Source organism: Exiguobacterium sp. s127 (assembly GCF_018618695.1).
GTDB lineage: Bacteria > Bacillota > Bacilli > Exiguobacteriales > Exiguobacteriaceae > Exiguobacterium_A > Exiguobacterium_A oxidotolerans.
In genome coordinates, this window is sequence record NZ_JACSMO010000007.1 from 57,672 (window position 1) to 164,283 (window position 106,612).

A 106,612-nucleotide genomic window follows, 5' to 3' on the forward strand; every position below is an offset into this window, starting at 1 on the left:
GTTTGTTTGTTCAGAATTGGATTGGTCTTCTCTGAATGACTGGGATCGTGTGCATCTAGAAAAGGTCTTAGAAAAAGCGCTTGCTTGAAACTTAATTCGTGTCTTGTACGTAAATTAGGAGGAGAGAACAAAGAAAGTGGGAGATATGTATGACGATTTTACTTTGGATTCTGATTGCGGTCTGTTTCATAGCTAGTTTTGTAGGACTTGTTTATCCAATCATTCCAAGTGCACCGTTACTCATCATCGGTTTTTTGATATATGGATTTGGTTTCGGGTTTACCGAGTTAACGATTAGTTTTTGGCTCATTCAGTCGGTATTTATCATTTTATTATTCACGCTTGACTATTTAGTAAGTTCTTACACAGTCGATCGGCGTGGTGGGTCACGTGCGGCTAAAATTGCAACGACAGTCGGATTGATTGCAGGACCGTTCATTATTCCTGGTGTGGGTCTGTTGATTTTCCCGTTTGTTTTCGCAATCTTAACAGAAAAAATCATCAGTAAAAAGACGTGGAATGAATCAATGGCGATTGGTATCGGAACGGTTTTAGGCATTTTATCAAGTGCATTATTAAAAGGGATTGCCATGCTCTTAATGATTGTCGTCTTTATGTTGTACATTGTTTGACCTAAAAGCAAAGGTTGCTTCAAGTACACATTTAGTGTAAGTTCCGTTATAGTATGAATATGAAAAAGAGGAGAAGCTTATTTTTATAAAAGCTTCTTTTTTACGCAAAAGCTCAAGCTGAGCTTAATTAAATGGAGGTGAATCCCCTTCTCTTGGGGAAACGATTGGACAGTACACATGCAATGGAGACATTCGACACAACAACGATTATTATCAGGCTTCTCATTATTGGATTATTAATTGTTTTGACAGCATTTTTTGTAGCGGCAGAGTTCTCGGTCGTGAAAATGCGGATGTCTCGAATCGATCAATTGATTACAGAGGGAAATAAAACAGCGGTCATCGCCAAAAAATTATTGGAAAACCTCGATTATTATTTATCAGCGTGTCAATTAGGGATTACGGTGACAGCACTTGGTCTAGGGTGGCTAGGAGAGTCGACAGTAGGTGCAATCCTGGAAATGCTCTTCGTAGAGATTGCGTTACCCGATTCAATTTCTACGATTGTTTCGTTTGTCTTAGCCTTTTCAATCGTCACATTCCTTCATGTTGTGTTAGGTGAATTAGCACCAAAATCGTTAGCAATCCAAAAAACAGAAGCGATTACGATGTTGCTTGCACCACCCCTTTACTGGTTTGGTCAAGTGATGAAGCCATTCATCTGGATTTTAAATGGATCAGCGCGAGTCTTTTTGCGCTTGTTCGGTGTAGAGCCGGCAGGGCATGAAGAAGCACACTCGGAAGAAGAGATTAAAATCATCATGACACAAAGTTATAAGAGTGGTGAAATCAACCAGACTGAACTGTCTTACATGCAGAACATTTTTTCTTTTGACGAACGGATCGCAAAAGACATCATGTTGCCGCGAACAGATTTGATTACCATCTCCAATGATGCGTCGATGGATGAAATCATCGCACTTGTCGAAGAATATCAGTTCACACGCTATCCGGTTGCAGAGGAAGGGGACAAGGATAAAATCCTCGGTTTCATCAATGCGAAGCAACTGTTCACCGATCATATGGCGAATAAAGGGAAGGCGTTAAGTTATTACGTGCATAATTTGCCGATTGTTTCAGAGTATTCTCCTTTACAAGATGCGATGTTGAAAATGCAAGTCGAACGAACACCAATGGCGTTAGTCATCGATGAGTATGGTGGTACTGCCGGCGTCATCACGATGGAAGACATACTAGAAGAAATTGTCGGTGAGATTCGTGATGAATTCGATAAAGATGAGAAGGCCGACATCGAACAAATTCATGAGCGACTGTATCGAATTTCTGGACGTGTCCTAATCGATGACTTGAACGAGCGGTTTAACCTCGGAATCGAGGAAGAAGATATCGATACAATCGGTGGTTGGGTGATGGCGCAAGATACGGAAGTGTCGAGCGGTCAAGAGTTCCGTTATGAAGACTATACGGTCAAAGTGATGGAAGTCGATAATCACCAAGTAAAATCGATTTATCTACAACTCCCTGAAAAAGAATCCACTACACCAACTGAAGAAGAAATCATGTGAAACAAGGCGCCCACAGGGTGACCTTGTTTTTTTCTTGATAAAAGGCGTAGAGAATTTGTTTATACTCGGGCAGTCAGTGGTATTACTGTTTATGTGGCAAAAAAGTTACTCAAACCAGAGGAAAAGGGGTTCTATTTCATGACTAAAACAATTCTTACTTCACGCGCGGCGGCAGTAGGGGGCCGTGATGGAAAAGTCTCTTCTGACGATAACGTCATTAATTTAGATTTAGTAATGCCTGGTACAAAAGGTAAAGAAGATATTCCGACATCAAACCCAGAGCAACTATTCGCGGCAGGATACGCGGCATGTTTCGATGGTGCATATAATTTAATGGCACGCCAAGCAAAAAAACGTGTCGAAACACGGACGAACTCGGAAGTGAGTCTTTTACAAGACGAAGCAGATAACGGCGTTAAAATCGCAGCTAAACTTGTTGTAGAAGTTGTCGGCGTCTCGCAAGAAGAAGCAGAAGAATTACTTGAAAAAGCGCATGGTTTCTGCCCGTACTCTAAAGCGACACGCGGAAATATTGATGTTGATTTATCGGTAAAAGTGGTAGAAGCATTAAGCGAATAAAAACTATTCTTTTTTACGGGAGGAATCAGTATGCCAAAAGAAACTGACCGTCCAAACGAAAAGTTAGAAGATGAGCGAGAGCGTTTAACTGAACAAGAACGCAAACTGTCATCCGAGCAACAAGAGGAAATTCTTGAAGGAAAGAACGCTATGCCGGATGATCCGATTTCACCTCGCGATCGTGGACAAGATAAGTAATATAGACATTGGGGGATGATTTTAATGGGTAAAAAAGTAGCAGTCGTACTCGCGGACCATTTCGAAGATGTCGAGTTCACAGGACCAGTCGACGCATTAAAAGGGGCAGGTCATGAAGTGACAGTCATCGGTTCAGAAAAAGGTGCAGAACTCGTTGGTAAACAAGAAGATGCAAAAGTCTCTGTTGATGTCACGATTGATCAAACATCACCGGCAGACTATGATGCGCTGTTGATTCCGGGTGGATTTTCACCAGATTTATTACGTGAAGACGAACGTTTTGTCTCTTTCGTAGAAGAGTTCGATATGTCGAAGAAACCAGTCTTCGCGATTTGTCATGGTCCACAATTAATGATTAACGCTAAAATTGTTAAGGGGCGCAAGATGACAGGGTATAAATCAATCCGAATCGATTTGGAAAATGCTGGGGTTGATTTCGAAGACACTGAAGTCGTCGTCGATGATAACTTCGTCTCGAGTCGTCAACCAGATGATATTCCGGCGTTCAACCGTGAAATGTTAGCGAAGCTCGCATAAGTTCATGCAAAACAAATCCCCTTCACAGGTCGTGTAGGGGATTTGTTTTTGCGTTAAGCGTTTGGGTAATCGCAAAGCTCAGTGATGACCCCATGTGAATGCCTCGGATTCATGTAAATCAAACGACGGCCAAAAGGCGTTGACCGGTACGTATCTTCGAGGAACGTAAGTCCCTGTTCTTTTGCATCGAGAATCGCTTGATCTAAATCGTCAACGCGGTAAGCGATGTGATGTACCCCTTTACCACGTTGTTTTAAGAAACGAGCGATTGGGCTGTCAGCGCTTGTTGGTGTCAGTAGTTCAATGTGTGCATCTTCAAATTCAATGACAGCGATATTCGATGCCACGCCTGGAGCGGGGTTTGAATATTCACGGACTAATTTCCCTCCTAAAATTGTTGTATAAAAAGTAATGGCTTCTTGCATATCACGGACGGCAATTCCAGTATGATCAAGTTTCACTATAATTCCTCCCTTACACCACTAGTGTGCCAAAACTTCCCTCAAGGTGCAACGCGCAGGTATTTTCACTAAAGGAGCTTCATCGTATTACATAATTAACCAATAAACTTATACAAAATGAAATCTCACTGAAATATAATAGAGGCAAAATGAATGCTATAATCAAAAACGTTCTTATAAAATTTAAACATTAAAATGAAATTTAAATAAAGCATACTTTTGACTACAATAAAATTATAGAGAAAAAGAGGGAATACTACATGAAAAAAACGTTTACGTCGCTCATCGTTTCCGCACTTGTCCTTTCATCAACTCCTTATTTTGCATCAGCAGATGATTTAAGTGAACAAAAAGCTAAAAACGAACAAAAGCAACAAGAAAACCAAAATACACAAAAAAATCTTGAGTCTTCTGTGAATCACGAAGGTGAGAAAATTTCGAAGACACAACAAGAAGTGAATCGTTTAGACGAAGCATTGAATGAAAAAATGTTTGCCGTCGAAGCAAAAGATCGTCAAATCAAGGCGACAGAAGCTGAAATCGTCGAACTTGGTAAGCAAATCGAAAAATATAAAGCCAAGCTGAAACGTCAAGAAGAATTGCTCGGCGATCGTTTACGTGTCATGCAAGAAAATGATGGTAATTCGATTAAATGGGAAGAAGTCATCTTTGGTTCGAAAGATGTCGGAGATCTCGTCAGCCGTGTGCTAGCGGGGAAATCCATCTCACAACAAGATGATAAGATGATTACGGATTACCAGAACACGCAAAAGAAATTAGCGAATGCCCAAGCAGAACTTAAAGATAAAAAAGCAAAGCTTGTGACAGAGAAAAAAGAATTAAAGCGTCAACAGGCAGAGCTCGAACAACAAATCAGTGAACGAAACAAACGCATTAAAGAACTTAAGAAGCAAAAAAAGAAATTTGAGACACAGTTGATGGACGCGAAAGAAGTTCAACAAATCTTGATTGCGCAAGAAAAAGCAATCGCGGCAGAAAAAGCGGCACGTGAACGTGAAGCACGGATTGAAAAAGAGCGCAAAGCACAAGAAGCACGAGAAGCAAAAGCCCGTGCTGAAGCTCAAGCAGCACAAGCAGCAGCCGATCAGGCAGCGGCAGAAAAGGCAGCAGTTGAGCAAGCTGCAGCAGAAAAAGCGGCAGCCGAGCAAGCTGCAAAACAAGCAGCGCGTCAAAAAGCAACAACGAATTCAACAAAACAATCAACGCCGACACCAGCGCCTGTAACACCAAAACCAGCACCAGTAGCACCGAATCCAGCTCCGGCTCCAGCTGCATCTTCAGCATTGTTCATTCATCCGACAAGTGGTGCGACTACACAAGGATACGGCTCAGCAAGTGGTGAAAATGGGTATGGATTCCATAATGGAATCGACTTTGGTGCACCGGTTGGAACACCAATTGTCGCAGCAGCAACAGGAACTGTCATTACGGCTTCTAGTAGTGGTCCTTACGGAAATCACATCATGATTGCTCACCAATTGAACGGAAAAACGTATACGACGGTTTACGCGCACATGAGTTCATTGAATGCGCGTGCAGGACAACGTGTCAGCCAGGGACAACAAATCGGTGCACTTGGTAGCACGGGTAACTCGACTGGACCACACCTACACTTCGAAATTCATGTCGGTGGGTATATCTACAGCGGAACAGGCCCTGCAAATAGTGTTAATCCTATGTCAATGTTATAAAATCGTAAAAGAACCTCTACATTGTAGAGGTTCTTTTTTATACAGTTTGAATAATTAGTTGTTATATTACAAAATAACGTTTTCATTTGAAATGTAAATGAAATTTTTCTGAAACTATTACGGTGCTATAATCAATTTCAGATAGTTTCACTACGGAACAGGACTTCAAAAATCGAATTCATACATAAGCGAGGAACTCACATATGCTAAAAAAGTTATTTTCTACCGTACTATTAGGGACGTTATTATTGACGAACACCCCAATCACTCAAGCGGCTACAATCAAAGAAAAGAAAGCAGATAATGCAGCTGAACAACGTAAACTAGAAAAATCAATCAAAAAACAAGAATCTAAAATTTCAAAAGAGCAACGTCAAATCAATGCGATTGATGCAGCAATCAATGAAAATATTTTTCGTGTCTCAGAAAAAAATAAACAGATTCGTCAGTTGAATGAACGAATTGAAGAGCTTGAGGCAGACATTATCCATTATGAAGAAATGTTAAAACGCCAGGAAGAGCTGTTAGGAGACCGCCTTCGTGTGCTTCAAGAAAATGATGGGAATTCGATTAAATGGGAAGAAGTCATTTTTGGTTCGAAAGATCTTGGCGATCTCTTTAGTCGTGTGATGGCAGGGAAAAAAATTGCTGAACAAGATGACAAGATGATTTCTGCTTACCTTGAAACGCAAAAAAAATTAGCTGATGCTAAAGCGACGCTTGTGGATAAAAAGGAAGAGCGAGTGAAAGAAAAAGAAGCCCTTTTGGTTCAAAAAAAGGAACTCAAACAGCAAATGAAAGCACGTAGTGCAACCTTAAAAAAATTACGTCAAGGTAAAACAAAATTTACGACAAAACTTCTGAATGCGAAAGAACTTCAAGCGACATTAGAAGCGCAAGAACGTGCGATTGCGGCAGCAAAGGCAGCAGCTAAAGCAGCAGCGGAAAAGGCAGCAGCTGAAAAAGCGGCAGCGGAAAAGGCGGCGGAGGCGGCGGAAAAAAACAACGCCGGGACGTCTAAGAAGGTCGTAAGTGCTACGCCAGTCGCTAGTGTTCCGAGTGGTTCGGCGCAGTTCGTTCGCCCTGCGTCAGGAAGTGTTTCACAAGGATTCGGACCAGCGAGTGGTGCGAATGGGTATACTTTCCATAATGGTGTCGACTTTAGAGGGTCAGTCGGATCATCAATCGTCGCAGCAGCTTCAGGAACGGTCATCACAGCAGGAAGCGGTGGACCGTACGGAAATCACGTGATGATTTCACATTTCTTGAATGGGAAAGTGTATACAACAGTTTACGCGCATATGAATTCATTATCAGTTCATGCTGGACAAACGGTCTCGCAAGGGCAACAAATCGGTACGCTCGGAAATACGGGAAACTCGACGGGCGCACATCTTCATTTTGAATTGCATATTGGTGGTTACCAATACAGTGCGACAGGACCAGCTAACACAGTTAATCCATTAGCATACTTATAAAAACGAGCTTCGGCTCGTTTTTTTTATGGCGCTATGCTACAGTGAAAGAGAAATTTAAATCATGAGCAACTAGGGGAGCTGGAGGAATCTGGCTGAGAGGAAAACCATTCTGTTTTCGACCCTATCACCTGATCTGGATAATACCAGCGTAGGAAAGTTGAGATTGAAGACATGAATAAGTGACCACACTCGTTGGTTTTTCATGGCGTCGTCTGCTTTTTTACAGCGGACGGCGCTTTTTTTCGTTCCGCTTTCTCCTTGTGCTCTCATAGAAAGTGAGGTCTATCGATGAAACATGTACTGACGATTGCTGGATCAGACTCTAGTGGTGGAGCTGGAATTCAAGCCGACTTAAAAACTTTTTCTGCTCTTGGGGTTTACGGTATGAGTGTAATTACTGCTATCACAGCGCAAAATACGTTAGGCGTACAAGCAGTTGAAGATGTATCACCAACGCTTGTCGAAGCCCAGTTGAACTCGATTTTTAGCGATATTCGTGTAGATGCCGTTAAAATTGGGATGGTCTCGAATGAAAAAACGATTCAAGTCATTGCCAAATGTTTGAAACATTATCAGGGACCAGTCGTCTTAGACCCCGTGATGGTCGCAAAAGGGGGGCATGCGCTGTTAAGGAAATATGCTGAACAAGCATTAATGGAGCATTTGATGCCGCTTGCAACCTTGACGACCCCGAATATTCCGGAAATGGAACGCATGTTAGGGCAAGCGATTTCGACAATTGATGAAATGAAGCTGGCGACGACGGAATTCGCACAAAAACGAGACATCGCTATCCTGTTAAAAGGCGGTCATCTTGAAAGTACGGATGCCTCGGATATTTTATACACGGAAGGGAGGCATCATCTGTTTCAGGAGGCACGATTAAAACGCCAGCATACACATGGTACTGGATGTACATTGTCTTCCGCGATTGCGGCACGTCTTGCGCTGGGAGATTCCCTGAAGGATAGCGTGATTTATGCTAAACGGTACGTAACTGAAGCAATCCGGCATGGATTTGCCTTAGGGAACGGAATCGGACCGACACATCACTTTTATGACATTTGGAGGGAAACGGATGCTTACAACCATTCATGATAAAAAACCATTAATTCATCATTTAACGAATGCGGTCACGATTAATGAGTGTGCCAATATGACCCTTGCGCTCGGGGGTTCACCTGTCATGGCGGAAGATATCCTAGAAGTCGAGGAAATGGTTGGACATGCAGATGCTGTCGTTATCAATATCGGGACATTGAACGCAGCTTCACGAGCGTCGCAATTGTTGGCAGGTCAAACGGCTAACCGATTGAAGAAACCGATTATTTTAGATCCAGTCGGAATGGGGGCGACGACACTTCGGACACAATTCACGAAAGAGTTACTCGAAGCAATTCATTTTACGGTCATTAAGGGGAACGTCTCTGAAATCAAGACGTTCATCGGTCAAGTCGGACGTTCAAAAGGAGTCGATGTCGCTTCCGGAGAGACATTAGATTTTCAAGTCGTCCATGAGTTTGCTGGACGGCTCGGGACGACTCTCGTCGTAACGGGACCGGTTGATTTCATTACAGACGGCAAGCGACAAGTAAAACTAACCGTAGGAACGCCACGACTCGGACACATTACAGGGACAGGTTGCATGACGGCATCGCTCATCGGAACCCTACTTGGAGCAGGGTATGATGCATTCGAAGCAGCGACCTATGGGACGTATTTAATGGGAAAAGCGGGTGAAGTCGCAGATGAAGCAGCGGGACTTGGTGATTTCCGGATGGGGTTGTTCAACGCAATCAGCTTGACTACAGAAGAAAGTTTGAAAGGGGTATTGACCAGTGGAGAATGATTACACGGTTTATGCGGTAACAGATCGGCGCTTTCACCCGGACGTTGCCTTGATTGATGCGGTCGAAGCAGCAATAAAAGGTGGCGCGACGATGGTCCAGCTTCGTGAAAAGCAGGCGCAAGGGAAAGAATTTCTCGAACAAGCGAGTGACTTGAAGAAAATGATGTCTCGTTACGGCGTCCCACTCATCATCAATGACCGGATTGATATCGCACAAATCGTCGGTGCAGGTCTGCATATCGGGCAAGAGGACATCCCTTTGAAGGAAGCACGTAAGCTGTTACCGGAAGCCACGATTGGGGTTTCTGTTTCCACCGTTGAACAGGCAATCGAAGCAGAGCAAGACGGGGCAACTTATCTTGGCGTAGGGTCGCTCTATCCAACGGCGACAAAAGACGATGCGAGTCAGATGACAAACGAAACACTCCGGGCGATTCGCCGGGCTGTTTCCCTTCCTCTCGTCGGGATTGGTGGAATCACACATCATGTGGTGCCCGACTTATTCGAGATGCTTGAAGGATATGCCGTCGTCTCTGCCTTATTCGCAGCACCAGATATTGAACGTGCGGCACGAGAGTTCAAAGAGGCGGTTCAGACTGCGCGTCAAATAGTATCAGACCGGGTATAATCACTGAAGAGGTGATGTACGTGAAATGGCAAGTCATTCGCTTTCGGGGAGGCTGGATTCGGTATCGAATCGAACCACAAATCATTCGAATCGACAACCGTGGAAAGTATCATTTAGGTTGGAAATTGTTTCCCTATCCGAATCGTTATGCATTTGAATTGGCGGTTTTGTTAAAAAACAAACACCAACAACGATATAAACGGCCGCTGTTGATTAAAACGGCATCCATCGCTACGGAAATCTGGGGCCATACACACCTCGATTTATTTTATCGAGTGATGTTACAAGTACCGTTACCACGCTTCCTATCGAATCGATATAAGGAGCGATTGCGAAATACAAGTATCATCGATATCGGTGTACGGGCTGTCGATACTAATCGAATCGTTTGGGATATCGGGAATCGATTAGGGGGATGGGCAGTTTTTCGTACAATCCAAAAAAAACATCGGAAATGAATCTTCACCTCGCGAATCATCGTAGTCATCTTACTTGCATTTGTTGTTTTAGGATGGTGCAATAGTTTGGAGGAGAGGTGAAGACAGTGGAGGCACCACGCTGTGAGACGATTGCGATCGATAAAAAACGTGCTACTGAAATTGGTCATGCCGTTGAGAAAATCCCGACGCTTGAGATTGGGAAATTGTTTAAAGTGTTATCGGACGCAACGCGTCTACGAATCGCTTATGCATTGACGGTCGAGCGAGAACTTTGTGTTTGTGACGTATCGGCATCAGTTGATTGTTCGATTGCGACGGCTTCGCATCACTTAAGAACGTTATTGAAACAAGGTCTCGTCAAATATCGTAAAGAAGGAAAAGTTGTCTATTATTCACTTGATGACCATCATGTCTCGTCGTTAGTTCATTTGGCAATGGAGCATGTGAATGAAGGAAAGGCTTCTTCTTGAGAAAAATATAAAAAACGCACCGCAGTCCGATAAAGAACTGCGGTGCGTTTTTTAGCTTTTTCACGAAGCTAATCGTATGAAACAACAGATTATTTGATTCGATGGAAGAACGTGATGGTCACACTGATGAGTAGAAAGGCTAAAATGGATAGACTAAAGCACATCCGTTTATAGGATGCTGTCACGAGCGCCGTATTTTCGAGTTCTTGATCTAATTCGGTATACAATTGATCTTTAACTTGAGCAAGATCTTCAAGAATGGTCTGCGTGGTCTGCGTCGATTGTTTCGCTAAAGCGGTAGCTGCCTGTGAACCGTTTGTTTCATAAAGGCTGAAAACGGTTTCGATTTCTTTTTCCCATGCATTGTTACGGACCAATAAATCTTTAATCGGTACAGGTGTTTCGTTCGAAGCATTGAGCACACGGCGTAAATCATGAATTTTGGTCGTGCAGAAGTAGTATTGTTCAATGTAGCGGTCGTCTTCATAGAGCAATAGGCCGCGAACGGCATTTGCCCGATCCCGATTGTATTCGACGAGTTGGTCGACCTGTTTAATCATCGGGATGTTATGGGCGTGCATCTCTTCTGTCATTTTTGAAATGGTACGATAACCTGTCAAGGCATAGATGAGAGGAATCGAAGCGAACAAACTGACTAAAAGAATGAGAGAGATGCGGTAGCGCCAAAGTTTATTCATGCAATCATTCCTTCGTAAGCTAACTGGTAATGTCATTAGCTTAACCACTAATTCCCAAAAAGTGAAGAGTTATCTATTTTTTAGGGGAACATCTTTTGGTTACGGGGATCCAATCGTTTTATATTTTGAGATGAAACCTGAAGCGATACCAAACGTAGACGTATATGATGGGTCAGCCTTCGTTTACAAAAAACAACCCACCTCATGACAGGGGGTGTCGTTTCATCGTGTGCGGTTCATTTAAAAAGAGTAGGAATGTTCTTTGTAATTTCCGAAGACGGTATGAATCTCAGAGAAGGTGACGAAGGCATTAGGTTCGACAGAAGAAACAATTTCCTGAAGACGAACGATTTCATTATTCTGTACGACGACATAAACCATCTTCTTTGTCCGGTTGGAATAGCCACCGCGCGCATCGAGAATCGTGACACCACGACCAAGTTCTTTTGTGATGACGTCGTTGATTTCATCTGCTTTTTCACAAATGATAATACATTGTTTAGAAGCAGAGTAAAAACTATAGACCGTTTGCAACGCCTTGGCGCGAACGAAGCTCATAATTAATGCATACATAACATGTTTTAAGTCGAAGACTAGCCAAACTAAGATATAGATCACTAAATCCTGCATTAAAAAAATACGCGGGAGCGGCCAGTTATGAAAGCGGGCATAAAAGAACTTTCCGAGGATGTCGAGTCCACCTGTCGAAGCGCCGCCAAAGAAGATTAATGCCATTGCGAGTCCGGAAACTAACCCTGCAAAAATGGAGGCGACGAGAGGATCGTTTAATGACTCAGGAACCACTTGTGTTGGAATCCAATCAATTAAAAATGAAGAAATAAGGACGATAATTCCTGAAAGTAGCATGAATCGTTTTCTTAAGAAGCGAAAACCAAGTAAGAAAAGCGGGATATTCAAGACAAGTTGGGTCAGTCCGATAGGCGTATTGAACAACTCTTGGAAAATAAGTGTGATTCCCATGATGCCGCCAGATCCAATGTCATTTGGAGATAATAAAAGGCTGATATAAAGGGAGTAAAGAAGTGTACCGATTAAAAGGAAACTGATTTTTTCTGTTCGTTTTTTCTTGCTCGTTTGTTTAGTCTTCATTGTGATTGATGAGAAATCCTCATGCTCCTCCTTTGTAAAGTATCTGCCTGCAAGAGTACGCCTATATAGCATTAAATTCAACCCCTCAACTGAAAAATATCGTAAAAAAAATGTGACGCGGGTCGAAAGGAATTGAGTGAATTGAAAAAAATCCTTTTATTTTTATGCTGTGCGCTCATTGGATTAAGCGCAGGTTCCGTTTTTATGTTGCATTACTCGAGGGAATCCCCTGACAATAAGTGGCGTGATGGAGCACTGGTCACCAGATATGTCGGAACATCGGTTACAAATACAAATGCAATGACAGGATTTATTGAACGATTTCCATTTTCAGACGCACTTAAACAAGTAAAGATTGAAGGGACTACCGTCTCCTTACGTTATGAAGTGACGGGTAAATCCAGAAAAGAATGGGTCGGGACAAATCATGAATGGATTGATCCGTCTACACCCTCTTTTATCAAAAGTCGATTTTCGCAACTCGTCATGCACCATACGCTGGCTCTTTTTTTAGCGATTCCTAATGTAATGACAGTTGAAATTCAATATACGGATCCTGTATCAATCCTTCAAATTAAAATCACGCGTAATGATTTTGAAGGGTATACACCACGCGATATTGAGCGAGCTTCGACGTCCACTAACCGCTTTAATCGTGTAGTTATTGACGACTATGTATTAGTTGAATCAAGACGAAAATCCTTTCTAGAATACTTCCGTTCACAACTCAAAATATACCCGTAAAGTAGTTGTATCTAGCAAGAAAAAGCTTTTTTCACAAACTTGACACAATGGTATCGTTTACATGTCATTCTTTCGTAAAAACCTTAAATAAGGGGTAGGCAGGGGTTGAACATCTTATAAGATGGAAGTATGATAATAAGTGAACAAACATTGTGAAGTGTTGAACAAGAAGAAAGCGAGGTTTCTACAATGAATGAAGTAGAAGCATTAGAAGGGCTAAGAAATAAAGCGGTTAAATCAACTAAAATGCTACAAATGCGTCCACTCGAATATTTAGTTCGTGCCATGCTTGCTGGGGTATTCATCGGTTTTGCTATCATATTTACACTCAAAGCAATCAACGGACTTTATCTAAATGAATCGGCTGCGATGACGCTCGTCGGTGGATTAACTTTTGGTGTTGCGCTTGTCTTAATTGTCTACGGCGGTGCAGAACTGTTTACAGGAAATACGATGTATTTTACTACGGCGACGATGCGTGGATACACTACAAAAATGGATACGTTTAAAGTATGGACGATTTGTTTGATTGGTAATGGTCTCGGAGGACTTGCCTTCGCGTTACTCTTTTCGCAAACTGGAATCATTCAAGAGTTAGGCGCAAACAACTGGTTGTTCGCTGTCTCTGAATCGAAAATCCATCACTCGACATGGGAAATTTTTACGCGAGCAATCTTCTGTAACTGGATGGTTTGTTTAGCGATTTTCATTCCGAAAAACATGAAAAATGAATTGGCACAAATCATGATGATGATGGTTTTAGTTGCTGTCTTCTTCGCATCAGGTTTTGACCATGTCATTGCCAATATGGCATTGTTCTCAATCGCGCTTGTCGTACCTCACCCAGAGGCGATTTCATTTGCCGGAGCAATCCATAACTTAATTCCTGCTCTCTTCGGTAACATCATCGGTGGAGCACTCTTCATGGGAATGGTTTACACGTGGTTGAATAAAGAAAAGCTAGAAGTGGATCAATCAAAACAACAAGCTGCGACAATCAACATCGCGACGAAAAAAAAAGCATAAAGAAAAGGTAAGGTAGCGACGGGTTTTCCCGCCTCCCTTACCTTTTTCTTTATTCGAGATGTTGGAAGCGATCGACATCTGCTGCGAGTTCTTCATAGATCGATTCGACGATTTGAGCATCATCGAACAGACCGAGAACATTTTCGTCAGGTAGTGCATCAACTGGGGAAGTAAAATAGAGCACAGCCGTCAATAATAATTGTTCTTGTTCTTCCTTCATCGAAAAACGTTTTTGATAAAGGGCACGTAACATCTCAAGTAACTGTTTAAGTTGGAAATACAGCACGAGTTCTGCTTCACGTTCGATATCAGACCCTTCTTCTGAAGCGATATCTTTTGTTAAATGTGCTAAGCCAACTTCTCCTCGAATCAATAAATCTTCCTGTGCTTTGTGATCTCCGACTAACGCCAATGCCTGACGGTGGAAATATGTGTAAGCGGATTTAAAATCTCCTGGTACGAATTCCATGTTCAACACTCCTTCTCTACACCTAGTTTCACCTTATTTCTTGCAAAATTGCAACTCTTTCGTGAAAATAAGAGTAAGAGACGAAAGGGGATTACATAATGCCGACTCAAGAACAACTCAAAAAGTATGCAGCACTCGCTGTACGTACAGGAATCAATTTGCAATCCGGTCAGCAACTAGAAATTCGTGCTGGCATCGAAAATGCACCACTTGTTCGTGAAATTACACGTGTTGCTTACGAAGTAGGCGCATCGAACGTTTACGTGCAATGGTCAGATGATGAAATGACGAAAATCCGTTATTTCGATGCACCGGAAGATTCGTTTGACGCATTTCCAGAGTGGTTAAAAGCACGGTTCGATCAATTAGCTGATGAAAAGACAGCCTTCTTATCTGTCGTCAGTGAAGATCCAGATCTTTTAAACGGAGTCGAGTCGAGTCGTATCGCGCGCGCGAATAAAGCAGCAGGAGTTGCACTAGCCAATTGGCGTAAATTCGTCATGAGCGACAATGTAAGCTGGTGTGTCGTTGCTGCACCTTCAGATGCTTGGGCGGCTAAGGTATTCCCGGACTCGGAAAACGCTGTAGAAGAGCTATGGGAAGCGATTTTAAAGGCAACTCGTGTCGATCAAGCAGATCCAGTCGCTGAATGGGAGAAACATGATCATAATCTCCGTACGAAAGCGACATTCTTGACGGAGAAAAAATATAAAACACTTCATTACTCGGCACCAGGGACGGAATTATCGATCGAGTTACCAGAGCGTCATGTATGGCTCGGTGGTGGTGGACCGAATGCGGACGGTGTTGATTTCATCGCGAACCTTCCGACGGAGGAGGTCTTTACGTTACCGAAGAAGACAGGAGTCAACGGTCATGTCTCGAGTACGAAGCCACTCAGCTACAGCGGAAACTTGATTGATGGCTTTACGCTTTGGTTTGAAGATGGGAAAATCGTCAAAGCAGAAGCGAAACAGGGTCAAGCGGCATTAGATGAGTTGATTTCGCTCGACGAAGGAGCACGTTATCTCGGAGAAGTAGCTCTCGTGCCGCACCATTCACCAATCTCTGACTCGGGCATCTTGTTCTATAATACGTTGTTCGATGAGAATGCCTCATGTCACCTCGCGATTGGTCGTGCCTACTCGACGTGCCTTGAGAATGGACCAAGTTTATCGAATGAAGAATTAGCCGAGCAAGGGGCGAATGATTCGATGACGCATGTTGATTTCATGATTGGCTCAGCAGATATGGCAATCGATGGCGAATTAGCAGACGGTACACGCGAAGCGTTAATGCGTAACGGCAACTGGTCAATTTAAGGATGAGCCGAATGGAGGCTAAAAAAGTAACAGGAACGGGTATCCGTTCCTGTTACTTTTTTGTGTTTAAGGAAAGTATTCGTATTAAAGTTCTTCACCGATGATTTTTACTTCGGTCTCGAGGAGAATCCCGAATTTATCCTGCACCGTTTCTTGAACGTGGTGAATAAGCGAAATGTAATCAGTCGCCGTTGCATTTTCGATATTGACGATGAAACCGGCATGTTTTTGTGAGACTTCCGCTCCACCAATTCGTGTCCCTTGAAGTCCGCTGTCCTGGATTAACTTTCCGGCGAAATATCCTTCAGGGCGCTTAAAGACACTGCCGCAAGAAGGGTATTCGAGGGGTTGCTTCGTTTCACGCTTATTCGTCAAATCGTCCATGACTTCCTTGATGAGAACAGGATCCCCCTCCGTCAAAGAAAAACGTCCTTCGAGAATGATATATTCTTTTTTAGCGAAACAGCTTGTCCGGTATCCAAGTTCGAGTTCGTCGCGTGTGATGTTTAACAGCTCACCTTGGCGTGTTAAAACCGTCGCGCTCTGAAGACAATCTTTGACTTCCCCTCCATACGCACCAGCATTCATGATAAGAGCACCACCGACTGTGCCGGGGATTCCACAGGCAAACTCGAGACCACTCAATGCATGATCATAAGCGACGCGTGAGGCTTGGATGATGGCCGCGCCGCTTTGTGCGACGAGCTCATGTTCTTCGACCGAAATATCCGTTAATTTTTCAAATGATAAGACGATGCCACGAATCCCGCCATCACGTACGACGAGGTTCGATCCATTACCGAGTAATGTCAATGGGAGATCGTTCTCATAAGCATAGCGAACAGCAAAAGCTGTTTCTTCGTAAGAAGAAGGAATGATGAAAAGGTCGGCAATTCCTCCCATTTTCGTATACGTATGATATTTTAACGGTTCATTCACTAATACAGAGTCTTCGTTTAATCCCTCGTAAAGCCCAGTCAACAACTGTTCAGTCATATAAGTTCTCAGTCCTTTTTTTATGAATTCCATTCAGCGAAAGTACGCTCAAAATATATTTTACACTAATTACGTAATTGATGTTTAGCACATAGTTCCCAAAATACAGAGTTGACACGAAAAATGCAAGGTTTATCCGAAAACTGTCATCGCTTAGTAATGAAAATATATATCTGGAATTCCGAATTTCGAAAGGTGAACAAGACAAAATAAGGATTTAGGGTATGAATCGGTTAGAAAAGGGGGAATTATAAATACGTATATAGAAGGATGTTCGGAAAATTAGGAGGGGAATCGATATGGAGAGCGAACGTTTGAGAATGCGACCTTTTTCTCAGGAAGATTTCGACTTTTATAAAGAACTCGTTCAAAATGAATTGGTGATGCAGTATATTAACGGTGGTGTTTCATTGGATGAGACGGAGGCCCGTTTATGGTTCGACCAACAATTCGAGCGGTATGAAGATGATCGTCAGACGGGGTTTTTGCTGATTGAAAAAAAAGAGGATGAGGAACCAATCGGTTTTGCAGGACTCATCCTACAAGAAGTCGACGGAGTAGAAGAACTTGAAGTCGGATATTGGTTAAAGCCGAAGCACTGGAAAGTCGGATACGGGCGTGAAGCAGCGAAACGTCTGATGCGTGAGGCATTTGAACGTGGAAACGATCGTCTGATTTCAATCATTCATCCAGAAAATCATTCTTCTCAAAAGGTGGCTCGCGCCAACGGATTGGGTTGGGAAAAAGAAACGGTCTTTAAAGGGATACCCGTCGTCGTCTATTCATGCAGACTAACCCGTCTATTTAGAGGCTGAACATTAAAGCAGAGGAGTGTAATTCATGTATCATACAGAATTTATTCGGTTTAATCAGCTTGGTGCCTTGACGCTTTATCAGTTATTAAAATTAAGAACTGATATTTTTGTCGTTGAGCAGGAATGTGCCTATTCAGAGCTCGATAATCGTGATCAGGAGGCGATTCATGCACTTGCCTATGCAGATCAGCAGTTAATCGGTTGCCTTCGAGTACTCCCTAAAAATCAATCAGGTGCTGTAGCGATTGGTCGTGTCGCCGTCCACGCTGATTTTCGGTCGCACGGTATTGCACGTCGCTTGATGAATGAAGCAATCGAACACATCCGGACACAAGAAGAAACAGGGATTTATTTGCAGGCCCAGGCCCATCTAAAAAAGTTTTATGCATCGTTTGGGTTTGAAGAGACATCTGATGTGTATCTGGAGGATGGAATTCCACACCTTGATATGCATTTATCGCTTAAAGAAGAGTATTGAATGTTCCTTTACCTAGCAACTAAAGTTCTCATCTAGGTTGGGAAGACGTCTCTCCCTTGTCGTCCCAATGGTTGTAGACATGAGGAAACGCTTATTTTCGAGAAATACTTCAAAAAATAGCGGAGTGAACCGATGATGAGAGCAGAACGAATTTCATTCGGAGGTGAATCAGTCTATGAAAAAAGTACTGGTCATTCTCGCGTTAAGTCTGATTGGACTTTTATCTTTTGCGGTCGGAATTTCTTACGCAGAGCTTCAAAGCAGCCAACAGAACTCAGAAAAGCAGTTAAAGACGATGCTTGAAAAACATCATGGAATCAGTGAAGCATCATTTTTAGAAGTGAAGGCCTCGTTTTCCCTGCAACATCGACAGGTAATCCAGGTTCGATTGCGTGGAGAACCGGCCATTACTTATGAGTTCATTCAGCCGGAACAGACAATTGAATATAGCGGTTCAATTGGAACGAGTGTCGAAAAAGTCGGAAAGCAAGATGAGATTTTTCGATCGATGCCTTTAAAAGTAGGCGAGAATTGATAGATCCTGGTGGATTTCCTTATTGTGAGGAAGGCATCAGGATTTTTTTGGCTTTCAAGAAAAGATAATATTGCGTACACTACGAAGAGAAGCAGTATTCAGGGGGGCAAACCGATGATGAAACGATTTGTGAAAAATGAGGCAGTTGGTCAGGCAGTGCGTGCATTTAAAGAATTGAATCGAAAAGATTTTGAGTATTACAATGCTGAGTTGTCCGAACAAGAACGGGTCGCTTTAAATTTCGTGAAGCGAGCTTTTGACTTAGAGTCATCAGAGCACTTGGCGCTAGCGCTTGATACGAACCAACCAGTCATTGAACTCGATCGTCTGTTACTTAAGTTGGGGGCGATACAAGATAGAACGCTCTTTTTCCGTTTGTTGGTACAACATGGTGTAGATCTCAATCAATTAAAAGAGCTTGATGGACATCGTTCAATTGTCCGTCAACCGCTAGCATTTCCAGTCGGTCTATACAGTGCAATCAATCATGAACTTTTTCAATTGGCGATAGAGGCTGGTCTTGATTTAGACTACACGACATCCTTGCAACGGAGTGATCGTTTTTTAGAAACGCACGTGATTAATATGCTTGATCTCTATTTGTTGCTTGATTTAGAAGACGAAATGGACGTACGAAGCCTAGAATTTTTTACAGACCATCCGGCAACAATCGGTTTTGTTGAGCAGTTAAAGCGGTCGAATCCGTCAAGCATTCAGACAATCGTCGAGACTAAAAAATATCAAGTTGATTTTAAATATGCCAAACACTATCCACTCTTTTACGCGATGATCGGTCGGCATACAGAAGTATTTGAACAGTTGCTTGAAGCAGTTTTAAAAACGGAGAAGGAACAACTGCTTTTAGAAGATGCACTGTTAGCCTTTCATAACCACCAACCAGGTCAAGCGAGTGCGTTAGGAAATGACTATATCGACAGTCTATATCAGATGGGGGAGCAGCTAAGGATCCGAGCAAATATTGATTTCAAACAAGTGGAGGATGCCTACGTCCTGGCGGAATATCAAGAAATCGTTGAGCGGTTACGTAAAGATTCTCTAGAGTAAGTATGCCAGTGTGAGAAGAGTTGAATATCACAGAATGTATCGGGGTCATATAAACGAAGGGCTTCTTGATGTGTTGAAAAACAATACGTCTCGAATGTCCGAACTGTCGTGCGTTTTAATTTAGCTTGAAAGGTCTCAAGAATTCTTCGCCCATATCCTTGATTCTTCAATTCAGGGATACACGTAATTTCGAGTAAACGAATCGTTTGCTTTTGTTTTTGGATGATGATTGTTCCGACGATTGTTTGTTGATCGTAGACAAGGTACGGCAATGCCCCCTGTTCAATCAAATATTCGATATGGGATACGTCATAGCTAAATAAAAAATGTGAGGATTGAATCGACTCGTTTCTGAGATTTAAGAACAAGGAACGGTTTCGGAGTGTAAGTGGCTTGAATTGAAGTGACGCGGCATGATCATTGATGAGACCGATGAAGCGAAATTGTTCAGAGGAAAGTGTATAACCGAGCGTGTTCCAAGTCGAGACCAACCCGAAATCATGTGGTGGAATGATTTGAACGTCAATTTGATGAGGATGTAGAGAGAGCGCGTAATCATGGACGAAATGCGCCAAAGTGCGGAAAGCAATCAAGTCCGTGTAAGCGGCATTGATGATTTGAAGGGACGAGGCGAATTGGTTAAATCCTAATGTCGCGCAGACGGCATCACCCTTGATTAAAGCCCATTGATATTTTTCATGTGGTTGGAATGAGAGGGACAGAGGAGATAAGCGGTTTTTTTGTAACAACTGATGGACGAGACGACGTTGACCGTGCGACAATTGTTCGTAACGTAAAATTTTCAAACGCTACACTTCCTTTTCTGATTAGGATGAAACAATATCTTAAGTATACTATAAGCAATAAAAGGAAAATAATAGTTTTTATCATAAAAGGTAAAAGTAATCTGTTAGAAACGGGGGAGGGATTAGATTGGGGAAAAAGTTTATCTATGTCTGCTTCTTTTTGTTTTTAAGTAGTATTCATCCCGTTCAAGCACAAGATTTAGATAAACAAGAAACGAGCGTCCGAGAAGCTGTGACGTATGGAAGCTATGGAACGATGGATGAACTCATCATTGATCGAAAAGAACCGACATATGATGGTTTTGACTCACCGAATGACATGGCATTTTTATTTGCCTGTATCGCACTGCTTGCAACTGTAGGACTTGGAATCGTCAATACATCAGATTGAAAGAGCCTCGGGAAACCTTTCCGAAGCTCTTTTTTTGTATTTAAAAATGAATATGTTTGGTTCGGCCAACGCGTTCAATCCGATCATGTTCTTCATCTAGACCCGCCTGTTCCAGCAAGTCGAGATAATAGCGAAATGGAGTCGAACGGTGTGAAAAATAAGGAATATATTCTGTGAAAAGCATCGTTTCGGCTCGTTCTAGTTCACGTAAAGCAATCAGGGCATGAAGTTCTGCGAAGCGAATCTCTTGATAGAGGATGAGCTTGTCTGCATCGATGCGAACGTTCATTTGAAGCTTTTTCGCATGCATGTTCAATAACGACAGGTAAGACTCACGCTCTTGTCGCGTTTCACAATGCTCGAGAACGGCAAGGAAAAGGTCACTGCGTTCTGTGTCGACGTCGATCGGTACCTTTAACGCCGTGTAGATGGCGCGCTTCATCCACGCATTATCGGATGTGTCGAGCTTGTAGTAACCAACGAGTTCTTGGAAGAGCTCAACTTGAGAGACTTTAATCAGTCGGAAGGGGTCGTTACTCAGGAAAAGAGGTTCTTCACCAGCGGCGGAAGACAGTAAAAAAAAGAATTCTTCGAAAGCAACACGCGTTCCGTTCTTTCGACCAACATAATGTCGCAGGTGTTTTAATAATCGTTTTGCTGTGACGTACCAGTTTTTTTGTTCGCGTACGGAAACGATTGTACTTGGTTCTAAATACTCACCATCGTAAGCGAGTTGAATGAATTGTTCAGTTTGCTCGATGGTTTGTTCGATTGTCGGTTGTTCTTGTTCTTTTTTTAGACCTTTATATTTTGCGAATTGCGACAGCATCAAATCTAATTCTTTATCTTCAATTGTTTGTTTAGGAAGTTGGCGATAGATCTCTACGATAATGTCGCGAAGGGTAGTATCGCCATATTGCTCCAGTAAAAGACGTAATTTTCGAATTCTCATGATCGCCCTCCTTCGACAAAAACACAGCACTTCATTATTCATTTCCCGATTTTTTCATAAAACGAACATCTTTCATTTGCTCTTTTACACAATCATTGCCTATTTTTAAAGGGAAAGATTAATTTAAGGGAGAGATTCAGATGAATGAAACGATTGAACATTTATTAAACCACCGCTCGATCCGGAAATTTAAGGAACATCAACTCGACGAACAGACGATTGAACTATTAATCCAATCTGCCCAGGCTGCTTCGACGTCTTCTTATCAACAAGCCTACGCAATTGTCGGAATTGAGGATTTAGAAAAAAAACAGCAACTCGTAGAAGTAGCGAGTGGACAAAGTTATGTAGCAGATAATAGCTACTTCTTCGTCTTCTGTATCGACTACCATAAACATATGTTGGCAGCAGAGATTGCGAATGGCTCAGTCGCTGACACAGTCGAAACGACGGAAGCGTTGATTGTCGGAGCGGTTGATGCAGGACTTGCCGCACAGAACCTTGTCGTAGCAGCAGAATCATTAGGATACGGGACAGTTTATATCGGTTCACTTCGTAATGACGCTCGAAAAGTGAGTGAACTTCTTGAGTTGCCAAGTCACGTCGTACCGTTATTTGGTGTTGCAGTCGGTTTGCCGGATCAACAGTCAGGTAAAAAACCCCGTCTTCCGATGGAGGCAATCTTCCATCGTAATACGTATACTAATGACAACAAGATGCGTGAGTTGCTAGAACAGTATGAGGCAGAAACCTCGTCATATTATGGAGAGCGGACGGATGGCGCACGAACTGAGGGATGGGTCTATCAAATGGCTACCTCGATGAAGGAACCGAAACGGACGTATCTACGTAAGTTCTTACAAGATAAGCAGTTATCGCAAGACTAAAACGGAGGTACTATTATGGATGAGTTTCAATCAGGTCGTTCTCGACTAGAACGAAAACGACAGGAAGAAGAGCAGATGCGACGTACTTCGACACATACACCAATTGAGCATCGAGCAGACCAGCGAATGCGGATTGACGCCTCACAACGGCAGAATCATCGATACGTCGAGGATGGACCAACTTTGACGTCGCGTTCAGTTCAACAAAATCACCGGGGCTCGCAGAAAAAAACACGGACTGGTATCGGAGGACGACTTTTCACCGTAGTCAGAAGGTCTGCCAAGCAAGTCGGAACGATTATGGCGGAGCGGACACGGTCGAATCGACGTAAAAATGGACGTTTGGAAGAAAAGGTACCACGTGAGACGAGGCAGGATGGTTTAAAGAAACAACCTGTTGAGAGAAAGAAACGTCGCTTCAAAACAAAAATATTTGGGCTGCTCTTAGTTCTATTGATTGGCTTTATCCTGTTTGCCTCACAGCCGTTTACCTTTTTATTGATCGGAAGCGACGCAAGACCCGGAGAATCGCTACGAGGTTCACGGTCTGATTCACTATCCGTCATGCAATTCGTACCGTTATCACGGACGATTCAGTTAACGTCGATTCCACGTGATACGTATACACCCATCAGTTGTGAGGATGGGAAAAAAGATAAAATCACGCATGCTTTTGCGTTCGGTGGGGAATCGTGTACGCAAAACGCCGTCAGTGAACTACTTGATGTAGACATCGATAGCAAAATCGTTATCTCTTTCGATAGTTTCATTGGTTTAGTTGATCAAATCGGCGGGATTGATCTTGTTTCGACAGGAACATTCTCGGAGCAAGACGCTAGCGGAAAAGCGAATCAATATGCGTTTCAAAAAGGAAAGGAATACCATATGGATGGAGCGATGGCTCTTGCCTATTCTCGTCACCGAAAAACAGACAATGATGGGGCACGAGCCAATCGTCAGTCAGAAGTCATTCAAGCTGTAGCGACGCATCTGTTGAAGCCGACAGGCTGGACTAAAATTTCATCAGCACATGCTTATATGAAAGAGGAGATGAGTTTAGACATCAGTTACCGTCAAATGGCGACAGCAGGCTTAGCCCTGGCATTGATGTCTGAGCGAGAATATCTTGAAATTGACGTTGTCAGTGATCGATTGAATGGCATTTTCTATGATTTCCCGGATGAAAAAGCCCTGACACAATTGAGAGAAAAATTACAGACGACGTTTTACGGTGTACTGGCGAATGACTGACATTAAAAAAATAGGTTCCTTTTTGAAAGGTTTCCTTCTCCCTATTGCGGGTATAAATTGATGTACGCAGTTGCGCTTTTGAGAACGGAAGATATCATAGCTGAAGACCTGTCCATATCTTCAATATTCATGCTTCTTTGGCCGGAATGAACATATCTTTGAGTAGGCGGCTTAAAAGACGACGTACCGAAATCCGAACACCTAATCGTCGGGATGATGAGAATTCTTGATTGCTTTTTGATATTTTTAACAGGAGTAAGCGATGAAGGAAGCTCTTATCTGCATAAGTATGAGTAGTTCAATAGAGGTGACTAGCTTATTGAGGAGGGACCTAGCATATGAATGTATTAGTTGTAGGTGCATCAGGTACAATCGGAGCTCGCGTCGTCAAGTCGCTTGCGAAAGGTCATCAAGTCACTGTCATCGTTCGACATAAGCATCTCGTCGATCGCTTCGAAAAACTCGGTGTCAAAGCACATTACGTCGACATTGAAACTGAGCTTGAAAAGGTCATTGATCTCGGGGTGGCAGGTCAAAATGCTGTGATTTGTGCAGCGACCGCGGGTGTCGATGGTGAAGCGACTGAAATTGAGTTGCTCGATCGAACGGTTGCTTTAAAAACGATTGATGCTGCGAAAAAGGCACGTGTCCGTCATTTTGTCCTCCTCAGTGCCTATGGCGCTGATCGACCAAATCAATTTAAAAAAGAAGTCTATCCATTCTATGCCGCAAAAAATGCGGCAGAAGAGCAAATTGAGCATAGTGGTTTGACGTATACAATCATTTGTCCGGTCAACATCGTTGACGGAGAAGGTCTTGGACTAATCGAAGCCGATGAGGATTTAAAAGATGTAAAAGATGCAACGATTTCTGAAATTGATGTCGCGTCGATTTTGGCGGCATCGGTCGATAATCGGGCACTTTTCAATCGACGTTTAGAGGTGAAACAAGGAAAAACGTCACTAAATGAAGCGCTTGGTGGAGACGAATCGTTTGAAAGCATTAAAGACAATCGTCGGGTTAAACAACAACTTCCTCGCTATAACTGACAGTAAAAAAGGATGTATATAAACGAGCATATCACTTCCGGGGAAAATGGAAGGGTATGCTCGTTTTTCATAGATTCAGAGGCTGATTCTGCTACACTAATAGAAAGAGGGAGTGGACAGCAGTTGAAAAAATATTTACTATACGTGATTGTCGGGTTAGCGATTAGTGGGATTGCATATAAAAGCTATGACGCCTATAAAGCACAACAGATTAAAGAATTTACTCAAGCGACGCAACAAGCGCAAGGCGGATTAGAGATTGGAATGAAGGCACCAAATCTCAAGTTGGAACAGGATGGAAAAATGGTGGAACTATCTGATTTGACGAATCGATTGATCGTAATCAATTTTTGGGCGACCTGGTGTCCACCATGTAAACAAGAAATACCTGAACTGAACGCTTTTTCTAAAGCGGTGGACGTGCCCGTCTATGGCATCAACGTGACGACATCCGAACGAAAGGTTTCAGATGTAGCCGATTTTCTGAAAGAGACTCCTGTTGATTACGGGGTGCTCTATGATACGCAGGGCCAATCAGAAAATGCTTATCGATTAGTCGCGATGCCGGCGACTTACGTCATTGATACGGATGGAGTCATCGTCGCAAAACACATTGGTCCTGTTACATCAAGTATGCTAAAAGAGATGGTAGGGAAAAAGGGAGGATGAGGGAATGGAGATTCACTGCCGCGACTGTTCTTATCACATCGTCGCTGAAATCGGTCAGCGGGAGGAATGGGGGGAATTCCCTTCGATGCTAACCTATGGACTAGAACAGTACAGAACAGCATTGCCTTTTTTATTCGTGCCGCCTTATCAGGAACCACTCATTAGCCGAGCGCACATCGATGATCAAAACCGGGCGATGTTAATTAAGAACTATCATGCACATATCGATGCAATTGAAGGCGGGTGGGTCCCGCATCAATACGATTTGTTTCAGTGTCCCTGTTGCGATACGATTTCAACACGCTTTTGGTGTGCACTCTTCATTCCTTCAGCTATCATCGAACCGATTCATCGCTGTGAACGAGATGAGACAGTACTACATCGAATTTCGATTGACGATTTGCACCAAGCGAAGTGTCCCGAATGTAGGCATCAATCCTTGTACGTAAGGAATGATTAAACGCGAAAAAGCCATTTAGAAGATGGAAAGACTGACGTGGGCAAGGACGCTCAAGTAGTCAATTCATTGTCTAAATGGCTTTTTAATTATCATCAACCCATTTGCCGAAAGGAAAACGTCTGAAAGGACGATTGGGATGTACTCGATGCATCAATTGAATACGTTGTACCATCAAAAAGTATTGTGTCACCTAATCGTGCCTCAGTCGGTAAATAGCGGCGAGGGATAAAACTTGAACCGTTCTCCCAGAGAAGAACAGCATATTTACCATCAAGCCGTTCAAGCGTACCACGTTTGATCATATTGGACTCCTCCTACAATTACATCGAAGGCAACCATTTTAAAAGGGTTGCAGTATCTCTCTCTAGTTCTCTGTAATTTTAATCTTATGTTTGGTATATTCCCACTTCGTTTTATCTTTACACTTATTTATCTAAATTAGTCGAGAATCGCTTGAATATCCCTCTTTCACATATAGAAGTGAGAAAAAAGAGGCATACCATTCGACTTATGAATGGTATGCCTTACTGATAATAGATTTACGTCACGCGACACTTTTCGTGACTTGTTTTTTTGTCGGTCGTGTAAAGGCGAAGATGAAAGTGAAGAGGGGAGATAAAATTAAGAAAAAGGCAAATGGCACATACGATGTGACGGGCACACCGAGTGTCGAGGCAAAGAATGCCCCGGATACACCCCAAGGAATCAAAGGATTAACAAGTGTGCCGCCATCTTCAAGCGCACGGGATAAAAACCGTGGGTCAATTGACCGTTCTTCAAAAATTTTCTTGAAGGCTTGTCCCGGTAATAAAATAGACAAGTATTGTTCACCTGCCATGAAGTTAACGCCGATTGCAGCAAGTGCAGCAGACGAGATGATACTCCCGTCACGTTGCAGTTTCGAAACGGTTTTTTCGATAATGACATCGATGACTCCGATACCACGTAAAACACCGCCGAACGCTAACGCGAGCATGACGAGGGAGACGGACCACATCATTGATTGGATGCCACCTTTACTAATGATGCTCGCAACCGTTTCATTCGTTGTTTCGAGCTTGAGACCATTTTGGATGACAGACATCCATTGCGCGATGTTCCAATTTCCTTGAACGAGACCTGTGAGTAATAATCCGCTTAAAACGCCTGCAATCAATGTTGGAATGACTGGCATCTTCCGAATAGCGAGTACCATCACGAGAAGCGGAGAAAGCAATGTCCAAGGAGATAAGCGGAAAAGGCTGTCGAGTGCTTGTTGTGTTGCTCCAATCGCTTCTGAATCAATTGATCCTTCACCTCGTCCAAAAATAAGGAAGAGAACAAATGTGATCGCGATAGCAGGAATCGTTGTTCCCATCATAAAACGAATATGATCAAAAACAGAGACGTTGACGATACCTGGTGCGAAATTCGTCGTATCCGATAAAGGAGACATTTTATCTCCAAAACAAGCACCGCTGATGATTGCACCTGCAGCAAGGGCGGGATTGACACCAAGGACGACGGCGATTCCCATCAAGGCGACACCGACCGTACCAATTGTAGTAAATGAACTGCCTGTAAAGGTCGAAACGATCATCGCGATGATTAAAGCGGTTGGCGCGAACCAGGTCGCAGATAATGTCGACAAGCCATAATGGAGCAAGGTTGGAACGGCACCACTCATCATCCAGACGGCGATTGTCATGCCGACGAGTAACATGATTAAAATCGGTTTAATCGCTTCTCGAATACCGTTAATCATATGTTCTTCAAGTTGACTGAAAGGGAAGCGGCGATACACGGCATACCCTACAACAAAAATAAGACTGGCGAGTATAGCGAGATGTGGTTCGGCCTGTGCACCGAATAATGCGGACAATAAGATAATGATACTAATTCCTAGGATAGCTGCGGATTCACGAAAGGACATGCGCATGCTTCCACCTCCTTATATCTTTGTTACGTTTATGCTTGTTTGCTTTTATGTGTGAAAGTAATGAACAAATGCAATCTTATCGAAGATTCCTGACTGCGTCAACTAAGAAAGTTTTACAGCATGTAGACAAAGTAACATGGGGTGAAAAAAGCTTTTCCCTTTTTCGTTGCTTTCCTCAGGCGAGGGCAAGGCTGACCCTACGGACAACAAGCAGGGTCTTGTCTACATCTGGCAGGTCGTGTTAAAAACGTACTTTTTCCCGTAGGAATCAACGGAAAAGCGACGCTTTTTAGGCCGTAGCACAGGGAAAGGCAAACCGTACAGCCGTTTTAGAGCGCGCTCGGTCTTGAATCGCTTTAAATTGCGAAAGCAACTTTCCGCGATCTCCGGCAGCTTTGAAGACGAGGTGAGGCAAGGAAGCGTGAACGGACAGCATTTCCGTGTAGAATTTTTGCTTTTCATAAGAGTTTGTCTACATCCTGAGTTTTATTTAGAAATATAACCAGGAATACAAAAAAATGTGACGATTTTTTGTCGTAAACGCTTTCTTTTTTATAAAAAATCTTGCACAATAAGAAAGTAGTGATGTCGATTTTGTGAACAAGAGGAGGATACATATGTTTACAGCGATTTTTGTTGTTGTTATTGCTTTGATGGGGGCAAGCGTTTTTGGAATCGATCATCTCGTCGCACAACGTGCTGAAAAAAGATGAGAAACATGAACTAAAAAGACTTTGACCAGTTACATCTTACTGAAAGGTGTCATCGGTCAAAGTCTTTTTTTGTTTATAAATTAATAAAAATACATTTGACAGTATAAATATACATATGTTTAAATCAGTTTATCATTATTAACGAAGGAGTATCCGACATGAAATGTACAATCATAGGTGCGACGGGATATACAGCAGTCGAATTGATACGAATGATTGAGCAACATCCCCATTTAGAAATCGTCTCTCTCGTGAGTGATTCGAAGGCAACTGAATCGATTACGGAAATATACACATTCATGAATAAAAAAAACTATTCCCTCTTACAGGAGTTCTCACTTTCCCATTTAGAGGAGGTTGGAACGGAACTCATTTTTTTGGCGACTCCAAGCGGAATTTCAAAACAGTACTTAGAGCAGCTGAGAGATTGGAAAGGGAAAGTCATCGATTTGAGCGGCGATTTACGTCTCGACCAAATATCATATGAACATTGGTACGAAAAACCAGCGGTCGAGCCAATGATTCAAGCAACAGCAACATACGGACTATCAGAATGGAACCGTGAAGCGATAAAAACGAGTCGTTTGATTGCCAATCCAGGGTGTTATGCGACGGCCGTACTCCTGGGTCTCCTACCATTTTTAAAAGAACAGGTCATCGAGCCGGTGCCGATTATCATTCATGCCAGTTCAGGGTTATCGGGAGCCGGGAAATCCTTTAGCGAACAGACACATCATGTGCGATCGAATGAAAACATGCGTCTGTATAAGATGAATCGCCATCAGCACATCCCCGAAATCGAATCGGTCATTCAAACCGTGACGGGGCAAGACGCCATCGTTTCGTTCGCGACACATTTAATTCCAATCAATCGCGGAATCATGGCGACGATGACATTGACTCCACGCATCAATAAATCGGAAACGCAATGGCGTGAGTGGCTCCATGCATTTTACGAGAACGAACCCTTCGTCCGAATTAACGGAAATGATCCGGAAATTAAATCGGTCGTCGGCAGTAACTACTGTGATTTGACGATATACGCTGACGCGAGAACAGGACATCTGACAGTCGTTTCAGTCATTGATAACATGCAAAAGGGTGCAGTCGGGCAAGCGATTCAAAATGCGAACTTGATGTGCGGATATGAGGAAGCACTCGGTTTGACCCAGCAACCATTATTCATTTAAAGGAGGAACGAACGTGTTGAACTTACAAACCGTGTCACCGTTGACGCTGACGACACCAAAAGGCTTTAAGGCGACAGGTATACATGTTGGACTCAAACGAAAACGGAAAGATTTAGGCTTGTTGGTATGTGAAGGAGGAGCGAGTGCGGCGGCTGTCTATACGACAAATCAAATGCAAGCAGCACCGATTATAGTGACAAAACAAGCGATGGAAGCCTCAGAGGGGCGTATTCATGCCATTTTAGTCAATAGCGGGAATGCTAACGCCTGCACCGGTGAATTAGGTTTGACCCATGCCTATACGTCGCAACACGCAATCGCGAATCACTTACAGATTAAACCGGAACAAGTCGCAATCGCATCGACCGGAATCATTGGTCAAACGTTGGCGATCGACACGTTAGTAGCTGGAGTCGATCAACTGGTGGCGAGTGAGGCGGAAGAAGAAGCGGATGCTTTTGCCCATGCGATTTTAACGACTGACACAGGTATCAAAACGGCCGGGTATCAATTTTTGATGAATGGAAGTGAAGTTTCGATTTGCGGTGTTGCGAAGGGGTCAGGAATGATTCATCCAAACATGGCGACGATGCTCGGATTTTTAACGACCGATGCGACCGTCGAACCAAACGTCCTGCAAACGATATTAAAACGCTCAATCGACCGGACGTTCAATTGCATTACGGTCGATGGTGATAGTTCAACCAATGACATGGTCATGATGTTAGCGAGTGGTGCGGCAAAAACGCCGACAATCATGCTTGATACGCAAGAAGCGGAGCAGTTTGAGCAGGCGGTCACGCATGTCTGTCAAGAACTTGCGAAGCTCATTGCACGAGACGGAGAGGGCGCAACGAAGTTGATTGAAGTAACGGTTCAAGGAACGGACGAAGAACGATTGGCACGAAAAATCGCCAAACAAATCGTTGGTTCTTCGCTCGTTAAAACCGCGATTTTCGGAGAAGACGCGAACTGGGGACGAATTGTAGCAGCAATCGGAAGCATCGATGAACCGATTGATGTCTCGAAAATTGATATTCGGATTGGTTCACAGTGGGTCTTACGACAGAGTATGCCGATTTTGTTCGATGAGACACTTGCTTCAAATGAACTTGCGGCGGATACGGTAGCGATTGAAATCGATTTAAATAGTGGGTCGGCCGTCGGACGTGCCTTCGGATGTGATTTGACGTACGACTATATCAAAATCAATGCGAGTTACCGGACATGAAACAACGAAAACTGATCAAACTCGGTGGGAGTATTTTTGAACAACTCGATTCCCGTTATTTTAAAGAATGGAAAGACTGGTGCGATGCTGGTCACGAATTAATCATCTTGCATGGTGGCGGCCCCGCTTTATCAGCTTATTGTGAAACCTTAGAAATCGAATCCGTCTTCCGGGAAGGCGTCCGTGTGACGACCGAGGAGGTCTTACTCGGGGCAGAACGTGTCCTCGGGGGCGAGGTTCAGTCAAAAATCGTTTATCAGCTCAATCGATCAGACCTACCTGCAGTCGGATTGACGGGGATTGACGGGGCAAGCATTGGCGGAGAGCAACGACAAGGGTTAGGGGCAGTTGGTGATATTCGCTTCGTAGATAAAACCTTGTTTGAAACGCTACTCGGCGCAGGCTATATTCCGGTCGTGACGTCGCTGATTACCGGTCCGTCCGGTGCGCTTAATAGCAATGGCGATACATGTGCGATTGCCGTCGCAAACGCACTCGATGTCGATGCGTTTGAGCTATTGACGGATGTCGAAGGAGTCCGGTTAGATGGTGCTTATCAAGCAGTCGTCACGCGAGAAATGTTGGAAGGCGGCATAAAGACAAATGAGATTCATGGTGGCATGATTCCGAAAGTAGAAGCGGTGATTGAAGCATCAAAACAAGGGATTCCAGACGTTCGGATTCGGTCCGGGAAATACGTGACGAGTCAGGGGACTCGCGTCAAGGAGGAAACAGATGAGCGCATTACTACCAACTTATCAACGTCATAATATCGAATTAGTCGAAGGGACGGGATCGTTCGTCAAAGATACGCAAGGCATCACGTATCTTGATTTTATGATGGGGATTGCCGTTTGCAACACGGGACATCGGCATCCTTACGTAGAGCAACGCCTCAAAGAACAACTTGGTCAGCTTTGGCATACGTCAAATTTATTTGAAAGCAGTAAGCAGGAACGTGTCGCGACGCTACTGACGGAGAACAGTCACTTGAGTCATGCTTTCTTCTGTAACAGCGGAACAGAAGCGAATGAAGGTGCGTTTAAATTAATTCGCAAATGGACGCAAAAAACAGAAATCTTGTCATTCAGCCAATCGTTCCACGGGCGGACATTCGCGATGATGGGAGCGACAGGTCAAGAAAAAGTCAAAGAAGGCTTCGGTGAAATGGTAGCGGACTTTAAACACCTCGTGTTCAACGACTTAAGTAGTTTAGATGCCATCACGGAAAAAACGGGCGCCGTTTGGCTTGAAATCATCCAAGGTGAAGGTGGTGTCATCGTTGCGGACGATGCTTGGTTGGAGGCGTTAATGAAACGGACAAAAGCGTATGGCGTCAAAATTGTCGTCGATGAGGTCCAAACGGGGATTGGGCGAACTGGATCACGTTTCGCTTTTGAACAGACGCCACTAAAACCAGATATCATTACAGTCGCGAAAGGGCTCGGAAGCGGTTTTCCGGTTGGAGCGATCATCACGACTGCGGAAGCGGCAACCATATTTACACCGGGGACACACGGCTCAACATTTGGCGGGAACCCGCTAGCAATGACAGCAGCGGAAGCGACACTCGACCTTCTCTTAACAGACGAGCTTTTACACGAGGTGCAGGAGAAAGGAAATTACTTGATGAGAAGACTCGCAGCAGAGTTGCCTGAAACAAGTCTGCATAGTGTTCGAGGACGTGGTTTGATGATTGGAATTGAATTCGAACGACCGGTCGCTGGAATTGTCCAAGCGCTTCAACAAGTAGGGATGCTCGTCGTCAGTGCCGGACCACACGTAGTTCGTTTATTACCGTCTCTATTTGTGACACGACAGGAACTAGATCTTGCGCTAGAAAAAATAAAACAAGTCTGCCAACAGGAGGTCATGGTATGAACGGGATAGGTACATTAACGCTTGCAAATGGGACAACGTATTCAGGAGAGCTGGTCGGTACATCATCCGCTAAAGGAGAAGTCGTCTTTTTCACCGGTATGACCGGTTATCAAGAAGTATTGACGGACCCCTCTTACCGTGGACAAATCCTTGTTTTCACGTATCCGCTAATTGGGCAATACGGAATCGCCCATGATGAAGCAGAAAGTAATCAGATTCAAGTCGCGGGTGTCATTGTTCAAACGCTCGCACAAAACGGAGCACGAACGGATTTTGCCGACTGGTTAGCAGAAGCGGATATACCTGTTCTGACAGGAGTCGATACACGGGCGCTTGTCCATCAACTTCGATCATCTGGCGATCAAATGGGAAGTATTGAGGCAGACGCTCTACACGAGAAACGCCATCAGACAGGAATCGCATCCGTCTCCGTCAAAACGATGAAAACATATGAACTCGAGAATGCTGATGGACATATCGTTTGTCTGGATTATGGCGTCAAAAAATCGATGATTGAAGCTTTACTGGCACGGGGTATGCGCGTGACAGTTGTTCCATTCGATACAGAAGCGTCCGCCATCAAAAGATTGCAACCGGACGGGCTGTTGTTCTCGAATGGTCCTGGAAATCCGGATCAACTTGAACCATTTCTCTTAGAAATTAAACAGCTCGCGATGGATTATCCGACGCTCGGCATTTGTATGGGGCATCAAATCATCGCGAAAGCCTTCGGCTGCCAAATCACGAAACAACATCACGGGCATCGGGGGGCAAACCACCCCGTCCGTCACCTTGCTTCCGGTCGTGTTTTCATGACCTCGCAGAATCATGGGTACGTCGTTGAGGCAGAGAGTGTTGCGGCGTCAGAGCTAGTTACGGCATACGAACATATTAACGATGGTTCGATTGAAGGATTGATTCATCCATCGCAACCAATCATGACAGTGCAGTTTCACCCAGAAGCAAATCCGGGACCGACAGAAGCAATGGTCGTGTTTGATCAATTCGTCGCCTCGGTTTTATCACAGGAGGTAGCCCATGTTGGATAACAAAAAAGTCATGGTCATTGGATCGGGACCAATCGTCATTGGTCAGGCGGCGGAATTTGATTACTCCGGAACGCAAGCATGTCAAACACTTCGGGAAGCGGGCTGCGAGGTCATTCTCATGAATTCGAATCCGGCTACGATCATGACGGATCCGTCGACGGCGGATCAAGTATATATCGAAGCGATGACACTCGAAAAGGCGACAGAAATCATCGAACGAGAACGCCCGACGCATTTACTTGCGACCGTTGGAGGACAGACAGCTTTGAACCTGTCGCTCACGCTGGATGAAGCGGGCATCCTCGAGCAATATGGTGTTTCGCTGCTCGGAACATCGCTCGAAACGATTCGGGACGGAGAGGATCGTGAACGTTTCAAACAACGGATGATTGAATTACATCAACCACTCCCGGATAGTCAAACGATTGAAACGATTGAGGAACTGGAGAATTTCATGGAGGACCACGGTGTACCCCTTGTCATCCGTCCTGCATTCACATTAGGGGGAACCGGTGGTGGAATCGCGACGACGAAGGAAGAAGCACGTACGCTTGCGATGAACGGTCTGCAAGCAAGTCCGATTTCCCAGTGTTTGGTCGAAGTCAGTATCGCAGGTTACAAGGAAGTGGAATATGAAGTGATGCGTGATGCATACGATACGACGATTATCGTTTGTAACATGGAAAACATCGACCCAGTCGGTGTCCACACGGGTGACTCGGTTGTCTTTGCTCCAATCCAATCAATTTCTGATCGAATGAATCAACTTCTTCGGACCGAGGCACGTCGCATCGTTTCCGTACTCGGTGTGATCGGTGGTTGCAATATCCAATTCGCGATTCATCCGACAGAGCACCGGTATTTCGTCATCGAAGTCAACCCGCGTGTCAGTCGTTCTTCCGCCTTGGCCTCGAAGGCAACAGGGTATCCGATTGCAAAACTAGCGACACGTCTTGCGCTCGGTGAACGCTTGGATGACTGCATCAACCCTGTGACGAAAGAGACGATGGCGAGTTTTGAGCCGGCACTCGATTATATTACGGCGAAAGTACCATGTTTCCCATTTGATTTATTTTCAGGGTGTGACCGTGCGCTCGGAACACAGATGAAGGCGACCGGTGAAAGTATGGCAATGGGGAAAACGTTAGAAGAAGCACTGCAAAAAGCATGGCGTGGTGCAGGGGTCGAACAGGCACCACTCTATCCATCGTGGATGCGTGAGGCGACGAGTGAGCAGTTGTGGAAAGAAATCACGACTCCAACCGATTTACGGTTGTTGGCGATGCTCGCCTTGCTCGATCGTCAGGCGACGACGCAGGACGAACTAGCGGCACAGACAAGTATCCAACCGCTCTTTTTAGAACTGTTTGCTCGGTTGCTGACGATGCGCGACTCGCTCGACCTGACGAAACCTGTTTCCATTCAACAAGCGAAACGGCACGGTTTTACCGATCAGCAGATTGCTGACATCACAGGTGTGGCAGCGGAAGATGTCCACGAACTGCGGATAGCGCATGACATTACTCCCGCCTTCCAAATGATTGACACGTGCGCAGCAGAATTCGTCAGTACGACTCCTTATTACTACGGAAGTTGGTCTGGGCGAACTGAAGTACTACCATCGAATCAACAAAAGGTCGCAGTCATCGGAGCGGGTCCGATTCGAATCGGACAAGGCATTGAATTTGATTACTGCTCCGTCCATGCGGTCCGCGCTTTACAACGTGCCGGGTACGAAACCATCATGATTAACAACAATCCGGAAACCGTTTCGACGGATTTCGAAGTGGCAGATCGCCTCTACGTTGAGCCGTTGACGATTGAGGATGTCGTTCATGTCTTAGAAGCAGAACAATGCCAAGATGTCCTTGTTCAGTTCGGGGGACAGACGGCAATCAGCTTAGCAGCCGATCTCGAAGCACGTGGGTATCAGTTATTAGGCACGACCTCAGACACGATTGATGCGATGGAAGACCGCCACCGGTTTTACGATTTTCTCGATCAATTAGACATCAAGCATATTCCGGGAGAAGAAGTCATGACAGTTGATGCATTGAAGAAAACTGTGATGGCACTTGGTTATCCTTTAATCGTTCGTCCATCGTATGTGATTGGCGGGAAAGGGATGCATATTTTAAACGACGACACGATGTTAGAAGCGCTTTTACCATCGCTGACATTCCCCGTGCTCCTCGATGCTTACATCGCTGGTCAAGAGTTTGAAGTCGATTGTATTTCAGATGGGACGACGAGTTACGTTCCAATCATTATGGAACAAATTGAGGCGGCAGGCGTTCATTCAGGTGACTCGACGATGGTTCTTCCGCCAAAGTCAGCCTCAGCTCAGCTACAAAATGAAATCGAGCGGATCTCTAAAAAAATCGGTCAGCATCTCTCATACCGTGGAGCGTTCAATATTCAATTCGTCGTCACGGGACAACAGATCTATGTTCTAGAAATTAATCCTCGCGCGTCACGGACATTACCGATCGTCGCGAAGGTAACGGGACAACCGTTACTTGAATGGGCTGTAAAGGCAGCAATCGGTCAAAAAATCGAATTGCCGTCAGAGCGGATGGAACTCTCTTTCCATGCGGTCAAGACACCGGTCTTCTCGACGTTGAAACTGACACATGTCGATCCAAAAACGGGTCCGATCATGCGTTCGACCGGAGAAACGTTACAGTGGACAGAAAATGGTCATGCAAAGGAGCGTTTCTTATTCGATGAAACAACGAAACGTCACATGACCAAACCTGCGCATACGATTGCTGGTCACGGGACAGAAGCGTGGGGACAAGCGACGCCGCTCGGAGATTTCCCTGTGTTTGACGAGTGTGTTGCCTTTTTTTCTTTCATTCCTGAAGAAAAAGGACTCCGGGAACAAGCCCTTGCAAAAGGCGTTCATGTCATTACTGAGCAACATCTAGCCGAATATTACGAAGCGGTTCGTGATTGTGCATCGATTCCAGTCAAACCGTTAAGCGAATGGATGATCAAGCAAAAGGAGTGGATGAAAGGATGAAGACGAAGCACAAGTTACAACATATGTTGACGCTGGAAGAATTGACGGCTGAAAGTTTAACAGAGCTACTTGAGCTTGCAAAAGCAGTCAAACAATCCCCAAGCGACTATCAAACGGCACTGGCGGGAAAAAAGGTTGCGCTCTTATTCGAAAAAGCATCGACACGGACGCGGATATCATTTGAAGTCGGTGTCGTCGAACTAGGCGGATACCCGGTCGTCCTAAGTGGTGCTGACATGCAAATCGGACGCGGAGAACCGTTAAGCGATACGATCAAAGTCATGAGTCGTTACGTAGATGCATTGATGATTCGGACGTTTGCCCATGAGACGGTCGAAACGCTTGCTACGCATGGAACGATTCCCATCATTAACGGCCTGACGGATCTACATCATCCGTGCCAAGTACTTGCAGATTTGCTGACGATTGAAGAACACTTAGGTTCTCGTCAAGGCAAGATTTTGACGTATATCGGTGACGGAAACAATATGGCGCACTCCTTATTGCTCGGTGGAGCACTGAGTGGGATGGAAGTACGTATTTGTAGTCCTGATGCGTATGCGCCGAACGAAAAAATCGTTGCACAGGCGATAGAAATCGCGAAGGCGACAGGTGGAACAATCCAGCTCTTTACGGATCCCGTAGCAGCTGTAAAAGGTGCAGAAGTCATCTACAGTGATGTGTTTACGAGCATGGGGCAGGAGTCAGAGTCGATTGAGCGCCTGAATGCCTTTGCAGGCTATCAAGTGAATCTATCTTTGCTTCGCGAGGCAGCAGATGAAGTCATCTTCTTACATTGTTTGCCGGCACACCGTGGGGAAGAGGTGACGGCTGATGTCATCGATGGGACGCACTCCGTTGTGTTCGATCAAGCAGAAAACCGTCTTCATGCTCAAAAAGCACTGATGATTGAGCTGCTGGGCAAGTAAGTGACAGACGTTGGTTTGTTGCTTGAAAAATAAAATCAAAAAGGAATCTATCTTTCATGCGCTTTTCTCAGGGGAGGTGCCCTCTTGCCCTTTTCCTGTAGAAGTTGCGTGAAGCGAGTGTTTCCTTATCCTTTCTACAAGAGATGAGCTGCGTGTCCTAAATAAGCGGACGCCATGATTGAAAAGAATATGCATTGAAATGGCCGATGATCCCATGAGAAAAGGGAGTATCGGCCATTTGGTTGATGTAGGACGGAAACGTCCGTTGTGAAAATCGATATCGGAGTGACGCATGAGTCAGTCCCCCTTTTCCGGTGAAAGAGACGAAGGGAATTAATCGAACTGCCGTCGTGCGAGACGGGCTTCATGCTCTTTATTGACCTGTCGTTTATTTTTTTCATGGAGGCGATGCATGAAGGGAGTTCGTTGCCAAGATGCAGACCATTCCGACTCTTTTCCGGCACGGAGGCCGAGAATATAATCATAACTATGATGTAGACGTTCAATCATATCCGTCCGCACATCACAGATATGTCCATGACCTGGTACGAGCAATTTCACCTCGTATTCATAAATGAACGATTCAAGTAGTTCGAGCGTCGTTAAATATTCCGTCGAGTCATGTTCAATCAAGGGGATTTCAACATCTGACGCATAATCCCCGCAAATGAGTAAATTCATTGGCATGACGACGAAGGATAGGTGTGTTTCTTCATGCCCCGGCGTCAAAAAGAAAATAAGTTTAGTCGATCCGATGGTGAGTGTTGTTTCCGATTCTTCAATGATATGCGTGATCTCCGGAAAGAGGACAGGAGAATCGATATAGTATTCATCATTAAAATTTTGAACTTCTTCTAAAGCGACTTGTGTGTCAGTTTCGATGAACCGACGCGATGCAATCGCGATGGCGTCTTTAAAAGCATAAGCTCCTAAAATATGATCAAAGTGAGCATGGGTGTAAACGATATAGAGCGGACGTTCATGGCGGATGATTTCAACATCTCGGCGAATCGTCGCAATTTCATCCGGCAACCAGCCGGGGTCGACGACAATCAAGCAATCCGGCGTTTCAATCAAGGTTGAAGTTGTTTTCATCAATGTACTTTGATAGACGGTCACGCCCGGCATCTTCATCTGGATCATGAAATCCCTCCTTTTATATCGAACTATACCCTGAAACGATGAGGAATTACCCTAGAAGACAACAAAAAAGACGGCTTGCATCGCGCAAGCCGCCTGCCCTCTAGAGGGATTATGGTCGTTGACCTATGTTATGTCTTAAAATTGGAGCGGGTGAAGGGAATCGAACCCTCATCATCAGCTTGGAAGGCTGAGGTTTTACCACTAAACTACACCCGCATGAGTGCTACATGAAATATAGTAGCATAGCAAAGCAGTTATTTCCATAACTTTTATGAAAAAAAGCTATTTCGGTTGATTTTATGTGTACAATAATAATAGCTAAATCGTTTACATGAGCTTCCTGTAACGATTGTGAATGGCTGAAGATGGATAGAGGAGCGTATGAGTAGTGAACAAAGTTCAAGTTTGGAGCGAACAGCCGATGGGAAAAGGATGGAGGGCACAATGCCATCATCAAATCGATCGTCATCGCTTCACGACAGGAGAGTGGTTCCTTAACGCAAGCTTACTTGCCTTTTCGATTGAACAGGATGCGGATATGTTACCGGACGTGCTTCCGAACGTGTTGAACATCCCGCTGGTCTCTGAACGGATGAAACAGGCGCTTGAACAGTTTACACCGTTTTCTGTTCAATGTCTTCGGGTTCAACTTCAAACGAGATCGGGATGGAGCAACTACTATCTCATCAATATACTAGCGGTCAGACGGGTGGAACATCTACATAAGACGAACATTTTCCGACCGATCGGAAAAAAGTATGTCTACTTCATGACAGAGCGACTCGTTCAAGATTCGCTCGGTGTCCATCATCTATTACGAGACGAACTGACAGATCGAATTTTCGTCTCCAGTCAGCTAGCACGGTATTTAGAACGATTAACCGTGACCGGGATACAATTTGACGAGATAAATCGAATGGAGGAATTAATATGAAACAATACACGGTCGATAATTGGATTACACTTGAATATCCACAAGCATTTGAATATCAAGAAGAAGAGACTTTTGTCAGTTTTTATTCGACAGAAGAAAATGCGATGGGAACCTTACAACTTTCGATTTATGAATCGGAATCGGAGGAATTGACGCCATTCGAAGCAGCCGAACAAGAAATCAACCTGTTGGTTGAAGAATTTGATATCGAATTGACGAGTCCACTTGAAACGCGTCGTAATTCAACAAAAGAAGCGTTGCTCGCAGTAGATGGAAAAGAGGAAGGAATTTTCCTTCGCATCTTTGCGTATTCAGATGGAGAACGCCTTGTATTATTAACGTACTCAGCGGATCGCGAATCGCTCGAGTTAGAAGAAATCGAAACAATCATGACATCTTTAAAATGGATTTCTTGAATTGAAAAAGGTGCTAATTCAAAACGATTCCCTTCACAATTCTTTGTGATGGACCGTTTCGGCCTTGGCATAAAAAACGCCGATGATCCCGTTTTTCATACGGAGTCATCGGCGTTTTTTTGCTTCATCTCGTTCATGATGACTGGATGCACACTTGGTTCCCGTATGCAAAAAGCCCTTTTTCTTTGAAATACAGTAAACAAGTGTTTCGCGCACTTTTCAGGGGTGACACGCCAACATGCTCTTCACTCGTCCTAAAAGTTTATTTACAGCCGGAGCTGACGTTAACGTCAGCTCTTTTTGTTTCGAATAAGCGCCCTGTTAAGAGCCCTGTTTTCGAATGGAAGCAGGATATGGAGCATTGATATGATTATTCAACCAACCGGCAATGTCTGCGAACACACGAATGCGTTCGAACTCATGGAAGAGTTCATGACGTAAACCGCGATAGACGGTCAGTTGAGTATCTTCAACGCGAACGCGATTGTAGGCATCAAACAATGCGTGAATTCCTTTTCCATCAAAGGCGACCGGATCATCTTCTCCGGCGACGAGTAGAAGGGGGAGATGCCGTGGGTGCTGATAAAGATTTGCTAGCGCATTGACGGATTTGGTTGCCGTCAAGAGCTCATGGAAAAATCCGAGTGTTACGGTCTGCCCTGAAAGTGGATCTTCATCATACCGCAAGACGGATTGTGGGTCCGAGGATAACCAGGCATTCGACGAAAGGGCGGGGAAAAAACGTAAGTTGTATCGACCGAATACAGCACGCCCCATCCCTTCAGCTGGTTGTTTGGCGGAAGTATTAGCAATCAACCGTTTGACGAGTTGTTTACTGACTGTTCCTGAAACTCCAGCATCGGTAGGTGGACCACTGGCGATGACGCCTGCTAGCACATGCCCAAGCGTTTGACCAAGGCGGCGTGAGATGAGGGAACCAAAACTATGTCCGAATGCGAAAACCGGTAATTCAGGATACTGTTGCTTAATATCTTGTACGAGTTCCTCTGCGTCCTGAATGAGTTGTTCAAACCCTTGGTTCGGCTCTAGATGACCGAGGGCATCTTGCTGCTGCGCACGTTCACCAAAACAGCGAAGATCGGGAATGAAAGTATGGAAGTGGTGAGCATTGAGAAATTCTGCGAATTCGTCATAGCGTGCCCCGTGTTCCATCATGCCATGGAAAACGATGACGACTCCCTTTGGTGCTTGTGCTTCTAGGATCCGCATATTTGTTGTATAGCCATCAGAAGCAATCCAGTGTGTATGATTAATTGTCACATGTCTCATCCTCTCTTGATTACGAAAGACCAAAGATTGTTCCGTCTTCAGAAATCCCCATCTGATTAGCAGCCGGTTTTTTAGGAAGACCCGGCATCGTTAATACATTCCCGGTTAGAGCAATAATGAATCCGGCACCGATGGCCGGCTTGATTTCACGAACGGTGATGGTAAATCCTTCGACCCGACCATATTTTGATGAATCATCCGTTAAAGAAAACGGTGTTTTCGCCATACAAATCGGCAGGTCATTCAGCCCGCGTTCTGCACAACGTTCAAGTTCGCGCAATGCTTTGTCTTCAAAATGTACGTCAGCAGCACCATAGACACGCGTTGCGATTCGTTCGATTTTTTGCTTGAGGGGTAACTCTGCTGGATACAACGGTTTGAATTGACTCTCTTCCTCGAGTGCCTCCATGACTTGACTGACGAGTGCTTCGCCACCAGCACCACCTTGGCTGAAGACTTCGCTCTCTGCGACGCGAATGTTTCGTTCGCGACACCATGTTAAGACGGTTTGCCGTTCTGTTTCTGTATCAGTGAAAAATCGATTGAGTGCGACAACAGCGGGAACACCGAATAAATCCATCGTCTCGACATGTTTTTCGAGCAACGCCAGTCCTTCTGTTAAGGCGGCTAGGTTTTCTTCGACGAGTTGATCTTTTACGACGCCACCATGCATCTTAAGTGCTCGGATCGTCGCGACAATGACAACAGCATCTGGATGGAGATTACCAATTCTTGATTTGATGTTGAAGAATTTTTCAGCCCCTAGGTCAGCGCCGAATCCAGCCTCTGTCACGACATAATCACTTAACTTAAGTGCAGTCCGTGTTGCGATGAGTGAGTTACAGCCGTGGGCGATATTTGCAAATGGCCCGCCGTGAATTAAAGCGGGTGTTCCTTCGACGGTCTGGACAAGGTTCGGACGGAACGCTTCTTTTAGCAGTAATGTCGCAGCACCCGACGCTTCAATGTCTTTGACCGTGATTGCTTGCTGATCATAAGAATAAGCGACGACGATCCGGCTGATCCGTTCTTCTAAATCTTTTAAGGAGTCGGCTAAGCATAAGACGGCCATGATTTCGGAAGCGACTGTAATATCGAAACCGTCTTGTCGTGGAATGCTGTGTGCGGGTCCCCCTAGACCAATCGTAATGTTTCGGAGGGCGCGGTCATTCAAGTCGAGAACGCGTTTCCAGGTGATGCGACGTGGATCGATGTGAAGCTCGTTTCCTTGATGCATGTGGTTATCGAGTAAAGCACTAATCGTATTATGAGCCGAAGTAATCGCATGCATGTCTCCAGTGAAATGAAGATTGATTTCTTCCATCGGTAACACTTGACTATACCCACCGCCACAAGCGCCACCCTTTAATCCCATAGTTGGTCCAAGGGAGGGTTCGCGTAAACAAATCATCGTTTTATGATTTTGACGATGGAGTGCTTGACCTAAACCGACGGTCACAGTTGATTTTCCCTCACCGGCAGCCGTCGGGTTGATGGCTGTGACTAAAATGAGCTTCCCATCCGTTTTAGTTGCGAGGCGAGTTGCTAATCCATCACTTAACTTTGCCTTGTACTTTCCGTAGCTGTCGTAATCAGCCTCCGTAAGTCCAATTTGATCAGCAATCTCAGAGATTGGTTTTAAAATCGTCTGTTGTGCAATTTCTAAGTCAGAACGAATGGTTTTTTCCATGGCAGCTTCTCCCTCTCCAATTATAGATTTCTCTCTATTTCCTTATAGTAGCGTATCTAAAACAGACACGCCAAATAATCGTTCAATATTTTCCACCCAAAGAGTCAAATCGTTACGTTTTCATTTTTTGTCGAATTTCGTAATGTAAGGTAGAGGAGGGATGATAAATGGCATCAGGCAATAAGAAAAAACTAAAACGCGGACTGGATTTCTGGATGTTCGTAGGACCGGTTTTTTTGGTTTTCGCGGTCATTGTTCTTGTTCCATTTTTTAATGGCGTTATGTATTCATTCACGGATTGGAACGGGATTACAGGTGAACTGAATTGGATTGGTTTTGACAATTATGTTCGATTGTTTACGAGTGATGAACAGTTCCAACAGTCATTTTGGTTAACGACGCGCTATACAATTGTTGCTGTTGTCTTGACCAATCTAGTTGGATTCATCCTGGCATTTTTATTAACACAAAACATTCGGACTCGTAATTTTTTACGAACGATTTTCTTTATGCCGAACTTGATTGGTGGATTGATTCTTGGGTTCATCTGGCAGTTTATTTATGTAAAAGGTTTTTCTTCGATTGGCGAGTTAACGGGTTGGAGTCTTTTTGAATTACCATGGCTCGGAGATGCCCGAACAGGTTTTTGGGGAATCGTCATCGTCTCGATTTGGCAAGGTGGTGGGTACATCATGGTCATCTATATCGCTGCGTTACAAAATGTACCGCAAGAATTGGTTGAAGCGGCAAAAATTGATGGAGCGAATCGCTTATCGACACTGCGTAATATTACGATTCCATTGATCATGCCGTCGGTGACGATTTGCTTATTCTTAACGATTTCCTGGTCATTCAAACTGTTCGATACGAACTTATCGTTAACGAACGGTGGTCCGTTCAAGTCGACAGAGATGCTCGCTTTGAACATCTACAAAGAATCCTTTACAAATAATAATTTAGGACTTGGTTCAGCGAAGGCTGTCATCTTCTTTGTGGTCGTTGCGGCGATTACAGTCACACAGGTCTACTTAACGAAAAAGCGGGAGGTGGAAGCATGAGTACAGCCCAACCTTTACCGACGCCAGAAAAACAAACGACAAAACAAAAACCGAAAAAAAAGGGACGCTATTCGATTCGACTTGGAATGGTCGAAATTGCGGCGCTCATCATGGGACTGCTCTATATGATCCCCTTTTACTACGTACTTTCGAATTCGTTTAAATCGAGAGGGGACATCTTTACGAATACATCCGGTCTTCCAAAAGAATGGATGGCTTCAAACTACGTGGATGCCTGGGAAGCGATGAACTTCGGAAGAGTGTTCTTGAATTCCGTCATCATCACGGTCGGTGCCAATGCAATCATCGTTATTTTCTGTTCGATGGCGGCATGGAAACTCGTTCGGACGAAAACACGCTTGTCGACGATTATTTTCTTTTTGTTCGTCGCAGCGATGATCATTCCGTTCCAATCGATCATGATTCCGTTATCGAAGTTATCGGGTCAGCTCGGTTTGCAAAATAGTTACTGGGGCTTAATCTTGATGTATCTCGGGTTTGGATCAGGATTATCGATTTTCTTGTATCATGGGTTCATGAAATCCATTCCGGAAGAAATCGAAGAAGCGGCCATTATCGATGGCTGCTCACAGTGGGGTGTCTTTTGGCGGATCGTCTTCCCGCTCCTTAAGCCCATCACGGTCACAATCGTCATCTTGAACACGCTTTGGATTTGGAATGACTTTTTGTTACCATCGCTGATGTTACGTGATGTTGATTTACGGACGATTCCACTGGCGACTTTCTATTTCTTCGGTCAATACACGAAACAATGGGACTTGGCGCTTGCCGGACTCGTGCTTGGTATCATCCCGTTACTGCTCTTCTTCTTCGCGATGCAAAAGCAAATCATTCAAGGAATTACGAGTGGTTCCATCAAATGATTTTTGAAAGCGCGTTCTCGCTTCTGCGGGAACGCTTTTGCTTGATAAACTTAATCAGACTAATCAGACAATTTTATTTTTTTGAAAAAAAAGCTTTTCAAAGTGTGACGGCATAGTGTACGATAATCTCAATTCAATTGTAACAACGACGTTGAAGGGAAGAGTAACACCTTGAAAAACCGTATTAGCGAGCTGGGGACGGTGAGAGCCCAGTCGGAAACAAGTTGTGAAGAACATCCTGGAGTCGCTACCCGAACACGATTGTCAGTAGGCGTAGCCGGAAATGCCTGTCCGTTATCATATGGCCGAAGATTGAGATGATGATTCATCAAGTCTTTTGAGTGAGTAGCTTTGCTACTAACATGGGTGGTACCGCGGAACCGAGTCTTTCGTCCCATATTCTTGGGAGAGAAGGGCTCTTTTTTATGGCTTCTTTTTCAAAACACAATTGAGGAGGAAGAAAACCATGACAACACTCGTATCGATGAAACAGACACAGGAAGCCATCACACTCGTAAAAAAACGCTTTGAGGACCAGTTCTCTAAAACACTCGGATTGACACGTGTAGAAGCACCTTTATTCGTAGAAAGCACACTAGGTGTCAACGATCACTTAAACGGAACGGAGCGTGTCATTCGCTTTGATGCAATCGATCATCAAGTAGAACTTGAAATCGTTCAGTCACTCGCGAAGTGGAAACGCCAAGCGTTGCACACATATGGGTTTGCAGAAGGCGAAGGGCTATATACATTGATGCATGCGATCCGTCGGGATGAAGTACTCGACGCGACACATTCGATTCATGTTGATCAATGGGACTGGGAACGGATCATCTCAAAAGAAGCTCGGACAATCGATTCATTAAAGACAACGGTCTTATCCATCTATGAAACAATTCGCCAAGTTGAATTAGAAGTTCAAGAGCAGTTCGGGATTGAAGCGACGTTACCGAAGACGATTCATTTCATGACGACACAAGAGCTCGAAGATTCGTATCCGAGCCTATCATCAAAAGAGCGGGAAACGGCAATTACAAAAGAGTACGGTGCGGTCTTCCTTATGCAAATCGGCGGAGCTTTAGCTTCTGGAGAAAAACATGATGGCCGAGCAGCTGATTACGACGACTGGTCACTAAACGGTGATATTTTAGTTCATCACCCGGAAATTGGTGCTTTTGAGTTATCATCGATGGGAATTCGCGTCGATCGGGCGGCACTCTTGTCTCAAATCAAGACGACAGGAGAACACGAAAAATTAGAGTTTCCTTTCCATCAAGGTGTTCTTTCAGAGACACTCCCGTTGACGATGGGAGGAGGGATCGGGCAATCACGAATGGCGATGTTCCTATTGAAGAAACGTCACATCGGGGAAGTCCAAGCATCCGTCTGGTCAGAGGAAACGCGTCGTTCGTACCGCGAGCAAGGTGTGCACCTCCTGTAAGCGAGTGACTATATTATATAGAAGAAATGAAAATGAGATCTCACAAACGTGGGGTCTCTTTTTTAGTATGAGTAAGTTCATAAGACCTTAGACGGAGGGAAAACGTGTTGAATTGACGTATAATGGGCATAAGAATAAATAAGAAAGAGGTGAAGACATGTCTGCATTACTCATTACAGGACTGGTATTTGCGTTATTATTTGTTCTATTTCTTTGGTTTAACATTAAAGGACTTCGAACGATGTGGCGTGATTATAAAGAAACAGGCTCAATGGTAGCACTAGGTTTCTTTATTGTAGGTGTGATTGGTATTTTCACTGGTGTATGGACGACACTTGTCGTCATCATCTATTATCTCCTCCGTCCGCGAGGTTAAAAAAGAGGAGGGGTCAAGCGTGTTAGAGTGGTTATTTGCAGCTGGAGAGTCAAATCTCTGGCTTTTTTTAGGGATTATGATTCTTGGATTAGGTACTGAATTAATTCCGGCAGAAGTCGGGTTACCCTTACTGGGTCTGTATGTCTCAAACGGAACACTCGGCTGGACGACGGCTGTCTTAATCGGCTTCTTTGGTAGCCTGATGGGAGCGACATTATTTTATTTTTTAGGTCGTTATGCTGGACGACCATTACTCGTCCGTTACGGGAAATGGTTATTGATTAAAGAACGGGAAATCGATCAAGGGGAACGAATTGTTTCGAAATACGGAACGTGGTCAGCACTATTTGGTCGTTTCTTTCCTGTCGTTCGGTCGGTTGTCTCGATTCCCTGTGGACTATTTAATCTTTCCTTCAAGCGTTATATCCTTGCTTCGAGTGTCGGATTATTTCCGGTCTCGTTCTTCTATATTTGGCTAGGAGAAAAATTTGGGGTAGCACGTGCAGAGTCGATGTTAAAAGCACTTGAAAAAGAACTGTGGTGGATTCTCGGGATTATCATCATCGGAATCGTCGGTTACATTATTTATCGTCGGAAATCGAAAAAAGGAGAATCGTAAACACGATTCTCCTTTTTGTTATGACGTTTTAGGGAACAGGAAGCGTTTTAACGTTTTAATCCGGTGTTTCGGTGTCAACAACAACAGTTGATCATTTCCTTCGAATACAGTATCACCACGCGGCGTAATGATTTGGTCGTCACGGATGATTGCCGTGATCAAAAATTCTTGAGGGAGTTGAATATCTGAAATCATTTTTCCGATGAACGGATGGTGACGTGGAATCGTTAATTCAATGATTTCAGCGTTTGGTTTTCCAATCGACATAAATTCGATGACGGTTTGAATTGTTGATGAGCCCGTTTCGTTTAAGTGTAAGCGGTCAGCTAATAAACTTAACAAACTCCCTTGAATCAATGTCGAAAGTAGCACTGTGAAGAAGACGATATTGAAAATCATCGAGGCATTATCAATTCCTGCAACAAGTGGATAAGTAGCGAGAATGATTGGAACAGCACCCTTAAGACCTGCAAACGAGATAAAAATCTTCTCACGCCAACTGTATTTAAACGGCAGTAAGCTTAACCAAACAGAAAGTGGACGAGCGATGAAAATCAAAATCAAAGCTAGCGCGATAGACGAAAGAATGACTTGAGGATCAAGCAGCTGTTTCGGGAAGACGAGTAGACCAAGTACGATGAACATTCCGATTTGAGCGAGATGGGCCATGCTCATCGTGAAACGGACGAGTGTCTGCCGATAGACAAGTTCATGGTTGCTGATGTAAATGGCTGTGACATAGACAGCTAAGAATCCGCTTGCTGAGAAAGCAGAAGCAATACCGAATGAGAGGAAACCAAATGACATCAAGAGAATCGGATAAAAACTAGAAGAACTTAAATCGATTCGGTTGATCACGGCAGAAGCGACCCAACCAATCGCGAGTCCAAGTAACAATCCGATAACCATCTCCCAAGTGAGTGAAAACAAGCCGTTTAAAAGAGAGGCATCTTGCGGATTGGTGACAAACTCAAGAAAGAGAACCGTCAAGAATACAGCCATTGGGTCATTTGTCCCTGATTCGACTTCGAGGGTTGAACCCACTTTACGCCGGACGGATTGACCACTCAGCACAGAAAAGATAGCAGCCGCGTCTGTCGACCCGACGATGGCTCCGAGTAAAAAGGAATTGGGCCAGTTAAAGCCAAGAATATAGTGGGAAGCAACGGCAACGACAGTCGTTGCGATGAACACACCGAACGTCGCGAGGGACAAAGATGGGGCGAGCTCTTTTTTGACATCTTTCCAGACCGTTTGAAGACCACCTTCAAACAAGATGACGATTAAGGCAATCGTACCGAACAACTGTGCCAACTCTGCATCGTCAAAACGAATGAAGCCCGTGACATCACTACCAGCAATCATTCCTAAAGAAATGAAAATAAGTAAAGCAGGTATGTTAAAGCGGCTAGATAATTTTGTTGTCCAGACAGCGATGAACAACAAAGAACCAATCAGTAAAATAATCGAAGGTAAGGACATTGCATCAAACTCCTTTGTTAAAATTTAATTCTAACTTCATTATACACTAATCCCGAGTTTTTCGGTCGGATAACGACTGTTCAATATTTTCCACCACACCCGACAAAATTATCTATCTTATTTGGTAGCGTTTTCATTTATTGTAAAAGCGTAGCACGATTATCAACTCGAAATCAGGGAGGTATCCGAATGCGTAAACGTAAATGGGCAACAGTACCAGTCGTCACTACGGCAATGGTCGTCGCATTAGCAGCATGTGGTGGTGGGACGCTAAATAGCGACGATTCTAAGGACAGTGATTCTTCCAAAGATGGAAAGACGCTTAATGTATTCCAGTTTAAAGCGGAGATTGCGAAAGACATGGAACAAATGGCGAAAGAGTACGAAAAGGAAACAGGAACGAAGGTCGTCGTTCAAACAGTCGGTGGTGGATCGGATTATGGTGCAGCCTTGAAGTCACAGTTCGCGTCAGGAAATGAACCGGATGTCTTCAATAATGGTGGTTTTGCTGAAGCAAAAACGTGGCAAGATAAACTTGAAGATTTATCAGACGAGGAGTGGGTCAGTGACTTAACTGATCTTTCAAAAGAACCGATGACGATTGATGGAAAACTATATGGTATGCCGATGAACTTAGAAGGCTATGGTTTTATTTATAATAAAGAAATCTTTAAAAAAGCTGGCATCACAGACTTACCAAAAACGTTAACGGAACTGACGGATGCTTCTAAAAAACTTAAAGCAGATGGTGTGACACCGTTCTCGATCGGATATGGCGAGTGGTGGGTACTCGGAAATCACCTCTTGAATATTCCGATGGCGCAACAAGATGATCCCGACCAGTTTATTGCAGATTTAAACGCAGGAAAAGGGAAATTCGAGGACAACAAACAGTTTAAAGAATTTATTGATCTCTTTGACTTAACGATTGAATATGGGAATAAAAATCCGTTGACGACAGATTATAATACACAAGTCACACAGTTTGCTGAAGGGAAAACAGCGATGATTCAGCAAGGGAACTGGGCGCAACAGTTGATCACGGATGTGAACCCGGACATCGAAATGGGCTTCATCCCGATGCCGATCAATGATGATAAAGAAAAAATGGACCGTCTTCCGGTTGGTGTCCCGAATAACTGGGTCGTCAATAAAAACTCGAAGAATAAAGAAGAAGGTAAGAAGTTCCTCGAGTGGATGGCGACATCGGATACAGGAAAAGACTACATGGTCAATAAATTTAAGTTCATTCCGGCCTTTAAATCCATCGAAGCGACGGACTTAGGACCGCTTGCAGAAGATATTCAAGCTTACTCGAAAGAGGGCAAAACGATTTCATGGAACTGGTTCAAATATCCGGATGGTGCTGTAAATGAATACGGAGCAATCATGCAAGCCTATATCGGTAAACAAAAAACGTCAGAAGAGATGTTACAGGACTTCACAAAGACATGGATGAAAATGAAAAAATAAGCAGTAACTACAGCGATCTCAGACCAGTGGTTTACATGGTGGGGATTGACATGAAAAACTCCTCTTTCCTATCGAATCGATGATAGGGAAGAGGAGTTTTTTACATCTTATAAGAAAAATAACTGGATAAAGAACAGGATGGCAAATAGATAGATTAAGGCATGGACCCGTTGCTTTTGTACGGCTTTCATGATCGGATAGACGATGAATCCGAAGGCAATTCCGGTCGCGATGCTTCCTGAAAGCGGCATGATGATGATGATTAGAAAAGCAGTGAAGGCCTCACTGAAATCTTCCCACGCAATTTGCTTGATGTTTTGAAGCATCAATGCACCGACAAGGATTAAAGCGGGTGCCGTAATCGAAGGAACACCTGAAATCGCTTGGACGACTGGTCCGAAAATCGCTGCGAGCGCAAAGAGCAGACCGACTGTGACCGACGTTAAACCAGTACGTCCTCCGGCAGCAACACCAGAAGCAGACTCAACATAAGCAGTCGTAGGACTTGTACCAAAGATCGAACCGACGACCATCGCCATTGAATCAGATAATAAAGCACGATCACTATTTTTAAGTGAACCGTCCTTCTCAATCAGTCCGGCCTGTTCACCGACTGCGACCATCGTACCTGTCGTATCAAACATCGTTACGAGGACGAACGAAAGGACACCACTAAAGAGTCCGTATTGAAAGACATCTTGAATCGCTGTGAAAGGGTTTGTGACTAACAAGCCTTCCGGTAATGTTGGCCAAGCCGTGAGTGTATTTGAAAATTTGAGTTCTCCCGTGATGAAAGCGAGCGCACCCGCAAGAATCATCGCGTACAGTAATCCACCTGGAACACGTTTGACAGTTAAGATGGCAGCAGTCATCAAACCAATGAGTGTAATAATAGCTTCTGGTGAAGACAGTGAGCCAATCGTAATCAAAGTCGCTTCATCTGCAACAAGAATACCTGACATCTTCAGTCCAAGTGAAGCGATGAAAAGTCCAATTCCACCAGTGATCGCTAACTTGAGTGTCAGTGGAATGATTTCAATCAGTTTCGTCCGGATTGGAGACAACGAGAGCAATAGAAAAATGATTCCGGATACAAAGACGACAGAGAGTGCTGTTTGATAAGGAATTTTTTCACCGATGACGAGAGTATACGTGAAGTACGCATTCAGTCCCATGCCCGGTGCAACGGCGATGGGGAGATTCGCATATAACCCCATTAAAAGCGTTCCGACGAGTGTAGCGATAATGGTCGCAGAAAATGCTTGTGCTTGCGGAATGCCCGCATCAGCTAAAATCGTTGGGTTGACAACTAAAATATAGGCCATCGTGATGAACGTAATGAACCCGGCTTGTATTTCACGTTTCACGGTCGTATTATGGGCAGAAAGCTTAAACATAAATAGAGAACCACCTTCGATGAGTTTAATTAAAAAACGAACATTAACGATACTATATGATTATTCATTCGGAATCAAGGATTATTTTTTAAGTATATTATGGATAACTTGATCTATAAACCATCGTAAGCGCTAAAAGGAAGTGGATGTAAGCGGATACAGTTGTGCTATACTATTTATTAGAAGAAAAAGGGTGGAAGGTGGCAAAATGAAGAGCATCCGGACGCGTCTTATATTACTTGTAGCCCTCGCTATCTTGGTTCCGACAACACTTGCTACAACTGCTTCTTATATATATGTACGTCAGCAAAACATTGCAGAAGCCGAGCGTTCGAGTTTAAGCGCTCTCCAACGCGGAAATAGTCAAATCAGTCATTATATGGAAGACGTGAAACGGTTATCAACAAGTCTCTACGCTAATCGTTCATTGATGAATATTATGAATGCTGGTGCCGATGCTGAGCTTGGTGAGTCAGATAGTGTCGTCGCTCGTTCCTTACTCGGTCTCTTTTTATCAAGACAGGATGTTGAACAAATTCATTTTGTGATTTTAAAAGGGTACTCGGAATACTCTGTCTATAATATGAAGACTTCCGGTCGTGGCAAATTTGATTGGTTACAAGAGACTGATTATTTTCGATTGATGCAACAAGAAAATGGTTGGTTGATAGACCCGGAACATGTGATTACAGCATATAATTCTCGGACGATGATTCTTGATGAAAAAGAAGTCGTCAGTTTTCGTTACCGGATTGATCGCGTCGAAACGAGTGAACCCATCGGCTTTTTGTCAGTAGACATTCCAGTTCGGGTATTTGAACAACAACTACAGCTGTTTGAAAATTCACCGGACGAATCATTATGGTTAATGAGTGGGAATCACTTAATCGCGAAGACAGGAACGACATTACCGGTGACGACTGAAAAAATGACTGGAAAAAGTGGGAGCATGCACGTCGGTAGCTCGTTCATCGTGTATGTGAAGACCGAAAAGCAAGGCGTGCCGATTACACTGATCAAGAAAATTCCTTATGCTTCTGTCATCAAGGGAGCAAATGAAACGGCAATCATTTTATTGGTGATTGGTTTAGTGTCACTTCTATTAATGATTATGGCGGCAAGTCTCGTCGCACTCGAAATTACAAAACCGATCAAACAATTGACGGCAAATGTCTGGCGGGTCGAGCAAGGGGACCTCTCCACACGTTTTGTCGCGACGACAAATGATGAAATCGGTTTATTGAATCGCCAGTTTCAACGAATGGTGCACCGGATGGATCGTTTGATTAAACGAGAATACCGGTTAGCACTTGAAAATCGGACGAACGAGCTACGTGCGTTGCAATCACAGCTCAATCCACACTTCTTATTTAATGCGCTACAATCAATCGGAACAACGACGTTGCAAGGGGACCGGAAAGTCGCCTACCGTTCGATAACCGGTCTTTCACAAATGATGCGTTATTCGATGAACAACGAACAGACGATTGTCACATTAAAGCAAGAAGTCGACCATCTTCAAGGGTATATGCGCTTACAACAACAGCGTTTCCCAGAAAAATTTCGTTATATCGTCGATGTCCCGTGGCACATGAACCCGATTGAAGTACCAAAAATGATTTTGCAACCGTTCGCTGAGAATTACTTTAAACATGCCTTTAATCAGCAAAGTGATGCGTTAGAAAATTACTTAGCGTACAAAATTAGAACCGATGGGGACCAACTGATCATTAGCGTCGAAAACAGCGGACCGATCATGTCTGAGGCAGATCTTGAGATGATTAACCAAAAAATGCGGGCACATCGCGCTCCTGAAGACCGGCAAACATCTGGTATCGGCTTACACAATATATACGAACGTCTTCAAATTTTTTACGGTGAACGCACAAACATGACGCTCCAATCTCCAATAGAAGGTGGATTCAGAATCACTATCCGAATTCCAATCGAACAGGAGGAATTGTAATGAATGTACTAATCGTTGATGATGAACAACACGTTCGTGACGCTGTAAAGTTACTTGGTGAATGGGGTGACTGGAAAGTATCGCATATTTTTGAAGCGGAGGATGGAGCAGCTGCGAAAAAAATCTTAAATGAAGAAAAAGTCGGATTGATGCTGACCGATGTTGAAATGCCGGGAGTAGACGGATTAAGTTTATTAGAATGGACAAAAAATCATCATCCAAAGGTCGTCACGATCGTGTTGACAGGTTATGATGATTATACGTATATGCGTCGTGCGATCTTACATCAATCGTTTGATTACTTATTGAAACCGATCGATCCAGATGTTTTAAATGATGCGCTTTCCCGAGCGATGGAGCTGATTTGCCCAGTTCAAGAGCAGGGAGAGGCGATTGATCAAATTGCGAAGTATATCGAGACACATTATGCGGAAGAGTTAACGCTCCAGCTCATGAGTGAGCGCTTCTATTTAAGCCGAGAATATATATCAAGGCGCTTTAAACAGCGTTTTTTGGTTAACTTATCGGATTATATCCAAACGATTCGTCTAAATCGGGCAAAGGAATTGCTGGGAGAGACGAACGCCCGTATATATGAGATTGCCGTTGAAGTCGGGTATCAGGATGATAAATATTTTCGAAAAGTATTTAAGAAGCAATTCGGCATGACACCGAATGAGTTTAGAGAGTTGTTATCTATTTAATTAAACGAACGTCAAGGAGGAAACGTACATGAGCGTACACATTAATGCAGCAGAAGGTCAAATCGCAGAAACAGTTTTACTTCCGGGAGATCCTCTTCGCGCGAAGTACATCGCCGAAACATTTTTAGAGGACGTTGTTCTTTATAATGAAGTGCGTGGGATGTATGGCTTCACAGGAACATACAAAGGGAAAAAAGTATCCGTTCAAGGAACAGGTATGGGTGTTCCGTCGATGTCAATTTATGCAAATGAACTCGTTCAATCGTATGGTGCAAAAAACTTGATCCGTGTCGGTACAGCGGGCGGGATTACACCGGATGTAAAAGTACGTGACGTCGTCATCGCGATGAGTGCTTCACACGACATGGCTCAAAATCGTGTCCGTTTCAATGGATTGGATTATGCGCCGACAGCTTCATTCGAGTTATTGCATAAAGCGTACACAATGGCACAAGAACACGGAATCGACGCAAAAGTCGGTCAAGTCTTCACGACGGATCAATTTTATCAAGATGATTTCCACCACTTCAAAAAATGGGCGGACTTCGGTTGCCTCGCAATCGAGATGGAAGCAGCAGGTCTCTACACACTCGCTGCAAAACATAAAGTCAATGCTTTGACGATTTTGACGATTTCAGATCACCTCCTAACGGGAGAAGAAACAACGTCTGAAGAACGCCAAACGACGTTCAATGATATGATGAAAGTGGCACTTGAAACAGCGATTCAGCTGTAATCAATCAGATGAAATAAGACGATTCGGATGGTAAAATCACTGTCTTCATGAAACGAACAAAGCAGGACTCGCGTTTCGAGTCCTGCTTTTTTGTCTAATCACAAAGAAGAGGGAGCATACGATTGAATCATTGCTCATTCGCTATGATAGAATGAGGAAAAGAAAGCCTAGACCATGAGGAGGAACACGAGATGGAATCGACGATGACTGAATCAACTATTTCGAATCTTGTTCAAACGCAACGTAATTTCTTTAAGACAGGCGCGACGCGAAGTGTTGCGTTTCGTCTAAGTATGTTGACGTTTTTAAAGCAAGCGATTGAAACGCATGAAGAAGCAATTTATGAGGCATTAAAAACGGACTTGAATAAAGGACGTCAAGATGCGTTTACGACGGAAATCGGATTCGTCTACGGCGAACTCGCACGGATGGAGAAGAAACTTCGCCGACTTGCTAAACCGAAACGAGTCGGGACACCGTTGTTACATATCGGGTCAAAAAGTGACATCCATTATGAACCATACGGAAACGTGCTCGTCATCGCGCCGTGGAACTATCCTTTCCAGCTCGCTGTTGCACCAATCATCGGGGCGATCGCTGCCGGAAATACGGTTGTCTTGAAACCATCAGAACTAACACCAAACGTCTCGCGTGTTCTCCGTGAAGTCTTTGAAACGGCATTTCACGAACGATTTGGACTTGTCATCGAGGGGGATGCGGACGTCAGTTCAGCTGTTCTTGAAGAGAAGTTTGATTACATCTTCTTTACGGGGTCGACGCGTGTCGGAAAAATCGTCCATCAAGCAGCGGCGAAACATTTGACACCTGTCACGCTGGAACTCGGCGGGAAGTCTCCAACGATCGTTCACCGCGATGCGAACTTAAAGCTTGCTGCAAAACGAATTGCTTGGGGCAAATGGTTAAACGCAGGACAGACGTGTATCGCCCCTGACTATGTTTTTGTCCATGAAGACGTCCGCGAGGAATTTTTACGCTTGATTGAAAAGGAAGCTTTTGCCCAGTATGGTAATGGTGTTGGTGTGAATTCTTACGTCAAGATTGTTTCAGACAGTCATTTGGATCGATTGAGTGGCTACTTGCCCCAAGGTGAAATTTTATTTGGTGGTCAAGTCGATGCAGCGACGAGAAAGATGGCACCAACCGTCATGACGGACGTTGATCCAGAAAGTCCGTTGATGCAAGAAGAAATCTTTGGACCGATTCTTCCAGTCTATTCTTATCGTGAAGTGGAAGAGGTCATCCGTTTCATCAATGACCGTGATAAGCCGTTGGCGCTCTATCTCTTCACAGAAAGTAAAGCTGTTCAGCATCGTGTACTCGATCGTGTGTCATTTGGTGGTGGATGCATCAATGATACGTTGATGCATGTTGCGCAACATAACTTGCCATTTGGCGGGGTCGGCGGAAGTGGTATCGGTGGCTATCATGGGAAATTCAGCTTTGAGACGTTCAGCCACCGTAAAGGAGTCGTCAACAATACGACGAAGTTCGATTTGCCGTTCCGCTACATGCGCTCGAATACCGATTCAAAATGGATGCGTTATTTATTATAAATGGGACTTAAACGGAGCCAAGAGTAGATCCAATCGGTCTACCTTGGCTTTTTTTTGTTTATTTAATTTGTGAAATAGTGAACAAAGTTTGACAATCTTTTGAAAAAACGCTATTTTCCCTTGTGATGTTCTATACTGAAGGCAGAAGCTACGGAAAGGAGAATGCGAGATGCTTACTTGTGGGACGACAGAAGCCAATACGTTCGTGTTGTCGAGTGAGACACGTGAATTACTTGAAGAGTTCATGACTGAGGTATCTTTTAAAAAAGACTCAATCGTCTGTTGGGAAGGGGAAATGAACGATAAACTTTTTTATGTGAAACAAGGTGGTGTAAAACTATCAAAGCTCACGAAAAAAGGTAGCCCGCTAATGATGTTCTTATATTTCAAAGGTGACTTATTTGGTGAATTCGATGTCGGAGAAGCATTTCCAAGCTCCTATAGTGTCGAAACGATGGAGGACAGTGTCATTGGCTTCATCTCGAAATCGACACTCGAAGATTTGATGAAAAAAGATGGAACATTCGCATTAGATATCATGCGCTGGCAAGCCTTGATGCGAAAACAAACGGAAACGAAGTTACGTGACCTCTTATTGTTCGGGAAACAAGGGGCACTCGCTTCGACACTCTTACGACTAATCGCAATGGACGGAAAAAAAGTCGATGACGATTACGTGATTTCAAAGCGACCGTCGGATACTGAACTCGGTCAGTTGATCGGGGCACCACGTGAAACGGTCAACCGGATGTTTTCTCAGTGGAAAAAAGACAATGTCATTTCGATGACGACGACTAAAATCATCGTTCATGATGCCAACTATTTACGCGATCTTTGCCACTGTGAAGGGTGTCCTGTCGGTGTCTGCCGGATTTAAACTTAACTTGAGCGTTAGCTTACGGAGCCATACGCTGGAGCTGACTTAAAAATTGCTCCAACATCATCCTTTTGATGGAACCGCAACACGTCAAACTTTAGAAGAACTTATCAGCAGTCTAGGATCATATTCTTTTTGAATGTGGTCCTTCAGGATGTAGACAACGTGCTATCGGGAGATCAAGCGTCTTTTTTCGTTGCTTTCCTCGGGCGAGGCGCAAGCCGTTGCTCCTTGATCCTCACGGACAACGAGCAGGGTCTTGCCTGCCTCTGAACGTGCGTTAAAAACGCACTTTTTCCCGTAGGAGTCAACGAAATGTGACGCTTTTTATAGGAATACCGTGACGGAAAGCCTGGCATGCAGACGGTTTAGCACGCGATCCGTCTCGAATCGCTTAGAACCGCGAAAAGTAATCGGTCGCGACCCTGCAGCTTTGCTGTAGCGGCGCGGAAGGTTGCCGCTTTGAAGACGATGCGAGACAGGGACGCGCGAACGGATTGCCTCTCGTTATAGTATGTTCACTCTTCATAATAGTTTGTCTACACGCTGTAGGATCACATTCTTTTTGAATGCGGTCCTTTTTTGTGTCGCATAACAGTAGCAGTTCAAAATATGTTCAGTACGTAACAAGTTGTGAACTTTATGTGTGTTTTATAAAAGAAAAGCGCGAAATCGTCACAATTGGTGTGACGTTTATCACATATTACGAAGGATGTCTTTTTCTAAAATAAAGGTAGGTTAAGTCACCGATCCAACGACGGAAGGGAGCTACTGATCATGCGTCAGAAATCAGATACAGAACTGAAGGGAACGTTTATCGCTGTATTTATCGTTGCCGGAGTCATCATCGGAATGTGGGGATCAATCTTTTTATTATTCACTTCAAGATAAGGGGGAATCAGGGTGCATATTCATCGTTTAGAAAAAATATGGTTAGTATTCGGTTGTATCATGTTGGCAGTCTTTTTAATCATCATTGGCGTATCAGCATTCGCTTCTGATAATCAACCACCGTCGGACGCAACATTGATTGACCCGACGCAAGTCGATCAGACGAAGCCATTTGATAAACCGGGTCTAAAAAAAATTGACGACAATAAATATGAGGCCGTCATGGTCTCACAAGCTTTCCAGTTCACACCGCAAGACATGATTATCAAAAAAGGCGCGACCGTCGATTTTCTGGTGACGTCGAAAGATGTCGTCCATGGATTTGAAATCGTCAAGACGAACGTCAATATGATGGTCGTTCCCGGACATATCAATTCAATCGAGTACACATTTAAAGAAGCTGGTGAATATTTAATTGTCTGTAATGAATATTGTGGATCGGCGCATCACATGATGTCGACTAAGATTAAGGTGGTGGAATAAATGAATGCGATTTCGAAAAAATTAATGGAGTTTGAGATGGAGCGGGGAATCCCCGCAGGAGAGATTGGATTAAAAGAAGCAAAACTCGGATTTGCCTACGTCAGTTTTTCACTTGTGGCGTTACTGATCGGTGGACTATGTGGTCTACTACAGACACTCGTCCGTACTGGAGTCATTCCAGAAATTGCTGGAGTCGGTTATTATGAATTGCTGACGGCTCACGGACTAATGCTTGCGATTGTCTTTACGACATTATTCATATTTGGACTTTTATTTTCATTTTTAGGACAGTCGTTCGGGCGTTTTGAAGAGTTTCCGAGACGCTTGGGCTGGGTTGGATTCTGGTTGATGATTGTCGGTGTCCTCCTTGTCACATGGATGGTGTTAGCAGGTGAAGCATCCGTTCTCTACACATTTTATGCGCCGCTGAAGGCACACCCTGTTTTTTATATCGGACTCGTGATTTTCGTTGTTGGAACATGGGTTTCTTCTGCCGCAATGTTCCGGATGTACGCGGATTACAAACGAGAACATAAGGATGTCCATCCACCACTTCAAGCCTATATGAGCATTATGACGGCTTTGTTGTGGGTCATCGCCACGCTAGGTGTCGCAGCGACGATTCTCTTTCAACTCTTGCCGTTATCACTCGGTTGGACGGATAAGGTCGGGATTGAATTATCCCGAACATTATTTTGGTATTTTGGTCATCCGCTCGTCTATTTTTGGTTATTGCCAGCCTATATCGTATGGTACACGGTCATTCCAAAGATTGTCGGGGGTAAGATTTTTTCAGATGCTTTAGCACGAATGTCATTTTTACTGTTCTTATTGTTCTCGTTCCCTGTTGGTTTTCACCATCAGTTGCTCGAACCCGGTATATCAGCATTTTGGAAGTACATCCAAGTCGTCTTGACGTTCCTTGTCATCATTCCTTCATTGATGACAGCATTCTCGATGTTTGCGACATTTGAACTAGCAGGTCGTCGTCAAGGTGCGACCGGACTATTTGGGTGGATCAAGAAAATGCCGTACCGGGATGTCCGCTTTCTTGCACCGTTCGTCGGCATGTTGTTCTTCATCCCGGCTGGAGCCGGTGGTGTCGTCAATGCTTCCCACCAATTGAATATCGTCGTGCATAACACTTTATGGGTGACAGGTCACTTCCATATCACAGTCGGGGCTGCAGTCGCGTTGACGTTCTTTGGAACGGCCTATTGGCTTGTTCCATTATTACGAGGACGGACCTTAACAAAACGGATCAATACAATTGGTCTCATCCAGACGGCGACGTGGACGATTGGTATGCTCTTTATGTCGACTGCGATGCATATTTCAGGCTTACTTGGCAATCCGAGACGGACGGGTCCTGCGGCATATTTCAAAGATTCGCTCGTCGCAGATTGGATTCCCTATCACGTTGCGATGGCAATCGGTGGTACGATCCTCTTTATTTCAATCCTCTTATTCTTGTTTGCGATGTTCCAACTGGCCTTCCGGACACCGAAAGGAAGTACTGAATTTCCTGTCGCGGAAACAGAGGAAGCAGCGATGAAGACACCACTCTTCTTTGAGAACTGGAAACTTTGGATTTTCGTGACGTTTGCTTTGATTGCGTTTGCTTACACAGTACCGATTTGGCACATGATTGATAATGCGCCTCCTGGAGCTCCAGGTTGGAAACTCTGGTAGCCCTATCGAAAAGTGCTGATAGCTTACTAGGACTTTTTATACACGCTGAAGGGTGAAAATGCTATATTGAGAAGCACTCCGTTCGTGCTTTCCTGTCTCGCCTCGTCTTCAAAGCGGCAACCGGTCACGCCGCTACAGCAAAGCTGCAGGGTCGCGACCGATTGCTTTTCGGGGTTCTAAGCGATTCGAGACGGATTGCGCTCTAAATTGTCTACATGCTCGGCTTTCCCTCACGGTATTACTTGAAAAGCGTCACTTTTCGTTGACTCCTGCGGGAAAAAGTGCGTTTTTAACGCACTTTCAGAGGCAGGCAAGACCCTGCTCGTTGTCCGCTAGGATCCAAGGAGCAACGGCTTGCGCCTCGCCCGAGGAAAGCAACGAAACATGACGCTTGATCTCCCAATCGCACGTTGTTTACAGTCTGAAGGGCCAGCTTTGATAAGCTGACCCTTTTTTTTAATGAATGGATGCGTAGACGAGTGCAAAAACTAAGTAAAAGATTATTTCACGATGTGGTGCTTAAAGGCATAGACGACGGCTTGCGTCCGATCGACGACATCGAGCTTTGATAAAATGTTGGAAACATGCGTTTTAACTGTTTTTAGGGAGATGAACAGTTCGTCTGCAATCTCTTGATTAGCCATACCGCGCGCCATCAACTGTAAGACTTCTTGTTCACGCTCCGTTAAATCGTCGTGGAGTTGACTGGCAGGTTTGCGCAGGCGTTCCATCATCTTACCTGTCACTTGAGCTGCCATGACAGATTGTCCGCTCGCTGTCTTGCGAATTGCTTCCGCAATATCAAACGCGCTTGCCGTTTTTAGGACGTAACTCATCGCACCGGCTTCAATGACGGGATAAACTTTCTCATCATCTAAGAAACTTGTGACGACTAAAATTTTAGCTTCCGGCCACTCGGCGCGAATCAGACGTGTTCCTTCGACACCATCGACCGGCTCCATGACTAAGTCCATCAAAATCACATCAGGGCGATGTTCAAGAGCAAGTTTCGCTCCGATTTGTCCGTCAGCAGCTTCTGCGACCACTTCAATATCAGGTTGGGTCGATAAAAAGGCAGAGACTCCAGCGCGAACCATTTCATGGTCATCGACTAATAATACGCGTATCATACTTGCACCATCCGTTCTTTTCTAAGTTTGACTTCAATCTGTGTTCCTTGACCGGGCACACTGACGAGGCGAATCGTCCCACCGATTTCAGCCGTACGTTCGCGCATCGAGTTGATCCCGTACGAGGCGAGTTTTTTCTCGTCGACGATAAAGCCGACACCGTCGTCATTCATACTCAAGATGATTGTCTCATTGAATTGACGCAATTCGATATTCATGTGCGATGCTTTCGCGTGGCGTAAAGCATTCGTCAAGCCTTCTTGAACGATGCGGAATAATTCATTTTCAATCGGGCGCGGTAATTCAATCGGTTCGAGTTTCCAGCTCAATTGCGTCGATTGTTTCCTTGATAGTTCTTCGAGCAGTTGGGTTAGTCCTTGTTGTAAAGTCATGCCTTCGAGTTCCACGGGACGTAGTTGGAGCAATAAAGAACGCATTTCCGATTGTGCCGTCTGTGCCATCGTCTCGACTAAGTCAATTTGTTTCGCTGCCGTTTCCGGTTGCGTCAAAATCGTTTGTTTGGCAGCCGTCGTCATCATCGAAATGGCATAAAGTTGTTGGGAGACGGAGTCATGGAGATCACGTGCGAGACGTTTGCGTTCTTCCGTGATGGCTTGGACACGAACTTGTTCGACGTGTTGCGGACGTGTACTGATTTTTTGAACCGTCTCGACCTGTTCATCGATTCGTTTCCCAATTCGTGAGAGGCGGGTCAGTGTGTGGAAGTAAGGTCCGTTGACAATCGTGACTTCTTTTCCTTGCTCGAGTTCGATGATGGCAGTTGTGACACGTTTGAAGTCACGACGTAAAAAGAAGTAGTGGATGCTGCCGATTGCGAGCGGAAGTAACAGGGATAATCCGACGACAAGCAATAAGACAGGTAAATCTTGTTGACGGACGAAAAGTACATGCCAATCGACTTGGCGTGTACTTAAAAACAAACCAGTCGTCACGACGGCTGTCAGAAATCCGGTCAATACTTGGAGCGCGATGACACCGAGCGGGAAGTGATCACGTTTCATATCGAGGTCACCTCCACGTTACCGATGCCAAGCATGACGTGAATGCGGACTTTTCGAGTCGCTTCTTCATATTGTGGTGCCCGGAACTGAATGCGACGGTTAAAAAATGTCGGGATCCGGCGGACATCTGTTTTGACGCTTCCAAAACCAATCGACGTATCAAGCGTATAGTCATATCCTGAAGGTAATAAAATACGCACATCTCCGACGACACCACTGATGACGATGAGTGTTTCACCTTCTGGGACATAGGCATGCGTTAAATCGATTTCTAAATCTTTGACGATGAACTGTTCACTCAAGTCTTTTAACACGTAAGGTGTTTCAGACTGCGTCGAAAACGAGTAAGCAGGTTGGATCGTAATGCCTTCTTCTTCATAAAGACGTGGTGAAATCTTCGAAAAGAAAAATTCGCGGACGGAGTGTCGGGTGACAAGGATAATTCCGAGATATAGCAAAATTCCGGCGATGACGAATCCGACAGCTGCCGAGCTCAAGACGACTCCAGCTAAGATAATCGTACCGACGATATAAAACAGGATGGCCAGTTTTTCATGACCGCGACGCCGAAAATGAATCCCGACATAATACAACAAGAACGGGAATAAGATTCCAAATAAGACGTTTCCGGCTCCAGTCATCAAATCATAAAATAATCCGAGCGCGAATAGGATCGACACGTAGCCGACTAATTGTTTTGTACTTAATCGTCGCACGATCAATCTCCTCCCTGACATGACAAAGGGAGGCAAGGGCCTCCTTCGTCAAAATACTTATTTTTGGAAGCGACGTTCGAGTTCCGCAATACGTGAATCGATGTCGTCTTCTGGTGTTTGTTCTGCGACATCCGGTTCTGCTGCCGTAAACGGATGTTCTTCTTGTTTAATAGTAGCATTTGGTTCGCGTTCTAGCACCTGGTTCATCTTTGATTTTAAATTAGAAACGTTTTCCCGCATCATCCACTCATAGCGTTTATTTTGCAAGTCTTCGAGTTTAAGTTTCAACTCGAGTGCTTCCCGTTCAAGTTGCGTCAATTCCCGTTTCGTTTCAACAATCAACTCTTCGAAGAAACGGAACTGTTCACCGTAATGTTTGGATTCGATAGCGGCGCGTTCTGCAAGTTCCTGCTCTTCAGCTTGTTTAGCAATTTCGACTTGGGCAAACCGCTTATCAGCTAGTTCTTTTGCTTCATCTTGTTTTTGTGTGAGTTCGCTTAGGAGTGACCGTTGACGTTCGAGTAGCCGGTCGATTTCTTTTAAATCAGATTCGGTAATCCGGATATGACGGACTAATTTTTTAGCCGGGACTTCACCTTGCTCGGCTGCCTTTTTGACTTCCGTCATCATTTGGTTAGCAAAATCATTGAGTTGGTCGAATACGTTCTTCATCGTGAATTCCTCCTTGAGTATAAGTAGCGATTAAAAGCGTTTTTGATCGAGGTCTTTCCAATCTGCTTCAAAATGAGACGCGTTTGACCGACGACGGCGAGAAAATAAATCGTTTGGATTCACACGTTCCATCTTCATCCGCATGTAACCGATGTAGAGGGCAAGTGCTGCCGCGATACCGAATACCGCCCAAATGTTTGAAAGGGCTAAGCCGATTCCGACTGCTGCGAGTAAACCAAAACCGATTTTTGCGATGACTTTTGTTGAACGGATAAACTTACTGATGGCGTAAAATGCAAGCAGTCCACCGAGCCCGAGTCCAATCATATGTGGGAGTGTCCCGATGACGACTGCGAGAAGAGCGATACCAGCAAGTATCATCAAAGCCTGTTTGCCTTTTGATTGCTTCATGATGAAGCCTCCTTTTACTTAATACCTTTATGATAAGGGATGGTGAAAAAAACGACGACGCCCCTCGGACCGTATTCGTCTCGGCCTTGAGGCGGAGTAGTAAGGTCTGACTTTATCGCCCAACGGTTTTTGAAGTGGCTACATATGATAAAATACAAAGGAAGTTACTGGAGAGGAGTGAGGTTTATGAATGTGCAAATCAACGTAAATCAAACACGTACTGGAGAACAGGGAGGGGTTTCCCTCCCTTAAATTAGAGGAGGAAACCATTTGAACGAATGGGGTAAACCACCTGCACATGAGGCAGGAGAACATGAAAATTTAGGACGGATCACTGCAGTCTTTCAAAAACAGTATCGTGTCATGACGGCTGCTGGCGAGACGCTTAGTGAATTATCTGGAAAGATGCGCTTTGAGGCATTGACGAAAGCAGATCTTCCCGCAGTAGGGGATTGGATCATCCAGACAGAGCGAGAAGCGGGATTAGGACGGATTGAGCAAGTTCTTCCGCGGACCTCACAATTCTCAAGAAAAGCAGCGGGTACGGAAGTCGAAGAACAAATCATTTGTGCGAATGTTGACGTAGCTTTGCTCGTCATGGCATTCGGTCACGATTTTAATGTCCGGCGGCTTGAACGTTATTTAACGGTCGCCTGGGAAGCTGGCGTCAAGCCGATCATTGTTTTGACGAAACGAAGTCTGATGGAATCCGTCGAGTCCGAGTTGGCTGAGATTGAAGGAATTGCCTTCGGGACACCTTATGTTGCGATTGATTCGTTGACCGGTGACGGGTTGGAAAGTCTTCGAGATGTTCTCGAACCACGTGAGACGATTGTCCTCGTCGGTTCATCCGGTGTCGGGAAATCGACACTCGTTAATGCGTTAGCAGAGGAACAGTTGATGGAAACAGGTGGCGTGCGAGAAGACGATCAACGCGGACGGCATACGACGACGCACCGTGAACTCAAACGATTAGCGAACGGTCTGTTGCTCGTCGACACACCGGGTATGCGTGAACTGGGACTATGGGACGGAAGTGACGGTCTGACTTCGACTTTTTCTGATGTCGAGTCGCTCGCTGAAAACTGTCGTTTCCGGGATTGCCAACATGGCAATGAACCCGGGTGTCGAGTCCGCCAAGCATTGGAAGATGGAAGTCTTCCGCACGAACGCTGGGAAAGTTATCTGAAGCTGCAACGGGAAATTGCCTATGCTGAACGGAAGCAAAGTGTAGCGCTACAAGCTGCCGAAAAAGAAAAGTGGAAGAAGATTCAGAAAAACGCGCAGGCACATACAAAATTAAAGTATCAAAAAAGATAAGTAAACGAAACGCCGATGTTCCCCTTCTTTACAGGGAATCATCAGCGTTTTTTTCGTTCGCGGTAATTAGATACGCATGTGGGAGGCGCATGGAAAAGTACCGTATTTCTTTTTAAGTTAGCATGCTTTTATCATCGTGCTAAAAGTCAGTTCGTGATGTGACTTCCGTCAATTACACATCAAAGTCGATTTCACCGGTCAGTTCATTCAAACGCCGTAAGTCAGCCCGGATTCCATCCGAATCAGAAGCACGTTGTTCCCGTAAAGCCTTTGTTCCGACAGGATGGACTGTGAAGTCACCGGTCAAGGAAATCGTTCGGTTTGATAAACGATCGGTAAAATAACGGTCATGGGAAACAAAAAGCAACTCACCGGGAAAAACTTCGAGTGCCGCTTCGATTTGTTCCCGTGTCGCAAGATCAAGGTAATTCGTCGGTTCGTCGAGGATGAGTAAATGCGCGCCGGAAAAATAGAGGCGTAAAAAGGCAATCCGGCATTTCTCGCCCATACTCGCTTCAGCGATTGGTTTATAGACGGTCTCTCGCCGAAATAAAAAGCACGCGAGTAGTGTCCGGGCATCTGTTTCCGATATCTCGCTCGTCTCAAGCAAGGCATCAAGTAGTGTGCCGGTATTCGGTAAGGTGGATAGAACTTGAGAAAAGTAACCGACTTTTAAAGTCGGGTGCCGTTTGATGATACCGGCAGATGGCGCCAATTCTCCAAGTAAAAGACGTAATAACGTCGTTTTCCCAGAACCGTTTCGACCAATCAACGCGATTCGATCGCCACGTTGGATGGAGAACGACACATCCTGAAAGAGCCGGCGATGCGGATAGTCGAATGAGAGATCATCGACTGAAACGAGACGTTTCGCTAAAAAATGTTCTCCTTCGAATCTGACATGGACGTGGGACGGCGTTTCCGGTTTTTTGACCCGGTGTTCCAGTAGGCGTTCGAGCTGATTTTCTTTTGCTTTGACTTTTGTCGCATGTTTTGCTGCCTTTTTTTTCGCGTACGGATCTCGTTCACTTGCACTAGCCGTCGCTTTTTGATGCCAATTTTGATATTGACCAATCATCCGGGTGAGTTCTTTTCGTGTTCGTTCTTGCTTCTCATATTGATGCCACTGTGCAGTCCGTTCTTGTTCCTTTAACGTACGGTAAATCTCATAGTTTCCTTCGTAACGTGCCGCTCCTGCTTCAGTCAATTCAATGACGGCGTCAGCCGTCGCATCGATAAAGGCACGCTCATGTGAAACATAGAGAATCGTCGTCTTCGTTTGACGCGTCCACGCGACGAGCCACTCGAGTGTGTCTTCATCTAAATGGTTGGTCGGTTCATCAAGCAGGATGAAGTCCGGTTTCTTCAACAGTAGACATGCAAGTTGAATCCGGGTCTGTTCGCCGCCGCTCAGTGTGTTCAAAGGCTGAAACCAAAGAGATTGCTCGAGTTGAACTTCTTTCAGGACACGTCTCGCATCGGCTTCGAGCGTGAAGGCATCTGCGTCAACGGCAGCCTGGTAGTCGGCCACGGCTTCAGTGGTTAAGGCACGTTCACGTAAGTCGTAACGGGTTACATCCGCCTGTTCGACGATTTGAATTGCTACACTTGTCGAGGGTTCGATTTGTTGGGCTAAGAGCCCGATCCGGTCATACGTGCGATGGATTGTCCCGGTCGTCGGGATGATTTCTTTTAGGATGGCGCGCAAGAGCGTCGTTTTTCCAACGCCGTTCGGTCCGACCAAGGCGACGTGTTCGCCGTCGCGGATGGAGAACGTGACATCGTGGAAAAGACACTGCCCGGCAAAATCGATTTGTAAATCATGGATGGATAATACTTCAGTTGGCATAAGCTCAGCTCCCTTTGTTTCATTTCGGTTGAGATGAAATGAAAACACACCATCCTGAGCGTACGGATGGTGTGCGGGAGTGCAATTCAAAGAAGGTATCCACCTGAAATAGGGAAATACCGAAATTGAGCAGACTCGTAGCGTCAGTCATCCGCAAGCGATTGCGAAAGTGATGAGTTCATTCATCATTAGACGTTAGCGAGTGATTGCTTCATTTCGGTATTGTACCTCCGTTTCATAGACTATGTGTTCAGTCTATCAAGTCACATCAATCATGACAAGTACGAGTTGAGTAAATCTTGCGCGGCAAACGTTTCCTCCGCGGTAGGCGGTAAGACATCTTTTAGCGCATATTCGAGCCCGAGTGCCTCCCATTTATAGACACCTAATTGGTGATAGGGGAGGACTTCAACCCGTTCGACATTTCCGAGTGTTCGAATGAATTCACCTGTTTGCCGTAAAAACGTTTCCGTCATCGTCACGCCGGGGACAAGGACATGGCGAATCCAGACGGGAATGTTTCGTTCTGCGAGCAATTTTGCGAAGGCTAGTGTATTGATGTTACTTCGCCCGGTCAAAATCCGGCACGTCGCATCATCGATGTGCTTGATATCGAGTAAGACGAGATCTGTATAGTCCAGGATTTGATCCAGGTTTTTCGGGACGACCGAACCTGCTGTATCGATGACGGTATGCAAGCCGTTTCGTTTTGCTTCACGCAGCGAGGCTTCTAAAAACTCGGGTTGAGCCAACGGTTCGCCACCGGAGAAGGTCACCCCTCCACCCGTTGCGTCAAAGAAGGAACGATAGCTGTTCGCTTCTTTGATGATTTCTTCCGGTGTTACTTTTCGACCACAACCGAATTCCCAGGTGTCCGCATTGTGGCAATATTGGCAGCGTAGTGGGCAGCCTTGCGTAAAGACGATGAAACGAATACCGGGACCATCGACAGTCCCACAAGATTCGACAGAGTGAACCGTCCCGTAAGTCATAGTGATCAAGTCCTTTCAGAAAAGTTAAAGTGCACCGTGGAATGTACGGTTGATGACATCGATTTGTTGTTCGCGTGTCAACTTAATGAAGTTGACGGCATAACCCGATACACGAATCGTCAACTGTGGATAAAGTTCAGGATGCTCCATCGCATCGAGTAAAGTGGCGCGGTCGAACACGTTGACGTTTAAGTGATGACCACGGGTAGTCGTACCGCCCATATAGCCGTCAAGTAGACCGACTGTATTGTTGATACGTGTTGTTTCATCTTTTCCGAGTGCTTTCGGAACGATTGAGAACGTGTAGGAAATACCATCTAAGGCATGCTCATAAGGTAATTTGCCGACAGAAGTCAACGCAGCGACTGCACCACGTGTGTCACGTCCGTGCATTGGATTTGCTCCCGGTGCGAACGGTTCGCCAGCGCGACGACCATCGGGTGTATTCCCGGTTTTTTTACCGTACACGACGTTTGACGTGATCGTCAGAACAGATTGGGTTGGTAAAGCATCACGATACGTTGGATGTTTCCGGATTTTTTCCATAAAGAGTTCGACGAGATCGACGGCCATTTGATCGACACGATCATCGTTATTTCCGAATTTCGGGAAATCGCCTTCGATTTTAAAGTCGACTGTAATGCCATCCGTATCTCGGATTGGTGTGACTTTAGCATAACGAATCGCTGACAGACTATCGGCGACAACGGATAATCCGGCAATCCCACAAGCCATCGTCCGTAAAATTTCAGGATCGTGGAGTGCCATTTCAATGCGCTCATAACTATATTTATCATGCATGAAGTGAATGACATTCAGTGTATTGACATAGAGCTCAGCTAACCAATCCAATTGTTTATCATAGGCGGCCATGACGGTTTCATAATCGAGCACGTCATCTAAAATCAAGTCGGAAGGAGGGGCGACTTGAATTTTGAGTTTTTCGTCGACGCCACCGTTCAACGTGTAGAGTAAGGCTTTTGCTAAGTTCGCCCGGGCGCCGAAGAATTGCATTTGTTTACCGATTTTCATTGCTGAGACACAACAAGCAATCCCGTAATCATCACCATAAATCGGAAGCATCAAGTCATCATTTTCATATTGGATCGAACTAGACAGGATGGACATCTTCGCACAAAATTCTTTGAAACCACGTGGAAGTTTTGGTGACCATAAAACGGTTAAGTTCGGTTCAGGTGCCGGACCGAGGTTGACGAGTGTCTGCAAGAAGCGGAACGAACTTTTTGTGACGTTCGAGCGACCGTCTTCACTCATGCCGCCGATTGATTCTGTTACCCACGTCGGGTCACCGGAAAAGAGTTCGTTGTAATCGGGTGTCCGAAGAAACTTGACGATTCGAAGTTTCATCACAAAGTGGTCGACAAGTTCTTGCGCGCTCTCTTCTGTCAACCGACCCGTTTGCAAGTCACGTTCGATATAAATATCAAGGAAGGTCGAAACGCGACCGAGCGACATCGCTGCTCCGTTTTGTTCTTTGATTGCTGCGAGATAAGCAAGATAGACCCACTGGAATGCTTCTTGGGCCGTTTCAGCTGGTCGTGATAAGTCACATGTGTAACGTTTACCGAGTTCTGTCAGTTCATGAAGGGAGCGGAGTTGTTCGTTCATCTCCTCGCGATCACGAATCATCGCTTCTGATAAAAATCCACCGTGTGCTTTCAAATCCGCTTTTCTTGCAGCAATGAGGTGAGCTGTTCCATAAAGGGCGACGCGACGGTAATCACCGATGATCCGTCCGCGACCGTAAGCATCAGGAAGTCCAGTGATGATACCGGCTTTACGGGCAGCACGCATTTCGGGCGTATACGCATCGAAAACCCCTTGATTATGCGTTTTACGGTACTCGCTAAAAATCTGTGTAACAGTGTCATCTGATTTAAAACCATACGCTTCTAAGGCATCATTGACCATTCGGATACCACCGTTCGGATGAATCGAACGTTTGAATGGTTCATCGGTCTGTAGACCAACGATTTTTTCGAGTTCAGGATTGAGGTAACCTGGACCGTGCGAAAGAATTGAAGATGGAGTTGCAGCATCAACGGCATAGACACCACCACGAATTCGTTCTTCTTCTGTTAACTGCATGATTTGTTGCCATAACGTGTTGGTTGCATCGGTCGGACCGGCGAGGAACTGATCGTCTCCTGTGTATTCTGAACGATTGCGCCGGATGAAATCAGCGACATCAATCTTTTCCATCCATTCTCCACCTTCGAATCGTTGCCATGCCTGTGTTTTTTCAAGTAACATCATCAACACTCCTTCATTAGTAAGGTCAGCGGTTCTTAATACATCTCTTATGTGAATAGTGTAACAAACAATTCGGGATAGAGGTTTTACGTATATGTGAATCTTTTAACAAATGTAAAAGTGTTGCTATGACTTACTTCACAGTAAATTGTATCAGTCAGTGTCCCGTGTTCAAAAAACAGAAAAAGACTGCTGTGAAAGGATTTTTCTGTAGCTGTATCATTAATTTGTAGTGGAATGGATAGAGACAGAAGCTAGTGTGATAAAAGTCACGCGGCGCTACCTTGTATTTTTAGGACGTATCGTTGACAATGAAAAAGGGAATATAGAACGTGGAGGTGGAGTGAATGGAGTTTTCGCCATTAAAAGAGCAAGCAGACTATCGAACAGGGGACTGGGTTTCCCTAAAAGTATCAACTGAAGGAACAGAACGGATCGGGATGATCACCGAGTTTGAAGACGACGGGTTTTGGCTCCGGTTTGAAGATGATTTTGATTTCGAGGACTTTATCGGTTACGACCAGAAGTACCTCGCACGATTAGTTCGACGCCCAATCGATGTCAGAGCAACTTATCCTGTACTTGCTGGTTTTGAAACACTTGCTGTTGAGCTGCAAGATCGAATGGCGCAAGGTTTCGAAGTGTTAAGTGCAGATCAACAAAATGAGACAGAAATCGTTTTTCATATTCGGTTAATCGATTCTGGAAATGAATATACGCAGACGTTACGCGGTATTAAAACTGAAACCGATGATCGTTTCGAATATGTAACAGAATGATAGACAAGAGAGTAGGAGAAGATACGTTATGAATTTTACTAAACCTTTTATTAATGAAGCGTGGGAACGAGCACGCTTTGAACAAATGATGCCCGTTCAAGAACAAGCCATTCCTCTAATCCGTGAGGGGAAAGATGTCTTAGTCGAAGCGCCGACAGGAACTGGGAAAACGCTCGCTTATGTCATTCCAGCCCTCGAGCGCATCGATCCGAATGAACCACACGTTCAAGTCGCGATTACGGCACCGACACGAGAACTGGTCATGCAAATTCATCAAGTCATCCAATTATTTGCCCAAGGAAGCGGGATTAAGTCAGGTGCGTTCATCGGTGGCGTTGAATTAAAACGTCAATATGAGCGTCTCAAGAAAAAACCACAAATCATTGTTGGGACACCAGGACGCTTAGTTGAGTTGATTGATTCAAAAAAGTTGAAGATGCATAAAGTAAAATTGATTGTTTTAGATGAGGCTGATCAAATCTACGAAAGTGGAATGAGTGCATCAGCGACGCGCATCGCGAACAGTGCGCTTCGTGACCGCCAGTTAGCACTCGTTTCAGCAACATTGCCTGAACGGACAGCAGCATGGGGACGGACACTTTCGAATGATCCAGAAGTCATCCGAGTTGAACGGACGGAGACGACGCAAGTCAAGTTCGGTTACATCGAAACATCCCGTCGTCTGAAACCGGAAATGTTACGTCGTTTGTCTAATATGCAACAGGTCAAAGTGTTGACGTTCATAAACAACCGTTCTTTCCTCGGTCCGTTAAACGGTGAATTAAGCAAGTTTTCGCTGAAATACCGGATTTTAGATGCCGAAAAAGGGAAAAGAGAACGGATGGAGACGTTACGTTCATATAAACGGGGAGAGTTTCCGTTACTCGTCACGACAGGGCTTGCTGCACGCGGTCTGGACATTGATGCCGTCACGCATGTCGTGCATTATGATTTACCGGAATCCCTTGATGATTTTGTCCACCGCTCAGGTCGAACAGGACGTGGGAACGCGTCGGGTATGGTCCTCGCGCTCGTCACGGATCATGATCTGAAACACCTGAAAACATTAGCGAAACAAATGGGTGTGGAAATTGAACCGATGGAGATTTATGGCGGGGAAGTGATTCCAAAGCGTGAAGTCACGGAACCGGAAGCGCTTAAAAGTCCGGCGAAACCACACCGGAAAGGACCAACACGATGAAAAGTGAGCGAAAGATTATCCCGTTTCCGACGACTGTATCCGAAGCAGAGATGAACACAGCGCTCAAAACTTTATATCAAGAAGCAGCCACTGCTCGAAGCACCGATTGGGTCGCATTCATCGAAGAAATCGCGACGGAAGGACGTTGGTATTTAAAAGATGCTGAGTTATTCCGAGACTTGTTCGTCGATTGGGCCATTTTTTATGAGACCGATGAACAAGGGAAAACACCGCATGGTCGTTTTTTAGAACAAGTCAAAGAAGATATGTCTCAAAGTCTGTATCGTGCCTTAAGAGGGCTGGCCGATCCTGTTCCGTCGCTTTTCCTTGTAAAAGAAGACGGCGTCTTCGACATCATGTCGGAACAAACGTATCAGACCGATTTGACAGAGATTGACGTTGCGGTTGGCGATCTGTTAGTCGGCAAACTTCTCTACATTTCAGGCAAATGGCGATTCGCAATCGCCTATATGAAGGTTGCACGGGCACTTGTACCTGAAGTGCGTGTTCTTTTAGCTGATTTTGTCGATGAAGTCGGTGACGACGCACTATTGCGTCAGTATCCTGAATTTTGTGCGGAGTTGATTGACTTATTACTCGATATCGAAGAGGGAAACATTACACCACGACCTGAAGCATAACAGCAAAAAACAAACGTCCATTCAATCCTAAGCTAGGGTGAATGGACGTTTGTTCGTTTAAAAATCTTGATGGTACAGCGCAATATCGTTTTTTTTACGGTTTTTGATGCGATACATGGCGAGATCAGCATGTTTCAGCCAACTTTCTAAATCATCGTTTTCGAAAAATGGAGCGACTCCGATGCTGGCCGAGACATGTAACGTTTGCCCTTTATAAACATAAGGGCGACGCAATAATTGTAAGAAATGTTTACAGCGACGTCGGAGTGAAAGTTCATCTTTCGCTGAAGTTAGCAAGGCGAACTCATCACCACCCAGCCGGTAAACCGACTCTTCGCGTTCGAGGTCTAGACTCATTCTACGAGCAACTTCGATTAAGACATAATCACCAGCTTCGTGCCCATACGTATCGTTGATTAATTTAAAACCGTCTAAATCAAGTAACGCCAGATAGTTTACGGACTGGTCAATCGATAAGAATGTCCGTTCGAGCGAACGACGGTTACCGATACCAGTTAAAACATCATGAAACGCGTGGTATTCAATCCGTTGCTGCCGCTCCTTTTGTTCTGTTACGTCGTGTAAGACTAAGAAATGACCGGCCGATTTTGAAGCGATGTGGATGGGGATTTTTGTTAATTCATATTGGCGGTTAGATTCATCGAGATAACGATTGGAATCAAGCTGTAAGGAAGACTGAAGATGTAAGACTGAGTGAGTGGGTACTTCGATTGACAAGGCAGAAAGCTTAAACGTTGCTTGAGCCGCAAGATTGGCATACGTCGCTGTTTCGTTTTGATCAAAGCGGATGATTGGATCAGGATGACTTGAAAACAGTGGCAGGACTTGTTGCTCACTTTCTTTGATTTGCCGGATCCGGTGTTCGATGCGTTCGGCTAACTGTTCGTTTCGCTCGTTTAACTTTTGCACGAGCAACGTATGTTGCCGAGCGATGATGATTTGTCGAATGATTAGTAACAATAAGATGATGAACACATCAAATTTTTTACCTTCGAGTTCGATGACATAATGTAAAAATAGTGGAATTGCGAGCAAAGGCAGCCAAGTTCTCTGAACGACAGGAGACGCTTGTTTACCTTCAGTGATGTGATCAAGGTGCCATAAGATTGCTGCACTTTGAACAAGACGAATCAATACAGGAGAAAAGACTAAATATTGTTCCGTGAAATCTGGAAAGTATACAGCAGATACTTCATACATGCCACGAATGAACAGTGAAAAGAATAGTAGAGATAACGTCGTTCGGGAAACCCAGTGTGTTTCTTGAACAAAAAAGAAGTAGAAGAGAACAAACAATCCGAGTGAAGTGTTGAGGACGACGATCATATCGTACGGGAACGTACTAGCTGTCGGGTCGGCCAGTTCGCTTAATGTATGAAAAGCAGCAAGTCCTAAAAAAACGACGATGATTAGAGCATCCACGAATGCAAGCAGATGTTGTGAAAAACTCTTTTGTGAAGCAATCCGGTAAAAAAGTCCGATTAAAAATATATAGTGCGAAATGGAGAAACAAATTAAGCTATAACTGTTCGGAAAAGACAGCGTATTACTGAATAAGTTAATGGTTTCAAAAATCGAAGCAGCTAGCGAGAAGATAAGTGAAATGAAGGCGATGATCCAAAATTTTCGTCTTGGCACGACGAGTGACCGTTCTTTTTTATAGGCGATGAGGATGAAAAGTCCGATTAAAAGAAATGACAAGTACTCTAGAATTTGTTCGACAAGGTGGTTCATGAATGAGCCTTGCGTGTATGAATAGAGAATTAAAATCAAAGAAATGATTAGTAGTGAAGGGAACCATCTGATGAAGTAGGGGGATTGTTGCATATGCGTTTCCTCCTAGTTGCGTTTTAGTTGAGCGGCGAACTGAAAATTATTTTTGTTCGTATTTTTAATGTGATACATGGCTTCGTCTGCGCGGATCAAAAGGACATTCGAACTTTTTCCATCACTCGGATAAAGCGAAATACCGATGGACGGTGTGACAGACATCGTTTGATCTTTAATATAAAACGGCTCATTGAGTGATGCGAGCAACTTACTCGCAAATGCAGTCGTCTCATCTTCGTCTCGAACGGTGAATAAAATGAATTCGTCTCCTCCTAAACGGGCGACAAGCTCCTCTCCTTGAATTAGTTGTTGTAGCCGGCCTGCGGTTTCTTGAAGTAATAAATCTCCAGCATCATGCCCGTACGTATCATTGATAGCTTTAAAACCATCTAAATCAATAAACAATAACGATCCATGTCGTATGGTAGGGAGGAGAGTCTGCAATTGTTCTTCAAAAAAGCGCCGATTCGGTAAACGGGTCAAAGCGTCATGATTTCCTAATTTCTCCAACCATTGTTCTTGGCGAACATCTTCTGTGACGTCGGATAAAATGATAAAGACACGTTCTTGATCGGCTATACAAATCGACGTCATCGTGTAGATGAGGTCCTCTTCGTCATGGGGGATATAAAACGTTTTTGATAAGGAAGGGACCCCTTTATTGGCATGTAGCGCCTCCATTACTTGTTTGAAAAGACGGACCTGTTCGTCTTTCAATGACTTCTCCATCCATCCTTCTCGAATGGCTGCAGGATTTCCGGATAGAATGTGACTCGCTTGATTTACTTCAAGTACCATTTGCGGATAGGAGAGGAACAGTGCCTTGAATTCTTGTTCGCGTAACCGAAGTAACTCCGTTTTCTGTGAAACGATGGTTTCCAAATTTTCTTGTAGCGAAGTCGTTTCTCGTAAAAGGCGTACATTTTCGCGATAAGAAAAAAGCTGCCGCGTTAAGAAAAGTAAAAAAGTGGTCGCGATTGTGATGAAGTAGAAGCGTGTCGTGACAGGTGAAAACGTGACATAGGTAATTAACAGTAATAGTAAGATGTATGAAAAAGAAGGACGAAGAATTTGTTCAATCCGAAGTAACAATAATTGTTGTTTAGCGATGATCGGTAAATGCCAAGTTACTAGGAAACTAATGAAAAAATAGCTACTCAGCGGATAGAGCGGTAATAAAAGCATTGCGTAAAAAGTAAAATCGTTCAATAAAAAGCTGTAAAATAAAAAGTTGATCATACCTAATAAAAACGTTCCACCCATTAAAAAACTAAAAGCGAACAACGAGACCGGTTTTTTTAAACCGGAAGCATAGAGTAAAAAAAAGAAAAGAGTCAGGAGAATGGTCAAGAATGAATAGATATCCCAGCTGAGCTGCTCCGCGAACGTTCTTGTGTATTCGGGGATGTATTTAAAAATTGTCAAGTATCCAGCAATCATCGCGACAGTAAAAAGTGTCAATGAATCAAGAATTAAAAGCTTTTGTGAACGGAAATGTTCAATATCCAAAAGACGGAATAAAAAAATGGTAATCGTCAAGAGATGGATTGTATAGGGAAAGTCGAGTAGGACGTTCAAATTGACAGACGTGAGCGAAAAGTAACCACTGACAACTCCACCTAAGTCTCCGATGAAATAAGCACTTACAGCAATGAGGATCCATTTAAGTTCTGGTGAAGGTGTTTTTCTATAAAATAAAATGGCGGCACTCGTAATCAATAAAGACCCGACAAAGCTTGAAAAGACGGCTGTGGGTAAGACGAATGAGTTTGGAATTAAAAGAAGGATGGTATACGAGATAATCAAATAAATGACGATTCCTCCTGTCATTCGTTTGAACGCTTTTGACATGAGAAAACCTCCTGTCTAATGAAAGTAACAGTTTAACTATATAATTCATTACCCTCAATTTGGAAAAAACGTACTTGGAACAGAAGAAAAAAGACCGCATTTTTCCGGAAAGGAAAATATACGGTCAAATAGACAATAAATCAAAAACAAATTATTTTTTATAAGATTCGTACGCCTCTATCTTCTCGGACAAGTAAGACCAATAGTCCATCAGTTGATCGAGTTGGGATTTTCCTTGCTCAATCTTTTGATAGAGTTCATTAACTTGCCCGATATCGCTACCTGCCGAAGCGAGCTGTTGTTCGAGTTGCTCAAGCGCAGCTTCCGCGTTTTCAATCTGTGTCTCAATCGTTGTCCAATCTTGTTGTTCCTGATAAGACAATTTTTTCGGGATGTCGGTTGGAGCAGCTACCACTTCTTTTACCTCAGTCACGATAGCTGCTTCAGGTGTCTCATCCTCACGCTGTTCCAGGTAATCCGTATACTGCCCATAATAAGAGACAATCGTACTATTCTCGAACGCAAGTAACCGATTGACGACACGGTCGAGGAAATAACGATCATGACTGACTGTGATAACCGTCCCGGGGAAGGACTCGAGATAATCTTCAAGAACCGACAGCGTTTCTGTATCTAAATCATTCGTCGGCTCATCGAGGAACAAGACGTTTGGTTCATCCATTAAGATCGTCAACAACTTGAGTCGACGCTTTTCGCCACCGGATAATTTACCAATCGGCTTATACTGTGCTTCCGGTTTGAATAAGAACTGCTCAAGCATCTGACTGGCTGTGATTTCTTGACCATCAAGTGTCGTGATCACCTGGGCGATCCGTTCGACTTCATCGATGACACGACGTTCCGGGTGCGTGAACTCGGCGAACTGTCCATAAAACCCAACTTTGACCGTTTCCCCGTGCACGACTTCCCCTTGAGTCGGTTCAAGTTGTTTCGCTAAAATCGACAACAGTGTCGATTTCCCGCTCCCGTTCCGACCGACGATGCCATAACGTTCTTTTCGACCGAATAACCAGCTAAATGATTCGAACAGTGTTCGTTCACCAAATGTATGACCAAGTTCCGTTGCTTCGATGACTTTTTTACCGAGTCGTGTCGAACCGACTTGTACTTCAAGTGTTGCTTCTTCTTCTTCATAAGAGAGTTCTTGGAGTGCATCGACACGCTGAATCCGTGCCTTTTGTTTTGTCGTCCGTGCCTTTGCACCACGACGTAGCCAAGCGAGTTCACGGCGTAAAATGTTTTGGCGCTTCTCTTCCATTGAAGCAGTCCGTTCGCGGCGCTCAGCCCGCTTTTCAAGGAATGACTCATAGTTTCCGACATAAAAATGGGCCGTCCCGTTCGCGATTTCCATCATGTGATTCGTGACACGATTCAAGAAATAACGGTCGTGGGTAATCAACAGAATCGCTCCACGGTATTCCTTGATCTGTGATTCGAGCCAAGTAATCGTTTCTGCATCGAGTTCATTCGTTGGCTCATCGAGTAGTAATAGATCGGCTTCGTCGAGCAAAGCTTCTGCCAAGCCGACACGCTTCCGTTGGCCGCCCGATAACGAACCGATTTTTGCTTCTAAATCTGTAATGCCAAGTCGCGTTAAAATCATTTTAAGGCGAGACTCCGTATCCCAGGCATTTGCGGCATCAATTTCCGTTTGGGCATCGATGAATCGTTTGAGTAACGTTTCATTTGTCGGATCTTGTTCAAGCGCTAAACGAGCCGTTTCATAATGGCGTAAAGCATTGATTGTCGGTGTGTTTCCGGAGAGGAGCACTTCCATCACTGTTTGATCTTCCGGATAATCTGTCGATTGTGAAAGTAAACGTATCCGGTAATCGTTCGGATGATGCAGTTCACCGAAATCAGCTGTCTCTTTTCCTGCTAAAATATGGAGCAGTGTCGATTTTCCTGTCCCGTTGACACCGATAATTCCAATCCGGTCTCCGGGTGTGACGGAAAATGTCACGTCTTCAAAAACGATTTTATCAGCAAATTCTTTTTTTAATTGATCTACTTTAAGTAGCATGTCAGACTCCTTCTACAATATGCTTGATTTGTTGTTCAACAGTAGCGACGAGTTCTTTTTGGGTCATTGTAGCAGGGTCGATGGATGGAAGGATTGTCACATCGACAGTTGCCGGTCGAATCCGACCAGTCTCTTCCATGACACGATAGCTTCCTGAAATGGCAATCGGAACGACGCGTGCACCACTAGATGTTGCTAGGGTGAAGCTACCTGCTTTGAACTCAGCAATCGGTCCGCCTTTCGAGCGAGTACCTTCCGGGAAGATGATCATCGATTGCCCATCTTTGATTGTCTCGACACCGGCACGAATCGCCTTTAAAGACTGTCGGCGATCTTTTCGGTCAATCATGACACATCCCATTAAATTCATCCAGACATTGACGATTGGAATCTTATTGACTTCGATTTTCGAAATAAAGGCTTTGGGTTTTGCGATATGTCCGAGCAAAATCGGAATGTCAAAATTCCCTTGGTGGTTGGCGATGAAGACGACAGGTTGATCAGACGGAATATGTTCTTCCCCTGTCAGACGGACTTTCACTCCAGCTAAGCGAAGGAGCGAATTCGCCCAAACGTGTGCTACTTTTTGTGTATACGCGTAGCGAGCGGCGTGTGTTCGACGTTTTGCGCCAGGCAAAAATGGTAATGTAAGAGGTAATACTAGCCCAAAATGAATGAACCAGATGATCGTGCGTAACATGATGGCATCAAACTCCTTTTTTACTGTGTATTATTATTGTACAAAAAAAGACCAGGTATCGCACCCGGTCTTCTTCTTTATTCCCAGTAACGAGGTTCAGATTCCTCTTCACTCTCGCCGAGTTCGAATGTCAGGCGTCTCGTCGTCGGATCGATGGAAAACGAGGCATTCGTATTATCGATTTGTTTGATTTCCATCGTCTCTTCATCGAGGATGAGTGTCAAACGTACCTTATCTTCATGATCGACGAGTAAAACACCATCTTCTTTTAGCCATAAGTCGATGACAGGTGAGTAACGAAGTGTCCAGCCGTTGGATAGTGGTATTTCATTCATAATGAATCGGTTCCTCCTAAAAACATGAAGTCAAACTCTTTATTTATCATGCTGTTCTGTCGTTGATAATGCAAGTGATGCGACTGTGTCATTTTGTTCGTAAGACAATTGATAAGAGTGTTCCCGTTTCTTCATACGCTCCAACTGTTTTTTGACGCGGCGGTATTGCATATATTCATGATAACCATGATATGTCGTACGAATTAATTGTCTAAAAGATGAAAGTGAAAGACAAATGGATAGGGTGAAGACGAAAATCCCGACTGAATCGGTATAATATCCCGTGATAAAACTAAGGTATGTACTAATGAGACCCGTAAGCGTCGTAAATAAGTAAAAATACACAGTACTTCCTCCTTCGTGTCACTCTACTAAGTGTGTCTAGTAAAGCAATTCGCTAACGAAGCAGGATTTCCTTTATCGTCCAGTAAAAACTCGGAAACAAATAAAAAAATCTACACGATGAGATGTAGATTTTAAGGTGTATCGATTTGTTGGAGTGCAGGTGTCTTTGGAGACAAATCAGTGCTACTCGACCCTTCAGCGAATACAATTCCAATCGTTGCGAGAAATGCGAAAAAAGCGAATACTAACGTTTTTGTAAAGCGTCTTGCGAAAGAACGCGATTGAATGTCATGAAACATAGTTTTTCCCCCATATTTACCAAAACTAAACCTTCTTTTTCCTATTCTTTTATCATATCTGTTTTTTTCAAAAAAATCACTTAAATCAGATTCGTTCACAAAAATGTCACAACTGTTCGCTTCCATTTGATGTCGGAGATAGGTTGAAAAAGAGTATAGTATTGAAGGTGATGAAAAGAACTTACGGTTAGTTGAGTGTTTCAGCTTAACCAAGTTAATGAAAGGAGATGACCATAAATGGCACTACGTGCAGGACAGGTTGTCACATTAAAAGTAGAGCGTGAAGCAGAATTTGGTGTGTTTTTAAGTGATGGTACGGAGGATATCTTACTTCATAAAAATGAACAGACGAAATCGCTCATGCTAGAAGAAGAGGTCGAAGTATTCCTTTATCAAGACAATGAAGGGCGTCTCGCCTCATCGATGACGATTCCGGAAGCGTCATTTGAGGATTACGTCAAAGCACCGATTAACGGAACACGTTACAATACAGGTGTTTTTGCGAACATCGGAATTCAAAAGGATGTTCTCGTCTCGCTGGACGATCTTCCGCAACGCCGGACATTTTGGCCGGAAGAGGGAGACGAACTTTACATTCGTTTGAAACATGACCAAAAATTACGTTTGTTAGGTGACCCGGCTCCTTATGCCTATTTCAATCTCAAGGCGCAACCGGCACCGGAAGAGTGGAATAACATGGACGTTGAAGGACTTGTTTTTGCTCAACGCGACCCGGGTGTCAACGTTTGGGTGAACGATCAATCGATTGGTTTTCTACATGAACAAGAGATGGAACGGTGGCCGCGTCTCGGAGAAGTTATGAAATTACGGGTGACAAATGTGAAGCCAGATGGTACAGTATTACTTTCAGCAAGACCACGTGCTCACGAGGCAATCGACATCGATGCGGATTTAATCCTGAACCACCTACTTGAACATGGCGGTCAGATGGCGTATGGTGATAAGACACCTCCTGAGACGATTGATGAGGTATTCGGCCTAAGTAAGGCTGCCTTCAAACGTGCTCTAGGTCGATTGTTGAAAGATAAAAAAATAGAAAAACATGAAACGGGTATTCGGCTAACGAAGTAAGCTAGCCAACTGCACCTACGTTTCGAATAAATAGTTAGGAATTCATCATTTTGGTGGTTGCGGCTGGTTTTAACCGGCGACCATTTCCAAATAAAACCCCATCACTAGTGGGGGCAAGCGGCGCGATTTAAAGCGTTGAACGGTCCGGGCATCATGCCTTTCCCTCGCCCTTATGGCAACGATTATGATGGTGACTTCCCTAAACATTATTATCAGTAGAAATAGCCTCTATCTTTAAGGACGGGCTTCTGCTATAATAGGTAGTCGATTGTATTCGTTACGGTAGCGTCTGTTTAGTGGCAGACGCTTTTCATATGACAAAGGAGAGTATTTAGCATTGACAACATTTCGTGAATTAAATCTTAGTGAGGCACTTATCAAAGGTGTCCTAAAAATGGGCTTTGAAGAAGCAACTCCAATCCAAGCAGAAACAATTCCAGTCGGTCTTAGCGGCGTTGACTTAATCGGTCAAGCACAAACAGGTACTGGTAAAACAGCAGCATTCGGTATTCCGACGATTGAGCGTCTTGACGCAAAATCGCGCCATATCCAAGCGTTGATTCTTGCACCGACTCGTGAACTTGCGATTCAAGTAGCAGAAGAACTTAACCGCATTGGTGAAATGAAACGCGTTCATGCATTGCCAGTATACGGTGGTCAGCAAATCGATCGTCAGATTCGTGCGCTTCGCAAGAACCCACAAATCGTCGTTGCGACACCTGGTCGCCTAATGGATCACATGAACCGTAAAACATTAAACCTTGACCACGTTCAAACAGTCATCTTGGATGAAGCAGATGAAATGTTGAACATGGGCTTCGTGGAAGATATCGAAAAAATCTTAGGTACACTTCCGCCAACTCGTCAAACACTTTTGTTCTCTGCAACGATGCCACCACAGATTCGTAAAATCGCGGATCGTTTCATGACAACACCAACGCACATCAAAGTAAAAGCAAAAGAAATGACAGTCGAAAACATCGACCAATCATTCATCGAACTAAAAGAAAGCCAAAAATTCGATGTGCTTTGCCGCTTGATTGATACAGATTCTCCAGAACTTTCAATCATCTTTGGTCGTACGAAAAAACGTGTTGACGAAATGACGGAAGGACTTATCCAACGTGGATACACGGCGGACGGTTTACACGGTGACTTAACACAAGCGAAACGTGACCAAGTCATTCGTCGCTTCAAAAAAGGAACAATCGATATCCTTGTTGCGACAGACGTTGCAGCACGTGGACTTGATATTTCTGGTGTTACACACGTTTACAACTTTGATGTACCACAAGATCCAGAGAGCTACGTTCACCGTATCGGTCGTACGGGACGTGCTGGTAAAACGGGATCAGCAATCACGTTCGTTACACCACGTGAATTTGGTCAAATCAAAACAATCGAACGTGTAACAAACAAAAAAATGTCACGTCGTCACGCACCGACACTTGACGAAATCTTGGAAGGCAACTTGAAGCTTGCTGCACAAGAACTCATCAAACGTGTAGAAGCGAAAAACTCACAAGAGTATACAACACTCGCGCAAGAACTTCTTGAAGAGTATGAAGCGGTTGAATTAATCGCAGCAGCGCTTAAAGGATTAACGAAAGAGCCGGATGCAACTCCAGTTCAAATTTCGTCAATCGAACCAATCCGTGTCAAACGTTTTGGTAGCAACGGTGGCGGTGGTAACCGTCGTCCTTACGGCAATAAAGGTGGATCAGGTTCTGGTTCTTCTAACCGTGGTGGCGGATACCGTGGCAGCAACCCGCGTGGTGGGGAGCGCCGTGAAGGTGGTCGTCCTTCTGAAGGAAACCGTAGTTCATCGTCATCAGATCGTCGTGAAGGTGGATACGCTGGTCGTAGCAACCGTAGCGAAAGTGATCGTAACCGTGGCGGACGTAAACCACGTTTTGAAAAGTAAAAAATCCGAACCGATTTGTCACAGACAAGTCGGTTCTTTTTTATGAATTCTCATGATAAAATGAGCAATGAAAGATATAGAGAGGGCTGAATCGTTCGTGTATACCATTTATGCAGCAGCATTCATTTGTCTGATTGGACTGCTCATCGCAACTAAAAAAATTAGCGAGCAGACGACAAAAGGACACTTTCGTTATATCCCTTTAGCGACGTTATTGTTTGGCGGGATTATTTTTCTCGTCTTAGCGATTGGTAAGGGTGGTGCTACAGGCATTCAATACGGTGTTCTGAGCATTATCTATTTAACGGCGACATTTGGGGTCTATTTGTACATTGCGTTAAGAAAAGATACAACGTTATTTTAAAGACGGGGCCTCTCTGATTACAGGGTGGTCTTTTTTTTGATAAGATAGAACAAGAGAATAGGGGGGAGAAGAATGGATGCATTAGATGTCATTGTTCATCCCGAACAGATTGAGGCGTGGTTCCAACCAATTGTTGGAGCGGCACCTTTTAAAGTGGAAGGGTATGAAATCCAATCTCATTTTCGCGGTGAGCCGCTGAAGCCATTTTTTCAAGAAGATGATGTACCAATTGAATACCAGTTAGAAGTCATGAGTCATGTCATTCGCCATGCTTTTCAAAAAGTCCCGGCCGATGCGCATTCATTTGTCTTAATCCGCTGTCGACCTGATTGGTTATTCGAAAATGGTGGCGAAGATTTTTTGAGTATCTTACGTAACGCACAGATCGACTTTCCGGAAGACCGGTTATATGTCACACTGACCGATGTCCAAGTGGATGACTTTGATCGACTCGGACGAATCGTTGCGTACTATCAAAACTCTGGCTTAAAGGTTGCGCTTGATCGTGCGGAGGCGACGAGCTTAGAACGCGTTTTTGCCATGTCGCCGGATATGCTGATTGTCGACTTATCTTCGATGATTGAGAAAAAAACCGTTTCAGCGAGTTATCCGCACCTGTTACAAACGATGGAACACTTATGTGACCAACTCGGTGCGCCACTTCTTTACAAAAATATCAGCCATCTTGGTCAACTCCGGTATGCATGGCAACACGGTGGGCGCTATTACATGGGAAATCTACTCGGTGAGACGACACCTGACTGGGTGACGACATGCCCAGGCATGGAAATCTTATTACATGAAGTGCCGATGTTCTATAAATATGACCGGGAACAGATGAATCGTTTGTTCCAGCTCGAACAAGACTGGACGGTTCGGTTTAATGAGTACTGCCAGTCGTTAAAATCAGATGAATCATTGGATGAATGGTTAATTAAGCTGGCTCAAAAAATGGAACCCGAATTCATTCGCTTTTACATCACAGACGCGAATGGCTTTCAAAAGTCATCAAACGTTAGCAAAAAGAGCGGTGAATGGAAAACATATGCGTTTTACAAAGGTTATAACTGGAGTTTTCGACCGTATTTCATTCGGACCACGGTTGCGATGGAACGACGGCATACGGGATACCTCTCTGATCGATACGTCGATTTCAGTTCGAGTGAACAAACGCGAACGTTCAGTATGCCGCTAAATAATGGGATGTTCTTATTTGCTGATATTTCAGCAAGTTATTTATATCAAGAACGGTTAAGTGAATAAGGAGGAAATGAAACATGTTGGATTATGATTATGATGCACTACGTGAGATTGGGCGCATCGTCGCCATTGCACGCGATGAAATGGCGGATGCCGTCAAACCAGGAATTACAACGAAAGAGCTTGATGACATCGGAGCGCGTATTTTGAAGGAACATGGGGCGGAATCAGCACCGATCGTCATGTATGATTTCCCTGGAGCAACGTGTATCAGTGTCAATGAAGTCGCGGCTCATGGTATTCCTGGTGCATATGTCATTCAAGAAGGCGATATCGTCAACGTCGATGTCTCGGCAGTCAAAGATGGCTACTATTCAGATACAGGTAAAACGGTGATTGCGGGCGAAGCGAAGCGTCCTGAGCACGTCCGACTGGTCGAGGTGTCATTGTCTGCCCTTGAAAAAGGACTTGAAAAAGTCAAAGCAGGTACGAAAGTCAATCAAATCGGTAAAGCAATCTATGCGGAAACACGCAAAAATGGCTTTACGGTCATTCGGAATTTAGCTGGACATGGATTAGGAAAAACGTTGCATGGTGAACCGGAGTCGATTTCGAATTACTTCAACCGAGAAGAAAATGATTTGTTGAAAGAAGGACAAGTCATCGCAGTCGAAACGTTTATCTCGACGAGCGACGAATTTTGTATGGAAGATGAAAAGGATGGCTGGACACTGTACACGCCAAATAAAAGTTTGGTTTCACAGTTCGAACATAGCGTCGTTGTCTTGAAGGATGGATACGAAATCTTGACGAAGGCAGACTAAAAAAAGCGTCGTTCCGCAAAGGGACGGCGCTTTTAGAATGTAGATTGTAGACAAACCCTCATTTCCACTTGGAAATGAGGGTTTGTCTTATGTATGTGTAAAAAATATGACACTACATTAGGATTCCGACTGAAATTCCATGACCAATTGGCCAATTTTTTGAGGTTCAGGGTAGCAAAAGTGAGCATTGCCTGAATCGTCACTTTTTTAACCCGAGGTAGCGAGTCCAACGTATGCCATGCTTTTCTGTCGCGTCCGCCAAGACACGTTCAATTATAATATGAAGGAAGGCTAAAAAAACCTCGGTTTCCGATCTAATCGCTTCCTAGTGGAAAGCAAACAGGAGCGACCCTGCAGCTTCGCTGTAGCGGCGCGATGTTTGCCACAGGAAGACGATTAGGAAGGAAAGAGAGAACAAAAAAAGATGGAAAATCACATTCAAGTGACCTGCCATCTAGTTTGTCTACATAGGTATGCCGTTTTATCGCGTCTCGCCCAAGGAAAGCAACGGAAAAGGTAGAAGCTTTTTTTGCGCAATGCGAATTCTTAACGTCTTCAAAGAACGATTTTAGACCGGGTAAGGCGATTTAACCGCTCGAGTGAAACCTCGTGCTCGGCGTATGGAATGTGACCGTTCCCGATTCGATAGTCGACTTCAAGGAGATCTTCGGCGAAATAATGATCGGTTCCAGCCATGTCAATCGGATACGCTAGACCAGGTAGTGTAGCGAAAGCAAGCGTCTGCCGACGCCCGATTCCACTCTCGAACATTCCACCGAGCCAGTACGTCGCTTTATCTCTTAATGCTAGGGCGTTCGTCAAGCCTCCGACGCGTGCCGGTTTAATGTTGATGATTTGACCTGCACCGAGTGAGAGCATTAAGTCAGCGTCAGTGACCGTTTGGATCGATTCGTCCAAACATAAAGGAGTCGAGAGCAGTGACGCAGCATATTGATGCGTCAACCAATCATCTGCCCGAAATGGTTGCTCCATCATGATTAATCCATACTGATCCCAGTCCTGCAGGAGATTCATCTCGGAACGGGTGAAACTTCCGTTGGCATCAAACATTAAAGGCGCATCAGGAAATTGTTTTCGAACGTGCGCTAAGACGGAGGTATCCGTTGGGTCTAGCTTTAGCTTGATACGCTGAAAACCGTCCTGTAACGCGTCCTCAACGGCACGTACCGTCTTGCTGGCTTCCGCGCGACCAAGTGCTTTTCCGCAAGCGATGGCTTTGTTTTCGTCACCTCCGAGATACGTGGCAAGCGTTTGGTTACTCGCGCGAGCAAACAATTCATAGACGGCGCCGTCGAACATTGCTTTTGCCATCTGGTTTCCTTGAATCGGGTGAAAGCGTGTTGCGACTTCTGACGGATGATTGAGCGGTCCTTTAAGCAAGCGATAGAGGACGGGAGCTAAGGCATGAATCGAATCTTGTGTCTCCGCGGTATACCAAGGTGTTTCAAAGGCGACACCTTCCCCGTAACCGATGTTGCCTTCTGTGTCCGTCAATCGGAGAATCGTCGTCCGGCGATTACTTAAAGTAGTGAGTGCCGTTTTCATCGGCTGACGGAATGTTAATCGGACATCAAATACTTCTGCGCTTCGAAGTGTGATCTTCATACGAAGTCCTTCAGTTGATGACGCAGCAGTTTACCGTTCGCATTCCGTGGCAGAGCGTCACGATAAACATAGGCGACGGGACACTTATATTTGGCGAGCAACTGACTGATTGCTTGACGGACGACCGATTCATCGACAGCGCTGACGATAAACGCAACAGGGACTTGTCCCCAAGTCGAATCAAAGCGACCGACGACACCAGCTTCCTTGATTCCGTCAATCGAGAGCAGGGCAGATTCGACTTCAGCCGGATAGACATTCTCACCGCCTGAAATGATTAAATCGCTTCGCCGATCGAGAACGTATAAATAGCCTTCTTCATCTAAACGTCCAAGGTCACCTGTCTTGAGATAGCCGTCTGCGGTAAAAGATGCTACGGTCGCTTGCTCATCTGAAAAATAACCTTTCATGACGGTCGGTCCTTTGACTTCGATTTCTTGATGGCGTGTGATTCGGATATCGGTCGGGGCAATTGCTTGGCCGGCAGAACCGATTTTTCGTAACGCATCTTCCGGCAATAGTGTCGCAATTTGCGAAGCGGTTTCTGTCATCCCGTATGTTTGCATGACAGGAATCTTTCGATCGAGGGCGCGAGTCAAAATCGGTAAAGGGACCGGTCCACCGCCCGTCAAGACGACACGTAAATCATAGCGACGCAACCCTGCTTCAAGCAGCCGATCCAACATGACAGAAACGAGGGAAACATGGGTAATCCGTTCATTTTTAATCCATTCAATCGTTTTCGTCGGGGCGAAATGAGGTTCAAGGACGATCGGGGCGCCGTAGATGACAGCACGGTAAACGACAGCGAGACCACTCATATGAAACAGTGGGGTAACGATTAAGAAGCGATCATCCGTCGAGGAACCGATATGACGTGCTGCATTCATCGCACTTGAAAAGTGATTTAGCATTGTCTGTTCGACTGCCTTAGCCCGACCTGTCGTTCCGCTCGTAAAGAGCATGGATTGGACATAATGTTTTGGCATATGTCGAACGATGATGTCAGGTGCCGTGTTCACATAGTGGAACGGTAAAATCTTGATATCGGTATCTAGCGTCCGGTCGGAGATGACATATTTGACTTGTGCTCGTTTTAATTGATCATCCAGTTCGCGCTGACTTAAGCGGACGTTGAGTGGGACGATTGTTAATTCAAGTAGTTGTGCCGCATGGATGGCAATGATATATGACTGACTTGCAGGACCATAAAGAGCAATCCGGTCACCACGCGAAAGGTGGCTTGCCCAGGCACTTGCTAATTTGTGTGCTGCCGTATATAATTCCTGCCAAGATAAGCGGGCTTGATCTGTGACTAGAGCTAAGTCGTTAGGTTGTTCCTTAGCGCGTGTATAAATCCAAGGGTACACCGGAAATCACATCCTTTCTTCAAGATGATACGAAAAAGGTTCAAACGTCTCACGACATTGAACCTTTTTTCGTATTATGGGAAACGTGGGAATTGACCGAAGTCAGGATCACGTTTTTCTTTGAACGCATCGCGTCCTTCTTTTGCTTCGTCTGTTGTGTAGTAGAGTAATGTTGCATCTCCAGCAAGTTGCTGAATTCCAGCAAGACCATCAGAGTCTGCATTGAGCGCTCCTTTTAAGAAACGAAGAGCTGTTGGTGAATGTTGAAGAATCTCAGAACACCATTGGATTGTTTCTTGCTCCAGATCAGCAAGTGGAACGACCGTGTTGATGAGTCCCATGTCGAGTGCTTCTTGAGCACCGTACTGACGGCAGAGGAACCAAATTTCACGCGCTTTTTTATGGCCGACGACACGAGCCAAGTAACCAGAACCATACCCTGCATCAAATGATCCAACTTTAGGACCGGTTTGTCCAAACTTCGCATTATCAGCAGCAATCGTTAAGTCACAGACTAAGTGTAAGACGTGTCCGCCACCAATTGCATAACCAGCGACCATCGCGATGACCGGTTTCGGGATAACACGAATCAAACGTTGAAGGTCAAGGACGTTCAAGCGTGGGATTTCATCTTCACCGACGTAACCACCATGTCCGCGAACTTTTTGGTCTCCACCTGAACAGAAAGCGAGATCGCCTTCACCTGTCAAGATGATGACACCGACGTTTTGGTCGTCACGCGCACGTGAGAACGCATCGATTAATTCATGGACCGTGTGTGGACGGAACGCGTTGCGCACTTCAGGACGGTTGATCGTAATTTTAGCGATCCCATTCCATTTTTCGTATTTAATGTCTTCATAACTACGGACTGCTGCCCATTCTGGAGCATATTTCATCTAAATTCCCCCATTTGCTTAAGTTAAGAGTAGTTTCTCTACTATTGTAACAAACTTTTCCGGTTGGTCGATATGTGGGGCATGCGTTGCATGCGAAATCTGGTGGATTTTTTTTGGATCCGCCGCTTGGTGCGCAATTTTTTTAAATTTTTCATCATGTTCCCCGACAATCCATTCAATGGATACGTCTTGAAGACAGGTCCATAAAGACGGCATGTTCCCTGTTCCTTGCGCGGCGAGTGAAGCGGCTAGCCCCTCTGCTGATTGGGACAAACGCTCCGACCGAATCTGTTGCTGCGCAAATGACGGTAATTGCTGCTGGCTTGCGAATAGCGGTAACGCTTCCCAGTGCCGGACGAATGCTTCGAGTCCGTCTTCAAGCAACATCTGTTGCAAAAGCCGATCTGTTGCACGCCGGGCACGGCGCTCGTGTGCTGTCTTTAGGCCAGGTGTCGTACTGACAGCGATCGTCTTTTGGACTTGCGTTGAACAGGCTGCAAGCATCAAGGCAATCCGTCCACCCATCGAGTAGCCTAACACGGTCCATCGTTCATTTCTTGTCGCAAGTAACGCTTGTAAGTCTTTGGCTTGTTCCGTCAAACGCATCCGCTGATATGCAGCAGGCGGCGTCTTTCCATGACCAAGCAAGTCAATCCGATAGACGGTGTAGGTTTCCTGAAGTCGTGCACTGAGCATCGTCCATGTCCCGCTGCTGCCGGTAAACCCATGCAGTAACAACAATGGAGGACCTTGCCCCTCGATTTCGAGATGGTAGTCATGGTCACGTAACTTCATTGAAAGCACTCCGTGAGCGCATGATTCGTCTGTTCCCAAATCGTACGGTGCTTCAGGACGTTCGTCGCACGATCTGTTCGAATCTCGAGAATTCGTGTGACGGTCGTCGGTTCGGTTAACCGTGTTTTCAGTTCGGAAATCGACGTGACGACTTGATGTTTGACCCCATAACCGGCTGCGATATGACTGAAATCGAGATGCTGGGCTGTTCCGAATAACGGTTCGAAGACCTCGGATTCAAGCTGTTGCTGTTGTGGGAGGAAGTTGAAAATTCCGCCCCCGGTGTTGTTGATGAGCAAGATGGTAATCGGACGAGTCCGTGCCATCATCAAGCCATTGACGTCATGAATAAAGGCGAGGTCACCGACGAGCAAGTAGCGTTCCTGTGCATCGTATGTCGCACCGACTGCGCTCGATAAAATCCCATCGATTCCATTCGCACCCCGGTTGGCGAGAAGGCGAAGCGGTGTACCTGCAGGCAAAAACGTATCGATGTCGCGAATCGGCATGCTGTTTGAGACGAATAAGCTGCCTGACGACAAGGTGTTTAAGGCACGAACGACGTTATACTCCGTCAGGTCGTCTTGATCGAGCGTCGTAAAGACAGTGCCGACTGTTTCTTCAGCTCTTTGGATCGTCTTGAGATAAGCAGGATCATGCTCAGTCACGGGCATCCTCAGGAGCTGACTCGGATGCCCGGCTAACAGATTCGTATGCAGTTGCGGAGCACGCCAATTTGCCGCATGACCGACGACCGTCGTCGGAATATCATGTGACCAAAGTAAGTAAGGTTTTGATGTCGGCATTGCTCCGAACCGTAAGATGTGGTCGGGTTTAGCTACTGTTTTGACTGTCTCATTTTTTAGCCACGTATCATAGAAGGCAAAAACGGTGTCTGTTTTGTACTGACGTCCTTGACTCAGGGGATCCGCTAATACGGGGATTCGCGAGTGTTTCGCGTAATCCAAAATAATTTTTGTATCGACCGTCGAAAGTTGTGGTCCGATGACAATCAAAAGACGCTTTGTAGATAGAAGAGCTAGGAGCTCGTCAGTCGTCATTTGCTCGGCAAAACGGGGGAGTGTTCCGACAGTTCGCCCAGTCCGCAATGGATCAAGCTCCGGAATCAACGGTTCGCGTAGCGGGACATTGATATGGACCGGTCCGGCCGGTTCGGTCATCGCCAACAGGACGGACCGCGTTGCAACATGAGCGACATACGATAGACTTTGTTCCTCGGGTAAAGGTAAATCGAATGCATGACGGACTTGTTTTCCGTAAAGACCGACTTGATCGATGACTTGTGGTGCTCCAACCCCACGCAATTCGTGTGGTCGGTCAGCGGTCAAAACAATCAACGGGAGTTCAAAAATGTTTGCTTCCGTGATGGCGGAAAAATAATTCGTCGCAGCTGTCCCGCTCGTACAAATCAAAGCGACGGGACGTGTCTGTTCTTCCGTCCGTGTTAATCCTAAAGCAAAAAAACTAGCCGACCGTTCGTCAACGAGGACGTGGGTACGGCTAGACGGGTGAAGAAATGCAGCAATCGCGAGTGGTGTGGAGCGAGAGCCGGGACTGATTACGAAATCCCGTACCCCGCTAGCGACGAGCGTATCGATTAATGTGTGCATCCACTTAGTCAACATAAACATCATCCTTTTCTAACGTGCACAGATGTGAAAGAGCTTGAAGCATCGGTGAAAGTTTCGTTTCCGTCTCTTCTAGTTCGCTCGTTAGTTGTGACCCGTCGACGAGTCCGCAACCGGCATAGAGAATTGCCGACCGTTCAGTGAAAAGACCTGACCGGATGGCAACAATGAATTCACCGTTTTCTTGACCGTCCATCCACCCGACAGGAGAACCGTACCAACCGCGTTCGAATGTTTCAATCTCACGGATGGCTTGAACTGCTTCTAGTTTAGGTTCGCCACCTAAAGCAGGCGTCGGGTGTAATTTTTCGATAATCTGCAGCAACGTCACATCCGGTGACAACGTAGCAGTAATCGGTGTATACAGGTGCTGGATGTGGCGGTTCTTAAGCAACATCGGCTGATCCGGTTTCTCGATTCGAGTCGATAAATCGTGTAACGTACTCGTGATGGAGTCAACGACGATTGAGTGTTCGACACGATTTTTTTTATCTTCGAGCAACTCGAGACCGAGTGCATCATCTGTTGGTTCGACTTCGTGACGTGGCGCAGAACCAGCGACGGCAGCTGTTTTAATTTGGTTTCCTTCTTTTAAGACGAGTCGTTCTGGTGTAGCTCCGAGGAACGCCTCGTCGACGGTCGGCTGGAAGAAGAAAACATAACTTCCCGGTTGAGACTGCTCGAGTTCGCGGACGAGTCCGGCAAGGTCGACGGCCTGATCCATTTCGTACACGACCTCACGGGCCAACACGATTTTCTTTAACGATGTTTTTAAAAGTTGTGTCGCTTGATGGAAAGACGCTTCAAAAGCCTCATTCCCGTCGCGAGTCATTCGGATCCGAGTCACGAAACGACTTGTTTTTGGTTGGTGTAACTCGGCGTAATCGGAAGCGAGTTGATTGAGTGTTTTTTCAGCGTTTGACTGAGGGTCGACGATCGCGAATAGTGTAACGGTCGTCCGTCCATCCCGTTCTAAGAATAAAAACTTTGGAACTGTCATCGAGGCTTCTCCAAAGGAAGACCAGCGATAATCGGGGTTTTTGAGTTCGCTGAACGAAAAACCGCAAAACGCAAATAAATCATCACCCACATGATCGCGGTTGAGATTCGACCATTTGGATTGAATTCGTAAAAATCGGTCGTGTCCTGACGCTTTTAACTGTTTCGCAATACCGAAACCGATGGCACGCATCGATCGGTCGGGTGTCGTAAAGTAATAGCGTTCTTTTGTTCCGTACGTCAATGAATTGACGTCTTGCGCTTCGATTTCCCATGAATAAGAAGCGATTATAGAGCGCTGGTATGCGTTCGCATGACCAACGGCCTGTTCAATACGTTGTTTAAGCTCTTGTTGAGCGTAAGCCATACCGCTCATTGCCCCCTAGTCTGTAGATACTGTGATACGTTTCACTTAATCTAAGTGTAAACTTTTTGTTGAAAAAAAAGAAGGAATAAGCTATCTTTCATTGAGCATTGACAGCAAAAAACGAAACCCGATACACTTAGACGGGAAAGGGGTTTATTATATGAATAAATCAATCGCCGTATATTGGCGAATGACACGGCCACATACATTAACAGCGAGTTTTGTACCGGTCGTCGTGGGGACGGCTATCGTCGCACCACGTATCGAGTCATTACGACTCGATCTATTTTTTGCGATGTTGATCGCATCGGTGTTGATTCAAATCGCAACGAACTTATTTAATGAATACTATGACTACAAGCGGGGACTCGACAATGAAGAGTCGGTCGGCATCGGTGGTTCAATCGTCCGGGACGGATTCAAGCCGGGGACGATTCTTGCCTTCGCCTTATCACTCTATGGCATTGCTGCACTGCTTGGGATTTATCTCTGTCTTGAGACAACATGGTGGCTGCTCTTAGTCGGACTTGTTTCGATGTTCGTCGGTTACATCTATACCGGGGGACCGCTCCCGATTGCATACACGCCGTTCGGGGAAATCGTCGCCGGATTCTTCATGGGGTACGTCATCATCGCCATTTCGGCTTATCTCCAGATTGGCTATGTCCCGACGGAAGCGGTCGCGATTTCAGTGCCAGTCGCGATTTTGATTGGATCGATCTTGCTAGCGAATAATATTCGTGATCTCGACAACGATAAAGTGAACGGAAGAAAAACGATTGCTTGCCTCGTCGGTCACCGGGCGGCAGTCTACGTCCTGATCGCCTTTTTTGTTGCTGCCGTCATTTCGTTAATCGTTGCCGTCGTTGCGTTTAACGTTTCCTGGTTCGCGTTACTTGCCTTACTGAGTATTCCATTGATGATCAAGGCCGTGAAGCTGTTTTGGGACGACCTTGAACCACAAGAATTGATGCCGGGAATGGCGCAGACGGGAAAAGTAAATACAATTTTCGGATTGTTGCTTGCGATTAGCTTGACGTTCGCTAACTTCTAAAATAATACCTTTAAAATATCCTACTGCCGTGAATACGGGCAGCAGGGTATTTTTTTGCCATGCACGAGTTACTCGTAAGAGTAGGATTGGTTGTCACAGATTTAAAATTTTACTATAATTGAAGCAATGTGCCTGAAATATTCGAGTGGATACTCGGGAATCATGAATTTTTTTTAGAGGTGGAACTGGAATGAATAAAATCGCGGTAATCGGAAAAGTATTCGTCGACATAAAAGGAACTTCGTTCGCTCCATTGCATAAGGATGCGAAAAACGTTGGAGACATCACGTTTTCAAATGGTGGTACAGGACGGAATGTAGCGCAGAACTTAGCCGTTCTCGGGAATGATGTTCGCTTTATCTCGACGGTTACGAACGACCAAATCGGTGTCGGCGTGTTGGAAGAACTAAAATCATACGGTGCAAATGTGGATCACGTCGAAATGCTTGACGACAACGGAATGGGTATGTGGTTAGCCGTCATGGATAACGAGGGTGACCTCCAGACATCGATTTCAAAGCAACCTGACGCAAAATTATTAGAAGAAGCGATTCTTCGCCAGTCCGTCTACGCCCTAGATGGAGTCGATGCAGTCGCGATCGATTTAGATTTATCCGTGACCGTTTTAGAACGGTTGATTCATCTCTGCCGAAAAATGGAGTTGCCGTTGTTCGGAGTGTGCGGACACCTCAGTGTCATCGAACGGAATCGTCACCTTTTGCAAGGATTCACAGGATTTATCTGCAGCCGCGAAGAAGCAGAAATCTTATCTGATTTATCAATCGTGACGGTTCAGGATGCGCTTCATGTGGCAAATGAACTGGCGAAAAAAGGGGCACCGTTCACAGTCGTGACGATGAGCGAGCTTGGTGCAGTCTATGTTGATCGCCGCAGTGCGACATCTGGTCACATCGGAACAAAAAAAGTGAAGGTCGTCGATTCGACTGGAGCGGGAGACTCATTCTTCTCAGCTGTTTTGTCGGAGTTAACAGACGCAAAAAAAGCAGAAGACGCCTTAACGCTCGGAATGAAAGTCGCGGCCGAAGTCATCGCTTCTACAGAAAACGGCTTAGTTCCTGAGATGTTAGAGACGATTCGATAAGTAACCGGACTATGTCTAATGTAAATGTGGGGAGGATAGCCATGCCAATACAACGAAGTGCCGTCATCATTTTGAATGAAGCAGATGAGGTTGCCTTGATTCGCCGGGATAAACAAGACGTGACGTATTACGTTTTCCCCGGAGGTGGTCTCGAAGAGGGGGCGACGCTCGAACAAACGGCGATTCGGGAAGCTCATGAGGAATTAGGTGTCGATGTCGAACTCGAAGGGGTAGCAGCAATCGTTCGTTTTAACGATTTAGACAATCCATATTACTGGGCGAAAATCACGGGTGGAGTATTTGGTACAGGGACTGGAGAAGAGTTCGAAGATACATCATCTGGGTATACCCCGCTTTGGGTCAAACGTAGCGAACTAAAACAGTTACCGGTTCGTCCGACTTCTCTCGTCAAGGAATTGTCAGAGATGACAGAACGATTTTATGATATTCGACTAGAAGATATTTGAGGTTTTAGTTGAACTAAACAGGGAAATAAATAGGAAGATGATGAGGTAGTCCTAGACTGCCTCTTTTTAATTAAGGAGAGATGATGAGGATGGCGCATACACGTGACCCAAAAGGGTTAGCACTTAATTTAAAGCAGCGGATGTCTGATCATAACATTACAGACTACGCTGGAACGCTCGCCTATTATTGGTTTTTATCGATTTTCCCAGGTATCATTTTTGTTATTTCAGTATTATCATTTTTCGATATTGACCAGCAAACACTTGAATCGCAACTTCGCGATTTAGCACCGGGTGGATCAGTGAATACATTCACGGATGTCATCTTCCAAGCAATCAAAGAACCTCAAGGTGGTCTGCTCTCGATTGGTGCGATTTTAGCGATTTGGTCAGCATCTAAAGGTGTCGATCGTTTGATTACAACTGCCAATCACGCCTATGGAGATTTTTCTCCACGGAGCTTTGTTGCTTCGCGTGGAATCGCCTTAATCTTGACGGTCGTTCTCGGGATTGGGATGTTATTGCTAATCATCTTAAACGTCCTCGGTGGTCCGATCATTAGTTACTTAGCAGATTTCGTTTTACCGATTGATATGGGGCAAAAAGTTCTCTTGACGGTCCTTCGGTATACAATCTCGACAGTATTACTGATTGTCATCTTATCCATCTTTTATCGTGTTGCACCAAAGCGTCCGATTACGATGAAAGAGGCGATTCCAGGTGCCGTGTTCGGTGTCATCGTTTGGCAATTGCTGTCCGTTGGATTCGGATTTTACGTATCGAACTTCTCGAATTACAACCAGACGTACGGTTCACTCGGGAGTGTCGTCATCGTTCTCTTATGGCTCTACTTCACAGGATTGATTATTTTACTGGGTTCAGAATTAAATGCTTCATGGGAACGTTTCATGAAGAAGGCTGATCCGAAAAAAATGGAAGAAAAACGTCTGAAAGAACAAGCGGATCTCGACTCGATTCCGACGAATACGTTCGGGTGATAAAAAAAAGACTCTAAAAACCGGTTGCTCGGTTTTTAGAGTCTTTTTTAGTGAATCACTGAATTAAGCTGCGACTTTTTTTAAGCTGGCAGTCATCTCTACAGGTGTGGGAGCGTCTTTTTGTAAAAGACGTAAGCCGTTGAGGATGACGAGAATCGTCGATCCTTCATGCCCGACGACAGCGAACGGCATGATGAGGAATTGAGAGAGATTCGAGGCAATCAAGATTAAGATGACGCCGATTGCGAGCGTGATGTTTTGTTTGACGACACGGTTCATTTTCCGTGCCTTATTGACAGCGTAAGCAAGACGACCTAAGTCATTTTTCATCAAGACGACATCAGCAGTCTCTAGTGCAGCATCTGTTCCTTCGCCCATCGCGATTCCGACATGAGCAAGGGCAAGAGCAGGAGCATCATTGATTCCGTCACCAACCATAGCGACAGTTTGTCCATCTGCTTGGTATTGTTTGATGTAGTTTACTTTATCTTCAGGTAGACATTCTGCGACGAACGATGTAAGACCGGCTTCTTCTGCAATTGCAGCTGCCGTGACAGGGTTGTCGCCTGTCAGCATGATTGTCGTGATGCCGAGCGAGTTGAGAGAAGTGATGGCTGCTTTTGCTTCAGGACGAATCGTATCACGGAGTGCATAGAGTGCAACGATGGATTCGCCGTTACTGACGTAGACCATTGTATTTCCTTTTTCTTTTAATGTTTGTTCCATCGAGCGAAACGGGTCATTTAAGCCTTCATGGAAACCATATTTCCCGATCCGATACGTCACGCCGGAAACCGTCGCTTCAATGCCGTATCCTGTCACGTCTTTAAAAGCAGACGGTTCTTGCGTCTCGATTTGAAGATGATCGACAATCGCTTGAGCGAGCGGGTGATTTGATTGCGCTTCGATCGAGGCGACGGCTTGTTTGAGCAAGAACTGATTAGCATCCTCTGCATAATGACTTTCGGTCACAATCGGTTTACCGGTCGTGAGTGTACCTGTCTTATCAAAGACGATCGTGTTGACTTGACCTAACGTCTCAATATGGGCGCCCCCTTTAAACAGGACACCATTCCGGGCAGAAGCTGCAATGGCTGATAGGGCAGCTGGTGTGATTGAGGCAACGAGGGCGCAAGGTGACGCAACAACGAGTAAAATCATGGCACGATAGATGCTTGTTTCAAAGCTCCAACCGACAAGATAATGTGGGAGAACCATCATCAATGTGACGACGACAAGGACGACCTTGACATAACGACTTTCAAACCGCTCAATGAACTGAGCAGAAGGTGATTGTTCACTTTGCGCATTTTGAACCATATGGATGATTTTTTGGAACAACGATTCATCAGCGGCTTTCGTCATCTCAATCGTCAAGACGCCGTTCATATTGACGGTTGAGTTGTAAACCGTGTCACCGGTCCGTTTTTCGACAGGAATGGATTCACCCGTAATCGAAGCTTCCTCAATCGCGGCTTGACCACGAATGATCGTCCCGTCTACGGGAATTCGTTCACCGGGACGGACATAGACGATATCACCAACCGAGAGATGTTCAATTCCGATGACTTCAAGTTTTCCGTCTGCGTTCAATCGTGTTGCTTCTTCTGGTTGTAGTGACATCAGGCTTTGAAGAGCACGTTCGTTTTTGTTCATCGTATACGTTTCAAGCGCACCGGATAACGCGAAGATGAAAATTAGGATCGCACCTTCCATCCAGTAGCCGATGGCTGCTGCACCGATTGCTGCTAAAATCATCAACAATTCAACATTCAATGTTCTTTCTTGATACGTTTCTGTCAATCCTTCTTTAGCTTTCGCATAGCCTCCGATCACATAGGCGGATAAGTAAAGTGTGACGTAGACAGTTGCCGGAATTTGTAGTTTTTCGAAAGCGTAAGCAATTAAAATTAATATTCCGCTAAAGAGTGCTAAAATCAATTCGTGATGCTCCTCGATAGCATGACGAATTGCGGAACGCTGATGAGTATCGGTAGTAGTAGAGGTAGTCATAAAAAAGCTCCTTCCAAATTATAAATGAGAAATGAAATCATTATATTAAAACAATGAGAATGTTTATTACCAACGTTTTTAAGTCAATGATAATGAGTTTCATTGTCGCTAGATTATAATTATTATTATCTGTAAAGTTACTATACCATGCCTCAGTGAAAAGAAACAGGGAAGGAAACTGAAAAAAATGAAAAAAATCTTAACCCATCCGGTCGGGATGGTTGTTTTTGCATTGTTTACGACACTTTTATGGGGGAGCGCCTTTCCGTTCATTAAAAAGAGTTATGAACTTTTAGCAATCACATCTTCAGAATATGGAGAGCAGTTATTGTTTGCGAGCTATCGCTTTTTTCTGGCAGGAGTTTTATTGCTCATCGTCAGCGTCCTGATTTTTAAACAGCCGATTACTTTGAAAAAGAGAGCGTATGCCTATAGTCGTCTTGGATTCTTTTTGACCTTTTTACAATATGTCTTCTTCTACATCGGGTTGTCATTATCGACAGGTGTCCAAGGCTCAATCATTGCCGGTTCAACATCGTTCTTTCAGATGTTACTTGCACACTTTCGTTATGAAGACGACCGCTTGAATCGTTTTAAAGGACTAGCGTTGTTCTTAGGGTTCACGGGTGTCATTTTAGCAAACTGGCCACAAGGGGCGGCGGGTGTCACGTTCGGTGTCGGTGAGATTTTGTTGATTTGTGCAATGATCTCAGGGGCATTTGCTAACTTGATTGCGAAAGAGTATTCGGCTGTTTATCCGGTCGCGCCGATGACGGGCTGGGCAATGGTGATTGGTTCGATCGGCCTGTTCATCGCAGGTGCGGTGCTGAATGGTCAATGGTTCCCGTTCCACTTCACACAAACGACGGCCTGGATGTTGTTCTATCTCGCTTTTTTGTCGGCGACAGGGTTTACACTTTGGAATTTATTAATGAAGTACAATCCTGTTAGTCGTGTTTCATTATTCATGTTTTTCGTTCCGATTTACGGTGTCAGTCTGTCGGCCCTGATTCTCGGCGAGACGATTCCGCCTCAAGCGCTCCTTGGATTGGTTTTTGTTGTATCAGGGATTCTTGTCTCGACGTATCTTCCAGTCTGGTTTCAAAAGCGTGGTTGACGAAGAATCTGAATCGTGTGAGAATAGTCTCAATTAAAGTTTCATTCTTAATCGTTCGTTGCTGAAGCCGACTTGTTCGGCTTTTTCTGTACGGTCATAAAACACCGATTCGGCCTTGCCAAAAAGGCTAGTATGACTAGAAAACGAGAGGAGATGAGAAAAGTGGAACGTAATGAGATCGTTCGAAAGATCATGGCAAATCGCCGTCCCCGGGATGAGTTCGCTCGGTTCGTCGTAACGTGCGTCAGCCAGCAACTCAAGGAAACCCATGGCGAGGTCGATGTGGAAATTATTGAGGCGGAAAAGGGGTACGATTCAGTTTGGTCGATCAATGGTCGAGAGGTCATCGTATTATTGGAGACGGAAGAGTTGAAGCAAGCGAAAAATCAACCATACGCAATCGATGAAAAGCTCTGGCAACGTTTTCGGCAAGTTGGAATCGTCAAGTGATACCGTCTCGTGTATAGGAGTCAACGAACTACGATGGACTGAACAAAAACGAAACGGTAAAGAAAGAAGGGAGTGTCGCATCGAGCGGCACTCCCTTCTTTCTTCTACATTAAAAAACGGGTCTCATTTAATTTGTGTCGGCTTCGCTGTCGAGCGAAATAATAAATAAGCAAGTGTAAAGAGGACGCCGACAAATAAACTAAAGTAAAAAGCAGGAGGAAGTAAGACAAAGACACTGCCTGCAATCGGTCCAAGAATCGACCCGAGACTAAAGGAGATACCAGCTAGGAGGTTGCCGGTCGGTAATAAATGACTCGGTAATTGTTCGGTCATGTAAGCGACCCCTAACGAATACGTCGAGCCAAGTGCCATGCCGCTAAAGGCGAAGATGGCGAACAAGGCACCGTAACTTTCAAAAAGGAAACAAGCCGCGAGAAACGCGCTTGCCCCGATGCAGAGTACAGTGATTAAGGTCCGCCGTTTTCCAAAGTGGTCAGCTAGCCGTCCGAGCGGGAGTTGCATGATGAGCGAACTGACGACGAACGTCGTGATTAAGGCACTCGTCTCGGACAAGGCATACCCGTTCCGTGTCGCGAAAACGGGGAAACTTGCATTCAATGTCGCTTCCAAAAATCCGTATGTGAAGCCAGGCAGTAACGTAAACCAGGCACTCGCGAGGACGAGACGATAGCGGGAGGCTGCACTTTGTAATTCTTCCGGCATGATGTCGGTTGGTTTTTCATTCGGCAAGCGACGTAACAAGACGAGGACGATGACGGTCAATGTCCCGGTTAAGACGAACGGAAGCCAGTCAATTAAATCGACAAGTGGAGCGGCAAGGGGACCGAGTGCGAAGCCAAGCCCGAATGCCATGCCGTAAAGCGACATCGTCCGTCCTAACTTTTCATTGGGGGTAATCGATGTCACCCAGACTTGCGAACCGTAATGTAACGTTTGATCGCCAAACCCGACGATGAAGCGTAATACCATCCAGGCGAGGACGCTTGGTAACAACGGAAAGGCGAACACAGCGACGGCGACTAACGATAGACCGAAAGAGATGACGGGGACATAGCCATGACGTCGTAAAGGTTTTTCCATCAATGGAGCAGCGACGATAACACCGATATAAAGGACGGCAGCACTCAGACCATTTATGTAAGCAGGTGTTCCTTGACGCTCGAGTAAAATAGACAACAAAGGAATCAATAATCCTTGCGTAAAGCCGGAGATAAAGACAATCGATAAAATCAGGGCGAAGCGACGAGACACGACAAAACAACTGCCTTTCATTTTTTGAATTAAGCATAACACGCCCCGCCTGCACGATTGTACAGCGGGGCGCTTGTGTTCCTATTTTTCAGTCTGTTCAAAACGTGTTGGGCGTGGCATATGCAGAAGGTGTTCGTCCCAATCCGTCTGATCGAACACTTCATCATGTTCGATGCTGTGGGAAGAACGAATTCCAATCATCATGATTCCGAGTACCATACTGAACATCCCGATGATGGTGACAATCCCGACGAGCCATTCCATTATGAAAACTCCCTTCAGCGAAAGAACGTGTGTCAACTTTGTGACAATCTTTTCCCCGTTTGGAAGCAGGTAAAACCTGTCGGCTGTTATAAGCGACTTGATTGCTTGAGGAAGTCGACATCTGGATAGTAGGCATTCTTGACGAGCGCATTCGGTCCGAGGCACTTAACGGCCGGGCAATGACACGATAGACTTTTGTTTAGTTCAGTTTGTTGCCATTCAGCATAGGCGTCGTTGAAAGAGGTATCATGAATCGTTCCGAGAGAAGCGAGTTCATCACCAAAGTCCGTGACGATGATCTCACCATCAAAAATATTGACGTTTAGGCGTGAGCGTCCATCGGGATCGTTTCGGACAGATACATTCGTTTCTTGACGCAGACGGCGATGAAGAGCTAAATCTTTTTCCTCCATCGAACAGGCATAGAACGGGAGTGTTCCGAAGAGCATCCAGACGTTCGGGTCACGGACGTCAAGCAAACGATGGATCCCGTCGCGAATCTCATCAAGACTGGCAGCTTCAATCATTGAAGCGAAATCTGCTGGATACATCGGGTGCACTTCATGACGGACGCAACCCATATCCACGATTTCTTGATGAATCGCTTCGAGGTGCGGGAGTGTCCGTTTATTAATCATTGTTTCGGCGGAGACAAGGACGCCACGGGCATTTAAAATCCGTGCATTCTCCTTCATTCGTTCGAATAACTTCGTCCGCGCTTCACGTGACGGTTTCCGTTCCATCATCGCAAAACCACCATCGATGAAATCGTCCGCCGTTCCCCAGTTATGGGATATGTGTAAAACGTCGAGATAGGGGATGATTAATTCGTACCGTGAGAGTGGAAGTGTTAAATTTGAATTAATTTGGGTTTTAGCGCCGCGTTCGTGGGCATACTTAAGTAAAGGGACAACATATTCCTTGACCGATTTCGTCGATAGCATCGGTTCGCCCCCTGTAATCGAAAAGGCCCGGAGATGTTTGATTTCATCGAGACGTTTGATTAATAGTTCGACGGGGATTTCTGGGTTCTCGCTACTCGCTAACATATAGCCGACGGCACAATGTTCACACCGCATGTTGCAGAGTTTTGTTGTCGTCACTTCGATGTTCGTCAGCATGGCCTGACCATACTGTTCGATATCGCGATAGGCTTCCCACGGATCATTTTCGATCGTGATCGTTGATTGTTGTAACATAGTTATATTCCTCCTTCATAAATGCTCCACTTCGTATCGTATGCTAAAATAACGACGGAATCTATAAGAAGAAAGGAAGTCTGAATAATGGGAAAAGCAAGAACTGATAAACTTGGCCAGATGAATGTGCTAAAATCAAGAATGCAGCTTCTATGCCACACGATCGATTCACTGGATGAAACATCAGATATCGAGGATTTAGAACGACTCGCAGTTTCCTTGGACCAGTTAAAAGCCAAGGTACTTCGTTATGCAAAAGATATGAAGGAACATGAGGGATCAGAAAGCGGTTAATCGAAACCGCTTTTTCATTTGTATCATGGAAAGGATGAAGAGAATGGCAACGAAAATTAAACTAAATGTCGGAGAAATCCGCTCCGTCACGTGTCTACGGATGGGAATCAATGGCGAGGGGATTGCGACACTCGAACGACAAATCGTGTTCATTCCGGGGTTACTCGTCGGAGAAACAGCACAGATTGAAATCACGGAAGTCCACGACAATTTCGCAAATGCAAAACTAGTCAAACGTGATGACCGTTCGCCGGATCGTGTCACACCACTCTGCCCGATTTACAGTCAATGCGGCGGATGCCAGCTTCAACATATGAGCTATGCAGGACAACTCCGTTACAAAGAAGAGATGTTACGAAATGCATTCTCGAAATCAACGAAGTTGAACATCGAAAAGGCAGATATCCGTTCAACAATCGGTACAAAAGAATGGGAATACCGGAATAAATCGCAATTTGCGGTCGGAAAAGAAGGCAATCAAATCGTCAGTGGTTTGTATTCAGCGAATTCAAATCGTCTTGTCGCGATTGATGATTGCATCGTACAAAATAAAGAAACGTTACGCGTCAACAATGCCGTGACGAAGTTATTAAATGATTACAATGTACCGGTCTACAATTCTGCGAAACAAGATGGTGTCATTCGTAACATCGTCGTCCGGACAGGAATCAAAACAGGTGAGATTCAAGTCGTCCTCGTCGCGTTTAAAGATGGATTTAAAGATCTCGAAGGACTATCACGTGATATTCACAATATTCCGGGTGTCATCTCGGTCGCGCTAAACATCAATGACAAACTGACGTCACGTGTCTTCGGAGAAGAAACAGAAGTTCTTCGTGGTGTCGAAAAGATTGAAGAGCAGATGGGTGAATTCACGTATCAACTTTCGCCACGTGCCTTCTTCCAATTGAATCCGGAACAAGCAGAACGGATGTATGAAGAAGTCGTTCGGGCAGCGGCGCTGACGGGTGAAGAGCGTGTCGTCGATGCGTATGCTGGAGTAGGATCGATTGGTCTTTGGCTTGCAAAAGGAGCAAAAGAAGTCCGCGGTATGGAAATCATTGAAGAAGCGGTTGAAGATGCGAATGCACACATGAAGCAATATGGTTTCAATCACGCCCATTACGTCGTCGGGAAAGCAGAAGCTTGGATTCCGCGTTGGGTCAAAGAAGGTTGGGTCCCGGATGTCTTCATCGTCGACCCACCACGGTCGGGTTGTGATACACAACTATTGAATGCGATGATTTCGTCAAAAGCTAAAAAAATCGTCTACGTTTCGTGTAATCCACAGTCGCTTGCCCGCGATTGTGATCACTTGATGAAGGCTGATTATAAAGTGAGTTACATTCAACCGTACGATATGTTCCCGCAAACGGCACATGTCGAAGCAATCGTCGTCCTCGAGAAAAAGAAAAAGAAAAAGTTCTAATACGTACGAACGCCGCCTTCTTGAAGTATGAACTGCGCCCTATAGTTTGGACAATTTAATAAAAGCACCTTTATTGTTTAAGCTGCTATGAGATGGCTTCGGTATTGTGCCGGAGTC

The 106,612-nt window shown here is 44.9% G+C and carries 105 protein-coding genes, 1 tRNA gene, 1 pseudogene, 1 riboswitch and 1 other annotated feature (1 of these 109 running past the window's edge); of the genes and pseudogenes, 66 read left to right on the plus strand and 41 right to left on the minus strand.

What is annotated here, in order from left to right; all coding sequences use genetic code 11:
- From KNP98_RS10365 to KNP98_RS10390, 6 genes are all read left to right on the plus strand, one after another.
- Positions 1 to 88: the 3' end of a DUF2254 domain-containing protein gene (locus KNP98_RS10365; protein WP_088836341.1), read on the plus strand. Its footprint begins 1,118 nt before the window's first position; only the last 88 of its 1,206 coding nucleotides appear in the window; its start codon lies beyond the left edge, outside the window; its stop codon occupies positions 86 to 88.
- Between the two features lie 61 nt (positions 89 to 149).
- Positions 150 to 632, plus strand: a complete 483-nt coding sequence (locus KNP98_RS10370; protein WP_088836342.1) for a DUF456 domain-containing protein — start codon at positions 150 to 152, stop codon at positions 630 to 632.
- A gap of 182 nt (positions 633 to 814) precedes the next feature.
- Positions 815 to 2,158: a hemolysin family protein gene (locus KNP98_RS10375; protein WP_088838425.1), complete on the plus strand. Its 1,344-nt coding sequence runs from the start codon at positions 815 to 817 to the stop codon at positions 2,156 to 2,158.
- 138 nt (positions 2,159 to 2,296) lie between these two features.
- On the plus strand, positions 2,297 to 2,737 hold the full coding sequence (locus tag KNP98_RS10380; RefSeq protein WP_088836343.1) for an Ohr family peroxiredoxin: 441 nt from the start codon (positions 2,297 to 2,299) through the stop codon (positions 2,735 to 2,737).
- A 30-nt stretch (positions 2,738 to 2,767) separates the two neighbouring features.
- The gene (locus tag KNP98_RS10385) at positions 2,768 to 2,935 is read left to right on the plus strand and encodes a hypothetical protein (RefSeq protein WP_204251418.1); all 168 of its coding nucleotides are present in this window, start codon (positions 2,768 to 2,770) and stop codon (positions 2,933 to 2,935) included.
- Positions 2,936 to 2,959: 24 nt separating this feature from the next.
- Positions 2,960 to 3,472, plus strand: coding sequence for a type 1 glutamine amidotransferase domain-containing protein (locus KNP98_RS10390; RefSeq protein ID WP_088836344.1), 513 nt, complete (start codon positions 2,960 to 2,962; stop codon positions 3,470 to 3,472).
- Positions 3,473 to 3,525: 53 nt separating this feature from the next.
- On the opposite strand, the gene KNP98_RS10395 is transcribed toward KNP98_RS10390, so the two are convergent.
- Positions 3,526 to 3,933 (minus strand): VOC family protein, encoded by a 408-nt coding sequence (locus KNP98_RS10395; RefSeq protein ID WP_029332666.1) that lies wholly within the window; start codon positions 3,931 to 3,933, stop codon positions 3,526 to 3,528.
- 260 nt (positions 3,934 to 4,193) lie between these two features.
- Between KNP98_RS10395 and KNP98_RS10400 the strand changes: the two genes are divergently transcribed.
- From KNP98_RS10400 to KNP98_RS10430, 7 genes are all read left to right on the plus strand, one after another.
- Positions 4,194 to 5,645, plus strand: a complete 1,452-nt coding sequence (locus KNP98_RS10400; protein WP_088836345.1) for a murein hydrolase activator EnvC family protein — start codon at positions 4,194 to 4,196, stop codon at positions 5,643 to 5,645.
- Positions 5,646 to 5,848: 203 nt separating this feature from the next.
- The gene (locus tag KNP98_RS10405; RefSeq protein WP_088836346.1) at positions 5,849 to 7,123 is read left to right on the plus strand and encodes a murein hydrolase activator EnvC family protein; all 1,275 of its coding nucleotides are present in this window, start codon (positions 5,849 to 5,851) and stop codon (positions 7,121 to 7,123) included.
- 61 nt (positions 7,124 to 7,184) lie between these two features.
- A riboswitch (TPP riboswitch) is annotated at positions 7,185 to 7,295 on the plus strand.
- A gap of 116 nt (positions 7,296 to 7,411) precedes the next feature.
- Entirely contained in the window at positions 7,412 to 8,221 is an 810-nt protein-coding gene (gene thiD, locus KNP98_RS10410) for a bifunctional hydroxymethylpyrimidine kinase/phosphomethylpyrimidine kinase (RefSeq protein WP_088836347.1), read from the plus strand.
- A complete protein-coding gene (gene thiM / locus KNP98_RS10415) occupies positions 8,202 to 8,972 on the plus strand; it encodes a hydroxyethylthiazole kinase (RefSeq protein ID WP_214811401.1) in 771 nt (256 codons plus the stop codon). The genes thiD and thiM overlap by 20 nt, the downstream gene beginning before the upstream one ends.
- The gene (gene thiE / locus KNP98_RS10420) at positions 8,962 to 9,600 is read left to right on the plus strand and encodes a thiamine phosphate synthase (protein ID WP_088836349.1); all 639 of its coding nucleotides are present in this window, start codon (positions 8,962 to 8,964) and stop codon (positions 9,598 to 9,600) included. The genes thiM and thiE overlap by 11 nt, the downstream gene beginning before the upstream one ends.
- 20 nt (positions 9,601 to 9,620) lie before the next feature.
- A complete protein-coding gene (locus KNP98_RS10425; RefSeq protein WP_088836350.1) occupies positions 9,621 to 10,058 on the plus strand; it encodes a hypothetical protein in 438 nt (145 codons plus the stop codon).
- Positions 10,059 to 10,144: 86 nt separating this feature from the next.
- On the plus strand, positions 10,145 to 10,510 hold the full coding sequence (locus KNP98_RS10430) for an ArsR/SmtB family transcription factor (protein WP_088836351.1): 366 nt from the start codon (positions 10,145 to 10,147) through the stop codon (positions 10,508 to 10,510).
- Between the two features lie 89 nt (positions 10,511 to 10,599).
- Here the strand turns inward: KNP98_RS10430 and KNP98_RS10435 are convergent, their stop codons facing one another.
- Both KNP98_RS10435 and KNP98_RS10440 read right to left on the minus strand, forming a co-directional pair.
- Positions 10,600 to 11,208 (minus strand): CHASE3 domain-containing protein, encoded by a 609-nt coding sequence (locus tag KNP98_RS10435; RefSeq protein WP_088836352.1) that lies wholly within the window; start codon positions 11,206 to 11,208, stop codon positions 10,600 to 10,602.
- A 240-nt stretch (positions 11,209 to 11,448) separates the two neighbouring features.
- Positions 11,449 to 12,318 carry a YitT family protein gene (locus KNP98_RS10440; RefSeq protein WP_088836353.1) on the minus strand — a complete coding sequence of 290 codons (870 nt, stop codon included), beginning with the start codon at positions 12,316 to 12,318 and terminating at the stop codon, positions 11,449 to 11,451.
- 132 nt (positions 12,319 to 12,450) lie between these two features.
- On the opposite strand from KNP98_RS10440, the gene KNP98_RS10445 reads away from it, so the two are divergent.
- Together KNP98_RS10445 and KNP98_RS10450 are read left to right on the plus strand one after the other, a co-directional pair.
- The gene (locus tag KNP98_RS10445) at positions 12,451 to 13,062 is read left to right on the plus strand and encodes a hypothetical protein (RefSeq protein WP_157898461.1); all 612 of its coding nucleotides are present in this window, start codon (positions 12,451 to 12,453) and stop codon (positions 13,060 to 13,062) included.
- Positions 13,063 to 13,251: 189 nt separating this feature from the next.
- Positions 13,252 to 14,088, plus strand: coding sequence for a formate/nitrite transporter family protein (locus tag KNP98_RS10450; RefSeq protein ID WP_088836355.1), 837 nt, complete (start codon positions 13,252 to 13,254; stop codon positions 14,086 to 14,088).
- A 49-nt stretch (positions 14,089 to 14,137) separates the two neighbouring features.
- On the opposite strand, the gene KNP98_RS10455 is transcribed toward KNP98_RS10450, so the two are convergent.
- The gene (locus tag KNP98_RS10455; RefSeq protein ID WP_029332678.1) at positions 14,138 to 14,557 is read right to left on the minus strand and encodes a DUF1232 domain-containing protein; all 420 of its coding nucleotides are present in this window, start codon (positions 14,555 to 14,557) and stop codon (positions 14,138 to 14,140) included.
- Between the two features lie 98 nt (positions 14,558 to 14,655).
- Here KNP98_RS10455 and KNP98_RS10460 point away from each other — a divergent pair, with 98 nt between their 5' ends.
- Positions 14,656 to 15,879, plus strand: coding sequence for an aminopeptidase (locus KNP98_RS10460; RefSeq protein WP_088836356.1), 1,224 nt, complete (start codon positions 14,656 to 14,658; stop codon positions 15,877 to 15,879).
- 84 nt (positions 15,880 to 15,963) lie between these two features.
- Here the strand turns inward: KNP98_RS10460 and murB are convergent, their stop codons facing one another.
- Complete coding sequence (murB, locus tag KNP98_RS10465; protein ID WP_088836357.1) at positions 15,964 to 16,875, minus strand: UDP-N-acetylmuramate dehydrogenase; 912 nt, start codon at positions 16,873 to 16,875, stop codon at positions 15,964 to 15,966.
- 299 nt (positions 16,876 to 17,174) lie between these two features.
- Here murB and KNP98_RS10470 point away from each other — a divergent pair, with 299 nt between their 5' ends.
- From KNP98_RS10470 to KNP98_RS10485, 4 genes are all read left to right on the plus strand, one after another.
- Positions 17,175 to 17,690 (plus strand): GNAT family N-acetyltransferase, encoded by a 516-nt coding sequence (locus KNP98_RS10470; protein WP_088836358.1) that lies wholly within the window; start codon positions 17,175 to 17,177, stop codon positions 17,688 to 17,690.
- Positions 17,691 to 17,715: 25 nt separating this feature from the next.
- Positions 17,716 to 18,168 (plus strand): GNAT family N-acetyltransferase, encoded by a 453-nt coding sequence (locus KNP98_RS10475; RefSeq protein WP_088836359.1) that lies wholly within the window; start codon positions 17,716 to 17,718, stop codon positions 18,166 to 18,168.
- A gap of 175 nt (positions 18,169 to 18,343) precedes the next feature.
- Positions 18,344 to 18,703 (plus strand): hypothetical protein, encoded by a 360-nt coding sequence (locus tag KNP98_RS10480; protein WP_088836360.1) that lies wholly within the window; start codon positions 18,344 to 18,346, stop codon positions 18,701 to 18,703.
- A 114-nt stretch (positions 18,704 to 18,817) separates the two neighbouring features.
- Positions 18,818 to 19,768: a hypothetical protein gene (locus KNP98_RS10485; protein WP_239456819.1), complete on the plus strand. Its 951-nt coding sequence runs from the start codon at positions 18,818 to 18,820 to the stop codon at positions 19,766 to 19,768.
- Here KNP98_RS10485 and KNP98_RS10490 read toward each other — a convergent pair.
- Positions 19,726 to 20,574, minus strand: coding sequence for a GNAT family N-acetyltransferase (locus KNP98_RS10490; protein WP_214811404.1), 849 nt, complete (start codon positions 20,572 to 20,574; stop codon positions 19,726 to 19,728). The two genes, KNP98_RS10485 and KNP98_RS10490, sit on opposite strands and share 43 nt — an antisense overlap.
- A gap of 127 nt (positions 20,575 to 20,701) precedes the next feature.
- On the opposite strand from KNP98_RS10490, the gene KNP98_RS10495 reads away from it, so the two are divergent.
- Positions 20,702 to 20,965, plus strand: coding sequence for a hypothetical protein (locus KNP98_RS10495; protein ID WP_029332686.1), 264 nt, complete (start codon positions 20,702 to 20,704; stop codon positions 20,963 to 20,965).
- Between the two features lie 40 nt (positions 20,966 to 21,005).
- On the opposite strand, the gene KNP98_RS10500 is transcribed toward KNP98_RS10495, so the two are convergent.
- Positions 21,006 to 21,917 carry a hypothetical protein gene (locus tag KNP98_RS10500; protein WP_088836362.1) on the minus strand — a complete coding sequence of 304 codons (912 nt, stop codon included), beginning with the start codon at positions 21,915 to 21,917 and terminating at the stop codon, positions 21,006 to 21,008.
- Between the two features lie 140 nt (positions 21,918 to 22,057).
- Between KNP98_RS10500 and nfsA the strand changes: the two genes are divergently transcribed.
- The 5 genes from nfsA (at position 22,058) to KNP98_RS10525 (ending at position 26,233) form a co-directional block, all read left to right on the plus strand.
- A complete protein-coding gene (nfsA, locus tag KNP98_RS10505; protein WP_088836363.1) occupies positions 22,058 to 22,804 on the plus strand; it encodes an oxygen-insensitive NADPH nitroreductase in 747 nt (248 codons plus the stop codon).
- A 15-nt stretch (positions 22,805 to 22,819) separates the two neighbouring features.
- Positions 22,820 to 24,055 (plus strand): LCP family protein, encoded by a 1,236-nt coding sequence (locus KNP98_RS10510; RefSeq protein WP_214766688.1) that lies wholly within the window; start codon positions 22,820 to 22,822, stop codon positions 24,053 to 24,055.
- A gap of 338 nt (positions 24,056 to 24,393) precedes the next feature.
- Complete coding sequence (locus KNP98_RS10515) at positions 24,394 to 25,104, plus strand: NAD(P)H-binding protein (protein WP_029332690.1); 711 nt, start codon at positions 24,394 to 24,396, stop codon at positions 25,102 to 25,104.
- Positions 25,105 to 25,227: 123 nt separating this feature from the next.
- A complete protein-coding gene (locus tag KNP98_RS10520; RefSeq protein ID WP_088836364.1) occupies positions 25,228 to 25,773 on the plus strand; it encodes a TlpA family protein disulfide reductase in 546 nt (181 codons plus the stop codon).
- Positions 25,774 to 25,777: 4 nt separating this feature from the next.
- The gene (locus KNP98_RS10525; protein WP_088836365.1) at positions 25,778 to 26,233 is read left to right on the plus strand and encodes a hypothetical protein; all 456 of its coding nucleotides are present in this window, start codon (positions 25,778 to 25,780) and stop codon (positions 26,231 to 26,233) included.
- A gap of 92 nt (positions 26,234 to 26,325) precedes the next feature.
- On the opposite strand, the gene KNP98_RS10530 is transcribed toward KNP98_RS10525, so the two are convergent.
- Positions 26,326 to 26,535 (minus strand): DUF3006 domain-containing protein, encoded by a 210-nt coding sequence (locus KNP98_RS10530; RefSeq protein WP_029332693.1) that lies wholly within the window; start codon positions 26,533 to 26,535, stop codon positions 26,326 to 26,328.
- Positions 26,536 to 26,777: 242 nt separating this feature from the next.
- On the minus strand, positions 26,778 to 28,151 hold the full coding sequence (gene nhaC, locus KNP98_RS10535) for a Na+/H+ antiporter NhaC (protein ID WP_214766686.1): 1,374 nt from the start codon (positions 28,149 to 28,151) through the stop codon (positions 26,778 to 26,780).
- Between the two features lie 871 nt (positions 28,152 to 29,022).
- Between nhaC and argC the strand changes: the two genes are divergently transcribed.
- Genes argC through argF form a run of 7 tightly spaced genes read left to right on the plus strand, consistent with a single transcriptional unit; the run spans position 29,023 to position 38,169 of the window.
- The gene (argC, locus tag KNP98_RS10540; protein ID WP_088836367.1) at positions 29,023 to 30,054 is read left to right on the plus strand and encodes an N-acetyl-gamma-glutamyl-phosphate reductase; all 1,032 of its coding nucleotides are present in this window, start codon (positions 29,023 to 29,025) and stop codon (positions 30,052 to 30,054) included.
- Between the two features lie 13 nt (positions 30,055 to 30,067).
- On the plus strand, positions 30,068 to 31,285 hold the full coding sequence (argJ, locus tag KNP98_RS10545) for a bifunctional glutamate N-acetyltransferase/amino-acid acetyltransferase ArgJ (RefSeq protein WP_214770047.1): 1,218 nt from the start codon (positions 30,068 to 30,070) through the stop codon (positions 31,283 to 31,285).
- The gene (gene argB / locus KNP98_RS10550; protein ID WP_088836369.1) at positions 31,282 to 32,055 is read left to right on the plus strand and encodes an acetylglutamate kinase; all 774 of its coding nucleotides are present in this window, start codon (positions 31,282 to 31,284) and stop codon (positions 32,053 to 32,055) included. Before argJ ends, argB begins: the two co-directional genes overlap by 4 nt.
- A complete protein-coding gene (locus KNP98_RS10555; protein WP_088836370.1) occupies positions 32,021 to 33,166 on the plus strand; it encodes an acetylornithine transaminase in 1,146 nt (381 codons plus the stop codon). The genes argB and KNP98_RS10555 overlap by 35 nt, the downstream gene beginning before the upstream one ends.
- Complete coding sequence (locus KNP98_RS10560) at positions 33,163 to 34,215, plus strand: carbamoyl phosphate synthase small subunit (protein WP_214770044.1); 1,053 nt, start codon at positions 33,163 to 33,165, stop codon at positions 34,213 to 34,215. Before KNP98_RS10555 ends, KNP98_RS10560 begins: the two co-directional genes overlap by 4 nt.
- A complete protein-coding gene (carB, locus tag KNP98_RS10565) occupies positions 34,205 to 37,240 on the plus strand; it encodes a carbamoyl-phosphate synthase (glutamine-hydrolyzing) large subunit (protein ID WP_214811407.1) in 3,036 nt (1,011 codons plus the stop codon). The genes KNP98_RS10560 and carB overlap by 11 nt, the downstream gene beginning before the upstream one ends.
- Complete coding sequence (argF, locus tag KNP98_RS10570; protein WP_088836373.1) at positions 37,237 to 38,169, plus strand: ornithine carbamoyltransferase; 933 nt, start codon at positions 37,237 to 37,239, stop codon at positions 38,167 to 38,169. The genes carB and argF overlap by 4 nt, the downstream gene beginning before the upstream one ends.
- A 333-nt stretch (positions 38,170 to 38,502) precedes the next feature.
- On the opposite strand, the gene KNP98_RS10575 is transcribed toward argF, so the two are convergent.
- Together KNP98_RS10575 and KNP98_RS10580 are read right to left on the minus strand one after the other, a co-directional pair.
- Positions 38,503 to 39,312 carry an MBL fold metallo-hydrolase gene (locus KNP98_RS10575; RefSeq protein WP_029332702.1) on the minus strand — a complete coding sequence of 270 codons (810 nt, stop codon included), beginning with the start codon at positions 39,310 to 39,312 and terminating at the stop codon, positions 38,503 to 38,505.
- A 142-nt stretch (positions 39,313 to 39,454) separates the two neighbouring features.
- Positions 39,455 to 39,528, minus strand: a tRNA-Gly gene (locus tag KNP98_RS10580).
- Between the two features lie 172 nt (positions 39,529 to 39,700).
- Here KNP98_RS10580 and KNP98_RS10585 point away from each other — a divergent pair.
- Entirely contained in the window at positions 39,701 to 40,246 is a 546-nt protein-coding gene (locus KNP98_RS10585) for an imm11 family protein (RefSeq protein WP_235195200.1), read from the plus strand.
- Entirely contained in the window at positions 40,243 to 40,662 is a 420-nt protein-coding gene (locus KNP98_RS10590) for a hypothetical protein (RefSeq protein ID WP_088836374.1), read from the plus strand. Before KNP98_RS10585 ends, KNP98_RS10590 begins: the two co-directional genes overlap by 4 nt.
- A 321-nt stretch (positions 40,663 to 40,983) precedes the next feature.
- Here KNP98_RS10590 and KNP98_RS10595 read toward each other — a convergent pair whose 3' ends face one another.
- Positions 40,984 to 41,952, minus strand: a complete 969-nt coding sequence (locus KNP98_RS10595; RefSeq protein ID WP_088836375.1) for an alpha/beta fold hydrolase — start codon at positions 41,950 to 41,952, stop codon at positions 40,984 to 40,986.
- A 10-nt stretch (positions 41,953 to 41,962) separates the two neighbouring features.
- Positions 41,963 to 43,642: a formate--tetrahydrofolate ligase gene (locus KNP98_RS10600; protein WP_214811415.1), complete on the minus strand. Its 1,680-nt coding sequence runs from the start codon at positions 43,640 to 43,642 to the stop codon at positions 41,963 to 41,965.
- A gap of 167 nt (positions 43,643 to 43,809) precedes the next feature.
- Here KNP98_RS10600 and KNP98_RS10605 point away from each other — a divergent pair, with 167 nt between their 5' ends.
- The 5 genes from KNP98_RS10605 (at position 43,810) to KNP98_RS10625 (ending at position 48,020) form a co-directional block, all read left to right on the plus strand.
- Positions 43,810 to 44,700 carry a carbohydrate ABC transporter permease gene (locus tag KNP98_RS10605; protein WP_088836377.1) on the plus strand — a complete coding sequence of 297 codons (891 nt, stop codon included), beginning with the start codon at positions 43,810 to 43,812 and terminating at the stop codon, positions 44,698 to 44,700.
- The gene (locus KNP98_RS10610; protein WP_214802470.1) at positions 44,697 to 45,584 is read left to right on the plus strand and encodes a carbohydrate ABC transporter permease; all 888 of its coding nucleotides are present in this window, start codon (positions 44,697 to 44,699) and stop codon (positions 45,582 to 45,584) included. Before KNP98_RS10605 ends, KNP98_RS10610 begins: the two co-directional genes overlap by 4 nt.
- Before the next feature lie 142 nt (positions 45,585 to 45,726).
- Positions 45,727 to 45,984: a binding site (T-box leader), on the plus strand.
- A 66-nt stretch (positions 45,985 to 46,050) separates the two neighbouring features.
- A complete protein-coding gene (gene asnA / locus KNP98_RS10615; RefSeq protein ID WP_214766668.1) occupies positions 46,051 to 47,025 on the plus strand; it encodes an aspartate--ammonia ligase in 975 nt (324 codons plus the stop codon).
- 157 nt (positions 47,026 to 47,182) lie between these two features.
- Entirely contained in the window at positions 47,183 to 47,401 is a 219-nt protein-coding gene (locus KNP98_RS10620) for a hypothetical protein (protein WP_214766666.1), read from the plus strand.
- Between the two features lie 19 nt (positions 47,402 to 47,420).
- Complete coding sequence (locus KNP98_RS10625; RefSeq protein WP_214766664.1) at positions 47,421 to 48,020, plus strand: DedA family protein; 600 nt, start codon at positions 47,421 to 47,423, stop codon at positions 48,018 to 48,020.
- 18 nt (positions 48,021 to 48,038) lie between these two features.
- Here KNP98_RS10625 and KNP98_RS10630 read toward each other — a convergent pair whose 3' ends face one another.
- Positions 48,039 to 49,502, minus strand: a complete 1,464-nt coding sequence (locus tag KNP98_RS10630; RefSeq protein WP_088836382.1) for a potassium/proton antiporter — start codon at positions 49,500 to 49,502, stop codon at positions 48,039 to 48,041.
- Positions 49,503 to 49,691: 189 nt separating this feature from the next.
- Between KNP98_RS10630 and KNP98_RS10635 the strand changes: the two genes are divergently transcribed.
- Positions 49,692 to 50,975 carry an ABC transporter substrate-binding protein gene (locus KNP98_RS10635; RefSeq protein WP_088836383.1) on the plus strand — a complete coding sequence of 428 codons (1,284 nt, stop codon included), beginning with the start codon at positions 49,692 to 49,694 and terminating at the stop codon, positions 50,973 to 50,975.
- Positions 50,976 to 51,082: 107 nt separating this feature from the next.
- On the opposite strand, the gene KNP98_RS10640 is transcribed toward KNP98_RS10635, so the two are convergent.
- Positions 51,083 to 52,372 (minus strand): NCS2 family permease, encoded by a 1,290-nt coding sequence (locus KNP98_RS10640; protein ID WP_214805447.1) that lies wholly within the window; start codon positions 52,370 to 52,372, stop codon positions 51,083 to 51,085.
- 208 nt (positions 52,373 to 52,580) lie between these two features.
- Here KNP98_RS10640 and KNP98_RS10645 point away from each other — a divergent pair, with 208 nt between their 5' ends.
- From KNP98_RS10645 to KNP98_RS10680, 8 genes are all read left to right on the plus strand, one after another.
- Complete coding sequence (locus KNP98_RS10645) at positions 52,581 to 54,338, plus strand: sensor histidine kinase (RefSeq protein WP_214766662.1); 1,758 nt, start codon at positions 52,581 to 52,583, stop codon at positions 54,336 to 54,338.
- Entirely contained in the window at positions 54,338 to 55,042 is a 705-nt protein-coding gene (locus tag KNP98_RS10650; RefSeq protein ID WP_088836386.1) for a response regulator transcription factor, read from the plus strand. Before KNP98_RS10645 ends, KNP98_RS10650 begins: the two co-directional genes overlap by 1 nt.
- A 28-nt stretch (positions 55,043 to 55,070) precedes the next feature.
- Complete coding sequence (gene deoD, locus KNP98_RS10655) at positions 55,071 to 55,778, plus strand: purine-nucleoside phosphorylase (RefSeq protein WP_029332717.1); 708 nt, start codon at positions 55,071 to 55,073, stop codon at positions 55,776 to 55,778.
- A 191-nt stretch (positions 55,779 to 55,969) separates the two neighbouring features.
- Positions 55,970 to 57,352, plus strand: a complete 1,383-nt coding sequence (locus tag KNP98_RS10660; RefSeq protein ID WP_088836387.1) for an aldehyde dehydrogenase — start codon at positions 55,970 to 55,972, stop codon at positions 57,350 to 57,352.
- Positions 57,353 to 57,521: 169 nt separating this feature from the next.
- Positions 57,522 to 58,229 carry a Crp/Fnr family transcriptional regulator gene (locus KNP98_RS10665; RefSeq protein ID WP_214766658.1) on the plus strand — a complete coding sequence of 236 codons (708 nt, stop codon included), beginning with the start codon at positions 57,522 to 57,524 and terminating at the stop codon, positions 58,227 to 58,229.
- Positions 58,230 to 59,006: 777 nt separating this feature from the next.
- Positions 59,007 to 59,120, plus strand: coding sequence for a cytochrome C oxidase subunit II (locus KNP98_RS10670; protein WP_152638917.1), 114 nt, complete (start codon positions 59,007 to 59,009; stop codon positions 59,118 to 59,120).
- Positions 59,121 to 59,132: 12 nt separating this feature from the next.
- Entirely contained in the window at positions 59,133 to 59,603 is a 471-nt protein-coding gene (locus tag KNP98_RS10675) for a cytochrome c oxidase subunit II (RefSeq protein ID WP_088836389.1), read from the plus strand.
- Positions 59,604 to 61,295, plus strand: a complete 1,692-nt coding sequence (locus KNP98_RS10680; RefSeq protein ID WP_088836390.1) for a b(o/a)3-type cytochrome-c oxidase subunit 1 — start codon at positions 59,604 to 59,606, stop codon at positions 61,293 to 61,295. It abuts the gene before it with no gap.
- Between the two features lie 500 nt (positions 61,296 to 61,795).
- Here KNP98_RS10680 and KNP98_RS10685 read toward each other — a convergent pair whose 3' ends face one another.
- From KNP98_RS10685 to KNP98_RS10705, 5 genes are read right to left on the minus strand one after another with little or no spacing between them, the layout of a single operon-like run.
- Positions 61,796 to 62,425: a response regulator gene (locus KNP98_RS10685; RefSeq protein ID WP_029332722.1), complete on the minus strand. Its 630-nt coding sequence runs from the start codon at positions 62,423 to 62,425 to the stop codon at positions 61,796 to 61,798.
- The gene (locus KNP98_RS10690; RefSeq protein ID WP_034801180.1) at positions 62,422 to 63,447 is read right to left on the minus strand and encodes a sensor histidine kinase; all 1,026 of its coding nucleotides are present in this window, start codon (positions 63,445 to 63,447) and stop codon (positions 62,422 to 62,424) included. The genes KNP98_RS10685 and KNP98_RS10690 overlap by 4 nt, the downstream gene beginning before the upstream one ends.
- Positions 63,444 to 64,163: a cell wall-active antibiotics response protein LiaF gene (gene liaF / locus KNP98_RS10695; protein ID WP_029332724.1), complete on the minus strand. Its 720-nt coding sequence runs from the start codon at positions 64,161 to 64,163 to the stop codon at positions 63,444 to 63,446. Before liaF ends, KNP98_RS10690 begins: the two co-directional genes overlap by 4 nt.
- Positions 64,164 to 64,220: 57 nt before the next feature.
- Positions 64,221 to 64,835, minus strand: a complete 615-nt coding sequence (locus KNP98_RS10700) for a hypothetical protein (protein ID WP_088836391.1) — start codon at positions 64,833 to 64,835, stop codon at positions 64,221 to 64,223.
- 30 nt (positions 64,836 to 64,865) lie between these two features.
- The gene (locus KNP98_RS10705) at positions 64,866 to 65,246 is read right to left on the minus strand and encodes a lmo0954 family membrane protein (protein ID WP_029332726.1); all 381 of its coding nucleotides are present in this window, start codon (positions 65,244 to 65,246) and stop codon (positions 64,866 to 64,868) included.
- A gap of 270 nt (positions 65,247 to 65,516) precedes the next feature.
- Here KNP98_RS10705 and rsgA point away from each other — a divergent pair, with 270 nt between their 5' ends.
- Positions 65,517 to 66,566 (plus strand): ribosome small subunit-dependent GTPase A, encoded by a 1,050-nt coding sequence (gene rsgA / locus KNP98_RS10710; RefSeq protein WP_088836392.1) that lies wholly within the window; start codon positions 65,517 to 65,519, stop codon positions 66,564 to 66,566.
- A 172-nt stretch (positions 66,567 to 66,738) separates the two neighbouring features.
- Here the strand turns inward: rsgA and abc-f are convergent, their stop codons facing one another.
- The 3 genes from abc-f to pflB form a co-directional block, all read right to left on the minus strand.
- Positions 66,739 to 68,415, minus strand: coding sequence for a ribosomal protection-like ABC-F family protein (gene abc-f / locus KNP98_RS10715; protein ID WP_088836393.1), 1,677 nt, complete (start codon positions 68,413 to 68,415; stop codon positions 66,739 to 66,741).
- A gap of 272 nt (positions 68,416 to 68,687) precedes the next feature.
- Positions 68,688 to 69,407: a pyruvate formate-lyase-activating protein gene (gene pflA / locus KNP98_RS10720; RefSeq protein ID WP_088836394.1), complete on the minus strand. Its 720-nt coding sequence runs from the start codon at positions 69,405 to 69,407 to the stop codon at positions 68,688 to 68,690.
- A 24-nt stretch (positions 69,408 to 69,431) separates the two neighbouring features.
- Positions 69,432 to 71,681 carry a formate C-acetyltransferase gene (gene pflB, locus KNP98_RS10725; RefSeq protein WP_088836395.1) on the minus strand — a complete coding sequence of 750 codons (2,250 nt, stop codon included), beginning with the start codon at positions 71,679 to 71,681 and terminating at the stop codon, positions 69,432 to 69,434.
- Between the two features lie 347 nt (positions 71,682 to 72,028).
- Here pflB and KNP98_RS10730 point away from each other — a divergent pair, with 347 nt between their 5' ends.
- The 3 genes from KNP98_RS10730 to KNP98_RS10740 are packed head-to-tail and all read left to right on the plus strand — an operon-like array spanning position 72,029 to position 74,302.
- On the plus strand, positions 72,029 to 72,460 hold the full coding sequence (locus tag KNP98_RS10730; protein ID WP_088836396.1) for a hypothetical protein: 432 nt from the start codon (positions 72,029 to 72,031) through the stop codon (positions 72,458 to 72,460).
- Positions 72,461 to 72,488: 28 nt separating this feature from the next.
- Complete coding sequence (locus KNP98_RS10735) at positions 72,489 to 73,661, plus strand: DEAD/DEAH box helicase (RefSeq protein ID WP_088836397.1); 1,173 nt, start codon at positions 72,489 to 72,491, stop codon at positions 73,659 to 73,661.
- Positions 73,658 to 74,302 carry a hypothetical protein gene (locus KNP98_RS10740; protein WP_088836398.1) on the plus strand — a complete coding sequence of 215 codons (645 nt, stop codon included), beginning with the start codon at positions 73,658 to 73,660 and terminating at the stop codon, positions 74,300 to 74,302. The genes KNP98_RS10735 and KNP98_RS10740 overlap by 4 nt, the downstream gene beginning before the upstream one ends.
- 57 nt (positions 74,303 to 74,359) lie before the next feature.
- Here KNP98_RS10740 and KNP98_RS10745 read toward each other — a convergent pair whose 3' ends face one another.
- The 7 genes from KNP98_RS10745 to KNP98_RS10775 all read right to left on the minus strand — a co-directional run bounded on the left by KNP98_RS10745 (position 74,360) and on the right by KNP98_RS10775 (position 81,727).
- The gene (locus KNP98_RS10745) at positions 74,360 to 76,150 is read right to left on the minus strand and encodes a GGDEF domain-containing protein (RefSeq protein WP_088836399.1); all 1,791 of its coding nucleotides are present in this window, start codon (positions 76,148 to 76,150) and stop codon (positions 74,360 to 74,362) included.
- Positions 76,151 to 76,162: 12 nt separating this feature from the next.
- Entirely contained in the window at positions 76,163 to 78,004 is a 1,842-nt protein-coding gene (locus tag KNP98_RS10750) for a GGDEF domain-containing protein (RefSeq protein WP_214811417.1), read from the minus strand.
- 151 nt (positions 78,005 to 78,155) lie between these two features.
- Positions 78,156 to 80,048 carry an ABC-F family ATP-binding cassette domain-containing protein gene (locus KNP98_RS10755; RefSeq protein WP_088836401.1) on the minus strand — a complete coding sequence of 631 codons (1,893 nt, stop codon included), beginning with the start codon at positions 80,046 to 80,048 and terminating at the stop codon, positions 78,156 to 78,158.
- A 1-nt stretch (position 80,049) separates the two neighbouring features.
- Complete coding sequence (locus tag KNP98_RS10760; protein WP_088836402.1) at positions 80,050 to 80,748, minus strand: lysophospholipid acyltransferase family protein; 699 nt, start codon at positions 80,746 to 80,748, stop codon at positions 80,050 to 80,052.
- A 77-nt stretch (positions 80,749 to 80,825) separates the two neighbouring features.
- Positions 80,826 to 81,083, minus strand: a complete 258-nt coding sequence (locus tag KNP98_RS10765; protein ID WP_029332738.1) for a hypothetical protein — start codon at positions 81,081 to 81,083, stop codon at positions 80,826 to 80,828.
- 39 nt (positions 81,084 to 81,122) lie between these two features.
- The gene (locus KNP98_RS10770; RefSeq protein ID WP_088836403.1) at positions 81,123 to 81,428 is read right to left on the minus strand and encodes a hypothetical protein; all 306 of its coding nucleotides are present in this window, start codon (positions 81,426 to 81,428) and stop codon (positions 81,123 to 81,125) included.
- Positions 81,429 to 81,559: 131 nt separating this feature from the next.
- Positions 81,560 to 81,727, minus strand: coding sequence for a hypothetical protein (locus tag KNP98_RS10775; protein WP_204251421.1), 168 nt, complete (start codon positions 81,725 to 81,727; stop codon positions 81,560 to 81,562).
- Between the two features lie 237 nt (positions 81,728 to 81,964).
- Here KNP98_RS10775 and KNP98_RS10780 point away from each other — a divergent pair, with 237 nt between their 5' ends.
- The 5 genes from KNP98_RS10780 (at position 81,965) to map (ending at position 87,131) form a co-directional block, all read left to right on the plus strand.
- Positions 81,965 to 82,819: a S1-like domain-containing RNA-binding protein gene (locus tag KNP98_RS10780; protein ID WP_029332740.1), complete on the plus strand. Its 855-nt coding sequence runs from the start codon at positions 81,965 to 81,967 to the stop codon at positions 82,817 to 82,819.
- Between the two features lie 337 nt (positions 82,820 to 83,156).
- A complete protein-coding gene (cshA, locus tag KNP98_RS10785; protein WP_088836404.1) occupies positions 83,157 to 84,743 on the plus strand; it encodes a degradosome RNA helicase CshA in 1,587 nt (528 codons plus the stop codon).
- Positions 84,744 to 84,840: 97 nt separating this feature from the next.
- Complete coding sequence (locus tag KNP98_RS10790; protein ID WP_029332742.1) at positions 84,841 to 85,107, plus strand: hypothetical protein; 267 nt, start codon at positions 84,841 to 84,843, stop codon at positions 85,105 to 85,107.
- Between the two features lie 72 nt (positions 85,108 to 85,179).
- On the plus strand, positions 85,180 to 86,370 hold the full coding sequence (locus tag KNP98_RS10795) for an EAL-associated domain-containing protein (protein WP_214770009.1): 1,191 nt from the start codon (positions 85,180 to 85,182) through the stop codon (positions 86,368 to 86,370).
- 14 nt (positions 86,371 to 86,384) lie between these two features.
- Positions 86,385 to 87,131: a type I methionyl aminopeptidase gene (gene map / locus KNP98_RS10800; RefSeq protein ID WP_088836406.1), complete on the plus strand. Its 747-nt coding sequence runs from the start codon at positions 86,385 to 86,387 to the stop codon at positions 87,129 to 87,131.
- Between the two features lie 32 nt (positions 87,132 to 87,163).
- Here the strand turns inward: map and KNP98_RS16065 are convergent.
- From KNP98_RS16065 to KNP98_RS10835, 7 genes and pseudogenes are all read right to left on the minus strand, one after another.
- Positions 87,164 to 87,405 (minus strand): annotated as a pseudogene (locus tag KNP98_RS16065) (transposase); the annotation flags it as partial.
- 281 nt (positions 87,406 to 87,686) lie between these two features.
- Positions 87,687 to 88,757: an o-succinylbenzoate synthase gene (gene menC / locus KNP98_RS10810; protein ID WP_088836407.1), complete on the minus strand. Its 1,071-nt coding sequence runs from the start codon at positions 88,755 to 88,757 to the stop codon at positions 87,687 to 87,689.
- Positions 88,754 to 90,127 carry an o-succinylbenzoate--CoA ligase gene (gene menE / locus KNP98_RS10815; protein WP_214770006.1) on the minus strand — a complete coding sequence of 458 codons (1,374 nt, stop codon included), beginning with the start codon at positions 90,125 to 90,127 and terminating at the stop codon, positions 88,754 to 88,756. The genes menC and menE overlap by 4 nt, the downstream gene beginning before the upstream one ends.
- Before the next feature lie 74 nt (positions 90,128 to 90,201).
- Complete coding sequence (gene menB, locus KNP98_RS10820; protein ID WP_029332747.1) at positions 90,202 to 91,026, minus strand: 1,4-dihydroxy-2-naphthoyl-CoA synthase; 825 nt, start codon at positions 91,024 to 91,026, stop codon at positions 90,202 to 90,204.
- Between the two features lie 18 nt (positions 91,027 to 91,044).
- Entirely contained in the window at positions 91,045 to 91,821 is a 777-nt protein-coding gene (menH, locus tag KNP98_RS10825; RefSeq protein WP_214770003.1) for a 2-succinyl-6-hydroxy-2,4-cyclohexadiene-1-carboxylate synthase, read from the minus strand.
- On the minus strand, positions 91,818 to 93,467 hold the full coding sequence (menD, locus tag KNP98_RS10830) for a 2-succinyl-5-enolpyruvyl-6-hydroxy-3-cyclohexene-1-carboxylic-acid synthase (RefSeq protein ID WP_214770001.1): 1,650 nt from the start codon (positions 93,465 to 93,467) through the stop codon (positions 91,818 to 91,820). The genes menH and menD overlap by 4 nt, the downstream gene beginning before the upstream one ends.
- Positions 93,457 to 94,836, minus strand: a complete 1,380-nt coding sequence (locus KNP98_RS10835; protein ID WP_214766632.1) for an isochorismate synthase — start codon at positions 94,834 to 94,836, stop codon at positions 93,457 to 93,459. Before KNP98_RS10835 ends, menD begins: the two co-directional genes overlap by 11 nt.
- Positions 94,837 to 94,996: 160 nt before the next feature.
- Between KNP98_RS10835 and KNP98_RS10840 the strand changes: the two genes are divergently transcribed.
- The 4 genes from KNP98_RS10840 to KNP98_RS10855 all read left to right on the plus strand — a co-directional run bounded on the left by KNP98_RS10840 (position 94,997) and on the right by KNP98_RS10855 (position 98,457).
- Positions 94,997 to 95,890: a 1,4-dihydroxy-2-naphthoate polyprenyltransferase gene (locus KNP98_RS10840; RefSeq protein ID WP_088836412.1), complete on the plus strand. Its 894-nt coding sequence runs from the start codon at positions 94,997 to 94,999 to the stop codon at positions 95,888 to 95,890.
- 190 nt (positions 95,891 to 96,080) lie between these two features.
- On the plus strand, positions 96,081 to 96,992 hold the full coding sequence (locus tag KNP98_RS10845; RefSeq protein ID WP_029332752.1) for a guanosine-inosine kinase: 912 nt from the start codon (positions 96,081 to 96,083) through the stop codon (positions 96,990 to 96,992).
- A 41-nt stretch (positions 96,993 to 97,033) separates the two neighbouring features.
- Positions 97,034 to 97,459: an NUDIX hydrolase gene (locus KNP98_RS10850; RefSeq protein WP_088836413.1), complete on the plus strand. Its 426-nt coding sequence runs from the start codon at positions 97,034 to 97,036 to the stop codon at positions 97,457 to 97,459.
- A gap of 89 nt (positions 97,460 to 97,548) precedes the next feature.
- Positions 97,549 to 98,457 (plus strand): YihY/virulence factor BrkB family protein, encoded by a 909-nt coding sequence (locus tag KNP98_RS10855; protein WP_088836414.1) that lies wholly within the window; start codon positions 97,549 to 97,551, stop codon positions 98,455 to 98,457.
- A 63-nt stretch (positions 98,458 to 98,520) separates the two neighbouring features.
- Here KNP98_RS10855 and KNP98_RS10860 read toward each other — a convergent pair whose 3' ends face one another.
- Entirely contained in the window at positions 98,521 to 100,470 is a 1,950-nt protein-coding gene (locus tag KNP98_RS10860; RefSeq protein WP_214769994.1) for a heavy metal translocating P-type ATPase, read from the minus strand.
- Between the two features lie 187 nt (positions 100,471 to 100,657).
- Here KNP98_RS10860 and KNP98_RS10865 point away from each other — a divergent pair, with 187 nt between their 5' ends.
- Positions 100,658 to 101,587, plus strand: coding sequence for a DMT family transporter (locus KNP98_RS10865; RefSeq protein WP_214769992.1), 930 nt, complete (start codon positions 100,658 to 100,660; stop codon positions 101,585 to 101,587).
- Between the two features lie 153 nt (positions 101,588 to 101,740).
- On the plus strand, positions 101,741 to 102,037 hold the full coding sequence (locus KNP98_RS10870; protein ID WP_235195201.1) for a hypothetical protein: 297 nt from the start codon (positions 101,741 to 101,743) through the stop codon (positions 102,035 to 102,037).
- Between the two features lie 123 nt (positions 102,038 to 102,160).
- Here KNP98_RS10870 and KNP98_RS10875 read toward each other — a convergent pair whose 3' ends face one another.
- The 3 genes from KNP98_RS10875 to yfkAB all read right to left on the minus strand — a co-directional run bounded on the left by KNP98_RS10875 (position 102,161) and on the right by yfkAB (position 104,772).
- Positions 102,161 to 103,351, minus strand: coding sequence for an MFS transporter (locus KNP98_RS10875; RefSeq protein ID WP_251136129.1), 1,191 nt, complete (start codon positions 103,349 to 103,351; stop codon positions 102,161 to 102,163).
- Positions 103,352 to 103,390: 39 nt separating this feature from the next.
- A complete protein-coding gene (locus tag KNP98_RS10880; RefSeq protein WP_029332759.1) occupies positions 103,391 to 103,573 on the minus strand; it encodes a hypothetical protein in 183 nt (60 codons plus the stop codon).
- 86 nt (positions 103,574 to 103,659) lie between these two features.
- Positions 103,660 to 104,772: a radical SAM/CxCxxxxC motif protein YfkAB gene (yfkAB, locus tag KNP98_RS10885; RefSeq protein WP_214766626.1), complete on the minus strand. Its 1,113-nt coding sequence runs from the start codon at positions 104,770 to 104,772 to the stop codon at positions 103,660 to 103,662.
- An 87-nt stretch (positions 104,773 to 104,859) separates the two neighbouring features.
- Between yfkAB and KNP98_RS10890 the strand changes: the two genes are divergently transcribed.
- Complete coding sequence (locus KNP98_RS10890; RefSeq protein ID WP_029332765.1) at positions 104,860 to 105,066, plus strand: SE1561 family protein; 207 nt, start codon at positions 104,860 to 104,862, stop codon at positions 105,064 to 105,066.
- A 43-nt stretch (positions 105,067 to 105,109) separates the two neighbouring features.
- Positions 105,110 to 106,495 carry a 23S rRNA (uracil(1939)-C(5))-methyltransferase RlmD gene (gene rlmD, locus KNP98_RS10895; RefSeq protein WP_088836421.1) on the plus strand — a complete coding sequence of 462 codons (1,386 nt, stop codon included), beginning with the start codon at positions 105,110 to 105,112 and terminating at the stop codon, positions 106,493 to 106,495.
- Positions 106,496 to 106,612 lie beyond the last annotated feature (117 nt).

Coding starts and splice junctions, on each gene's coding strand:
- KNP98_RS10370 (WP_088836342.1), top strand. CDS start 150: ATGACGATTTTACTTTGGATTCTGATTGCGGTCTGTTTCATAGCTAGT.
- KNP98_RS10750 (WP_214811417.1), bottom strand. CDS start 78,004: ATGTCAAAAGCGTTCAAACGAATGACAGGAGGAATCGTCATTTATTTG.
- KNP98_RS10470 (WP_088836358.1), top strand. CDS start 17,175: ATGGAGAGCGAACGTTTGAGAATGCGACCTTTTTCTCAGGAAGATTTC.
- KNP98_RS10605 (WP_088836377.1), top strand. CDS start 43,810: ATGGCATCAGGCAATAAGAAAAAACTAAAACGCGGACTGGATTTCTGG.
- carB (WP_214811407.1), top strand. CDS start 34,205: ATGTTGGATAACAAAAAAGTCATGGTCATTGGATCGGGACCAATCGTC.
- argB (WP_088836369.1), top strand. CDS start 31,282: ATGAAACAACGAAAACTGATCAAACTCGGTGGGAGTATTTTTGAACAA.
- KNP98_RS10595 (WP_088836375.1), bottom strand. CDS start 41,952: ATGAGACATGTGACAATTAATCATACACACTGGATTGCTTCTGATGGC.
- KNP98_RS10390 (WP_088836344.1), top strand. CDS start 2,960: ATGGGTAAAAAAGTAGCAGTCGTACTCGCGGACCATTTCGAAGATGTC.
- KNP98_RS10380 (WP_088836343.1), top strand. CDS start 2,297: ATGACTAAAACAATTCTTACTTCACGCGCGGCGGCAGTAGGGGGCCGT.
- KNP98_RS10840 (WP_088836412.1), top strand. CDS start 94,997: ATGAATAAATCAATCGCCGTATATTGGCGAATGACACGGCCACATACA.
- menD (WP_214770001.1), bottom strand. CDS start 93,467: ATGTTGACTAAGTGGATGCACACATTAATCGATACGCTCGTCGCTAGC.
- KNP98_RS10735 (WP_088836397.1), top strand. CDS start 72,489: ATGAATTTTACTAAACCTTTTATTAATGAAGCGTGGGAACGAGCACGC.
- KNP98_RS10450 (WP_088836355.1), top strand. CDS start 13,252: ATGAATGAAGTAGAAGCATTAGAAGGGCTAAGAAATAAAGCGGTTAAA.
- KNP98_RS10440 (WP_088836353.1), bottom strand. CDS start 12,318: ATGAAGACTAAACAAACGAGCAAGAAAAAACGAACAGAAAAAATCAGT.
- KNP98_RS10665 (WP_214766658.1), top strand. CDS start 57,522: ATGCTTACTTGTGGGACGACAGAAGCCAATACGTTCGTGTTGTCGAGT.
- map (WP_088836406.1), top strand. CDS start 86,385: ATGTTGGATTATGATTATGATGCACTACGTGAGATTGGGCGCATCGTC.
- KNP98_RS10745 (WP_088836399.1), bottom strand. CDS start 76,150: ATGCAACAATCCCCCTACTTCATCAGATGGTTCCCTTCACTACTAATC.
- KNP98_RS10475 (WP_088836359.1), top strand. CDS start 17,716: ATGTATCATACAGAATTTATTCGGTTTAATCAGCTTGGTGCCTTGACG.
- KNP98_RS10890 (WP_029332765.1), top strand. CDS start 104,860: ATGGGAAAAGCAAGAACTGATAAACTTGGCCAGATGAATGTGCTAAAA.
- KNP98_RS10620 (WP_214766666.1), top strand. CDS start 47,183: ATGTCTGCATTACTCATTACAGGACTGGTATTTGCGTTATTATTTGTT.
- KNP98_RS10845 (WP_029332752.1), top strand. CDS start 96,081: ATGAATAAAATCGCGGTAATCGGAAAAGTATTCGTCGACATAAAAGGA.
- KNP98_RS10780 (WP_029332740.1), top strand. CDS start 81,965: ATGGCACTACGTGCAGGACAGGTTGTCACATTAAAAGTAGAGCGTGAA.
- KNP98_RS10630 (WP_088836382.1), bottom strand. CDS start 49,502: ATGTCCTTACCTTCGATTATTTTACTGATTGGTTCTTTGTTGTTCATC.
- KNP98_RS10635 (WP_088836383.1), top strand. CDS start 49,692: ATGCGTAAACGTAAATGGGCAACAGTACCAGTCGTCACTACGGCAATG.
- KNP98_RS10760 (WP_088836402.1), bottom strand. CDS start 80,748: ATGTTACGCACGATCATCTGGTTCATTCATTTTGGGCTAGTATTACCT.
- KNP98_RS10670 (WP_152638917.1), top strand. CDS start 59,007: ATGCGTCAGAAATCAGATACAGAACTGAAGGGAACGTTTATCGCTGTA.
- yfkAB (WP_214766626.1), bottom strand. CDS start 104,772: ATGTTACAACAATCAACGATCACGATCGAAAATGATCCGTGGGAAGCC.
- KNP98_RS10640 (WP_214805447.1), bottom strand. CDS start 52,372: ATGTTTAAGCTTTCTGCCCATAATACGACCGTGAAACGTGAAATACAA.
- KNP98_RS10850 (WP_088836413.1), top strand. CDS start 97,034: ATGCCAATACAACGAAGTGCCGTCATCATTTTGAATGAAGCAGATGAG.
- pflB (WP_088836395.1), bottom strand. CDS start 71,681: ATGTTACTTGAAAAAACACAGGCATGGCAACGATTCGAAGGTGGAGAA.
- abc-f (WP_088836393.1), bottom strand. CDS start 68,415: ATGCCAACTGAAGTATTATCCATCCATGATTTACAAATCGATTTTGCC.
- deoD (WP_029332717.1), top strand. CDS start 55,071: ATGAGCGTACACATTAATGCAGCAGAAGGTCAAATCGCAGAAACAGTT.
- KNP98_RS10435 (WP_088836352.1), bottom strand. CDS start 11,208: ATGAATAAACTTTGGCGCTACCGCATCTCTCTCATTCTTTTAGTCAGT.
- menB (WP_029332747.1), bottom strand. CDS start 91,026: ATGAAATATGCTCCAGAATGGGCAGCAGTCCGTAGTTATGAAGACATT.
- pflA (WP_088836394.1), bottom strand. CDS start 69,407: ATGACTTACGGGACGGTTCACTCTGTCGAATCTTGTGGGACTGTCGAT.
- KNP98_RS10375 (WP_088838425.1), top strand. CDS start 815: ATGGAGACATTCGACACAACAACGATTATTATCAGGCTTCTCATTATT.
- rlmD (WP_088836421.1), top strand. CDS start 105,110: ATGGCAACGAAAATTAAACTAAATGTCGGAGAAATCCGCTCCGTCACG.
- KNP98_RS10510 (WP_214766688.1), top strand. CDS start 22,820: ATGGATGAGTTTCAATCAGGTCGTTCTCGACTAGAACGAAAACGACAG.
- KNP98_RS10385 (WP_204251418.1), top strand. CDS start 2,768: ATGCCAAAAGAAACTGACCGTCCAAACGAAAAGTTAGAAGATGAGCGA.
- KNP98_RS10480 (WP_088836360.1), top strand. CDS start 18,344: ATGAAAAAAGTACTGGTCATTCTCGCGTTAAGTCTGATTGGACTTTTA.
- KNP98_RS10775 (WP_204251421.1), bottom strand. CDS start 81,727: ATGTTTCATGACATTCAATCGCGTTCTTTCGCAAGACGCTTTACAAAA.
- KNP98_RS10700 (WP_088836391.1), bottom strand. CDS start 64,835: ATGAAGAACGTATTCGACCAACTCAATGATTTTGCTAACCAAATGATG.
- KNP98_RS10765 (WP_029332738.1), bottom strand. CDS start 81,083: ATGAATGAAATACCACTATCCAACGGCTGGACACTTCGTTACTCACCT.
- thiM (WP_214811401.1), top strand. CDS start 8,202: ATGCTTACAACCATTCATGATAAAAAACCATTAATTCATCATTTAACG.
- KNP98_RS10730 (WP_088836396.1), top strand. CDS start 72,029: ATGGAGTTTTCGCCATTAAAAGAGCAAGCAGACTATCGAACAGGGGAC.
- KNP98_RS10740 (WP_088836398.1), top strand. CDS start 73,658: ATGAAAAGTGAGCGAAAGATTATCCCGTTTCCGACGACTGTATCCGAA.
- KNP98_RS10610 (WP_214802470.1), top strand. CDS start 44,697: ATGAGTACAGCCCAACCTTTACCGACGCCAGAAAAACAAACGACAAAA.
- KNP98_RS10685 (WP_029332722.1), bottom strand. CDS start 62,425: ATGATACGCGTATTATTAGTCGATGACCATGAAATGGTTCGCGCTGGA.
- KNP98_RS10400 (WP_088836345.1), top strand. CDS start 4,194: ATGAAAAAAACGTTTACGTCGCTCATCGTTTCCGCACTTGTCCTTTCA.
- KNP98_RS10405 (WP_088836346.1), top strand. CDS start 5,849: ATGCTAAAAAAGTTATTTTCTACCGTACTATTAGGGACGTTATTATTG.
- KNP98_RS10460 (WP_088836356.1), top strand. CDS start 14,656: ATGCCGACTCAAGAACAACTCAAAAAGTATGCAGCACTCGCTGTACGT.
- KNP98_RS10650 (WP_088836386.1), top strand. CDS start 54,338: ATGAATGTACTAATCGTTGATGATGAACAACACGTTCGTGACGCTGTA.
- nhaC (WP_214766686.1), bottom strand. CDS start 28,151: ATGCGCATGTCCTTTCGTGAATCCGCAGCTATCCTAGGAATTAGTATC.
- menH (WP_214770003.1), bottom strand. CDS start 91,821: ATGAAGTTACGTGACCATGACTACCATCTCGAAATCGAGGGGCAAGGT.
- KNP98_RS10575 (WP_029332702.1), bottom strand. CDS start 39,312: ATGATCCAGATGAAGATGCCGGGCGTGACCGTCTATCAAAGTACATTG.
- menC (WP_088836407.1), bottom strand. CDS start 88,757: ATGAAGATCACACTTCGAAGCGCAGAAGTATTTGATGTCCGATTAACA.
- KNP98_RS10590 (WP_088836374.1), top strand. CDS start 40,243: ATGAAACAATACACGGTCGATAATTGGATTACACTTGAATATCCACAA.
- KNP98_RS10835 (WP_214766632.1), bottom strand. CDS start 94,836: ATGGCTTACGCTCAACAAGAGCTTAAACAACGTATTGAACAGGCCGTT.
- argC (WP_088836367.1), top strand. CDS start 29,023: ATGAAATGTACAATCATAGGTGCGACGGGATATACAGCAGTCGAATTG.
- KNP98_RS10660 (WP_088836387.1), top strand. CDS start 55,970: ATGGAATCGACGATGACTGAATCAACTATTTCGAATCTTGTTCAAACG.
- KNP98_RS10680 (WP_088836390.1), top strand. CDS start 59,604: ATGAATGCGATTTCGAAAAAATTAATGGAGTTTGAGATGGAGCGGGGA.
- KNP98_RS10705 (WP_029332726.1), bottom strand. CDS start 65,246: ATGAAGCAATCAAAAGGCAAACAGGCTTTGATGATACTTGCTGGTATC.
- KNP98_RS10755 (WP_088836401.1), bottom strand. CDS start 80,048: ATGCTACTTAAAGTAGATCAATTAAAAAAAGAATTTGCTGATAAAATC.
- KNP98_RS10870 (WP_235195201.1), top strand. CDS start 101,741: ATGAGAAAAGTGGAACGTAATGAGATCGTTCGAAAGATCATGGCAAAT.
- KNP98_RS10500 (WP_088836362.1), bottom strand. CDS start 21,917: ATGAGAATTCGAAAATTACGTCTTTTACTGGAGCAATATGGCGATACT.
- KNP98_RS10525 (WP_088836365.1), top strand. CDS start 25,778: ATGGAGATTCACTGCCGCGACTGTTCTTATCACATCGTCGCTGAAATC.
- KNP98_RS10485 (WP_239456819.1), top strand. CDS start 18,818: ATGATGAAACGATTTGTGAAAAATGAGGCAGTTGGTCAGGCAGTGCGT.
- KNP98_RS10880 (WP_029332759.1), bottom strand. CDS start 103,573: ATGGAATGGCTCGTCGGGATTGTCACCATCATCGGGATGTTCAGTATG.
- asnA (WP_214766668.1), top strand. CDS start 46,051: ATGACAACACTCGTATCGATGAAACAGACACAGGAAGCCATCACACTC.
- KNP98_RS10600 (WP_214811415.1), bottom strand. CDS start 43,642: ATGGAAAAAACCATTCGTTCTGACTTAGAAATTGCACAACAGACGATT.
- KNP98_RS10795 (WP_214770009.1), top strand. CDS start 85,180: ATGGATGCATTAGATGTCATTGTTCATCCCGAACAGATTGAGGCGTGG.
- KNP98_RS10855 (WP_088836414.1), top strand. CDS start 97,549: ATGGCGCATACACGTGACCCAAAAGGGTTAGCACTTAATTTAAAGCAG.
- nfsA (WP_088836363.1), top strand. CDS start 22,058: ATGAATGAAACGATTGAACATTTATTAAACCACCGCTCGATCCGGAAA.
- KNP98_RS10530 (WP_029332693.1), bottom strand. CDS start 26,535: ATGATCAAACGTGGTACGCTTGAACGGCTTGATGGTAAATATGCTGTT.
- KNP98_RS10560 (WP_214770044.1), top strand. CDS start 33,163: ATGAACGGGATAGGTACATTAACGCTTGCAAATGGGACAACGTATTCA.
- KNP98_RS10645 (WP_214766662.1), top strand. CDS start 52,581: ATGAAGAGCATCCGGACGCGTCTTATATTACTTGTAGCCCTCGCTATC.
- argF (WP_088836373.1), top strand. CDS start 37,237: ATGAAGACGAAGCACAAGTTACAACATATGTTGACGCTGGAAGAATTG.
- KNP98_RS10690 (WP_034801180.1), bottom strand. CDS start 63,447: ATGAAACGTGATCACTTCCCGCTCGGTGTCATCGCGCTCCAAGTATTG.
- murB (WP_088836357.1), bottom strand. CDS start 16,875: ATGACTGAACAGTTGTTGACTGGGCTTTACGAGGGATTAAACGAAGAC.
- KNP98_RS10865 (WP_214769992.1), top strand. CDS start 100,658: ATGAAAAAAATCTTAACCCATCCGGTCGGGATGGTTGTTTTTGCATTG.
- KNP98_RS10455 (WP_029332678.1), bottom strand. CDS start 14,557: ATGGAATTCGTACCAGGAGATTTTAAATCCGCTTACACATATTTCCAC.
- KNP98_RS10555 (WP_088836370.1), top strand. CDS start 32,021: ATGAGCGCATTACTACCAACTTATCAACGTCATAATATCGAATTAGTC.
- KNP98_RS10515 (WP_029332690.1), top strand. CDS start 24,394: ATGAATGTATTAGTTGTAGGTGCATCAGGTACAATCGGAGCTCGCGTC.
- thiD (WP_088836347.1), top strand. CDS start 7,412: ATGAAACATGTACTGACGATTGCTGGATCAGACTCTAGTGGTGGAGCT.
- KNP98_RS10860 (WP_214769994.1), bottom strand. CDS start 100,470: ATGACTACCTCTACTACTACCGATACTCATCAGCGTTCCGCAATTCGT.